General features: G+C 74.7%; 100 protein-coding genes (1 of these 100 running past the window's edge). 37 read left to right on the top strand and 63 right to left on the bottom strand.

Annotated features, from left to right (window positions below; translation table 11 throughout):
• Positions 1-56: 56 nt before the first annotated feature.
• From AFB00_RS26900 to AFB00_RS26885, 4 genes are all read right to left on the bottom strand, one after another.
• Entirely contained in the window at positions 57-320 is a 264-nt protein-coding gene (locus AFB00_RS26900; RefSeq protein WP_068799502.1) for a hypothetical protein, read from the bottom strand.
• A 180-nt stretch (positions 321-500) separates the two neighbouring features.
• On the bottom strand, positions 501-2,156 hold the full coding sequence (locus tag AFB00_RS26895) for an FAD-binding dehydrogenase (RefSeq protein ID WP_068799501.1): 1,656 nt from the start codon (positions 2,154-2,156) through the stop codon (positions 501-503).
• A gap of 22 nt (positions 2,157-2,178) precedes the next feature.
• On the bottom strand, positions 2,179-3,219 hold the full coding sequence (gene mtnA / locus AFB00_RS26890; RefSeq protein WP_083276166.1) for an S-methyl-5-thioribose-1-phosphate isomerase: 1,041 nt from the start codon (positions 3,217-3,219) through the stop codon (positions 2,179-2,181).
• Positions 3,220-3,306: 87 nt separating this feature from the next.
• Positions 3,307-4,665: a PQQ-dependent sugar dehydrogenase gene (locus AFB00_RS26885; protein ID WP_068799500.1), complete on the bottom strand. Its 1,359-nt coding sequence runs from the start codon at positions 4,663-4,665 to the stop codon at positions 3,307-3,309.
• Between the two features lie 59 nt (positions 4,666-4,724).
• Here AFB00_RS26885 and AFB00_RS26880 point away from each other — a divergent pair, with 59 nt between their 5' ends.
• A complete protein-coding gene (locus tag AFB00_RS26880) occupies positions 4,725-5,114 on the top strand; it encodes an SRPBCC family protein (RefSeq protein ID WP_068799499.1) in 390 nt (129 codons plus the stop codon).
• Here AFB00_RS26880 and AFB00_RS26875 read toward each other — a convergent pair.
• The 3 genes from AFB00_RS26875 to AFB00_RS26865 are packed head-to-tail and all read right to left on the bottom strand — an operon-like array spanning position 5,060 to position 8,438.
• The gene (locus tag AFB00_RS26875) at positions 5,060-5,956 is read right to left on the bottom strand and encodes an alpha/beta fold hydrolase (protein WP_068799498.1); all 897 of its coding nucleotides are present in this window, start codon (positions 5,954-5,956) and stop codon (positions 5,060-5,062) included. The genes AFB00_RS26880 and AFB00_RS26875 overlap by 55 nt on opposite strands.
• On the bottom strand, positions 5,953-6,837 hold the full coding sequence (locus tag AFB00_RS26870) for an SDR family NAD(P)-dependent oxidoreductase (protein ID WP_068799497.1): 885 nt from the start codon (positions 6,835-6,837) through the stop codon (positions 5,953-5,955). The genes AFB00_RS26875 and AFB00_RS26870 overlap by 4 nt, the downstream gene beginning before the upstream one ends.
• The gene (locus tag AFB00_RS26865; RefSeq protein WP_068799496.1) at positions 6,834-8,438 is read right to left on the bottom strand and encodes a flavin-containing monooxygenase; all 1,605 of its coding nucleotides are present in this window, start codon (positions 8,436-8,438) and stop codon (positions 6,834-6,836) included. The genes AFB00_RS26870 and AFB00_RS26865 overlap by 4 nt, the downstream gene beginning before the upstream one ends.
• 119 nt (positions 8,439-8,557) lie before the next feature.
• Here AFB00_RS26865 and AFB00_RS26860 point away from each other — a divergent pair, with 119 nt between their 5' ends.
• Together AFB00_RS26860 and AFB00_RS26855 are read left to right on the top strand one after the other, a co-directional pair.
• Positions 8,558-9,598 (top strand): AraC family transcriptional regulator, encoded by a 1,041-nt coding sequence (locus tag AFB00_RS26860; RefSeq protein WP_068799495.1) that lies wholly within the window; start codon positions 8,558-8,560, stop codon positions 9,596-9,598.
• A 341-nt stretch (positions 9,599-9,939) separates the two neighbouring features.
• Complete coding sequence (locus AFB00_RS26855) at positions 9,940-11,340, top strand: helix-turn-helix domain-containing protein (protein WP_068799494.1); 1,401 nt, start codon at positions 9,940-9,942, stop codon at positions 11,338-11,340.
• A gap of 105 nt (positions 11,341-11,445) precedes the next feature.
• Here AFB00_RS26855 and AFB00_RS26850 read toward each other — a convergent pair whose 3' ends face one another.
• The 6 genes from AFB00_RS26850 to AFB00_RS26825 all read right to left on the bottom strand — a co-directional run bounded on the left by AFB00_RS26850 (position 11,446) and on the right by AFB00_RS26825 (position 16,998).
• Positions 11,446-12,453 carry a DUF5914 domain-containing protein gene (locus AFB00_RS26850; RefSeq protein ID WP_068799493.1) on the bottom strand — a complete coding sequence of 336 codons (1,008 nt, stop codon included), beginning with the start codon at positions 12,451-12,453 and terminating at the stop codon, positions 11,446-11,448.
• On the bottom strand, positions 12,450-14,036 hold the full coding sequence (locus tag AFB00_RS26845; RefSeq protein ID WP_068799492.1) for an FAD-dependent oxidoreductase: 1,587 nt from the start codon (positions 14,034-14,036) through the stop codon (positions 12,450-12,452). Before AFB00_RS26845 ends, AFB00_RS26850 begins: the two co-directional genes overlap by 4 nt.
• Positions 14,033-14,791 carry a class I SAM-dependent methyltransferase gene (locus AFB00_RS26840; RefSeq protein WP_068799491.1) on the bottom strand — a complete coding sequence of 253 codons (759 nt, stop codon included), beginning with the start codon at positions 14,789-14,791 and terminating at the stop codon, positions 14,033-14,035. Before AFB00_RS26840 ends, AFB00_RS26845 begins: the two co-directional genes overlap by 4 nt.
• A 65-nt stretch (positions 14,792-14,856) precedes the next feature.
• On the bottom strand, positions 14,857-16,041 hold the full coding sequence (locus tag AFB00_RS26835; protein ID WP_231974093.1) for a polyprenyl synthetase family protein: 1,185 nt from the start codon (positions 16,039-16,041) through the stop codon (positions 14,857-14,859).
• 170 nt (positions 16,042-16,211) lie between these two features.
• Positions 16,212-16,607, bottom strand: a complete 396-nt coding sequence (locus tag AFB00_RS26830) for a hypothetical protein (RefSeq protein WP_068799490.1) — start codon at positions 16,605-16,607, stop codon at positions 16,212-16,214.
• A gap of 73 nt (positions 16,608-16,680) precedes the next feature.
• On the bottom strand, positions 16,681-16,998 hold the full coding sequence (locus AFB00_RS26825; RefSeq protein WP_068799489.1) for a hypothetical protein: 318 nt from the start codon (positions 16,996-16,998) through the stop codon (positions 16,681-16,683).
• Positions 16,999-17,163: 165 nt separating this feature from the next.
• Between AFB00_RS26825 and AFB00_RS26820 the strand changes: the two genes are divergently transcribed.
• From AFB00_RS26820 to AFB00_RS26805, 4 genes are all read left to right on the top strand, one after another.
• Entirely contained in the window at positions 17,164-18,258 is a 1,095-nt protein-coding gene (locus tag AFB00_RS26820) for a baeRF2 domain-containing protein (RefSeq protein WP_156819740.1), read from the top strand.
• 85 nt (positions 18,259-18,343) lie between these two features.
• Positions 18,344-18,808 carry a MarR family winged helix-turn-helix transcriptional regulator gene (locus AFB00_RS26815; protein WP_068799487.1) on the top strand — a complete coding sequence of 155 codons (465 nt, stop codon included), beginning with the start codon at positions 18,344-18,346 and terminating at the stop codon, positions 18,806-18,808.
• Positions 18,809-18,885: 77 nt separating this feature from the next.
• On the top strand, positions 18,886-19,326 hold the full coding sequence (locus AFB00_RS26810) for a MarR family winged helix-turn-helix transcriptional regulator (RefSeq protein WP_156819739.1): 441 nt from the start codon (positions 18,886-18,888) through the stop codon (positions 19,324-19,326).
• Entirely contained in the window at positions 19,323-20,606 is a 1,284-nt protein-coding gene (locus AFB00_RS26805; RefSeq protein WP_068799486.1) for an MFS transporter, read from the top strand. The genes AFB00_RS26810 and AFB00_RS26805 overlap by 4 nt, the downstream gene beginning before the upstream one ends.
• On the opposite strand, the gene AFB00_RS26800 is transcribed toward AFB00_RS26805, so the two are convergent.
• Both AFB00_RS26800 and AFB00_RS26795 read right to left on the bottom strand, forming a co-directional pair.
• Positions 20,547-21,467 (bottom strand): LysR family transcriptional regulator, encoded by a 921-nt coding sequence (locus AFB00_RS26800; RefSeq protein ID WP_068799485.1) that lies wholly within the window; start codon positions 21,465-21,467, stop codon positions 20,547-20,549. The genes AFB00_RS26805 and AFB00_RS26800 overlap by 60 nt on opposite strands.
• Positions 21,468-21,521: 54 nt before the next feature.
• Positions 21,522-22,037 (bottom strand): mycothiol transferase, encoded by a 516-nt coding sequence (locus AFB00_RS26795; RefSeq protein ID WP_068799484.1) that lies wholly within the window; start codon positions 22,035-22,037, stop codon positions 21,522-21,524.
• 45 nt (positions 22,038-22,082) lie between these two features.
• Between AFB00_RS26795 and AFB00_RS26790 the strand changes: the two genes are divergently transcribed.
• Positions 22,083-24,368 carry a molybdopterin-dependent oxidoreductase gene (locus AFB00_RS26790; protein ID WP_068799483.1) on the top strand — a complete coding sequence of 762 codons (2,286 nt, stop codon included), beginning with the start codon at positions 22,083-22,085 and terminating at the stop codon, positions 24,366-24,368.
• 12 nt (positions 24,369-24,380) lie between these two features.
• Here AFB00_RS26790 and AFB00_RS26785 read toward each other — a convergent pair whose 3' ends face one another.
• The 7 genes from AFB00_RS26785 to AFB00_RS33590 all read right to left on the bottom strand — a co-directional run bounded on the left by AFB00_RS26785 (position 24,381) and on the right by AFB00_RS33590 (position 30,231).
• Positions 24,381-25,775: a sugar porter family MFS transporter gene (locus AFB00_RS26785; protein ID WP_068799482.1), complete on the bottom strand. Its 1,395-nt coding sequence runs from the start codon at positions 25,773-25,775 to the stop codon at positions 24,381-24,383.
• Positions 25,776-25,850: 75 nt separating this feature from the next.
• Positions 25,851-26,471 (bottom strand): DJ-1/PfpI family protein, encoded by a 621-nt coding sequence (locus tag AFB00_RS26780; protein ID WP_068799481.1) that lies wholly within the window; start codon positions 26,469-26,471, stop codon positions 25,851-25,853.
• Between the two features lie 100 nt (positions 26,472-26,571).
• Positions 26,572-27,129, bottom strand: coding sequence for an O-methyltransferase (locus tag AFB00_RS26775; protein ID WP_197519670.1), 558 nt, complete (start codon positions 27,127-27,129; stop codon positions 26,572-26,574).
• Positions 27,130-27,246: 117 nt separating this feature from the next.
• Positions 27,247-27,729 (bottom strand): DUF4188 domain-containing protein, encoded by a 483-nt coding sequence (locus tag AFB00_RS26770; protein ID WP_068799479.1) that lies wholly within the window; start codon positions 27,727-27,729, stop codon positions 27,247-27,249.
• A 69-nt stretch (positions 27,730-27,798) separates the two neighbouring features.
• The gene (locus tag AFB00_RS26765) at positions 27,799-28,977 is read right to left on the bottom strand and encodes a CaiB/BaiF CoA transferase family protein (protein WP_068799478.1); all 1,179 of its coding nucleotides are present in this window, start codon (positions 28,975-28,977) and stop codon (positions 27,799-27,801) included.
• 92 nt (positions 28,978-29,069) lie between these two features.
• Positions 29,070-29,693 (bottom strand): hypothetical protein, encoded by a 624-nt coding sequence (locus tag AFB00_RS26760; RefSeq protein ID WP_068799477.1) that lies wholly within the window; start codon positions 29,691-29,693, stop codon positions 29,070-29,072.
• 160 nt (positions 29,694-29,853) lie between these two features.
• Positions 29,854-30,231 carry a YchJ family protein gene (locus tag AFB00_RS33590; protein WP_068800711.1) on the bottom strand — a complete coding sequence of 126 codons (378 nt, stop codon included), beginning with the start codon at positions 30,229-30,231 and terminating at the stop codon, positions 29,854-29,856.
• A 123-nt stretch (positions 30,232-30,354) separates the two neighbouring features.
• On the opposite strand from AFB00_RS33590, the gene cobT reads away from it, so the two are divergent.
• From cobT to cobM, 3 genes are read left to right on the top strand one after another with little or no spacing between them, the layout of a single operon-like run.
• The gene (cobT, locus tag AFB00_RS35875) at positions 30,355-32,091 is read left to right on the top strand and encodes a nicotinate-nucleotide--dimethylbenzimidazole phosphoribosyltransferase (RefSeq protein ID WP_068799476.1); all 1,737 of its coding nucleotides are present in this window, start codon (positions 30,355-30,357) and stop codon (positions 32,089-32,091) included.
• Positions 32,084-33,313 carry a bifunctional cobalt-precorrin-7 (C(5))-methyltransferase/cobalt-precorrin-6B (C(15))-methyltransferase gene (locus tag AFB00_RS26745; RefSeq protein ID WP_068799475.1) on the top strand — a complete coding sequence of 410 codons (1,230 nt, stop codon included), beginning with the start codon at positions 32,084-32,086 and terminating at the stop codon, positions 33,311-33,313. Before cobT ends, AFB00_RS26745 begins: the two co-directional genes overlap by 8 nt.
• Positions 33,310-34,077 (top strand): precorrin-4 C(11)-methyltransferase, encoded by a 768-nt coding sequence (gene cobM, locus AFB00_RS26740; RefSeq protein WP_068799474.1) that lies wholly within the window; start codon positions 33,310-33,312, stop codon positions 34,075-34,077. Before AFB00_RS26745 ends, cobM begins: the two co-directional genes overlap by 4 nt.
• On the opposite strand, the gene AFB00_RS26735 is transcribed toward cobM, so the two are convergent.
• The 7 genes from AFB00_RS26735 to AFB00_RS26705 form a co-directional block, all read right to left on the bottom strand.
• Complete coding sequence (locus AFB00_RS26735; protein ID WP_068799473.1) at positions 34,062-34,760, bottom strand: cupin domain-containing protein; 699 nt, start codon at positions 34,758-34,760, stop codon at positions 34,062-34,064. The two genes, cobM and AFB00_RS26735, sit on opposite strands and share 16 nt — an antisense overlap.
• Complete coding sequence (locus AFB00_RS34295) at positions 34,757-34,963, bottom strand: DUF6807 family protein (RefSeq protein ID WP_068799472.1); 207 nt, start codon at positions 34,961-34,963, stop codon at positions 34,757-34,759. Before AFB00_RS34295 ends, AFB00_RS26735 begins: the two co-directional genes overlap by 4 nt.
• Before the next feature lie 106 nt (positions 34,964-35,069).
• On the bottom strand, positions 35,070-36,200 hold the full coding sequence (locus AFB00_RS26725) for a Gfo/Idh/MocA family protein (RefSeq protein ID WP_068799471.1): 1,131 nt from the start codon (positions 36,198-36,200) through the stop codon (positions 35,070-35,072).
• Positions 36,201-36,220: 20 nt separating this feature from the next.
• Positions 36,221-37,534 carry an ABC transporter substrate-binding protein gene (locus AFB00_RS26720; protein ID WP_083275853.1) on the bottom strand — a complete coding sequence of 438 codons (1,314 nt, stop codon included), beginning with the start codon at positions 37,532-37,534 and terminating at the stop codon, positions 36,221-36,223.
• Complete coding sequence (locus AFB00_RS26715) at positions 37,534-38,304, bottom strand: carbohydrate ABC transporter permease (protein WP_068800710.1); 771 nt, start codon at positions 38,302-38,304, stop codon at positions 37,534-37,536. The genes AFB00_RS26720 and AFB00_RS26715 overlap by 1 nt, the downstream gene beginning before the upstream one ends.
• A 126-nt stretch (positions 38,305-38,430) precedes the next feature.
• Positions 38,431-39,363 carry a carbohydrate ABC transporter permease gene (locus AFB00_RS26710; RefSeq protein ID WP_083275852.1) on the bottom strand — a complete coding sequence of 311 codons (933 nt, stop codon included), beginning with the start codon at positions 39,361-39,363 and terminating at the stop codon, positions 38,431-38,433.
• Between the two features lie 94 nt (positions 39,364-39,457).
• The gene (locus tag AFB00_RS26705; protein WP_231974092.1) at positions 39,458-41,302 is read right to left on the bottom strand and encodes a glycoside hydrolase family 2 protein; all 1,845 of its coding nucleotides are present in this window, start codon (positions 41,300-41,302) and stop codon (positions 39,458-39,460) included.
• 262 nt (positions 41,303-41,564) lie between these two features.
• Between AFB00_RS26705 and AFB00_RS26700 the strand changes: the two genes are divergently transcribed.
• Positions 41,565-42,641, top strand: coding sequence for a LacI family DNA-binding transcriptional regulator (locus AFB00_RS26700; protein ID WP_231974091.1), 1,077 nt, complete (start codon positions 41,565-41,567; stop codon positions 42,639-42,641).
• A 28-nt stretch (positions 42,642-42,669) separates the two neighbouring features.
• Positions 42,670-43,716 carry a LacI family DNA-binding transcriptional regulator gene (locus AFB00_RS26695; RefSeq protein WP_068799468.1) on the top strand — a complete coding sequence of 349 codons (1,047 nt, stop codon included), beginning with the start codon at positions 42,670-42,672 and terminating at the stop codon, positions 43,714-43,716.
• On the opposite strand, the gene zwf is transcribed toward AFB00_RS26695, so the two are convergent.
• Entirely contained in the window at positions 43,710-45,227 is a 1,518-nt protein-coding gene (gene zwf, locus AFB00_RS26690) for a glucose-6-phosphate dehydrogenase (protein WP_197519668.1), read from the bottom strand. The genes AFB00_RS26695 and zwf overlap by 7 nt on opposite strands.
• A 98-nt stretch (positions 45,228-45,325) precedes the next feature.
• Positions 45,326-46,456 (bottom strand): galactokinase, encoded by a 1,131-nt coding sequence (gene galK, locus AFB00_RS26685; RefSeq protein ID WP_068799467.1) that lies wholly within the window; start codon positions 46,454-46,456, stop codon positions 45,326-45,328.
• A 194-nt stretch (positions 46,457-46,650) separates the two neighbouring features.
• Between galK and AFB00_RS26680 the strand changes: the two genes are divergently transcribed.
• On the top strand, positions 46,651-47,403 hold the full coding sequence (locus AFB00_RS26680) for a GNAT family N-acetyltransferase (protein ID WP_231974090.1): 753 nt from the start codon (positions 46,651-46,653) through the stop codon (positions 47,401-47,403).
• Positions 47,404-47,418: 15 nt separating this feature from the next.
• Here AFB00_RS26680 and AFB00_RS26675 read toward each other — a convergent pair whose 3' ends face one another.
• Positions 47,419-48,603, bottom strand: a complete 1,185-nt coding sequence (locus AFB00_RS26675; protein WP_068799466.1) for an ROK family transcriptional regulator — start codon at positions 48,601-48,603, stop codon at positions 47,419-47,421.
• A gap of 159 nt (positions 48,604-48,762) precedes the next feature.
• Here AFB00_RS26675 and edd point away from each other — a divergent pair, with 159 nt between their 5' ends.
• The 3 genes from edd to nhaA all read left to right on the top strand — a co-directional run bounded on the left by edd (position 48,763) and on the right by nhaA (position 52,671).
• Positions 48,763-50,613: a phosphogluconate dehydratase gene (gene edd, locus AFB00_RS26670; RefSeq protein WP_068799465.1), complete on the top strand. Its 1,851-nt coding sequence runs from the start codon at positions 48,763-48,765 to the stop codon at positions 50,611-50,613.
• A gap of 34 nt (positions 50,614-50,647) precedes the next feature.
• Entirely contained in the window at positions 50,648-51,265 is a 618-nt protein-coding gene (gene eda, locus AFB00_RS26665; RefSeq protein WP_068799464.1) for a bifunctional 4-hydroxy-2-oxoglutarate aldolase/2-dehydro-3-deoxy-phosphogluconate aldolase, read from the top strand.
• 101 nt (positions 51,266-51,366) lie between these two features.
• Positions 51,367-52,671: a Na+/H+ antiporter NhaA gene (gene nhaA, locus AFB00_RS26660; protein ID WP_068799463.1), complete on the top strand. Its 1,305-nt coding sequence runs from the start codon at positions 51,367-51,369 to the stop codon at positions 52,669-52,671.
• A gap of 33 nt (positions 52,672-52,704) precedes the next feature.
• Here nhaA and AFB00_RS26655 read toward each other — a convergent pair whose 3' ends face one another.
• Together AFB00_RS26655 and AFB00_RS26650 are read right to left on the bottom strand one after the other, a co-directional pair.
• The gene (locus tag AFB00_RS26655) at positions 52,705-52,932 is read right to left on the bottom strand and encodes a hypothetical protein (protein ID WP_068799462.1); all 228 of its coding nucleotides are present in this window, start codon (positions 52,930-52,932) and stop codon (positions 52,705-52,707) included.
• Positions 52,929-53,108 (bottom strand): hypothetical protein, encoded by a 180-nt coding sequence (locus AFB00_RS26650; protein WP_068799461.1) that lies wholly within the window; start codon positions 53,106-53,108, stop codon positions 52,929-52,931. The genes AFB00_RS26655 and AFB00_RS26650 overlap by 4 nt, the downstream gene beginning before the upstream one ends.
• Before the next feature lie 227 nt (positions 53,109-53,335).
• Here AFB00_RS26650 and AFB00_RS26645 point away from each other — a divergent pair, with 227 nt between their 5' ends.
• The 4 genes from AFB00_RS26645 to AFB00_RS26630 are packed head-to-tail and all read left to right on the top strand — an operon-like array spanning position 53,336 to position 59,709.
• Entirely contained in the window at positions 53,336-54,559 is a 1,224-nt protein-coding gene (locus AFB00_RS26645) for a metallophosphoesterase family protein (protein WP_231974505.1), read from the top strand.
• Positions 54,556-58,098 (top strand): AAA family ATPase, encoded by a 3,543-nt coding sequence (locus AFB00_RS26640; protein WP_068799459.1) that lies wholly within the window; start codon positions 54,556-54,558, stop codon positions 58,096-58,098. Before AFB00_RS26645 ends, AFB00_RS26640 begins: the two co-directional genes overlap by 4 nt.
• A 13-nt stretch (positions 58,099-58,111) precedes the next feature.
• Positions 58,112-59,029, top strand: a complete 918-nt coding sequence (locus AFB00_RS26635) for an aldose 1-epimerase family protein (protein WP_068799458.1) — start codon at positions 58,112-58,114, stop codon at positions 59,027-59,029.
• 56 nt (positions 59,030-59,085) lie between these two features.
• Positions 59,086-59,709, top strand: a complete 624-nt coding sequence (locus tag AFB00_RS26630) for a malonic semialdehyde reductase (RefSeq protein WP_068799457.1) — start codon at positions 59,086-59,088, stop codon at positions 59,707-59,709.
• A gap of 6 nt (positions 59,710-59,715) precedes the next feature.
• Here the strand turns inward: AFB00_RS26630 and AFB00_RS26625 are convergent, their stop codons facing one another.
• The 9 genes from AFB00_RS26625 to AFB00_RS26585 are packed head-to-tail and all read right to left on the bottom strand — an operon-like array spanning position 59,716 to position 69,201.
• Positions 59,716-60,831 (bottom strand): serine hydrolase domain-containing protein, encoded by a 1,116-nt coding sequence (locus AFB00_RS26625; protein WP_231974089.1) that lies wholly within the window; start codon positions 60,829-60,831, stop codon positions 59,716-59,718.
• Complete coding sequence (locus AFB00_RS26620) at positions 60,828-62,471, bottom strand: ATP-binding cassette domain-containing protein (protein WP_231974088.1); 1,644 nt, start codon at positions 62,469-62,471, stop codon at positions 60,828-60,830. The genes AFB00_RS26625 and AFB00_RS26620 overlap by 4 nt, the downstream gene beginning before the upstream one ends.
• Positions 62,468-63,364 carry an ABC transporter permease gene (locus tag AFB00_RS26615; RefSeq protein WP_068799456.1) on the bottom strand — a complete coding sequence of 299 codons (897 nt, stop codon included), beginning with the start codon at positions 63,362-63,364 and terminating at the stop codon, positions 62,468-62,470. Before AFB00_RS26615 ends, AFB00_RS26620 begins: the two co-directional genes overlap by 4 nt.
• Entirely contained in the window at positions 63,361-64,323 is a 963-nt protein-coding gene (locus tag AFB00_RS26610) for an ABC transporter permease (protein WP_068800703.1), read from the bottom strand. The genes AFB00_RS26615 and AFB00_RS26610 overlap by 4 nt, the downstream gene beginning before the upstream one ends.
• 5 nt (positions 64,324-64,328) lie before the next feature.
• Positions 64,329-65,879: an ABC transporter substrate-binding protein gene (locus AFB00_RS26605; RefSeq protein ID WP_068799455.1), complete on the bottom strand. Its 1,551-nt coding sequence runs from the start codon at positions 65,877-65,879 to the stop codon at positions 64,329-64,331.
• Between the two features lie 53 nt (positions 65,880-65,932).
• The gene (locus tag AFB00_RS26600; protein WP_335726544.1) at positions 65,933-66,409 is read right to left on the bottom strand and encodes a thioesterase family protein; all 477 of its coding nucleotides are present in this window, start codon (positions 66,407-66,409) and stop codon (positions 65,933-65,935) included.
• An 8-nt stretch (positions 66,410-66,417) separates the two neighbouring features.
• Positions 66,418-67,407 carry a 3-hydroxyacyl-CoA dehydrogenase NAD-binding domain-containing protein gene (locus AFB00_RS26595; protein ID WP_068799453.1) on the bottom strand — a complete coding sequence of 330 codons (990 nt, stop codon included), beginning with the start codon at positions 67,405-67,407 and terminating at the stop codon, positions 66,418-66,420.
• Positions 67,400-68,293 carry a 3-keto-5-aminohexanoate cleavage protein gene (locus tag AFB00_RS26590; protein WP_068799452.1) on the bottom strand — a complete coding sequence of 298 codons (894 nt, stop codon included), beginning with the start codon at positions 68,291-68,293 and terminating at the stop codon, positions 67,400-67,402. The genes AFB00_RS26595 and AFB00_RS26590 overlap by 8 nt, the downstream gene beginning before the upstream one ends.
• Positions 68,290-69,201, bottom strand: a complete 912-nt coding sequence (locus AFB00_RS26585; RefSeq protein ID WP_068799451.1) for a TetR/AcrR family transcriptional regulator — start codon at positions 69,199-69,201, stop codon at positions 68,290-68,292. Before AFB00_RS26585 ends, AFB00_RS26590 begins: the two co-directional genes overlap by 4 nt.
• 193 nt (positions 69,202-69,394) lie before the next feature.
• On the opposite strand from AFB00_RS26585, the gene AFB00_RS26580 reads away from it, so the two are divergent.
• Together AFB00_RS26580 and AFB00_RS26575 are read left to right on the top strand one after the other, a co-directional pair.
• Positions 69,395-70,876, top strand: a complete 1,482-nt coding sequence (locus tag AFB00_RS26580; protein ID WP_068800702.1) for a mannitol dehydrogenase family protein — start codon at positions 69,395-69,397, stop codon at positions 70,874-70,876.
• 76 nt (positions 70,877-70,952) lie between these two features.
• On the top strand, positions 70,953-71,498 hold the full coding sequence (locus AFB00_RS26575) for a dihydrofolate reductase family protein (protein WP_068799450.1): 546 nt from the start codon (positions 70,953-70,955) through the stop codon (positions 71,496-71,498).
• Here AFB00_RS26575 and AFB00_RS26570 read toward each other — a convergent pair.
• From AFB00_RS26570 to AFB00_RS26555, 4 genes are all read right to left on the bottom strand, one after another.
• Positions 71,477-72,121: a TetR/AcrR family transcriptional regulator gene (locus AFB00_RS26570; RefSeq protein WP_068799449.1), complete on the bottom strand. Its 645-nt coding sequence runs from the start codon at positions 72,119-72,121 to the stop codon at positions 71,477-71,479. The two genes, AFB00_RS26575 and AFB00_RS26570, sit on opposite strands and share 22 nt — an antisense overlap.
• Before the next feature lie 145 nt (positions 72,122-72,266).
• Complete coding sequence (gene ppgK / locus AFB00_RS26565; RefSeq protein ID WP_068799448.1) at positions 72,267-73,013, bottom strand: polyphosphate--glucose phosphotransferase; 747 nt, start codon at positions 73,011-73,013, stop codon at positions 72,267-72,269.
• A gap of 14 nt (positions 73,014-73,027) precedes the next feature.
• Positions 73,028-74,662: a phosphoglucomutase (alpha-D-glucose-1,6-bisphosphate-dependent) gene (pgm, locus tag AFB00_RS26560; protein ID WP_068799447.1), complete on the bottom strand. Its 1,635-nt coding sequence runs from the start codon at positions 74,660-74,662 to the stop codon at positions 73,028-73,030.
• Between the two features lie 95 nt (positions 74,663-74,757).
• Positions 74,758-75,846, bottom strand: coding sequence for an AbrB family transcriptional regulator (locus AFB00_RS26555; RefSeq protein WP_083275850.1), 1,089 nt, complete (start codon positions 75,844-75,846; stop codon positions 74,758-74,760).
• A gap of 122 nt (positions 75,847-75,968) precedes the next feature.
• Here AFB00_RS26555 and AFB00_RS26550 point away from each other — a divergent pair, with 122 nt between their 5' ends.
• A complete protein-coding gene (locus AFB00_RS26550; RefSeq protein ID WP_083275849.1) occupies positions 75,969-76,862 on the top strand; it encodes an alpha/beta fold hydrolase in 894 nt (297 codons plus the stop codon).
• Between the two features lie 58 nt (positions 76,863-76,920).
• Here the strand turns inward: AFB00_RS26550 and AFB00_RS26545 are convergent, their stop codons facing one another.
• Positions 76,921-78,483, bottom strand: coding sequence for an alpha/beta hydrolase (locus AFB00_RS26545; protein ID WP_068799446.1), 1,563 nt, complete (start codon positions 78,481-78,483; stop codon positions 76,921-76,923).
• A gap of 258 nt (positions 78,484-78,741) precedes the next feature.
• On the opposite strand from AFB00_RS26545, the gene AFB00_RS26540 reads away from it, so the two are divergent.
• Complete coding sequence (locus AFB00_RS26540) at positions 78,742-79,353, top strand: hypothetical protein (RefSeq protein ID WP_068799445.1); 612 nt, start codon at positions 78,742-78,744, stop codon at positions 79,351-79,353.
• A gap of 21 nt (positions 79,354-79,374) precedes the next feature.
• Here the strand turns inward: AFB00_RS26540 and AFB00_RS26535 are convergent, their stop codons facing one another.
• On the bottom strand, positions 79,375-80,397 hold the full coding sequence (locus AFB00_RS26535) for a hypothetical protein (RefSeq protein ID WP_068799444.1): 1,023 nt from the start codon (positions 80,395-80,397) through the stop codon (positions 79,375-79,377).
• An 8-nt stretch (positions 80,398-80,405) separates the two neighbouring features.
• Positions 80,406-80,939, bottom strand: a complete 534-nt coding sequence (locus AFB00_RS26530; protein ID WP_068799443.1) for a YbhB/YbcL family Raf kinase inhibitor-like protein — start codon at positions 80,937-80,939, stop codon at positions 80,406-80,408.
• A gap of 102 nt (positions 80,940-81,041) precedes the next feature.
• Between AFB00_RS26530 and AFB00_RS26525 the strand changes: the two genes are divergently transcribed.
• Positions 81,042-82,619, top strand: a complete 1,578-nt coding sequence (locus tag AFB00_RS26525; RefSeq protein ID WP_231974504.1) for a Na+/H+ antiporter — start codon at positions 81,042-81,044, stop codon at positions 82,617-82,619.
• A 100-nt stretch (positions 82,620-82,719) separates the two neighbouring features.
• Here AFB00_RS26525 and AFB00_RS26520 read toward each other — a convergent pair whose 3' ends face one another.
• The 5 genes from AFB00_RS26520 to AFB00_RS26500 form a co-directional block, all read right to left on the bottom strand.
• The gene (locus AFB00_RS26520) at positions 82,720-83,541 is read right to left on the bottom strand and encodes a family 1 encapsulin nanocompartment shell protein (RefSeq protein WP_068799441.1); all 822 of its coding nucleotides are present in this window, start codon (positions 83,539-83,541) and stop codon (positions 82,720-82,722) included.
• The gene (locus tag AFB00_RS26515) at positions 83,538-84,119 is read right to left on the bottom strand and encodes a hemerythrin domain-containing protein (RefSeq protein WP_068799440.1); all 582 of its coding nucleotides are present in this window, start codon (positions 84,117-84,119) and stop codon (positions 83,538-83,540) included. The genes AFB00_RS26520 and AFB00_RS26515 overlap by 4 nt, the downstream gene beginning before the upstream one ends.
• A 54-nt stretch (positions 84,120-84,173) precedes the next feature.
• On the bottom strand, positions 84,174-84,935 hold the full coding sequence (locus AFB00_RS26510) for an SDR family NAD(P)-dependent oxidoreductase (protein ID WP_068799439.1): 762 nt from the start codon (positions 84,933-84,935) through the stop codon (positions 84,174-84,176).
• A gap of 22 nt (positions 84,936-84,957) precedes the next feature.
• The gene (locus AFB00_RS26505) at positions 84,958-85,938 is read right to left on the bottom strand and encodes an iron-siderophore ABC transporter substrate-binding protein (protein ID WP_068799438.1); all 981 of its coding nucleotides are present in this window, start codon (positions 85,936-85,938) and stop codon (positions 84,958-84,960) included.
• A 200-nt stretch (positions 85,939-86,138) separates the two neighbouring features.
• The gene (locus AFB00_RS26500; RefSeq protein WP_068799437.1) at positions 86,139-86,894 is read right to left on the bottom strand and encodes a class I SAM-dependent methyltransferase; all 756 of its coding nucleotides are present in this window, start codon (positions 86,892-86,894) and stop codon (positions 86,139-86,141) included.
• Positions 86,895-87,104: 210 nt separating this feature from the next.
• Here AFB00_RS26500 and fabG point away from each other — a divergent pair, with 210 nt between their 5' ends.
• On the top strand, positions 87,105-87,863 hold the full coding sequence (gene fabG / locus AFB00_RS26495; protein WP_068799436.1) for a 3-oxoacyl-ACP reductase FabG: 759 nt from the start codon (positions 87,105-87,107) through the stop codon (positions 87,861-87,863).
• A gap of 59 nt (positions 87,864-87,922) precedes the next feature.
• On the opposite strand, the gene AFB00_RS26490 is transcribed toward fabG, so the two are convergent.
• The 5 genes from AFB00_RS26490 to AFB00_RS26470 all read right to left on the bottom strand — a co-directional run bounded on the left by AFB00_RS26490 (position 87,923) and on the right by AFB00_RS26470 (position 95,467).
• Positions 87,923-89,284 carry a GH39 family glycosyl hydrolase gene (locus AFB00_RS26490; protein WP_068799435.1) on the bottom strand — a complete coding sequence of 454 codons (1,362 nt, stop codon included), beginning with the start codon at positions 89,282-89,284 and terminating at the stop codon, positions 87,923-87,925.
• 266 nt (positions 89,285-89,550) lie between these two features.
• Positions 89,551-91,236, bottom strand: coding sequence for a thiol reductant ABC exporter subunit CydC (gene cydC, locus AFB00_RS26485; protein ID WP_083276162.1), 1,686 nt, complete (start codon positions 91,234-91,236; stop codon positions 89,551-89,553).
• Positions 91,233-92,966 (bottom strand): thiol reductant ABC exporter subunit CydD, encoded by a 1,734-nt coding sequence (gene cydD / locus AFB00_RS26480; protein ID WP_068799433.1) that lies wholly within the window; start codon positions 92,964-92,966, stop codon positions 91,233-91,235. The genes cydC and cydD overlap by 4 nt, the downstream gene beginning before the upstream one ends.
• Positions 92,963-94,024, bottom strand: coding sequence for a cytochrome d ubiquinol oxidase subunit II (gene cydB / locus AFB00_RS26475; RefSeq protein ID WP_068799432.1), 1,062 nt, complete (start codon positions 94,022-94,024; stop codon positions 92,963-92,965). The genes cydD and cydB overlap by 4 nt, the downstream gene beginning before the upstream one ends.
• A 9-nt stretch (positions 94,025-94,033) precedes the next feature.
• The gene (locus AFB00_RS26470) at positions 94,034-95,467 is read right to left on the bottom strand and encodes a cytochrome ubiquinol oxidase subunit I (RefSeq protein ID WP_068799431.1); all 1,434 of its coding nucleotides are present in this window, start codon (positions 95,465-95,467) and stop codon (positions 94,034-94,036) included.
• Positions 95,468-95,759: 292 nt separating this feature from the next.
• Here AFB00_RS26470 and AFB00_RS26465 point away from each other — a divergent pair, with 292 nt between their 5' ends.
• The 3 genes from AFB00_RS26465 to meaB are packed head-to-tail and all read left to right on the top strand — an operon-like array spanning position 95,760 to position 100,914.
• Entirely contained in the window at positions 95,760-97,673 is a 1,914-nt protein-coding gene (locus AFB00_RS26465; RefSeq protein WP_068799430.1) for a methylmalonyl-CoA mutase family protein, read from the top strand.
• Positions 97,670-99,883: a methylmalonyl-CoA mutase gene (gene scpA, locus AFB00_RS26460; RefSeq protein WP_197519666.1), complete on the top strand. Its 2,214-nt coding sequence runs from the start codon at positions 97,670-97,672 to the stop codon at positions 99,881-99,883. The genes AFB00_RS26465 and scpA overlap by 4 nt, the downstream gene beginning before the upstream one ends.
• Positions 99,883-100,914 (top strand): methylmalonyl Co-A mutase-associated GTPase MeaB, encoded by a 1,032-nt coding sequence (meaB, locus tag AFB00_RS26455; RefSeq protein WP_068799429.1) that lies wholly within the window; start codon positions 99,883-99,885, stop codon positions 100,912-100,914. Before scpA ends, meaB begins: the two co-directional genes overlap by 1 nt.
• Positions 100,915-100,959: 45 nt before the next feature.
• On the opposite strand, the gene fdhA is transcribed toward meaB, so the two are convergent.
• Positions 100,960-102,174, bottom strand: a complete 1,215-nt coding sequence (gene fdhA / locus AFB00_RS26450; protein ID WP_068799428.1) for a formaldehyde dehydrogenase, glutathione-independent — start codon at positions 102,172-102,174, stop codon at positions 100,960-100,962.
• Positions 102,175-102,394: 220 nt separating this feature from the next.
• On the opposite strand from fdhA, the gene AFB00_RS26445 reads away from it, so the two are divergent.
• From AFB00_RS26445 to AFB00_RS26430, 4 genes are all read left to right on the top strand, one after another.
• On the top strand, positions 102,395-103,513 hold the full coding sequence (locus tag AFB00_RS26445) for a VanZ family protein (protein ID WP_068799427.1): 1,119 nt from the start codon (positions 102,395-102,397) through the stop codon (positions 103,511-103,513).
• Positions 103,514-103,547: 34 nt separating this feature from the next.
• Positions 103,548-104,144: an NAD(P)-dependent oxidoreductase gene (locus AFB00_RS26440; protein WP_068799426.1), complete on the top strand. Its 597-nt coding sequence runs from the start codon at positions 103,548-103,550 to the stop codon at positions 104,142-104,144.
• Between the two features lie 104 nt (positions 104,145-104,248).
• Positions 104,249-104,959: a DUF742 domain-containing protein gene (locus AFB00_RS26435; RefSeq protein WP_083275848.1), complete on the top strand. Its 711-nt coding sequence runs from the start codon at positions 104,249-104,251 to the stop codon at positions 104,957-104,959.
• Positions 104,960-104,979: 20 nt separating this feature from the next.
• Positions 104,980-105,768, top strand: a complete 789-nt coding sequence (locus AFB00_RS26430; protein ID WP_068799425.1) for an LLM class F420-dependent oxidoreductase — start codon at positions 104,980-104,982, stop codon at positions 105,766-105,768.
• 11 nt (positions 105,769-105,779) lie between these two features.
• Here AFB00_RS26430 and AFB00_RS26425 read toward each other — a convergent pair whose 3' ends face one another.
• Together AFB00_RS26425 and AFB00_RS26420 are read right to left on the bottom strand one after the other, a co-directional pair.
• On the bottom strand, positions 105,780-107,921 hold the full coding sequence (locus tag AFB00_RS26425; protein ID WP_156819734.1) for a putative bifunctional diguanylate cyclase/phosphodiesterase: 2,142 nt from the start codon (positions 107,919-107,921) through the stop codon (positions 105,780-105,782).
• A gap of 118 nt (positions 107,922-108,039) precedes the next feature.
• Positions 108,040-110,586: a DEAD/DEAH box helicase gene (locus AFB00_RS26420; protein ID WP_068799424.1), complete on the bottom strand. Its 2,547-nt coding sequence runs from the start codon at positions 110,584-110,586 to the stop codon at positions 108,040-108,042.
• A 74-nt stretch (positions 110,587-110,660) separates the two neighbouring features.
• On the opposite strand from AFB00_RS26420, the gene AFB00_RS26415 reads away from it, so the two are divergent.
• From AFB00_RS26415 to AFB00_RS26405, 3 genes are all read left to right on the top strand, one after another.
• The gene (locus tag AFB00_RS26415; protein WP_156819733.1) at positions 110,661-112,301 is read left to right on the top strand and encodes an ATP-dependent DNA ligase; all 1,641 of its coding nucleotides are present in this window, start codon (positions 110,661-110,663) and stop codon (positions 112,299-112,301) included.
• A 75-nt stretch (positions 112,302-112,376) separates the two neighbouring features.
• The gene (locus AFB00_RS26410) at positions 112,377-113,108 is read left to right on the top strand and encodes a beta-phosphoglucomutase family hydrolase (protein ID WP_068799422.1); all 732 of its coding nucleotides are present in this window, start codon (positions 112,377-112,379) and stop codon (positions 113,106-113,108) included.
• Positions 113,105-113,807: the start of a glycoside hydrolase family 65 protein gene (locus AFB00_RS26405; protein WP_068799421.1), read on the top strand. The gene runs 1,670 nt beyond the window's last position; the window shows 703 of its 2,373 coding nt (coding positions 1-703); the start codon lies at positions 113,105-113,107; its stop codon lies off the right edge, out of view. The genes AFB00_RS26410 and AFB00_RS26405 overlap by 4 nt, the downstream gene beginning before the upstream one ends.

Genomic DNA, 113,807 nt, shown 5'->3' with positions numbered 1-113,807 from the left:
ACGACCTCGGCAGCCGGGCGGCCGGTTCCGCTCGACCGGCCCGGCGGGATCGTGGGTCAGCTCACGGGTGCGCGGACCGGCTCGCAGATCTGCGCGGCGTTCGCGACGTCCGCGGAGAACGCGACCGGGTTCTCGATCGCCTGCCGGGGCAGCGTGCCGAGATCCAGGTTCTCCTGCAGGCAGGCGTACTGCGCGGCCTTGTCGGCCGGGGTCAGCGGCGGCTCGGGCTGGGCCGGGGCAGCCAGCGCCGCGCCGGGCAGGGCCAGTCCGACGACCAGGGCGGCCGCGCCGAGGACGACGACGCGTGCGGATGTCCTCACGATGCTCCTGCTTCCTGCGCCCGGTGGACGCTGCTCGGGTGTGTCCCGCATCGCGAGGAGCCCGCTCGCTCCCCGTCCTTCGCGACGCCGGCCGGTGTCGGCGCAGCACCGCGATGACCGTGATGCTGCGCCCCGTCGGCGCCCGGCGCGCGCGGATCTACCCGTCCGCGTGACACCCGCTCAGGTGGCGAGGGCCACCGACCGGCCCGCCTGGCGCCCGGAGAACAGGCAACCCCCGAGGAAGGTGCCCTCCAGCGAGCGGTACCCGTGCACCCCGCCGCCACCGAAGCCGGCGACCTCGCCGGCCGCCCACAGCCCGGGCACCGGCGCTCCGCCGGCTCCCAGCACCCGTCCGGCGAGGTCGGTCTGCAGCCCGCCGAGCGTCTTGCGGGTGAGGACGTGCAGCCGCACGGCGATCAGCGGCCCGGCGGCCGGATCGAGCAGCCGGTGTGGCGCCGCCGTACGGGCCAGCTTCTCGCCGAGCGTGCGACGGGCGTTGTGGATCGCCATGACCTGCAGGTCCTTGGCGAACGGGTTGGCCAGCTGCCGGTCCCGCGCGACGACCTGACGACGGATCGCGGCCGGGTCCAGCTCCGGTGCGGAACCGGTCAGCCGGTTCATCCCGGCGACGAGCTCGTCGAGGTCGTCGGCGACGACGAAGTCCGCACCACGGTCCATGAACGCCTGCACCGGCGCCGCCGCACCGGGCCGGACCCGGCCCAGCGTGGCGCGCAGGTCCTTGTCCGTGACGTCCGGGTTCTGCTCGGAGCCCGACAGCGCGAACTCCTTCTCGATGATCCGGCGGGTGAGCAGGAACCAGGAGTGCTCGTGGCCGGTGGCACGCAACGCGGAGAGGGTGCCCAGGGTGTCGAAGCCGGGGAAGTTCGGCGCGGGCAGCCGCCGCCCGGTCGCGTCCAGCCACAGCGACGACGGGCCCGGGATGATCCGGATCCCGTGACCGGCCCAGACCGGGGTGTGGTTCTGCACGCCCTCGGTGTAGTGCCACATCCGGTCCGGGTTGACGATCCGGCCGCCGGCCCGCTCGGTGATCGCCAGCATCCGGCCGTCGACGTGCGCGGGGACGCCGGCGACCATGTGCGCCGGGGGAGTGCCGAGCCGCTCGGGCCAGTTCGCCCGGACCAGGTCGTGATCGCCCCCGATCCCGCCGGAGGTGACGAGCACGGCACCGGCCCGGACGGAGAACTCCCCGACGGCGTCGCGGTGGGTGGGGGCGCCCCGCACCCCGTCGACGACGCCGTCGGTGACGGTGAGCCCGTCCACCCGGTGCCGGAACCGCCACGTGATCCGGCCGGCCTCGGCGTGCGCCCGGACCCGGCGGACGAACGGCTCCAGGACACCGGGACCGGTGCCCCAGGTCAGGTGGAACCGGGGCACCGAGTTGCCGTGCCCGTCGGCGAGGTGCCCGCCGCGCTCGGCCCAGCCCACGACCGGCAGCCACCGGACACCCTGGGCGTGCAGCCAGGCCCGCTTCTCCCCGGCGGCGAAGCCGACGTAGGCGGTCGCCCACTGCCGGGCCCAGAAGTCCGCCCCGGAGGGGTCGTCGACGTCGCGGTCGAACGCGGCCGAGGACAGCCAGTCCGACAGTGCGAGATCGGCGGAGTCCCGGATGCCGGAGCGCCGCTGCTCGGGGGTGTCGACGAGGAACAGCCCGCCGAGCGACCAGAACGCCTGCCCGCCGAGGTTCTGCTCCGGCTCCTGGTCGAGCACGACCACCGAGCGCCCGGCGTCCGCTATCTCCGCGGCGGCGACGAGACCGGCGAGCCCGGCCCCCACCACGACGGCGTCGGCACGGGCTGGGGCGTCGGTGGCGTCCATACCGCGATCGAAGCACGATCGGCTACCCGCGGGTAGGCCCCGCGGTGGCGGCATCGGCTCCCGGCATCCACACCCGGTCCTCGGTGACGATCCCGGTCACGAGGTCGTGCGGCGTGACGTCGAAGGCGGGGTTGTAGACGGGGGTGCCGGGGACCGTCTGCAGGGTCCCGCCGTGCAGCCGCACCTCGTCCGGGTCGCGCTCCTCGACGACGATCTGCGCACCGGTCGGGGTGTCCGGGTCCACGGTCTCCTCCGGCGCGACGACGAGGAACGGGATCCCGGACCGGGCCGCCGCGCAGGCCAGCATGTACGTGCCGATCTTGTTCGCGACGTCGCCGTTGGCCGCGATCCGGTCCGCACCGGCGAGCACGACGTCGACGAGCCCGCCGGCGAGCGCGGCCGGGTCCGCGGAATCCACGCACAGCCGGTGCGGCGCCCCGGCCGCGGCCAGCTCCCACACCGTCAGCCGGGCGCCCTGCAGCAGCGGGCGGGTCTCGCACGCCAGCACCTCGCCGAGCGCGCCGCGCTCGTGCAGGACCAGCAGCGCGCCCAGCGCGGTACCGGTCGCGCCGGTGGCGAGCGGGCCGGTGTTGCACACCGTCAACGCCCGCACCGGGCGGTCCGGGCAGAGCCGCAGCACCTCGTCGGCCGCCCGCCGTGCAGCCGCCGCGTCGACGCGTGCGTTCTCCGCGTCCGCCGCGCGGGCGGCGGCGAGGACCGCGGCGGGCCCGCCGTCCAGCGCGGCCAGCGCGCGGCGGGCGCCGAGCGCGAGCGGAACAGCGGTCGGGCGGGCCGTCGCGATCCGCTCCGCCGCGTCGCGCACCGCGGCGAGGGCGACGGGCGTCGCGGTGCCGTGCAGGTGCGCGGCGAGCGCCACCCCGTAGCCGCCGACCAGCCCCAGGCACGGGGCGCCGCGCACGGCGAGCGACCGGACGGCGTCGACGACGGCGTCCACCGTGCTCAGGCGCAGGTACCCGGTGCGGTGCGGCAGCGCCCGCTGGTCGAGCACGACGACGGCGGGTCCGCCGGCACCGTCCCCGGCCCAGCCGACGATCGGCTCCACGATCGGCACGGTCGATCCCTTCCGGCATCCGGAGCGGGTCCGACGCCCCGGCGACGGTACCCGGCGCCGGGGGTGCCCGACCGGCGCCTACCGCCCGGGCGGGGCCAGCCGGTAGACCGCACCCGCGTCGTCGTCGGTGATGTAGACGGCGCCGTCCGGGCCGGACACCGCGGCGACCGGCCGCCCCCAGCGCGAGCCGGTCGGGTACTGGAACCCGCCGACCAGCGTCTGCTGCCGGCCCATCCGGCCCTCGTCGTAGGTGAAGAACGACACCTCGGGGGCCCGCGGCGGGTCGGCGTTCCACGAGCCGTGCACCCCGGCCAGGGCACCGTCGCCGTAGGGCTCGGGCAGCGCGGTCGTGGTGAAGGCCAGGCCGAGCGGGGCCGAGTGCGCGGGGAAGGACTGCTCGGTCGGTGCGAGGGTCGCGCAGTCCAGCTCGCGCCCGCCGGGGTTCATCTCGGCGTCGGCGACCATCGGCACGTCGGCGAAGTCCTGGGCACTGCCCGCCACCCCGGGGTCGGTGTCCGGCTCGGGGTTGCAGAACGGCCAGCCGAGGTTGCGCCCGGCCGTCAGCCGGGCCAGCGGCTCGGCCGGGTGCGCGGTCACGTAGTCGTCGATGACCTCGCCCAGCGACGACCCGGACGCGTCGCCGTAGGGCCGGTCGTAGGGGTAGGGCACGTTGTCGCGGCCGTTGACCGCGGTCCAGATCTCGCCGTCCGGCGCGGTCGCCAGCCCGGTCCCGTTCCGCACGCCGACGGCGAACGGCTCGGCGGGGCCGCCGCCCGGCGGGACACGCAGGATCGACGCCCGCGGGGGCGTCGCGGTGAGGTCCTCGACCGAGATGTTGCCGGTCGAGCCGATCGAGACGTACACGGCGCCGTCGGGACCGGCGGTGACGGACTTCAGCTCGTGGCCGTAGGCGCCACGCAGGTCGGGGCTGTTCGCGTCCGGCAGGCCGTCGGCGACGACCTGCGGCGCCCCGGTGACCGCGCCGCCGACGTAGCTCCAGGACGCGACCCGGTTGGACTCGGCGACGTAGAGGGTGGCGCCGTCCGGGGAGAACGCGAGGCCGTGCGGCTGGGTCAGCCCGTCGAGCAGCGGGCGCTGCTGCCCGTCGGCGGTGAGCAGGACGACGCGCCCCTCGTCCGGAACGGAGACCAGCAGGTTCCCGTCCGGGGTCCACACCGCGAGCCGGGCGTTCGGCACCCTCGCGAACACCGACAGCGTCCAGCCGGCCGGGGCGAGCGCCTCGCGCGGCTCGTCGAACACCCCGCCGCGCAGCTCGGGCGGGACCGTCACCGGGACCGGGACCAGGTCGGGTGCCGGAGCGGCGGCGGGCGGGGCCTCGTCGCCGGACACGGCGTTGGTGACCGGGTTCGGCCCGGTGCCGCAGGCCGCGAGGACCGGCAGGCAGGCGAGTGCGGCGAGCCAGACCCGGGTACGCATGAGCGGGACATTACGGGCATCGCCCGGCGCCCGCGCGACGGCCCGGCGAGGGTCGGGACATGCGCCTCACGCTGCACGCCCGCGGACCGTGCCCCGCCGACGAGGTGTGGGAGCGCTACGCCGATCCCGCACGGTGGTCCGGGTGGGCGCCCTACATCACCGGCGTCGAGTGCTCCGACCCGCGGATCCGGCCCGGGAGCACCGGCCGGGTCCGCGGCCCGCTGGGCGTCGCGGCGACGTTCGCGGTGACCGCCGTGGACGCCGGGGCCCGGACCTGGTCGTGGGACGTCGCCCTCGGGCCGGTCCGGCTGTCCCTCGACCACGGCGTGCGGTCCGCGGGCGGCGGGACCCGCACCTGGCTGGTCGTCGACGGGCCGCCGCCCGTGGTGCTGCCCTACGCGGTCCCGGCCCGGGTCTCGCTGGAGATGCTGGTCCGCCGGGGCGCCTGAGCGACGTGCGCGGTCGCGAGCGCGGCGAACCGCTCCGGTACCTCGATCTGCGGCATGTGCCCGACCCGCCCGAAGACGTGCGTGGTGACGTGCGGCAGCGCCCGCGCCGCGGCCCGCAGGTGTGCGGCGGGCAGGATCAGGTCCCGCTCGCCCCACACGACCAGCGTCGGCTTCGGCGCCCGTGCGGCGGCGGCGAGCAGCGCCCGGCGCCAGCCCGGCCGGATCCCGCGGAACGTGCCCAGCTCGGTGGCGATGTCCAGGAACGTCCGGGCGAACTCCGGGCGCCTGCCGATCTCCAGCCCGCGCCGGACCCGTTCGTCGGTGACCAGCGCGCCGTCGACGAACAGTGAGCGCTCGGTCCGGCGGGACGCGCGCTCGTCGAACCGGCTCAGCAGGAACCGGCCCAGCAGCGGCACTCCGAGCACCCGCAGAGCGGGCGTGACCTCGGCGCCGAACCCGGCCGGATCGGCCAGGACCAGCGTCGCCACCCGGTCCGGGTGCCGTACCGACGCCAGCAGCGCGACCGCACCGCCGAGCGAGTTGCCCATGACGTGCACGGGGCGGGTCTCACCGAGCGCGTCCAGGGTGGCGACGGCGGCGTCGGCCAGCCGTTCCAGGGTGGCCCGGCCGGGGAGCCGGTCGGAGTACCCGAACCCGGCGAGATCGGCGGCGACGACCCGGTGCTGCGCCAGCAGGGCGTGCTGGTCGTCCCAGTCCTCCAGGCAACGGCCGATGCCGTGCAGGAGCAGCACCGGCTCGCCGGTGGGCGGGCCGGACTCCCGGACCCGGATCCGGGTCCCGCGGACGTCGACGAACCGGGTGGGCGGCAGCGTGCCGGTCACCGGGCACCCGCCGCGGTGGCGCCGGTGCGCCGGCGGGCCGACCCGAGCACCGACGCGAGCAACGCCGGCCCGCGGACCGGGGCGACCCGGGCGAGCAGGTCCGGCAGCAGGGCACTGACCCCGATCAGCAACCGCGGCCTGCGCTTCTCGACCGCGTCGACGATCATCGCCGCGGCCCGTTCGGCGGGGAAGGTCAGGAGCTTCTCGAAGTCGCGCTTGCCGCGCTCCGCCTCCTCGGCCGACATGTTGACCCCGACCCGCGCCGAGGAGGCGATCCCGGTCCGGATGCCCCCCGGGTGCACGGTCGTCACCCCGGCGCCGACCCGGGCCAGCTCGGCACGCAGCACCTCGGAGAAGCCGCGCAGCGCGAACTTCGAGGACGAGTAGGCCGCCTGGCCCGGCGGCGCGATCAGCCCGAACAGGCTCGACATGTTGACGACGTGCGCGCCGGGCCGGGCGGTGAGCGCCGGCAGCAGGGCGTGGGTGAGCCGGACCGGGGCGTGGAAGTTGATCGCCATCACCCAGTCGAACTCCTCCATGGTCAGCCGGGCGAAGTCACCGCCGAGCGCGACCCCGGCGTTGTTGACCAGCAGCCGGATCTCCGGGCGTGCGGCGAGTACCCGCCCGGCGAGCGCGTCGACGGCGCCGAGGTCGGCGAGGTCGACCGTCTCCGTGGTCACCGTCCGGCCCGGGTGCGCGGCCCGGATCTGCCCGGCGACGGTCTCGAGCCGGTCCCCGTCGCGGTCGACGAGCACGAGGTCGCTGCCGCGCTCGGCGAGCTGGCGGGCCACGTGCTCGCCCATGCCACCGGCGGCCCCGGTGACGACGGCGGTGCCCTCGGCGAAACGGAACGGGGAACGGCGGCTCCCGGTGCGGCTCACAGCGCGGCCTCCTGCTCGGCGGTGGCGGACCGGACGGTCGCGCCGGTGGTGGCGGGGGGATCGGCGGCGATCCCGGCGGCGCTGGGGGAGACGACCCGGGCCGCCCGGCTGCCGACGGCGGACGCCGGGGTGAACAGCATGTCGGTGGACAGGTCGGAGCGGCCGAGCCCGATCGCGTCGAGGAAGTAGTTCTGCCGCAGCCGCCACGGGTCGCGGCGCCCCTGGCGGGGGAACAGGTGCTCGGAGCGCTTGACGTAGCCGGACTGCAGGTCCAGCAGGGGGCGGTCCGGCGAGGCGGTCGGAGCCGGGGTGGCGACGGCGATCTGCTTGCGCCGCATGTACCGCAGCAGCCGCGGCACGTAGCGGGCGACGAGATCGGCCCGCAGGGTCCAGGACGCGTTCACGTAGCCGATGCAGAACGCGAGGTTGGGCACGCCGGAGAGCATCAGGCCGCGGTAGGTCACCGTCTTGCCGATGTCGACCTGCTCGCCGTCGACGTGGATGGTGATCCCGCCCAGCGGCTGCAGCGACAGCCCCGTGGCGGAGACGATGACGTCGGCCGGCAGCTCCTCGCCGGACCGCAGCCGGACCCCGGTCGCGGTGATCCGGTCGATGTGGTCGGTCACGACCGACGCGGTGCCCCGCTTGATCGCCCGGAAGAAGTCGCCCTCCGGGATCACGCAGAGTCGCTGGTCCCACGGCTCGTAGGACGGCGTGAAGTGCTGGTCCACGTAGGACTCGTCGCGCAGGAACTTCAGGGCCAGCCCGCGCAGGACCTTCTTGACGCGCTCCGGCCGGCGCCGGGCCAGCTGGTAGAACGCCTGGGTCAGGGTGACGTACTGCAGGCGCAGGATCCGGTGCGCGAGCCGGGCGGGCAGGAACCGCCGCAGCCGGTCGGCCACCGGGTCGCTGCTGGGCAGCACGGTGAGGTAGGACGGCGAGCGCTGCAGCATCGTCACGTGCGCGGCCGTCGCGGCCAGCGCCGGGACCAGGGTGACGGCGGTGGCCCCGGACCCGATCACGACGACCCGGCGGCCGGCGACGTCGAGGTCGGACGGCCAGAACTGCGGGTGCACCCAGGTGCCGGTGAAGTCCTCGCGGCCCGGGAACTCCGGCTGGTAGCCCCGCTCGTAGTCGTAGTAGCCCGAGCACACGGACAGGAACGAGCAGGTGTAGCGGCGGGGGCCGGCGGCGGTGCTGGTCTCGACCGTCCAGCGGGCGGTGGAGGAGTCCCAGGAGGCGCCGAGCACCCGGGTACCGAAGCGGATGCGCTCGGTCACGCCGTACTCCTGCGCGGTCTCGCGGATGTAGCGGTGGATGTCGGCCCCGTCGGCGATGGACTTGCGCTCGCGCCAGGGCCGGAACGGGTAGGCGAGGGTGAACATGTCCGAGTCCGAGCGGATACCGGGGTAGCGGAACAGGTCCCAGGTCCCGCCCAGGTCCTCCCGGCCCTCCAGGATCGCGTAGTCGGTGCCGGGCAGGTCCTGCCGGAGCCGGCAGGCGGCACCGATCCCGGAGAGGCCGGCGCCGATGATGATCACGTCGTGGTGCTCGGCTGCGGCGGTGTCGCCGGAGCCGGGCGTCGCGGTGGGCTGCGTCATTCCGGCGGCCTCCTGATCTGGGCGTGGTCTGCGGTGACGGGGTGCGCCAGAACCGAGTGTGCCGGAAACCTACCGCCGGTAACTTGACCTCGCGCGACAACTACTTAACCTGACACGACATGGGGACGGGATCACTCACCCGGGCGAGAGCGCTGCGCGGCCTGCCCGAACTCGTCGACCAGCTCGGCGGGGACGGCCCGGGGATGCTCGCGCGGTTCCGGATCGCCGTCGAGGCCGTCGACGGCGCCGACCCCGACGCGCTGGTCCCGACCCGGTCGGTGGCGCTGGTACTGGAGACCGCCGCCCTCGAGCTGGAGTGCCCCGACCTGGGGCTGCGCCTGGCCGAGCGCCAGGGGCCGGAGATCCTCGGCCCGCTGGCCGTCGCCGTGCAGAACTCGCCGACCCTCGGCGCGGCCCTCGACTGTGCGTCCAGGTACCTCTACGTGCACAGTCCCGCGCTGCGCGTCGGCCCGGTGCCGGACCCCGAACGGGTCGCGGGGGTGACCGGGATCGAGTACGGCAGCACCGAGCGGTTGCCGGTGCACGTGGCCGACCTCGGCGTCGGGGTGCTGCACCGGATCGTCGGCCTGCTCGCCGACGGCGGCTACGGCCTGCGGTCGGTGCACCTTCCGCACCCGGCACTGGCGCCCGAGCAGCGCTACCGGGACTTCTTCGGCGCGGAGGTCCGCTTCGACCGGCCCGCCGCCGTGCTGCGGGTCCCGGCGGACCTCGTGCGCCGTCCGCTGGACGGCGACCGCACGGTGCGCGACATCGCGATCGAGTACCTGGAGACCCATTTCGACCGCCCGGACCGGCGGATCACCGACCGGGTCCGGACCGCCGTCGAGCGCTCGCTGGGTGGCGGCCCGGTCCGGATCGGGACGGTGGCCGACCTGCTACGGGTGCACCCGCGGACCCTGCAGCGTCATCTCGCGGCCGAGCGGACGACGTTCGAGCTGATCGTCGACGACGTCCGCCGGGAGACCGCCGAACGCCTCATCACCCGGACCGACCTGCCCTTCAGCCAAGTGGCGGCGATGATCGGCCTGGCCGAGCAGTCCGCCCTGACCCGCGCCGCCCGTCGCTGGTTCGGCGCCCCGCCCCGGGTCGTCCGCCGCGCCGGCCCGCCCCCCGCCGACACCCCACTCATGGAGCTTTAGTCCAGTGCCCTCCTCGGTTATTCGCACTCATGGAGCTTCGGCCCGGTGACACGAGGCCGAAGCTCCATGAGTGCAACCGGGGAGAGGGGCGCGAACGGCGGAAGAGGAGTGCCGACAGGCGGGTGAATGCGCCATCGATCCACCGTTCCTCCCGGCCGAGGTGACTCGTCTCTGTCGTCCGAGTCAAGCGCCGGTGAGTGACGACGACCAGGGCGCCGGCGGGGCGGGAATGCGGCATTCACGGGGCGTCGGCACGTCTGCACGCCGTGCCCGACGAAGGCCGGTGCCGCGCAGCTCGTGTCGGGAGAATTCCGGTCCCGACCACTCGATACGCTGCGGCGATGGCCGAACCGACGCCCGGCGCGCTGAGTCCGCTCGCCGCGCACCGCCTGGCCGCGGGCTTCACGCAGGAGGGCCTCGCCGAACGGCTGGGGGTGGACCGTGGAACCGTCGGCCGGTGGGAACGCGGAGCCCAGGCCCCGCAACCCTGGCAACGGCCGGCTCTCGCCACGACCCTGCGGGTGTCCCTGGCCGAACTCGACGACCTCGTGAATCCCGTCCTCCCGAGTCCGGCCCCACCTGCGATGCCCCCGGGTACGGCCGCACGGGTCCGGCGCAGCCGGCAGCAGTGGCTCGATGTCCGGAACGCGCTGGGCGTGCGCGGCCGCGAGCTGACGGAACTGGCCGCGTGGCTCTATCCGGAGTCCCGGCGGGCACCCGGCGGTCACGTCCTCGCCGGTCCGGGGTGGCTGCTCGACCGGCCGGTTCCCCTTGACTCGGTACGACTGTCGTGGTCCGGCGGGCAACGGCCGTTCCGGCTGCCGGGATCGGTGGAGCACGTCCTGCCGCTGACCGACCGGGGCGAGCCGTACGCCGGGTACAGCCGGGCGGTCCGTGATCTCGTCCGCCCGCGCCTGCTGGAGAACCGGCTGAGCTACCGCCTGCTCGACGTGCGGACCGGCGACGGTCTGGAACTGGAGTTCGGGACCACGACGTTCTTCGAGGCGTTCGACCTCAAGCAGGCGCTGGCGCACGAGTTCAAGGCGGCGTGGCTGGCGTCGGACCGTTCGGTGCCGACGTGGGACGCGCTGCCCCTGCGCACGGCGGTACGGGATCCGTTCGACCCGTCACGGCTGCTGATGTCACCCGGGATCAGCACGCTGACCGTCCGCCGGGACCGCACGGGCGACCGGCACCGGTTCGTGCTGCACGAGCGAGACGGCGGAAAGGTCGCCGACGGCGGTGGCCTGTGCCACGTGATGCCCGCGGGGGAGTTCCAGCCGTCGTCGGTGGACCCGGCCGATGTCCGTGACGACTTCTCCTTGTGGCGCACCATCATGCGGGAGTTCTCGGAGGAGTTCCTCGGCAACCCCGAGCACGACGGGGCGGCCTCCCGGCGGATCGACTATGCCCACGACGAACCGTTCCGCTCCTTCGAGCAGGCGCGCGCCGCCGGTGGTCTCCGGCTCTGGCACTACGGTCTGGTGCTGGAACCGCTCGAACTCGGGGCGATCCAGATGACCGTCGCCGTCGTCGACGACGTGTTCGACCGCCTGTTCGCCGACCTCGTCGCCACCAACGACGAGGGACAGGTGGTCGGCCGGGACGGACGCACCGACATGCCGTTCACGGCGGAGGCCGTCGACCGTCTCGACCCCCGCTTGTCCGCGAGCGCGCTGACCCTGCTCCGCCTGGCCTGGCGGGACCGCGAGTACCTGCTCCACCCCACTCACGGAGCGTGAGCACAGGAACCCCCACCCACCGAGCCACTCATGGAGCTTCGCCCTCGTGTCACGAGGCCGAAGCTCCATGAGTGCAACCGGGGGAGGAGGAGCGGAGAGGCAGCCTCAGCGGGTGCGCATCTCGTAGCGGCGCTCGGCGTAGTCCAGGTCGTCGCGCCACAGGCGGTTCGCGGCGCGGGCCATCAGCGGGCGGACCGCGGGGGCCAGGCGCTGGGCGAGGGCGAAGCCGGTGCGGTCGGACCCGGCGACGACGGCCTCGATCACCGAGGTGCGCGGGCGCCCGTCGCGATCGGTGCCGCGGGGGGTCGCGTGCGTCTCCACGACGCTCCCCAGTCCCTCGCCCTCCACGATCCGCATGACGACCGTGCGGGGCTCCGGGCACACGAACTCCGCCCGCACCGGGACACCCAGGCCCGGACCCACCTTGAAGGTGACCGTGACCAGGAACCGGTCCTCGGCCTCGGTCACGTCGGTCACGGCCGGGGCCGAGTCCACGGCGAGCCGCTGGAACGAGTACGGGTGGAACCAGGCGCCGTGCCACGGGTCCAGCCGGTTCGCGACGATGTCCTCCGGTTCGCAGACGCCGGTCAGCGTGGTCACCGCGTCCAGGACGGGGCCGGCGGGCCGGTGCGGGACGACCGGCTCGTCGGTGGGGGTCTCGCCACCGGCGCCGTCGAGCCGGACCCAGACCAGCACGCCGTCGTCGTGCACCGGGTGCAGCGCCCAGCCGGGCCCGGAGTCCGCGCCGAGGCGCAGCCCGTGCCAGCGGCAGACCAGGTCCCCGCAGTCCACGGCGGCGAGCGCCATCGGGGCCCCCAGGTGCGGGCAGGCACCGGGACCGACCCGGACCCGGCCCTGCTCGTCGCGCCAGGCGACGAGTTCGGTGCCGGCGACCCGGGTGCCGAACGGGCGGTCGGTCCGGATCTCCCGGCTCGCGGCGAGCACGAACCAGTTCCCGGACGGCCGGGCCTGCGCCCGTTCCAGCGCGGCGGTGATCAGCTTCGGGTCGGCGCCCCGGTAGGTCGGTTCCTGGCGGGCCCAGGTGTGCGCCGGAAGGGGCTGCAGCGGCCAGGCCGCAGGCCACCGGTCGGAGATCCGGGACAGCACGCTCATGACGGGACACCTCGTGGTCGGGAGCGCGTCGCGTGCCGGGCGGCGCGACGCAGGGGACGGAGCCGTCCCGTGGTCGGGACGGTCTCGAGCGGATGCCCGGCGAGCCGCCAGCCGGCGAGCAACCGGTTGGCCGCCTGCCATCCGGTGCTGGCGGCGCGTTCCATCAACGCCACCGGGAGGTCGATCCGGATCCCGTCGCCGGCGAGCACCAGGCCGTCGACGGGCGTGCCGACGCCGGGGCGCCGGGCGAAGTCGCCGACGCCGAACATCGGGCAGTCCGCGCGCCACTCGACCAGCTCGCCGACGGTCCCGGCGGCCGCGGTCTCCGGGTAGATCTCGTGCAGCCGCGCCAGGCAGCGCCGGCGCAGCTCGGGGGGCGCGGCGTCCCCGCCGCCGGTCGCGGCGTAGGCGTGCAGCTCGACGACGGAGCCGCCGGTCCGCGCGGCCCAGGCCTTCGCGTCGTGCTCGTAGCGGGACGGCACCGAGATGTTGTCCAGCGGGTCGAGCCCGCCGGTCCCGAGGAACGGCGGCCGGTCCGCACGCACCGGCCGGTCGAGCCAGAGCCGCTGCACGAGGAACGGCGGTGCGCTCCCGAGGGCGGCGACGTCGGCCCGCCAGCGGTCCAGGCCCTCCGGGGTGCCGAGCCCGCCGGACGCCGAGACGATCTTCCGCAGGCCACCGACGTCGGTGGCCAGCACGACCGCGTCCACCTCGGTGGTACCGCCGGACGAATGATTCACGTGGAACCGTCCACTCGCGACGTCACGCTCGACCGACGACACGATGACACCGGTCCGGAACGTCACCCCACGGGTGGTGAGGTAGTGCCGCAACGGTTCCCACAGCGCGCGGTCGAACCCGTCGTCGGCGACGTCGAACATCAGCCCCTCGGAGGACCCGAGGAAGTAGATGTGGAACATCGTCGCCAGCTCGGCCGCCGACATCTGCGACGGCGGCGCGAAGAAGCTGCGGGAGAACACCTCGAACGCCAGGTGCCGGGCGGCGGGCGGGAAGTTGATCGAGGTCAGGTAGCTCTCGGCGTCGACGTGGTCGAGCTCGTCGTAGATCCCCGGGACCGAGACGTCGGCCAGCGGCGCGGCGGCCACGGCGTCGAGCCGCAGCAGGTCGGCCGGGCGGAAGGTCGGGCTGCGCAACGCGAACGCGACCGCGTTCCAGGGCGGGGTGCGGGGGAGCCCGCGGAAGGTGTCCCGGTGCCCGTCGGCGTCGAGCAGCGGGTAGTCCTCCACCGCGACGAGGTGCTCCAGGCCCGGGTCGGCGCGGCGCAACAGGGCGCGCAGGTTGTAGTACTGCCGGAAGAACGCGTGGAAGCCGCGGCTCATCGAGACCGGGCTGCCGTCCGGCAGCTCCGCCGTCCACCCGCCGACCCGGCCACCGAGGTACGGCTCGCGTTCGAGGAGCTCGACGGCGACACCGCGCTCGGCCAGCCCGGTCGCGGCGGCCAGCCCGGCGATCCCGCCGCCGACCACGGCGACCCGCGGGCGCCGCCCGAGGACGCCGGCGTCACCGGGACCCCCGGCCGCCGGGTGGAGGACCCGGCGCGGGTCGACCGGCCGGACGCTCACGGCCGGTTCCCCAGCACGGTGTGCACGACGCCGTTCTGCCAGCCGGTCATCGTCTCGGAGTGCACGGCGTCGAAGCCGGCGCCGCGCACCCGGTCGCGCAGCGCGCCGATGCCGTCGAAGGTGTTCACGCTGCGCCACAGGTGCCGGTAGAGCGCGGTCTCACCGGTGGTCACCCGGCCCAGCGGCACGATGATCCCCCAGCACACGGCGTGCCACACCGCCCGGGCCCGTGGCGAGTCGGCCACCGAGTACTCGTGCAGGGCCAGCGTCCCGCCCGGGCGCAGTCGCTCGCGGAAGCGGCGCAGCGCGGCGTCCGGATCGGTGAGGTTGCGCAGCAGGTAGGCCGCGAGGATGCCGTCGAACGGGCCGGTCACGCCGGCGTCGGCCATCGCCTCCTCGGTCGTGTGGACGAACCGCACCGAGCCCGGCCACGGCTTGGTCCGGGCCCGCTCCAGCATCCCGGCCGAGGCGTCGATCGCGACGATCTCGGCCCGCGGAGCGACGCCGAGCAGCGCCGCGGTGGACGCGCCGGTGCCGCAGCCCGCGTCGAGCAGCCGCAGACCGGCGCCGTCGTGGGGGAGCCGCATCCGGGCCGCCGAGGCACGCAGGTGCCGGTGGTACCCGGGGTTGCGCCCGACCAGCCGGTCGTAGTCACCGGCACCCTCGTCGAAGTGCGCCGGGACCTCGGTACGGGGCAGCCCGGCCGGGCCGACGGCGGTGGCACGGGACGGGACGGGAGCGGGGACGTCGACCATGCGCGGGAGCGTAGAGCGGTCCGGGCCGGGCGACGCGCCGGGGGAGCGGGAGGTCATGGCGGCGCTCAGCAGACCCGCTCGGCGCAGCGCACGGCCATCGCGCGCAGGACGCCGGCGACGTCGTCGGCCAGCCGACCGTCCGCGGCCGCCGTCTCGACCAGCCGCAACGCGCCGTCCACCCGGGTGGTGATCAGCTCCTCGATCCGGCGGTGTGCCCCGGTGGCGCCGACCAGCACCCGGGCGTCGTCGACGTCGACCGGCCCGTCGGCGGCGTCGCTGCCGTGCAGCAGCGCGTCGAGCCGCGCGCGGTCGGCGGGCCCGGCCAGCTCCCGGGCGAGCACGACGAGGCTGGTCGCCTTCCGGGCGGCCAGGTCGTCGCCGGTGGGCTTGCCGGTGGCGTCGGACCCGAACACGCCGAGCACGTCGTCGCGCATCTGGAACGCCTCACCGATCATCGTGCCGTAGTCGCCCAGCAGGGCGAGCAGGCCGGCGTCGGCTCCGGCCAGCGCGGCCCCCAGTTCCAGCGGGCGGCGCACGGTGTAGTTGCCGGACTTGCGCCGCAGCACGTCCATCACCTCGTCCAGCGACGGAATCCGGCGGGCCTCGTTGAGGAGGTCGGCGAACTGGCCGACGGCGAGCTCGGAGCGCATCGCGTCGTAGTGCGGCCAGCCACGGTCCAGGGCGGCGCCCGGCAGGCCGCTCTCCCGCATGGCCTGCTCGGCCCACACCAGGCAGAGATCACCGAGCAGCACCGCACCGGACTCCCCGAAGCGGTCCGGGCAGCCGGACATGCCCCGGCCGCGGTGCCAGTCGGCCAGCTGGACGTGCACCGTCGGCCGGCCGCGACAGGTGGCCGAACCGTCCATGACGTCGTCCTGCAGCAGGGCGAAGGCGTGCAGCAGCTCCAGCCCGGCGACGGCGTCGAGCGCGGCCGGGGAGTCCGGCGCGGCGGCCCGCCAGCCCAGGTAGCCGAACATCGACCGCAGGTACTTGCCCCGTCCGACGAAGTCGGTGAGCACGCCGGCGACGAAGTCCGCGCCGTCCATCGAGTGCACGTGTTCGGCGCAGCGCAGCCGCACGGTCTCCCCGACCCGGGCGTGCACCCGGTCGCGCACCTCGTCCGGCCACGATCCCCCGCGCCGTGTCCGTTCGCGCTCGCGCTGCCTGGCCCGTCGCGTCTCGACGACCATCTCCGACCACTCCCGCCGGTACGGGGGCGCACGGAACGGCTCCCGTGACCCGTTGGGCATACCGGACGTCGTCCGGACCGGACGGACGGCGGCGGCACCGGTGCCGGACCGGTCCCGGCGGCCGTCCGGGTCCGATCGACCCTATGGGCGCTGTGGTGATCGCGCCCGGCGAATCGGACACCGCAGCCCGGTCGTGGACCTCCCGGCTGCGCCGGTCGCCGGGACGGGTATCAGCGGGAACGGAGCAGCGACCACGCCGCGAGCCACACCGACCCGGTGGTGAGCACCATCGCGCCGGGCACGTGCACGACCAGGCCGGGGATGTCGCCGAACGCGGCCTGCACGAAGGTCAGGCCGAACACCACGGCGGCGAGCACCGACGGCCACCACGGGCCACCGGCGGTCAGCCGCAGCCAGACCGCGGCGAGCGCGGTGAGCCCGGCCACGACGTGCAGGACGATCGCCCCGGTGCCGTGCGGGCCGACGTCACCCCCGGTGAACAGGCCGGAGGCGGTCACGAACTGCCAGGCCAGCGAGAGCACGGTGAGGACGGAGAGGACGCGCAGCGCGAGGACGGGCGGCGCGGCCGGCGAGGCGGGGGCGCCGTGCCGGTTCGGGGTGGTCATGCGTGCTCCCGGGTGGTGGTGCGACGGTTCGGTGATCGCCGAGTGTGCCCGAGAACCGGATCACCGGGACGGATCAGGGCACACTTCCCGGACGGCCGGGAACCGCCCAGGGCGGCAGGAAGTCCCGCTGCGGGTCGAGATCGCGGCCGGCGACCGTGGCGAAGTGCCGGTGCACGAACGCGTCCAGCGCGGCCCGGTGCCCGCCGGGATCGGGCGGGCAGAAGCCGTCGTCGAGCCAGCCGCACTCGCAGCCGGCCCGGAACCCGGTGTACCCGGGCCCGGACCGGACGTCGGTCCAGATGCCGGTGTCGCGGCCGTCCGCGGTGCGGGCGCTCACGAAACCCTCGTGGTCGTCCGAGCCCGGGATGTCGACCGGTCCGATGTAGAGCACGTGCCGATCGTCCGCACCCGTGGGCACGGCGCAAGCGGCCGGTGCCGGACGGCCGTGCGGCGGCGCCCGGCGGTCGACGACGCGGCGGGCGGTACACCCGCCCGGGCGACGGACCGCCGCGCAGGCGCGGGTTTGGCCCGCGGTGTGCCGGGAAGGCGGCACGGGATGCGTACCGATGTCATCCGCCCCCTCAACGACCGCACCGGCCCGTTCGCGACCGTCGTCATGGACGCCACGCACGACACCGCCACCGCCACCGAGCAGTACCGCCTGCGGTGGCGCGACCTGCGGGAACGGCTGGCCGACGCCGGTGCCGACGACGCCACGCTCGCCGTGCTCGACGATGCCGTGACCGGCGCGGACGCGCCCGACGGGACCGCCGGCCGGATCCTGGTCGCCGACGCCGGCCGGGTGCTGCTCGACCGGCACACCGAGGTCCCGCCGGAGCGCGGCACCGCGAGCTGGGGTGCGGTGCCCGACCTGCTCCCGCTGCTCACGGCCGCCGGCGACGACGTGCCCACCGTCGTCGTCGCGGTCGACCGGACCGGTGGCCGGGTCCGGGCGGTCGACGGCACCGTCGAGGCGGTGGGATCCGACGTGCCGGGACCGGTGCACAAGGCCGGGACGGCGGGCCCCGGTGAGGGGTCGGCCGACGCCAGGGTCGAGGAGACGCTCAAGCGCAACGCCCGGGCCGTGGCCGAGCGGGTGGACGAGCTGGTGCGGGCCGGCAACGCCGGGCTGCTCGTGGTGGCGGGGGACGGCCCGGGCCGGGCCCGGCTGCGCGACGAACTGGCCCCGGCGTCGGCGGAGATCATGGCCGAGGTGGAGAACACCGGCGGCACGCTGCCGGAGCAGATCGACGACACCGTCCGCGCGGCCGCCGACGACGTCCGCGAGCAGCGCCGGATCACCGCCGTGACGAGCTACGCGACCGCGTCCGGGCGCTCCGACGGGCTCGCCGTCAGCGGCGTGGCCGGCATCGCGGCCGCGGCCAGGGCGCACGCCGTGGAGACGCTGCTGGTCGACCCGTCGGCGGTGCCGGGCACGGAGCTGGTCCTCGGGGCCGATCCGACCGCGGTGGCCGCGACGGCCGCCGACCTGCTCGACGACCCGGTGGCGAGCGCGCCGGCCGCGGACGCGCTGATCCGCGCGGTGGCCGCCGCCGACGGCGTCGTCGTCCTCGCCCGCCAGGACGACGACGTCCGGCTCGAGGACGGCATCGGCGCCGTACTGAGGTTCCCGGTGGGTCCGCAGAGCTGAGGCGGCGCCGGATCCGCTCCGACACGACCCCATCGCAAAGTCCCCGCATGCTGGACTCCGGCGCGAGTCGGCATACGCTGTGCGGATGGACGGGTCCGGAACTCTGACACCCACGGCACTCGACGAGCAGCTGTGCTTCGCGCTGCACTCGGCCTCGCGGGCGATGACCGGGTGCTACCGGCCGATCCTCGACGCGGTCGGCCTGACCTACAGCCAGTACGCGCTGTTGCTGGTGCTGTGGGTGGAGGAGTCGGTGCCGCAGCGTGAGCTCGGCGAGAAGATGTTCCTGGACAGCGGGACGCTCTCGCCGATGCTCACCCGCCTGGAGAAGCGCGGCCTGCTCGTCCGGGTCCGCCGGGCCGACGACGAGCGGACCGTCCAGGTCTCGATCACCGACGAGGGCCGGGCGCTGCGCGAGCAGGCCGTCCGCGCGCAGGAGGAGGTCACCCGCGCCACCGGGATGAGCATGGACGAGCTCTACCGGCTGCGCGACGACCTGAACCGGCTCGCCACCACGCTGCGCGCCAACCAGGAGGATCCGACCGGCTGAGCCCCGTCGGTCACGTTCCGCCGTTCGTCGTCGTCAGCAGGTATATGCTTGCCGGCAGGTAAACGGATAGGAGCGTGATGAGCGGCCTGGACCACGACGAGCTCGTCCGGCTCCGCGTGGTCCTGGCCCGGATCGGCCGCGGTCTGGACCGGCACTCACGCGGATCCGAACTGACCCGCACCCAGGTGTCGGTGCTCTCGACCGTCGTGGTGCGCGGCCCGCTCGGGATGGGGGAGCTGGCCGCGGTCGAGGGGCTCAACCCCACCATGCTGTCCCGGCTGACCGGCAAGCTGGAGTCGGTCGGTCTGCTGGTGCGCGACACCGACCCGCGCGACGGGCGCGCCGTGCGGGTCGTGGCCACCGATGCCGGCGTCGCCGAGCACACCCGGCTGCGGGCCGAGCGGGCCCGGCTGCTCGCCGAGCACGTCGACGCCCTGCCCGACGGTCAGACCGAGGGCCTGCGGGCCGCGTTGCCGGCGCTGGAGGCGCTCGCGACGTCGCTGCGGGACGTGCGGTGAGCGCGCGCAGCGCGCTCCGTTCCTTCTCCCACCGCACCTTCGCCGCGCTGTCCGGCCGCAACTACCGGCTCTGGTTCGGCGGGCAGTCGATCTCGCTCGTCGGCACCTGGATGCAGTCGGTGGCCCAGTCCTGGCTGGTCTACGAGCTGACCGGCTCGGCGGCGGTGCTCGGCACCGTCGTCGCGATCCAGACCGTGCCGACCCTGCTGCTCGGGCCCTACGCCGGCGTCTGGGTGGACCGGGTCGACAAGCGCCGGCTGATGATCGGGCTGCAGGCGCTGATGGGCCTGCAGGCACTCGCGCTGGCCGTGCTCACCCTGTCCGGTGCCGTGCTGCTCTGGCACGTCTACCTGCTCGCGGCCGTGCTCGGGCTGAACAAGGCGTTCGAGAATCCGGCGCGGCAGGCGTTCGTCCAGGAGCTCGTCGGCCGGGACGACCTGCGCAACGCCGTCACCCTCAACTCGGTGCTGACCAACGCCGCCCGCGCGGTCGGACCGGCGATCGCCGGCGCGGTGATCGTCGCCGGTGGTACCGGGATCTGCTTCGCGGTGAACGCCGCGAGCTTCGTCGCCGTCGTCGGCTCGCTGCTGCGGCTCGACGTGGCGGCCCTCGCCCCGGCCGTACGCGCGCCGCGGGCGCCGGGGCAGCTGCGCGAGGGACTGGCCTACGTGCGCGACGATCCCCAGCTGCTCGTCCCGCTGGTGATGATGGCGCTGATCGGCTGCCTGGCCTACGAGTTCCCGGTCGTGCTGCCGGTTGTGGCCTCGGAGACGTTCGGCGGGAACGCCGACGTCTACGGCTACCTGACCGGGGCGATGGGGCTCGGTGCCGTGGTCGGGGGCCTCGGGGTCGCCGGTCGCGGGCGGACCGGACTGCCGTCCCTGGTCCGCACGGCGGCCGCGTTCGGCGTGGTGCTCGCACTCGCCGCGGTGGCGCCCACGTTGTGGGTCGCCCTGCTGGCGATGGCGCTGGTCGGCATGGCCAGCGTGGCGTTCATGGCCGGCGGCAACAGCACGCTGCAGCTGGCGTCGGAGCCGCACATGCGGGGCCGGGTGATGGCGCTCTGGTCGGTCGCGTTCCTCGGGTCGACCCCGGTCGGCGGGCCGGTGGCGGGGTGGGTGAGCGAGCACCTGGGCGGCCGGGCCGGGCTCGCGCTGGGGGCGCTGGCCTGTTTCGCCGCCGCCGCGATCGGGGTGCCCGCGATGCGGCGCGAGCGGGCCTCAGCGGATCCGGCCGCCGGTGGCGATGCGCAGCAGGTCCCGGGCCGTCCCCTGGGGTGAGGTGCCCTCCAGCCAGACCGCCCGGAACTCGCGGGTGAGGTCGGCACCGTGCACCGCTACCTCCACCAGCGCACCGGACGCGACGTCCGCGGCGACCGCCGCGCGGCCGAGCACGGCCGGGCCGTCGCCCTCGCGCACCGCGGCCCGCACCGCCGCGTCGGCGGCCAGCTCGCCGACCGGCCGGGCGGGCTCGACGTCCGGGGCGGCCAGCGTCAGCGCGGAGTCCGCGGCCCGTCGCGACGCCGCGCCCGGCCCGCGGACCAGCAACGACGTCGCGCGCAGCTCGGTGGCGTGCACCCCGCCGTTGCGGGTCCACGGGTGGGTGGGCGGCACGACCAGGACCAGCGGGTCACCCGCCACGGTCGCGGCGTGCAGCCCGCCGAGCGGGCCCGACCCCTCGACGATCCCGACGGCCGCGGTGCCGGCGCGCACGGCCGCCGCCGGATCGGGGGTGTCCACCAGCGAGACGTGGCCGCCCGGCCCGTCGCGCAGCTCGACCAGCCAGCCGGGCAGGATCGCCTCCGCGACCCCTGGCTCGGCAGCCAGCAGCACCGTCGCGTCACCGGCCGGGGCCGGGCGCAGGGCGGCCACCGCGGCGTCGAGGCCGGAGGCGGCGTCGAGCACCGGGCCGGCCCACTCGACCAGCAACGCGCCGCGGGCGGTCAGCCGGCCCGAGCGTCCCCGCTTCCCCCGTTCCAGCACCCGGGACCCGACCTGCTGTTCGAGGGTCCGGAGGCGGGCCGACGCGGCCTGCGGGGACAGCCCCACGCGCTGCGCGGCCGAACCGAGGGTGCCGGTACGGGCGACCGCGACGAGCAGGGCGAGCGCGGTCAGATCGGGGACGCGTGCGGGGGCGGACATCCCGGTCAGCCTATGCGGCCGGGGTCGGGCCACCGGCGGCCCGGGCCGGTCGGGTCAGATGCCGAACAGTCCACGCAGGTAGGCGGCCTGCCCGGCGTGCTGGAGGTCGTCGCCCAGCACGCTGACCAGCCGCTCACCGAGGCTGACCCCGGCGCCGTGGGTGGGCGGCAGGATCCGGGACAGGTCGTCGTCGGTCAGGGTGCCCAGGTGGGACACGGTGCGGGCGTGCACGGCCTCGCCGTAGCCGACGAGCAGGTCCGCGGTGGTCCGGACGGCGTCGACCTGCTGGTCGGAGTGGCCGAACCCGGTGTCGCCCGGGTCGAGGTCCAGGCCGAACCGGCCGGCCCAGCCGTCGTCGGTCCAGACCTGCCCGGTCCCGAACGCCTCGGCCACGTGGTCGTCCTGGACCCGGAGCAGGTGCCAGACCAGCCAGCCGATCGGGTTGCCGGCCCCGGCGGCGGCGTCCGGGCGGCGGGCGAGATCGGCGTCGGACAGGCCGGCGGTGACGTCGTGCACCAGCTCGTCGACGCGGCCGAAGTGATCGGTGAGCAGCTCCGCGGAGGTCGTCATGGAGGAGGGGTTCCCCGATCGCCGCAGGACGTACCGTGGAGCGCGGTGACCGAGACCGAGAAGACCCACAGCGCGCACTGGGGCGCCTACACCGTCCGGTTCGACGGCGGCCGCCTGCGGGTGCGCCCGCACCGCGACGACCCGGACCCCTCACCGGTGCTGGACAACGTCCCGTCGGCGGTCGGCCACCCGGCCCGGGTCACCGCCCCCGCGGTGCGCCGGGGCTGGTGGGAGCGCGGCCCCGGCCGGGATCCCGGCCGCGGGCGCGACGGGTACCTGACGGTGTCCTGGGACGCGGTGCTCGACCGGCTGGCCGCCGAGACCCACCGGGTGCGTTCGACCCACGGCGACGCCGCGGTCTACGGCGGCTCCTACGGCTGGGCGTCGGCGGGGCGGTTCCACCACGCCCAGGGCCAGCTGCACCGGTTCCTCGCGGTGACCGGTGGCTACACCCGCTCGGTCAACACCTACTCCGGCGGTGCGGCCGAGGTGATCGTCCCGCAGATCCTCGGCGGCTTCGACGCCGTCACCCGGCACTCGGTCAGCTGGGACCAGGTCGCGGCGCACACCGACACCGTCCTGGCCTTCGGCGGGATGGCGCTGAAGAACTCCGGGATCGCCCCCGGCGGGGTCTCCCGGCACGTCGAACGCGGTGCGATGCGCGCCGCCCGGGCCCGTGGAGCCCGCTTCGTGCTGGTCAGCCCGCTGCGTCCGGACCTGCCCGAGGAGGTCGACGCCACCTGGCTACCGATCCGTCCCGGCACCGACGTCGCGCTGATGCTGGGGCTCATGCACACCGTCGTCGCCGGGAACCGGCACGACGCGGACTTCCTCGCCACCCACTGCGACGGCTGGGACACCCTGCGCGGCCACCTGTTCGGCACCCCGGCCCGGGACGCCGACTGGGCCGCCGGGATCACGGGCATCCCTGCGACGACGATCCGCGAGCTGGCCGGGCGGATCGCCGGCGGGCGCAGCCTGGTCACCGTCGCGCAGTCGCTGCAGCGCGCCGAACACGGTGAGCAGCCGGTCTGGGGTGGTACCGCGCTCGCCGCGGTGCTGGGCCAGATCGGGCTGCCCGGTGGCGGGTTCGTCTACGGGCTCGGCTCGCTCGGTCACTACGGCCGCACGCGCAACGCCGTACCGGTGCCGTCGTTCTCCCGGGTCCCGAACCCGGTGCCGGCGATGATCCCGGTCGCCCGGGTCGCGGACATGCTGCTGCACCCGGGCGAGCGCTACGCCTACGACGGCGCCGTGCACCGCTACCCGCACGTCCGGCTGGCCTGGTGGTCCGGCGGAAACCCGTTCCACCACCACCAGGACCTGCGCCGGCTGCGCCGCGCGGTCGCCGAGCTGGACACCTTCGTCGTGCACGACCCGGTGTGGACCGCCACCGCCCGGCACGCCGACGTCGTGCTGCCGTCGACGATGACGATCGAGCGCGACGACATCGGGCCCACCGGATCCGATCCACTGGTGATCGCGATGAAGCAGCTCGTCCCGGTGCCCGGCGAGGCCCGCGACGACTACGACGTGCTCGCCGACCTCGCGCACCGGCTCGGCCGCGGGGCGGAGTTCACCGAGGGGCGCACCGCCCGCGGGTGGCTGGAGCACATGTACGAGCGGACCCGGGTCGCGCTCGCCCGCCGCGGTGACCCCGCCCCGGACTTCGCGGAGTTCTGGGAACGCGGCGAGCTGGCACTGCCGCAGCGCCCCGACGACGGCGGCGTGCTCGCCCGGTTCCGGGCCGACCCGGTCGCGGACCCGCTGCCGACGCCGTCCGGCCGGGTGCAGGTGGGCTCGGCGACGATCGCCGCCCACGGCTACGACGACTGCCCCGGCCATCCCGCCTGGCTCCCGCCGGCCGAGCAACCCGACGACCGGCACCCGTTCTGGCTGGTGGCGAACCAGCCGGCGACCCGGCTGCACTCACAGCTCGACTTCGGCGCGCGCAGCGCCGGGGCGAAGCGGGGCGGACGCGAGGTGCTGCGGATCCATCCGGCCGACGCGGCCGGGCTCGGCATCGCCGACGACGACGTGGTCCGCCTGCACAACGACCGCGGGGCCTGCCTCGCCACGGCCCGGCTCACCGACGACATCCGGCCGGGGGTCCTCCAGCTCCCGACCGGGGCCTGGTGGGACCCGCGCCCCGACCCCGAGCGGCCGGAGTTCGGCGACGACGGGCTGTGCGTGCACGGCAACCCGAACGCCGTCACCCGCGACCGGGGCTCGTCCCGGCTGGCCCAGGGCTGCACCGGACAGCTGTGCGCGGTCGCGGTGCAGCGGTTCGACCACCCGGCGCCCGAGGTCCGGGTGCACCGGGCCCCCTGAGCGCGGGACCGGTCAGGAGCGCGCCCCGGCGGGATCGGCCAGGTCACGCTCGATCTGCTCCAGCGAGCGGCCCTTCGTCTCCGGGAGCAGCCGGGTCGCGTACACGTACCCGAGCGCGGTGGTCACGGCGAAGAACAGGAAGTTCCAGCCTGCGCCGAACATCTCCAGCAGGCTCGGGAACAGCAAGGCGACCGTCATGTTGAACAGCCAGTTGAAGGTCACGCAGAAGGCGACCGCCCCGGCCCGCACCCGCAGCGGGAACAGCTCGGGCAGCAGCACCCACTGCACCGGGCCCCAGGAGATCGAGAAGGACGCGATGTAGACGACGATCCCGGCCAGGGTCAGCCCGAGCAGCAGCGGGCCCTGGCTCAGGCCGACCAGGTTCGTGACCGAGAGCAGGATCATCGCCGCGCACATGCCGAGGGCACCCCAGCGCAACAGCGGCCGGCGCCCGGCCCGGTCGATCAGGTACATGCCCGGCAGCGTCATCAGTATGTTCACCGCGCCGATGGCGACGTTGGCGCCGATCGCCCCGGTCGCGCCGAAGCCCACGTCGGTGAGCAGCGTCGGCGCGTAGTAGATGATCGTGTTGATCCCGACGAAGTTCTGGAAGAACACCAGCAGCAGCCCGATGACCATCAGCTTGCGCAGCCGCGGGGCGAACAGGCTGCGGATCGAGACCTTCTCGGTGTGCTCGCGCTCGACGCGCACGCTCTCCTTGATCTCGTCGAGCTCGGCGTCGGCGCTCTCCGGGGTGCCGCGGAGCCGGTGCAGCAGCCGCCGCGCGTCCTCCTCACCGCCGTCGGGCTTGTGCGCGACGAGCCAGCGCGGGCTCTCCGGCTGGGTGTAGATCCCGATCGCGAGCACGACGGCGGGGACCACGCCGAGGCCGATCATCCAGCGCCAGTCCCGGGCGTCGGCGAAGACGTACGCGGTGACGTAGGCGAGGAAGATCCCGACGGTCACGAGCAGCTGCATCAGCGAGGTCAACCGGCCCCGGATGTGGGCCGGTGCGAGCTCGGAGAGGTACATCGGCACGACGACGGACACGATGCCGACGCCGATCCCCATCACGAACCGGAACCCGACGAGCATCGCCACGCTGACCCCGAGCGCGGTGCCCAGCGTGCCGATGACGAACACGATCCCGCCGAGCAGGATCAGCAGCCGCCGGCCGAGGGTGTCGGCCAGCCGGCCGGAGGCACCGGCCCCGAGCATGGCGCCCACCAGCAGGCCCGAGACGACCATGCCCTCCTGCAGCGAGGTGAGCGGGACGTCGTCCGGGATGAAGAGGATCGCCCCGGAGATCACCCCGGTGTCGAAGCCCCACAGGATCCCGCCGAGCGCGCCGAAGAACCAGATTGCCCACTGTGACGGCCGCTTCGCCGTCGGTGCCCCCGAAGTCACCGGGTGATCCTCCGGTGCCCGGTTGCGGCCCGCAACCCGAACCACCGCGCCGGGCTGCGGCCCGACCGGATCCGGTCAGGCCAGGCCGTACTGGACGGCGAACGGGTCCCGGTCGGGATCGGTGCGGACCTCCAGCTCGATCTCCCGGGCCGCCGTGGCCGCGGCCTCGGGGCCGGACAGGTGCCCGATCAGGGCGGCCGTCATGTCCATTCCGGCCGCGACGCCCGAGGACGTCCACCGGTCCCGGTCGTGCACCCACCGGGCCTGCGGCACCCAGGTCACGTCCGTCCCGTGCCCGGTCACCCAGTCGAAGGCGCGCTTGTTGGACGTCGCCCGGTACCCCTCCAGCAGGCCGGCCGCCGCGAGCAGGGCGGACCCGGTGCAGACCGAGGCGATCAGGGGAGCGGGTGTGGCCCAGGCCGCGAGCCGCTCGAGGAAGGCGGGGTCCGTCGCGAGGTGGCGGGTGCCGGAGCCGCCCGGCACCAGCACGACGTCCGACGGCGGCGGGTCGGCGAGCGAGGCCGTGGCGATCACCTCGGCGCCCTGGCTGCTGCGCACGGGACCTGCGTCCGGCGCGAGGTAGGTGATCGTGTACTCGTCGGGGAGCCGGCTGAGGAGCTCGACCGGCCCGAACACGTCGAGCAGTTCGAAGCCGTCGAAGAGCAGCAGGCCGACGGTGCGGGGGATCCGGTCCATGTCCCCATCCTCACCGCGCCGGGCCGTCCACGCGACGCGTGCCGCTCCGGTCCACGTCACGGTGCCCGTACCGCGCCACGTAATGGCGGGGTGTGGTGGGTCAGGTGCGGGTGGCCAGGAGGAGGCCCTTGCCGACCGGGACCGTCACCGTCTGCGTGCCGGGGTCGGCGTCGAGCAGGGCCGCGAGCGGAGCGACCTCGGCCGGGTGGGACAGCGCGTTGTCCACCGCGAGCAGCCCGCCGGGGCGCAGCACCCGGACCGGGTGCGGCCACCAGGAGGCGTACTCGGTGCGCTCGGCGTCGAGGAGCAGCAGGTCCACGCTGCGCTCCGGCAGCCCGGCCAGGTACGCCCCGCCGTCGCCGCGGGAGAAGACGGCCCGCGCGGCGAGGCCGGCCTCGGCGAGTCGCCCGGTCGCGTCGGCCTGCACGGCGGTGTCGACGCTGGTCAGCCGGCCGTCGGTGGTGTCGAGAGCGGCGGCCAGGACGAGCGTCGAGGCCCCCTGGGAGGTCCCGATCTCCACCACCGTCCGGGCCCGGACCAGCCGGACGAGGAAGGCGAGCAGTTCACCGGTGTCCGGTTCCAGGACCCGCCAGCGCTGCAGGCGGTCGGGTTCGGCGGCGTCGTGCGCCCGGGCGTCGGTGAGGAGTCGGTCGAGCACGCGGTGCACCTTCGGATCCACCCCACCAGTCTGGACCCGCCGCCGTCCCGCTCGCCGGATCGCCCCCGCTCACCCGATCCCGTGCGCGGGCGGCGGACGGGTGCGCGGGGCCGGTTCTCACGCGGCGGCGCCGGGCCTGGTGAGGCGGCTGCGCGCGTCGGTGTTCCGGCCGTCGACGGGGCGGGTACCGAGGGCCAGGGCCAGGCCGGCGGGCGGCATGTCGCCGTAGCACGTCTCGAACTCCCCGACCGCGAACGTCTCGTGCCAGATACCCACCGCGCCCGGTACCCGGCGGGCCCGCCGGTTGAACGCCGCCCAGGCCGGGCGGTGCTCGCCCGAGGCGTCGACGGCGTAGGAGAACAGCGACTCGCGGTCCCGCCAGTACTGCACGACCAGCGGCCCGCCGGCGCCGATCAGCGTCCGGTATCCGAGCAGCCCGGAGTCCGGGTCCGCGGACAGCTCCGCGAGCATCCGGGGCATCGCGGCGAAGGCGGGCAGCCAGGCGTCCGGCCGCCACGGCTTGTTGATCCGCATCCCGATCAGGAAGACGACGATGTCGTGCTCGGTGGGCTCGGACGTCGTGCGGGCGTAGTGCGCCATCGGGCTGCTCCTCGTGTCGGGTACGGGAAGCATGACAGATAGCGGACAGTGCCGCTCTCCATAATCCGGTCAGCGGTCGAGCCAGTCCCGCACCTCGGCCGAGTCGGCGCCGGCCGGGGGAGGCGAGCGCCGGTAGGACGGCGGCGTCGCCGAGTAGTCGACCGGGTTGCGCACGGTCGGCACGGCGGCCGCGTCCGGCGCGCGGACGACCGGGTCCAGGCCGAGCTCCTCGGCGAGCGCTACGCCCTCGGCGACCGAGTTGATCGGCCCGCAGGGCACCCCGGCCGCGGTGATGGCGGTGTACCACTCCTGCGCGGAGCGCGTGGCCAGCCGGGCACGCAGACGCTGCTCGATCTCGACGCGGTGGGTGATCCGGTCCGACATCGTGGTGAACCGCGGGTCCTCGGCCATCGCCGGGTCACCGAGCACGGTCGCGAGCTTGCGGAACTGCGCGTCGTTGGCCGCGATCACGATCAGCTCGCCGTCGCCGGTGGGCATCGGCTGGTAGGGGAAGACGCTGGGGTGCTCGTTGCCCATCCGGTGCGGCACCGCCCCGGCGGCGACGTAGGCCTCGGTCTGGTTGACCAGCGTCGACATCGCGACCGCGAGCAGGTTCGTGCGGAGCAGCTGCCCCTCGCCGGTCCGTTCGCGGTGCTGCAGTGCCGCCGTGACGGCGAGGGCGGCGTGCAGGCCGGTGAGCACGTCGAACACCGCGACGCCCGCCCGGTACGGCGGCCCGTCGGCCGCGCCCGTGACGCTCATCAGGCCGGACACCGCCTGTACGAGCAGGTCGTAGCCGGGCAGGTGGGCGCCGCCGCGGTCGCCGAACCCCGAGATCGAGCAGTAGACGACCGACGGGTTGCGCTCCGCGACGGCGGCGTGGTCGAGCCCGAACCGGGCCATTCCGCCCGGTTTCATGTTCTCGACGACGACGTCGGCACGCTCGGCCAGCCGGTGCGCGGCGGCGAGGTCGGCCGGATCGCGCAGGTCGAGCACCACCGAGCGCTTGTTGCGGTTGATCGACAGGTAGTAGGTCGCGATGTTGCCGTGCTCGGGGTCGGTGCGGACCGGCGGCTTCCAGGTCCGGGTGTCGTCGCCGCCCGGGCCCTCGACCTTCACCACCGTGGCGCCGAGGTCGCCCAGCATCATCGTGGCGTACGGCCCGGCCAGGACCCGGGAGAAGTCGGCGACCAGCACGCCGTCCAGCGGTCCTCCGGTGGGCGCGTCGTCGAGCGGTGAGTGATCCACGCCCCGGCACGCTAGCCGGGCCGGGACCGGGTCGACAGTGCCGGCGGGCGGCTGCCACCCCGGTTCCCGGTCACGGTCGGGACGGGGCCCGGTCAGTCGCGGGCCGCGTCCCGGGCGACGGCCGCGGCCAGGCGGCCGCCCGCCCGCCCCGTACCCGCCGGTTCGGCCTGGGCGTTGACGACGGTCGACCCCGATCGCGCCGACCGGTAGTAGCGGCCGGTCCACCGGACGGGCGGGCGGGTGCGCAGCTCGCGGACGTTGCCGGTGCCGTGCGTGTCGACCAGTCGCTGCAGCGCCCGCGCGCCGTCGCCGTCGCCGTCGGGCATGTCGACGACCGCGACCGCGACGACCACCCGTGCGCCGCCCTCGCGGACCTCGAACAGCACCCGGGCCACCGCGGTGCAGGGGCGCCCGGCGAAGAACGTGCGGACCTCGCCGTAGGAGACGGCCGAGCAGTCGGTGCCGACGGCCCCGTCGAGCCGCCGGACCTGGCGCCCGGACCGGGCGAGGCGGCGGGCCACGCCGTCCTGGTCGCGGTCGCGGGCCCGTACGGAGCGGGACTCCGACCCCCGGCCGCCGGAGCGGGAGGCCGAGCCGCCCGAACCCGAGCCGCCCGAGCCGGACGAGACCGACGAGCCTGCGCCCGCCGTGCTCCCGGCGGCACCAGAAGCGCCGCCGATGGCGCCCAGTCCGCCACCGGCGGCAGCGACCGCCACCGCGACGAGCGCCGCGCCGACACCTCCAGCGACGGGCCTCTTCCCGGCCGGTTTGGCTCCGCACTTCCAGGTGCCGTCGTCGTTCCGTGGCTGATCCGCTCTACCCATCGTGGCTCCCCCTGCGTGATGTGAACAAGGAGTCGCAAACGTGGGCTGATCGTTACCGATCGGGGGAGATCTCGCCGTCCACGTAGTACCAGCGCCCGTCCTCCCGGACGAACCGGCTCCGCTCGTGCAGCACGCCGTCGGTCCGGTGCGCCCGGAACTCGACGACGCCGTCGGTCTCGAACATCGTCCCGCCGGAGCGGTCCACGATCTCCAGCCCGGTCCACACCGGACCGGGCTCCGGGCGCAGCCGGCGCGGCCGGGTCGACGGGTGCCAGGACGCCAGCAGGTGCGCCGCGTCGCCCCGGACGAACGCGGTGTAGCGGCTGCGCATCAACGCCTCGGCGGTCGGGGCCGGTCGGCCGCCGAGCACCGGGCCGCAGCAGGCGTCGAATGGGCGCCCGGTGCCGCAGGGACAGGTCACGGTGTCGATTATGGCCGCGCCCACCCGGCGGGTGTGAGGTGCCCGACCGGCCCCGGCCCGTCGGTTGACCACCTGTGCGGGCGTGTGGTCGTCTCGCCACGCCGTCGCGACGAGGACACCGGGAGGTCACGGGTGCCGGGCCACACTGAATCCGCTGACTTCTACGAGGTGCTGCACTCCCGCCGTGACGTCCGCACCGGGTTCCGCCCGGACCCGGTCGACGACGGCGTCCTCACCCGGGTGCTCGCCGCTGCGCACGCCGCCCCCAGCGTCGGGCTGTCCCAGCCGTGGGACTTCGTGCTCGTCCGCGACCGCGCCACCCGGGAACGGGTGCACGGCCTGGTCACCGAGCACCGCGACCGCTTCGCCGCGTCGCTCCCGGCGGCCCGGGCCGACGCGCTGCGCGGCATCCGGGTCGAGGCGATCCTGGAGACCCCGCTCAACGTCGTCGTCACCGCGGACCCGACCCGCGGCGGCCGGCACACCCTGGGGCGCCACCAGCGCCCGGAGACCGGGACCTACTCCGCGGCGCTCGCCGTGCAGAACCTGTGGCTCGCCGCCCGCGCCGAGGGACTCGGCGTCGGCTGGGTCAGCTTCTTCGACGACGACGGACTCGCGGCGGTGCACGACCTGTTCGGCCTGCCCGCGCACGTCGAGATCGTCGCCTACCTGTGCGTCGGGCACGTCGACGGGTTCGCCGACCGGCCCGAGCTGGAGGCGCACGGCTGGGCCCGGCGCCGCCCGCTGGACTGGGCGGTGCACCAGGAGACCTGGGGCGCCCGCGGGCTCCCGGGCGCCGGTCCGGCCCGGCTGCTGGACTCCACCGTCGCGGCGATCACCCCGACCGACGCCGCGGCCCGCGCCGCCGCCCGGGACCGGCTGGACCGGATGACGATGCCGCGCGGGGCACTGGGGCGGGTGGAGGACGTCGCCGTCGCACTCGCCGGGATCACCGGGACGGTGCCGCCCCCGGTACCCGCCCCGGCCGCGGTGGCGGTGTTCGCGGCCGACCACGGGGTGCACGCCCAGGGCGTCACGCCGTGGCCGCAGGAGGTCACCGTGCAGATGGTGGCGAACTTCCTCGACGGCGGCGCCGTCGTGAACGCCTTCGCCCGCCAGCTCGGGGCCGAGGTGCAGGTCGTCGACGTCGGGGTGGCCGCCGACCTGGACCCGGTGCCGGGCCTGCTGCCGCGCAAGGTGGCCCGGGGCACCGCGGACATGACCTCCGGCCCGGCGATGACCCGGGAGCAGGCGGTGGCGGCCGTCGAGCACGGGGTCGAGGTGGCGCGTGACCTCGTCGCCGCGGGGAACCGGTGCCTGCTGACCGGGGACATGGGCATCGCCAACACCACCGCGGCGGCCGCCCTGGTCTGCGCCCTCACCGGGGCCGACCCGGCCGAGGTGACCGGCCGCGGCACCGGGATCGACGACGAGACGCTGGCCCGCAAGACCGAGGTCGTGCGCCGCGCGCTGGATCTGCACCGGCCCGATCCGGCCGATCCGCTCGGGGTGCTCGCCGCCGTCGGCGGGCTGGAGCACGCCGGGCTCGCCGGCTTCGTGCTCGGCGCGGCCGCGCTGCGCACCCCGGTGCTCCTGGACGGGGTGATCGCCGGGTCCGCCGCGCTGGTCGCGACGGCACTCGCGCCGGCGGCGGCGGGGTACTGCCTGGCCGGGCACCGGTCGGCGGAACCGGGCGGGCGGATCGCGCTGGAGCGTCTCGGGCTGGTGCCGCTGCTGGAGCTGGACATGCGCCTCGGCGAGGGGACCGGGGCGTTGCTCGCGCTGCCGGTGCTGCAGGGCGTCGCCCGGGCGATGGCGGACGTCGCGACGTTCGACAGCGCCGGGGTCACGGACAAGACCGATGGGTGACCCGGTCGTCTCCGTCGTCGGGATCGGTGCGGACGGCTGGGCCGGCCTGCCCGAGCCGTCGCGGACGGCGTTGTGCGAGGCGCAGGTGCTGCTCGGCGGCCGTCGCCAGCTCGATCTGCTCCCCACCGGTGACGTCCGCGGCGTCCGCCGGGCGTGGCCGTCCCCGCTGGTCCCCGCGTTGCCCGCGATCCTCGACGACGTCGCCGAGCAGCGGGTCGCGGTGCTCGCCTCCGGCGATCCGATGTTCTTCGGGATCGGCGCCACCCTGGCCCGGATCACCGGGCCGGAACGGCTGCGCGTGCTCGTGCACCCCTCCTCGGTCGCGCTCGCCAGGGCCCGGCTGGGCTGGGGCGCCGAGCAGGTCCGGGTGCTGTCGGTGGTCGGGCGGCCGCTGGACCGGGTACGCCGGGTGCTCGCCCCTGGCGCCCGGCTGCTGGTGCTCTCCGCCGGTGCCGGATCGCCCGCCGCGATCGCGGAGCTGCTGGTCGCCGCGGGCTGGGGCGGCTCGGCGATGACGGTGCTCGAACGCCTCGGCGCCGACGACGAACGGTCGGTCACGGGCACCGCACGCGGCTGGCGCGGCGATGCCGACCCGCTCAACGTCGTCGCGGTCGAGTGCGTGCCGGATCCCGGGACCCGGCCGCCCGGGGAGACCCCGGGACTGCCGGACGACGCCTACGCCCACGACGGCCAGCTCACCAAGCGCGAGGTCCGCGCGGTCACCCTCGCCCACCTGGCGCCGCGGGCCGGTGAGCTGCTCTGGGACGTCGGTGCCGGGTCCGGCTCGATCGGGATCGAGTGGATGCGGGCGCACCCGGACTGCCGGGCGGTCGCCGTGGAGTCCCACCCGGAGCGCTCCGCCCGGATCCCGGCGAACGCGGCCGCGCTCGGGGTCCCCGACCTGCGGGTGGTCACCGGCCGCGCGCCGGACGCGCTCGCCGGTCTCGCGCCGCCGGACGTCGTGTTCGTCGGGGGCGGCCTGACCCGCCCCGGTGTGCTCGACGCCTGCCTGGCTGCACTGCGCCCCGGCGGCCGGTTGGTCGCGAACGCGGTCACCGTGCAGAGCGAGGCGGTGCTCGCGGCGGCGCACGCCACGCACGGCGGGGACCTCGTCCGGGTCCAGGTGGCCCGGGCCGAGCCGGTCGGCGGGTTCGACGGGTGGCGGCCGTCGATGCCGGTGACGATCTGGAGCTGGACCCGTACCGAGGGGGAACAGGGATGACCGTGCACTTCGTCGGCGCCGGGCCGGGCGCGGTGGACCTGCTGACCCTGCGGGCGCGCGACCTCATCGCCGCGTCGCCGGTGTGCCTCTACGCCGGCAGCCTGGTCCCGCCGGAGATGCTGGAGCTGTGCCCGCCCGGCGCCCGCACCGTGGACACCGCGCTGATGACGCTGGACGAGATCGTCGAGGAGATGGTCCGCGCGCACCGGCACGGGCTCGACGTCGCGCGCCTGGCGTCCGGCGATCCCTCGGTGTTCTCGGCGGTGGCCGAGCAGATGCGCCGGCTCGAGGCCGAGGGCGTGCCCTACGACATGTGCCCCGGGGTGCCGGCCTACGCCGCCGCGGCCGCCGCGCTGGGCCGCGAGCTGACGGTGCCGACGGTCGCGCAGACGGTGACCCTGACCCGGATCGCTGCCCGCGCGACGCCGATGCCCGACGACGAGGGACTGGCCGAGCTGGGCCGGGCCGGCGGCACGGTCGTCCTGCACCTCGCGGTGCACCGGATCGACGAGGTGGTCGACGCGCTGGCCCCGGCCTACGGCGGGGACTGCCCGGCCGCGGTCGTCGCGCACGCCTCCCGGGCGCACGAGATCGTGCTGCGCGGGACCCTGGAGGCCCTGCCGAAGGCGGTGCGCGAGGCGGGGATCGAGCGCACCGCCGTGATCATCGTGGGGGAGGCGCTGGCGGCGCGGCACTTCCCCGACTCCCACCTCTACTCGGCCGCCCGCTGCCGCGACGCCGGCGGCGGTCAGGACGCCTTGTAGGGCGCCAGCCGCCCGCACATGCCGAGCACCTCCTGCGGGGGCCGGTCCTGGCGGTGCACCTGCGCGTGGGCCAGGTGGCTGCCGTCGCCACCGCGCAGCGCCTCGATGCGGTCCGCGGTGCGGGCCGCCGCGGCACCGGCGCCGGCGGCCCACCGCTCCCGCCAGCGGTCCAGGAACGGCTGGGTGAGCCGGACCGCCGCGGAGTGGAACGCCGCCAGCGCGGCCCCGTCACCGGCCGCCAGCTCGGTGAACCCGGCGACGGCGAGGTCACGGCGCTCCCGGGCCCGGTCCGGCGACGGCCGATCGTCCGGCCCGGCGAGGTCGATCGCCCGGTCGTAGGACGCGCGGTCGGCGAGCCGGTCCGGCGGCAGGGTCAGCACCGCGTCGCCGGACTCCGGCAGGCCGGAGTTCTCCATCAGCACCAGGATCTCCAGGCCGCCGTCGTTGACCGCGCGGTGGATCGTGCCGGGGGTGAACCAGACGACGTCGCCGGGGCCGAGGGACTGCTCGGCGAACCCGGAGGTGGTGAGCGTCTGCAACCGCCCGGCGCCGCCGGTGACGATGTAGGCCTCGGTGCAGCACAGGTGCATGTGCGGGCTGCCGCCGCAGATCCCGTCGGCGGCTTCCCACGGGTAGACCTGCAGGGCGCTGAGCGCGACCCCGCCCGGCAACGGCGCCGTCATGCGGTCCCCCCGTCCCGGTGCGGCCCGGCGAAGCCCGCGGTGTCCCCGAACTCCCCGGCCCACCCGGCCAGCTCGTCGGGCTCCCGCACGCCGTCGGCGATGACGTAGCGGTGCCGCAGCTCGATCGTCTCGCCGTCGCCGAGCACGATCGGGTCGTGGAACGCGGGGGAGGGGGCGATCGCCGGGAACGGGTCGTTGCGCACGAACCACTTCAGCTCGCCGTGTGCCCGACGCCGAGCGCGAGCCCGTGCTCGTGGGTCACGGTGAGATCGCCGACGGATCGGCCCGAGCGGGTCACCTGTGTCGCGGTCATCGCACGACCTCCGGGGTGTCGGTGGGGAGCGTGCCGGGCCGGTAGGCCCCGCCGCCGTCGAGTGCGTCGTACCAGGGGTCACCGGGGCCCAGCTCGTCGCGCCGGACCGGGCGCCCGGTCATGGCCGAGCGGTAGAGCCCGGTGATCAGCTCCAGGCTGCGCCGGCCGTCCGCACCGGACGCCGGTGGCCGCTCGCCCCGGTCCATCGCGTCCAGGAACGTCGTCAGCTGGGCGGCGTGCGAGCTGGGCAGGTCGGTGCCGGGGAGCCAGGCCGCGGCGCGCTCCGGGTCGATGCCGGGCCGCGGGGTCCAGGTCCAGTCGCTGTTGTCGTAGCCGTACAGGTGCGACACCTCCACGGTCGCGTCGGTCAGGTCGAAGCGCAGGTAGCTCTCCTGGCGCGGGGACAGCACGCTGTTGACGACGGAGACGAGCGCGCCCGACTCCATGGTCACCACCGCCATTGAGACGTCCTCGGTCGCCACGTCGCGGGCCAGGGTCGACGCCGTCGCCGTGACCTGGTGCCAGTCGCCGAGCAGCGACAGCGTGAGATCCATCTGGTGGATCCCGTGGCCCATCGCCGGGCCGCCGCCCTCGGTCTCCCAGTTGCCCCGCCACGGCACCGCGTAGTACTCCTCGTCGCGGTACCAGAGGGTGTGGCAGACCGCGACCAGCGGACGGCCGAGCGACCCGTCCCGCACCTGCTCGCGGAAGGTCCGTGCGGCCGAGCCGAAGCGGTGCTGGAACACGTAGCCGACGTAGGGGCCGCCCTCGGACTCCGCGGCCGCCATCAGGTCGTACTCGGCCAGCGACACCGCCGGCGGCTTCTCGCACCAGACCCAGGCGCCGGCCCGCAGACAGCGGACGACGGTGTCGCGGTGCGCGACCGGCGGTGTGGCGACCACCGCGAGATCGGGGCGCTCGGCGGCCAGCACGGCGTCCAGGTCGGTCCCGCTGGTGTCCGCCCCCCAGCGCGCGGCGACGTCGGCGGCCCGCTGCGCGTCGGCGTCGACCACGCCGACGAGCCGGACCCCGGCGTCACGCAGCGCCGGCAGGTGGGAGCCCTCGGCGATGCCGCCGGCGCCCACCAGCACCACGCGCCTCGCCGGGCCGGTCGGGGATGCGGTCATGTGTCCTCCTCGTGCACGCGTCAGCCGCGTGCCGTGTCGACGGTCAGCCGGAGCTCCTCGATGAACCCGGCCGCGGCCTGCTCGGGCGTGGAGCTTCCGAAGATCACGTTGGTGTAGTAGCGCTGGGCGATCGACCCGGACCCGCTGGCGCCGGGCGGCGTCAGCGGGGAGGGCTCGCCGACCAGCGGTTGCAGGGCCTGCTCGTAGTCGCTGGCCTGGCGGGCCGGCGGCGCGAGCGTCGGCCGGAGCCGGTCGAGCACGGCGGAGTTCGGCGGGGCGCCGCGCTCGGTACCGAGGATGTCGGTGGCCTCGGTGTCGTTGGAGAAGAAGTCCAGCAGCAGTGCGGCCTCGGCCGGGTGCTCGCTCGCCGCGGACACCGACCAGTACATGGAGGGCTTGTAGAACAGCCCGATCCGGTCCGAGCCGCGGGTCCGGGGGAACCGCAGCAGGCGCAGCTCGGTGTCCGGCGCCGCGGCCTGCACCCCGGTGATCTCGTTGCTGAACATGCCGGTCATCACGGCCGACCCGTTGACGATCGGGAGCTGGCTCAGCGTGGCGGTCAGCGACTCGACCTGCACCGACGGCGGGGGCGACGCGCCGCTGTCGGTCAGCTCCCTGAGGTAGCCCCACCACTGCGCGAGCAGCTCGGGCGGCAGGATGACGTTGCCGATCTCGTCGTAGAGGTCCGCGCCGTGCTGGCGGGCCCACACCGCGATGTTGTGGGTGTCGATGGAGAGCCGGTCGATCCCCCAGACCTCCCCGCCGGAGCGGCGGTTGATCTCCTCGCCGAAGGCGCGCAGATCGTCCCAGGTCCAGGTCAGGTCGTCGGGCAGGTCCATGCCCAGCCGGTCGAGCACCGCGACGTTGGTGACGATGGTGCGGGCACCGGTGCCGCAGGGCAGCGCGTAGAGCACGTCCTGGACCCGGCCGGTGTCCAGTGCGGTCTCCGGGTACTGCGAGGTGTCGAGCTGTGCGCTCAGCGCCCCGAGGTCGAACAGCGCACCGCGGTCGGCGTAGGACCGGACGTAGAGCTCGTCGTTCTGCAGGAGGTCCGGTGCGTCGTTGGCCGCGAAGGCCGTCGCCATCCGGTTCCAGTACCCGCCGAACTCGTTGAACTCCCCGCGGACGGTGATGTTCGGGTACCGGCGCTGGAAGGCCTCGATGGCCTTGAAGGTCCGCTCGTGCCGGTTGTCCGAGCCCCACCAGGCGCAGCGCAGGGTGACCGGCTCGGTGGACAGGGTCAGGTCGGTCGTGGGCCGGGCGACCCCGCACCCGGCCAGTGCCGCCCCGGCGGCGGCCATCCCGCCGAGGAATAGGCGACGGCTGATCGGCATCACTTGCCTCCGGTGGTCGCGATGCCGCGCAGCAGGAAGCGCTGCCCGAACAGGAAGACGAGGAAGATCGGCACCAGGGAGACGACGCTCATCGCGAACAGCGGGCCGTAGGAACTCTCCGACTGGGCGTCGATGAACGACCGCAGCGCGACCGGGACCGTGTAGAGGTTCGGGTCGGTGAGGAAGATCAGCTGGGAGAAGAAGTCGTTCCAGGTCCAGATGAAGGTGAAGATCGCGGTCGTCGCCAGGGCCGGGACCATCAGCGGCAGCATCACCTGGGCGAAGATCCGGGCGTGCCCGGCGCCGTCGATCCGGGCGGCCTCGTCGAGCTCGCGCGGGATGCCCCGGATGAACTGCACCATCAGGAACACGAAGAACGCGTCGGTCGCCAGCAGCTTCGGCACGATCAGCGGCAGGAAGGTGTTGATCCAGCCGAGCTGGGCGAACAGCACGTACTGCGGAACGATCACCACGTGGATCGGCAGCATGATGGTCAGCAGCATGATGGCGAACGCGGTCCGCCGGAACGGGAAGGTCAGTCGGGCGAACGCGTACGCCGCCATCGAGCAGGACACGAGATTGGCGAGCACGGTGCCGAACACCACGATCGCCGAGTTCAGCAGGTAGGTGCTGAACGGGGCGGACAGCGCGTCCCAGCCCTCGGGGTAGTGCGTCATGTCGAAGGTGTCGACGAACAGTCCGAACCGGCGGAAGATCTCGGTCTCCGGACGGAACGAGCTGGCGATCATCCACAGCACCGGGTACAGCATCACCAGGGCGGAGACGATCAGCAGGGCGTGCGCGGCGATGCCGCGCCACCGGGCGGGCCTGCGGTCACGGGGGTGGTCGTGGGTGGTCCGGGCTCGGCGGGAGTGAGCCGGGCGGCGTCGGTCAGCTCAGTCGTCATAGAACACCCAATACTTCGAGGCCCAGAAGTTGATGGCGGTGAAGGCGGCGATGATGATCAGCAGCAGCCAGGCGAGCGCGGACGCGTAGCCCATGTTGAAGTTCACGAATCCCTGTTGGTACAGGTAGAGCGTGAAGAACAGGGTCGAGTCCGACGGCCCCCCGTTCCCGCCCGAGATGATGAACGCCTGGGTGAACGACTGGAACGAGTTGATGATCCCGAGCACCAGGTTGAAGAAGATGATCGGGGACAGCAGCGGCAGGGTGATCGACCGGAACTGCCGCAGCCGCGAGGCGCCGTCCACCGACGCGGCCTCGTAGTAGGAGGCCGGGATCTGGCGCAGCCCGGCCAGGAAGATCACCATCGGTGCGCCGAACGTCCAGACGTGCAGCAGCATCAGCGTGCCGAGTGCGGTGCTCGGGCTGGACACCCAGCCGGGGCCCTCGATCCCGGTGACCGCGAAGAGGATCTGGTTGACCAGCCCGTCGCTGCCGAAGGTGCGCCGCCACAGCTCGGCCACCGCGACGCTCGCGCCGAGCAGCGACGGCAGGTAGAAGATCGAGCGGTAGAGCGCCAGCCCGCGCAGCCCCCGGTCCAGCAACAGCGCCAGCGCGAGCGCCACCGCCAGCTGGACCGGGGTCGAGATCAGCACGTAGAGCGTGGTGACACCGAGCGAGCGGAACAGCCGGACGTCGGTGGTCATCCGCTCGATGTTGGTCAGGCCGGTGAAGTTCGCGTCCTGCAGCAGGTTGTAGTCGGTGAACGACAGGTACAGCGACATGGCCATCGGGCCGATGGTGATCAGTGTCAGGCCGAGCAACCACGGGGCGAGGAAGCCCAGCGCCGCCCGGTCGTTGCGGGGGCGTGCCCCTGGCGGCGCTCCGCGCGCACTGCTGCGCAGGCCGCGCAGCTCGTTGACCATGCTCACGTCGTGGACCTCCTGGCGTCGCGTCGTTACGTCGCGCAGCGGGCTGGTTGCGGGATGGGGGAGGGGCCCCGGCCGGGACGGCCGGGACTCAGGCGACGGTCGGGGCGACCCGCCGGCTGGCTTCGGTGGCTTCGGTCGGGACCGCCTGGGACGGACGGGTGATGATGTCGCGCAACACGTCCACCGGCAGCTTGGGCTTGCGGTCCTCGGTCACCAGACCGTTGCGCTCCTGCTCGGTGTCGGTGAGCTGGGTGTAGCAGAACCCGGCCAGGTCGGGGCTGTCGTGGACGGCGTCGAACAGGCCGCGCAGCCGCTCCTCCAGCTCCTCCGGCGAGGTCACCGTGGCGTAGCCGAACCAGCTCTCGTCGGCGGCCGGTGCGAAGCTGAGCCCGCCGAACTCCGTCAGCACGACGGGTGCGCCGGCGTCCGACCGGTGCCCGCGCAGGTGCACCCGGCGCGGGCCGGGCCAGCGGTCGTCGAGCGCCCGCTCGACCGACGCGCGGTCGCCGTAGCGCTCGCGCAGCAGGTCGCCGTGCGGGGCGTAGTCGTGCACCCCGACGATGTCGCTGCGCGCGTGCTCCCAGCCGTCGTTGGAGATGACCGGCCGGGAGCCGTCGACGGCCTTCGTCAGGTGGTAGAGCGCCTGCAGGTGGTGCTGCTGCTCGGGCACCGACGCCGCGTCGCTCACCCCCCAGCTCTCGTTCATGGGGACCCAGGTGACGATCGACGGGTGGCTGCGGTCCCGGCGGACCGACTCCAGCCACTCCGCGGCCACCTGCTCCACGACGTCCGGGCCGAACTCGTACGCGCTCGGCATCTCCGCCCACACGAGCAGGCCGATCCGGTCGCACCAGGCCAGGAACCGGGGGTCCTCGATCTTCTGGTGGATCCGGATCCCGTTGAACCCGAGCTCCTTGGCGAGCTCGGCCTCGCGGCGCAGGCCGTCCGGGGCCGGGGCGGCCAGGTGCGAGTCCGGCCAGTACCCCTGCGACAGCGCCAGGCGCAGGAAGACCGGGCGGTTGTTGAGCAGGAAACGGCCGTCCTCGACGCGGATCTCGCGCAGCCCGAGATAGGAGTCCACGGTGTCGACGACCGTGCCGCCGTCGGTGCCGCCGTCGAGGACCTCGACGGTCGCGTCGACGAGGTTCGGCCGCTCCGGCGACCAGAGCAGCTCGTCGCGGTTCATCTCGTGCCGCAGCGCCGGGACCGCCACGTCGAACACCATCCGCCGCCGGTCGGCGAGCACGGTCTGGTCGGCCAGTGTGGTGCCGTCGGCGGTGCTCAGCCGGACCCGGACCCGCAGCGGACGGTCGGTCGCGGGTGGGCGGGACAGGTCGACCTCGCAGCGGACCGACGCCCCGGCGACATCCGGTGTCCAGTGCAGCTCGCGGATGTGGCGGGCCGGGACGGTCTCGGCCCAGACGGGCTGCCAGATCCCGGTCGTGCGGTGGTAGAAGATCACGTGCGGGTCGTCGCGCCAGCCCTGCTTGCCGCGCGGCTGGGCGGCGTCGAGGCGGTCCTCGGCCCGCACGACGAGCACCTGGTCGGCGCCGGCGACGAACGCGTCCGTGGCGTCCAGGGCGAACGGCGTGTGCCCGCCCCGGTGCTCGCCGAGCCGCGCGCCGTCGAGCCAGACCGTGGCGTGGTGGTCGACCGCGCCGAAGTGCAGGACCAGCCGGTGACCGGGTGCGGGCGGGTCGAGCCGGACCGTCCGGCGGTACCAGACGACCGGGTGCGGTGTGGAATCGTGGATGCCGGAGTCGCGGGACTCGAACGGGTACGGCACCTGGATGGTCCGGTCGAACGGCTCGGCGGTGGTCGCCCAGCCCTGGTCGAGTCCGGCGTCGGAGTCGTCGAAGGCGAACTCCCACTCGCCGCACAGGTCCTGGCGGTGCGGCCGTACGAGCTGCGGGCGGGGGTGGTCTACGAGCACGTGCACTGCTCCGATCGGCGGAGTCGGAAACGTCTGGTGGGCCGCCCGCACACGGCGGACGGCCGGGCCCGGTCACGGGCTCCGGAGGGGCCGCCGCCGCCCGTCGAGCGGGACCGGCGTCGTCCCAACGAGCGAAATTTACTACGAAGAAAACCCGGCGAACAAGGTGCGACCAGCAATCCCAAACATCTACCTTCTACGCTGTACAGCCGAGTCCGGTGCGGTGGGGCAGGCGGGCCGGTACAGCAGGGAGGACGGGGAAGTGGAGCGGAGCCCGGGAGAAGCGTCCGAGCGGCCGCGGATGGTCGACGTCGCCCGCGTGGCGGGGGTCTCCCAGAAGTCGGTCTCGAACGTCGTCAACGGGTACGAGCACGTGTCGCCCGAGCTGCGCGCCCGGGTCGAGCGGGCGATCGAGCTGCTGCGGTTCCGCCCGAACAACGCGGCGCGCACCCTGCGGACCGGCCGGACCGGGGTGATCGCCGTCGCCGTGCCGAGCCTGTCCGCCCCCTACTTCGCCGAACTGGCCAGCGACCTCACCGACGTCGCGTCCGCGCAGGGCGCGGCCGTCCTGTTCGACGAGACGCACGGGAACCCGGCCCGTGAGGCCGAGGCCGCCCGCGGGGTGCGCGAGGGCGCCATCGACGGGCTGGTGCTGAGCCCGCTCGCGCTGTCGGTGTCCCAGCTGGCGGACTCGGCGGCGCACCTGCCGACCGTGCTGCTCGGTGAGAGCGAGCTGCCCGACGGGGTGGACCGGGTCGTGATCGACAACGTGGCGGCCGCCCGGGAGGCCACCGAGCACCTCATCGGGCTCGGCCGGCGGCGGATCGCCGCGGTCGGCGCCCCCACCGGCGCGGACCGGAGCACCGGTTCGCTGCGGCTGCGCGGCTACCGCGAGGCGCTGGCCGCCGCCGGCCTGGGCGGCGACGACCTGGTGGTGCCGACGGCCGGGTTCAACCGCCGCCGCGGGGTCGGAGCGGCCGACCGGCTGTGTGCCCTGCCGGAGCTGCCCGACGCCGTGTTCTGCTTCAACGACGCGCTGGCCGTCGGCCTGCTCGCCGGGTTGCGCAGCCGGGGGATCCGGGTGCCGGACGACGTCGCCGTCGCCGGGTTCGACGACGTCGAGGAAGCCGTCTACTGCCATCCGGCCCTGACCTCGGTCTGGGTCGACCGGCGCCGGATCGCCGAGTCGGCGGTGGCGATGCTGCTGCGCCGGATCGGGGGCGGCGCGGACTCCGCGGCCGAGCACGTGGAGGTCGGGCACGAGCTCGTCGTGCGGGAGTCGAGCACGCCACAGGCACGCGTGCCGGAGTCGGCCGGGTCGGCGGATCGCCTAGGCTGATCCGCCGGTGGCGGGAGAGGGAGATCTGGTGACCACTCTGGCTGACGTGGCGCGCCGCGCCGGGGTCTCGCTCGCCACGGCGTCGCGGGCGCTGAACGGCAGCGCCGGCCGCACGGTCGCGCCGGAGCTGGCCGAGCGCGTCCTCACCGCGGCGGCCGACCTGGACTACACCCCCAACGCGCAGGCCCAGGCGATGGCCAGGGGGCGGTCGACGACCGTCGGGCTGGTCGTGCACGACATCGCCGACCCGTACTTCGCCGCGATCGCCTCCGGCGTGATGTCCGCGGCGGCCGATCGCGGGCTGCTGGTGACGGTGGCCAGCTCCGAGCGCGACGTGGACCGCGAGCTGAACCTGGTGGAGATGCTGCGCAGGCAGCGGGTACGGGCGGTCGTGCTCGCCGGGTCGCGCAGCTCGCGCCCGGGCCACACGAGCCTGGTCCGCGGTGAGCTCGCGGCGATCCGCCGGGACGGTGGCTCGGTCGCGGCGATCGGGCAGGACGTGCTGGAGGTGCCCACCGTCGTCGTGGACAACCGGTTCGCCGCGGCCGCGCTCGCCCGGTCGCTGTACGGGCTGGGGCACCGCGAGTTCACCGTGCTCGCCGGGCCGGAGGACCTGCTCACCGCCCGCGACCGGGCCGAGGGCTTCGCGCTGGGACTCGCCGAGCTGGGCCTCGAACTGGCGCCGGACCGGATCGTCGAGTCACGCTTCGACCGCGACGGCGGGTACGCCGCCGCGGCCGGGCTCGCCGTCGACGGGGCGATCGCCGGGCACTGTCTGTTCGTCGTCAACGACGTGCTGGCGCTCGGCGCGGTCTCCGCGCTGCGGGACTCCGGCCTGCGGGTGCCCGAGGACGTCGCCGTCGCCGGGTTCGACGACATCCCGACCCTGCGCGACGTGCGCCCGCTGCTGACGACGGTGGCGCTCCCGCTGGTGAAGATGGGCCGGTCGGCACTGGAGCTGGCTCTCGACTCCGACGCCACCGCCGCCGCCGAGGACGAGCGGATCGTGATCGGCGGGCACGTCGTGCTGCGGGAGAGCACCCGCCGCCGGGTGCCCGCCGCGGGCCCTCAGTAGTCCTCGTGCCAGGACCGGCCGTCGCGCTCGATGAGCGCGGTGGCCGCCGCCGGGCCGGTGCTGCCCGCGGCGTAGGGCCGCGGCCGCTGGCCGGTGCGTTCCCAGCTGCGCAGGACGGGCTCGGCCCAGGTCCACGCGGCCTCGATCTCGTCGCGGCGCATGAACAGCGTGGGGTTGCCCCGCAGCACGTCCATGAGCAGCCGCTCGTAGGCGTCCGGCAGCCGGTCGCCGAAGGTCCGGGCGAACGACAGGTCCAGCGGGGCCGGGATCGGCCGGATGCCGCCGGGGCCCGGCTCCTTGGCCGTCAGGTGCAGGCGGACGCCCTCGTCGGGCTGCAGCCGGATGACGAGGCGGTTCGCCGGGAACTCCCCGTCGAAGCCGGAGAAGATGGAGTGCGGGACCGGCTTGAACTGGACGACGATCTCCGACGCGTGGGTACCGAGCCGCTTGCCGGTCCGCAGGTAGAACGGCACCCCGGCCCAGCGCCAGTTGGCGACCTCGGCCCGCAGCGCGACGAACGTCTCGGTGTCGGAGTGGTCCCGCTCGCGCGGGGTGCCCGCCCGGGACTCGGCGAGCTCGGTGGCGTAGCTGGGCACGGCGGTGCCGTCGACCAGGCCCTCGACGTACTGGCCGCGGACGGTGTCCCGGACGACGTCGGCACCGTCGAGCGGCGCCAGCGACTGCAGGACCTTCAGCTTCTCGTTCCGGACGCCCTCGCCGTCGATCCGGGCCGGCGGTTCCATCGCGACCAGGCACAGCAGCTGCAGCAGGTGGTTCTGGACCATGTCCCGCAGCGCGCCGGATCCGTCGTAGTAGTCCGCGCGGTTCCCGACGCCGATCGACTCGGACACGGTGATCTGGACGTGGTCGATCTGGCCGGCGTTCCACAGCGGCTCGAACAGCGAGTTGGCGAAGCGCAGGACCAGCAGGTTCTGCACCGTCTCCTTACCGAGGTAGTGGTCGATCCGGTAGATCTGCTCCTCGGCGAAGACCGAGCCCACCTCGTCGTTGATCGCCTGCGCGGAGGCCAGGTCGTGGCCGAGCGGCTTCTCCAGCACGACGCGGGTGCGCTCGTCGATGATCCCGGCCTCGGCGCTGCCGACGCAGATCCGCCCGAACAGCTGCGGCGCCGACGCGAGGTAGAGCACCCGGGTCCGGTCGTCGGCGGGGCCGAGCAGCTCGGCCAGCTGGGACCAGTCGTCGTCGGCGACGTCGAGCGTGACGTGGTGCAGCCGGGCGAGGAACCGGTCCACCACGGCGCCGTCGTCGCACGCGTCCGGGCCGGCCCAGCGCGGCGCCGTGCGGCGCAGCTCCGAGTCGACCTTGTCGCGGTACCCGGCGACGTCCAGGCCCGAGCGCGACACGGCGACGACCCGGGTGTCCGTGCCCAGCTGGCCGTCCCGGTCGCGCAGGTAGAGCGCCGGCAGGAGCTTGCGCATCGCGAGATCGCCGGTACCGCCGAACACGACGATGTCGGCGGGCCCCATGACGGGCAGGTGGTGGTGCGGCACGGGCCGGCTCCTCGGTCTCACGGGTGTTGTTGTGCCTGTCGGTCCGCGGGACACGGACCATTCCGCACGATACAACCTCCGATACGTACTTCGAAACCCTAAGAGAGGCGGCCCGCACCGTCGCTCGGGGTGCCCGCGAACACCGCGGGCGCCGTCCAGCCCCGTGCCGCGTAGGCGCTCTCGACGGCTGCGACGACCCGCCCGGTCCCCGACGCCTCGCACAGTGCGATCACGCAGCCGCCGAACCCGCCGCCGGTCATCCGGGCGCCCACCGCGCCGCCCTCGCGGGCCGCCTCGACCGCCACGTCGACGTGCGGCACGGTGATCTCGAAGTCGTCGCGCATCGAGGTGTGCGATGCGTCGAGCAGCGGACCGATGTCCCGCGGGTCCGCCCCGGTCGAGAGCAGCTCCACCACGGCGAGTACCCGGTGGTTCTCGGTGACGACGTGCCGGGCCCGGCGCCGGATCCGGTCGTCGTCCAGCCGGTCCAGGTCCGCGGTGGTGGCGTCGCGCAGGGCGGGCAGCCCCAGCTCGCGGGCCGCACGCTCGCAGTCGGCCCGGCGGGCGCCGTACTCGCCGTCGGCGTGCGCGTGCGGGGCCCGGGTGTCGATCACCAGCAGCTCGAGGCCGTGCGCGTGCAGGTCGAACGGCACCAGCTCGACGGTGTCGTCGCGGGTGTCGAGGAACACGAGGTGCCCGGCCCGGCCGTGCATCGAGGCCATCTGGTCCATCCCGCCGGTGGGCGCCCCGACGAACTCGTTCTCCGCGCGCCGGGCGATCCGCGCCAGCTCCGTGCGGCCCGGCTCGATCCCGGCCAGGTCGGCCAGCGCCACCCCCACGGCGCACTCCAGCGCGGCCGACGAGGACAGCCCGGCTCCCACCGGGACGTCGGAGTCCAGCTCCAGGTCGACCTCGCCGATCGGGTGGCCGGCCTCGCGGAAGGCCCAGCAGGTGCCCGCGACGTAACCGGCCCAGCCCGGCACGTCACCGGGGGTCGCGGTGACCGCGGAGAACTCCACGGGTTCGGCCTCCTGGGCCGAGCGGACCCGGCTGCGCGCACCGGTGGCCGGTGCCGCGGTGACCACGGCGCGCTGCGGCAGCGCGAACGGCAGCACGAAGCCGTCGTTGTAGTCGGTGTGCTCGCCGATCAGGTTTACCCGGCCCGGCGCGAACCACACCCCGGTGGCCACCGGGTCGTGGGCTGCGGTGTCGGTGAGGCCGTGGGTCATCGACGGGTTCCTTCGGTTGGAGGTGGGGGACCGGTGCCGGGCGACGCCGCGGGGTCGCCGGGAGGCGGGGAGTGGCTCGGCGACCGTGCGGACGAGCCCGCGGCGGGGCCGGAGCCGCGGCCCCGGTGTCGCGTGCTGGGCACCGTAGCCGACCCGGGGAGCGCGGTCACCGGGTGCGGAGGGACGATCGACGGGTGCTCGATCCCGTCCCGCCCGCGTCGTCCGCCGCGCTGGAGACCGCGCTGGACGCGGCGCTGCGCAGTCCCGTGCCCGCCGCACTCGGCGGGCGGCTCGCCACGTTCGGTGCGGTGCGCGGTGCCGCGGCCCGCTTCGACGCCGGTGTCTCACCGTTCGGCGGGCTCCCGGTCGAGGCGTCCGGGGCGGACTGGGCCGACCTCGCCGCGCTGAGCGGCCCGGGCCGGGCCGTGGTGCGGGTCGCGGAGGGGGAGGATCCGCCGCGGGTCCCGCGCGGGTGGGCACTGGAACGGGAGTTCCCGGGCGTCCAGATGGACGGCCGCGCGGTACCGGGTGCCCCGGACCCCGGCGCCGTCGAGCTGGGCCCTGCGGACCGGCCGGCGATGGCGGCCCTGGCCGAGCGCACCCGGCCCGGCCCCTGGCTGCCGCGGACCGCGGAGCTCGGCCGGTTCGTCGGCATCCGCAGCGGCGGAGTACTGGTCGCGATGGCCGGCGAGCGAATGCGGATCGGCCCGGCCGGTGCCGGCGGCGCGACCGAGATCAGCGCCGTGTGCACCGATCCGGCGTTCCGCGGCCGTGGGCTGGCCCGGCGGCTGGTCGACGCGGTCGTCGCCGGGATCGTCGCCCGGGGTGAGCGACCGGTCCTGCACGCGTCGGCGCTGAACGACGGCGCGATCCGGCTCTACACGGCGATGGGGTTCACCGTCGCCCGGCCGATGCGGTTCGACCAGATACGCACGCCGCCCGGCTGACCCGGGCCCGGGGACTCAGACCGACAGCGTCGCGTCGACGGCACCGGCGGAGAGCACCTCGTCCAGGACCAGGATGGCGCAGCCGGTGACACCACTGCGCCCGGCGAGGCGGCCCGGCTCGATCCGCAGGTTCTGGGTGGCGGTGGCCATGGACCGCCGGTAGATCGCCTCGCGCACCCCGGCCACCAGCGGGTCGAACGCGCCCACCAGGTCGCCGCCGATCGCGACCAGCGCCGGGTTGACCAGGTTCACCGCCGCGGCGAGCACCTCGCCGAGCCGGCGCCCGGCGATCCGGACCAGCCGGACCGCGTCCGGGTCGCCGCGCCGGACCAGGTCCACCACGTCCGCGATCGAGGTGACCTCGCCGTCCGGGCGCCCGGCGGAGAGATCACGGACCAGCGCCCGGCCGGAGGCCAGTACCTCCAGGCAGTCGACGTTGCCGCAGCCGCAGCCGACGCCGGGGCCGTCCTGCACCGGGGTGTGCCCGATCTCGCCGGCCGCGCCCCACGCACCGCGCTGCAGCGCCCCGCCGGACACCAGGCCCGCCCCGACCCCCGACCCGATCTTGACCATGAGCAGGTCGCCGACGTCGGGATGGGCGTCGTGCTCGGCGAGCGCCATCACGTTGACGTCGTTGTCGACCCGGACCGGTGTCGGGAAGCGTTCGGTGAGCAGCGGGGGCAGCGCGACGCGCTCCCAGCCCGGCAGCGCCGGCACACCGACCGAGCAGCCGTTCGCGCCGTCGACCGCACCCGGGATCGACAGTCCGATGCCCCGGATCGCGGAGTCGGGGACGCCCGCGTCGAGCAGCAGTTTCTCCAGCGTGGTGACGGCGTCGGCGAGCAGCCGGTGCGGGCCGACCGACGCCGGCAGGTCGATCACGTTCTCCGCCAGGATGGTCCCGGCGAGGTCGCAGACGGCGGCCTTGGAACGGCTCACACCGACCGACAGTGCGAGCACGGCCCCGCCGGCGGCGTGGAACTCCAGCCGGGCGGCCGGGCGGCCGCCGGTCGCGGCCGCGCCGACGACCTCGGTGACCAGCCCGTCGGCCAGCAGCCGGTCGACCCGGGCCGCGACGGCGGTCCGGGACAGGCCCGTCTCCCGGCCGATCTCGGTCCGGGTGGCGGCGACGCCCTCCCGGACCAGCCGGAAGATCTCGCCCGCGGTGGCGGGCGCGCTGGTGGGGGTGCGTCCTCGCATTCGTCCAGTGAACCACAGGGGTTTGAGCTGGTGAAACACTGATCGTTCCGCACTAATGTCGTGTAAGTACAGAACGGTATCGCTAGAGTGCGAAAGGCGGTCGTCCGACGGCCGCGACGTCCGGCCCGCCATCCACCCACCACAGGAGGTCGACGCGCTGTGACCACGTCCGCCGAGCACCGCCCGGAGCTCCACCCCGTCGTCGAGGAGATCACCCGGCGGGTCGTCGCCCGGTCCGCCACGACCCGGGCCGCCTACCTGGAGCGTGTGCGCTCCGCCGCGGCCGCGGGTCCCGCCACCGGCCCGGCCCGGGACGGGCTGGGGTGCTCCAACCTCGCCCACGGCGTCGCCGCCTGCGGTCCCGACAAGCTCACGCTGAGCGCGTCCCCCGCCCGCAACCTGGCCGTCGTCACCGCCTACAACGACATGCTGTCGGCGCACCAGCCGTTCGAGACCTACCCCGCGCTGATCAAGCAGGCCGCCCGGGAGGCCGGCGGTGTCGCTCAGGTAGCCGGGGGCGTGCCCGCCATGTGCGACGGGATCACCCAGGGCCGCGCCGGCATGGAGCTGTCGCTGTTCTCCCGGGACGTGATCGCGATGTCCACCGCGGTGGCGCTCTCGCACGACATGTTCGACGCGGCCGTACTGCTGGGCGTCTGCGACAAGATCGTGCCCGGGCTGGTGATGGGCGCCCTGTCGTTCGGGCACCTGCCGGTGCTGCTCGCCCCGGCCGGGCCGATGACCTCGGGCCTGCCGAACAAGGAGAAGGCCAGGGTCCGCCAGCTCTTCGCCGCGGGCGAGGCCGGTCGCGACGAGCTGCTCGCCGCCGAGTCGCAGAGCTACCACGGGCCCGGCACCTGCACGTTCTTCGGCACCGCGAACTCCAACCAGCTGCTCATGGAGATCATGGGCCTGCACCTGCCGGGCTCCACGTTCGTCAACCCCGGCACCGGGCTGCGGGACGCGCTGACCGCCGAGACCGCCCGGCGGGCGCTCGCCGCCGCCGGGGACCGCTCCATGGCGATGGGCGAGATCGTCGACGAGAAGGCCGTCGTCAACGGGATCGTCGCGCTGCTGGCGACCGGTGGCTCGACCAACCACACGATGCACCTCGTCGCGATGGCCGCCGCCGCGGGCGTCCGGATCACCTGGGACGACTTCTCCGACCTGTCCTCGGTCGTGCCGCTGCTCGCCCGGATCTACCCCAACGGCCAGGCCGACGTGAACCACTTCCGGGCCGCCGGTGGCATCCAGCTGCTGACCCGGGAGCTGCTGTCGGCCGGTCTGCTGCACGACGACGTCGGCACCGTCGACGGGCCCGGCCTGCACCGCTACACCCGCGAGCCGTTCCTCGAGGACGGCGGGCTGGTCTGGCGGGAGGGCCCGGAGGAGAGCCTCGACAAGTCCGTGCTGCGCGGGGTCGCCGACCCGTTCGCCCCGGAGGGCGGTCTGCGGGTGCTCCACGGCAACCTCGGACGGTCGGTGGTGAAGACCTCGGCCGTCGAGCCCGACCACCGCTACATCGAGGCGCCGGCCGTCGTCGTCGACGACCAGGACGACCTGCTCGCGGCCTACGCCGCCGGTGAGCTGGACGGGCGGGACCTCGTCGCCGTCGTCCGGTACCAGGGGCCGCGCGCCAACGGGATGCCCGAGCTGCACAAGCTCATCCCGGCGCTCGGGGTGCTGCAGGACCGCGGGCAGCGGGTCGCCCTCGTCACCGACGGGCGGATGTCCGGGGCGTCCGGCAAGATCCCGGCCGCGCTGCACGTCACCCCGGAGGCCGCCCGCGGCGGGCCGCTGGAGAAGCTGCGCGACGGGGACGTCCTCCGGGTCGACACCCTGAACGGCACACTGTCGGTGCTGGTCGACGCCGACGAGTTCGACGCCCGCGAACCCGTACGGCGCGGTGGTCCCTCCGGCCCGACCTTCGGTGCCGGGCGGGAGCTGTTCGCCGCGTTCCGGGCCGTCGTCGGCCCGGCCGACGAGGGCGCGGCCGTCACGTTCCAGTAAGAGGCTGCAGTAGAGGAAGGGAACCGAGCACACCGTGAGCGAGAAGCTGCTGGACCTGGCCCCGGTCGTCCCCGTCGTCGTCCTGGAGGACGCGGCGGCGGCCGTCCCGCTGGCCAGGGCACTGGTCGACGGCGGCCTGCCGGTCATCGAGGTGACCCTGCGGACGCCGGCCGCGGCCGAGGCCGTCCGCCGGATCGCCGCCGAGGTGCCCGACGCCGTGGTCGGCACCGGCACCGTGCGCACCCCGGCCGACGTGGCCCTGTCGGTACGGGCCGGCGCCCGGTTCCTGGTCAGCCCGGGCGCGACGCCGCGGCTGCTCGACGCGATGGAGGACTCCGGGCTGGACCTGCTGCCCGGCACGTCGTCGATCTCGGAGATGCTCGCCGTGGCCGAGCGCGGGCACACGGCGATGAAGTTCTTCCCCGCCGAGGCCGCCGGGGGAAGGCCGTTCCTCAAGTCGGTGGCGGGCCCGCTGCCGGACCTGCGGTTCTGCCCGACCGGCGGGATCACCGTGGCCACCGCACCGGACTACCTGGCCCTGCCGAACGTCGGCTGCGTGGGGGGCTCGTGGCTCACCCCGGCCGACGCCGTCGCGGCCGGGGACTTCGGCCGGATCCGGGAGCTGGCCGCCGCGGCCGCCGCGCTCGCCTGAGCTCGTCCCGGCCGCCGCGGGTCGCTAGGGTGGTCCGCGGTGTGCCGGGAAGTCTGGTCGGCGTGCGATGACGTCTGCCCGCCGACCCCCTCCGGAGAGCCGTGAGCACCTCACCGAAGTCCCCCCGCCGCCTGCTGCCCCGCGGTACCTGGCCGGAGGCCCGCCGGGTCGCCGACGTGCTCCGGGCCGAGACGGTCGGGGGCGGCCTGCTCGTCGGCGCCGCCGTCGTCGCGCTGCTGTTCGCCAACTCGCCGTGGCGCGGCGCCTACACCGGCCTGGCCGGGTTCACCCTGGGGCCGGCGGCGCTGCACCTCGACCTGTCGCTGGCGACCTGGGCCGCGGACGGGCTGCTGGCGATCTTCTTCTTCGTCGTCGGCCTGGAGCTCAAACGGGAGTTCCTCGCCGGTGACCTGCGGGATCCGCGACGGGCTCTGCTGCCGGTCGCGGCCGCGGTGGGCGGGATGATCGCTCCGGCACTGATCTACGTCGCGATCAACGCCGGCGATCCCGACGCGCTCGCGGGGTGGGCGATCCCGACGGCCACCGACATCGCGTTCGCGGTGGCCGTGCTCGCCGTCATCGGATCCAGCCTGCCGTCGGCGCTGCGGATGTTCCTGCTGACCCTGGCCGTCGTCGACGACCTCCTGGCCATCACGATCATCGCGATCTTCTACACCGACGAGCTCTCCTTCGGGCCGCTGCTGCTCTCGCTGCTCCCGCTCGGCCTGTTCGCACTGGCCGTGCACCGCGGGGTGCGGGCCTGGTGGCTGCTGCTGCCGCTCGCGGCGGTGGCCTGGGCACTGGTGCACGCCTCCGGGGTGCACGCGACGGTGGCGGGCGTGCTGCTCGGGTTCGCCGTCCCGGTGCTCGGGCGGCACGGCGTCCTCAACGAGCGGTTCGAGCACACCTGGCGGCCGATCTCGGCCGGGTTCGCGGTCCCGGTCTTCGCGTTCTTCGCGGCCGGGGTGTCGGTCGTCGACGGCGGCGGCCTCGGGGCTGCGCTGCGCGACCCGGTCACGCTGGGCATCGTCGCGGGCCTCGTGCTGGGCAAGACGATCGGGGTGCTGGGCGCCACCTGGCTGGTCCAGCGGTTCACCCGGGCCGAGCTGTCGGAGGACCTCGGCTGGTGGGACCTGCTCGGCCTGGCCCAGCTCGCCGGGATCGGGTTCACGGTGTCGTTGCTGGTCGGCGAGCTGGCGTTCGGCACGGGCACGCCGCAGGACGACCACGTGAAGATCGGGGTGCTCGGCGGATCGCTGCTCGCGGCCGTGCTCGCCACCGTGCTGCTGCGCATCCGCAACGGGCACCACCGGCGGCTCGCCGCCGCCGAGACCCGCGACGACGACGGGGACGGCGTCCCGGACGTCTACCAGCGCGAGGAGCGGGATCCCGGCGGGAGCCGCTGACGGCGCCCGCCGGCGGCGTCGCCGGGCGAGCCGTCAGCGGTGGTCGGCCTGCGCGGCGGCGTGCCGCACGGCGGCGGGGGACAGGCCGCGACGGGACCGGTCCCACTCCCCGGTGTCGGGCCGGGCACACGGCAGGGCGTGCACGTGGGTACGCACCGGTGCGCCGTCGGGCAGGACACCGCCGTGGGTGCGGACCCGCATCGGCTCCCGGGTCCGGTCGATCGGGTTGTAGCACCGCTCGCAGAGCAGGTCCCGGGTCATGCGGCGCGGTCCCGCCCGGTGGCCCCGCCGGCCGCGGGGCAGGCGTCGGAGTGCACGACCGCGTCGCGCCACACGACGGTGCCGGCCGTGTCGGCGTGGTCGATGTGCGCGAGCCGGTAGTGGCGCTCCAGCGCGGGATCGATCGGGGCGTAGCAGCGTTCGCAGAGCAGGATCATCGTCTCCCGGACCTCACCGGAGCTGTCGGACCCCCGTCATGCTGCCCCCGTGACCGGTCGGTGCGACCCCGAAGGTGACCGGCGCCGCGTGTGGTCTGCCCCACCTGACCTGCGACGACGCGACCGGACGTCGACTCGCCGGGTCACCTCGCCGTCACCGTCGGTGCCAGCTCCTACACTCGGTCGTCCCCGAACCCCGACCCTACGGAGTCCCTTCCTTGCGTCTGGTGCACGCCGCCGACCTGCACCTGGACAGCCCGCTGCGCGGGCTGGCCCGGCTCGGCGACTCCGAGCTCGCCGCGACCCTGCGGGGCGCGACCCGGCGGGCCTGCGAGAACCTGGTCGACGCCGTGATCGACCACCGTGCGGACGCGCTGCTGCTCGCCGGCGACGTCTACGACGGGGACTGGAAGGACTACGCGACCGGCGCGTTCTTCGTCCGGCAGCTGTCCCGGCTGCACGACGAGGGCGTCCCGGTCTTCCTGATCAACGGCAACCACGACGCGGAGTCCGAGATCACCCGGTCGCTGCGGCTGCCGCCGAACACCCACCGGCTCTCGGTCGAGGAGCCGGAGTCGGTCGTCCTCGACGATCTCGGGCTCGCCGTGCACGGGCAGGGGTTCGCCCGCCGCGCCGTGCTGGAGAACCTGGTGCCCGCCTACCCCGACCGGGTTCCGGGCCTGGTGAACGCCGGGATGCTGCACACCTCGGTGCAGGGCGACGACCGGCACGACACCTACGCCCCGTGCCGCCCCGAGGACCTGTCCGGCTGCGGCTACGAGTACTTCGCGCTCGGGCACGTGCACGAGCAGCGGGTGGTGTGCGACGGCCCGCACCGGGCGGCGTTCTCCGGCAACCTGCAGGGCAGGCACCCGCAGGAACGCGGTCCCAAGGGCGCCCTGCTCGTCGACGTCGAACCGGGCCGCCCGGCGACGACGACGCCCCTGGTCCTCGACGTCGCCCGGTGGGAGCTGGTCGAGGTCGACATCGGCGGGATGGGCGACGCGGACGAGGTGTTCGACGCGGTCACCGCCGCGGTCCGGGAGCGCTGCGTGCAGGCGGCGCCGCGCACCGTCGTCGCGCAGGTGACGCTGAGCGGCGCCGGCCCCGCCGCCGGCGGGCTGACCGACACCGAGCGGGTCCGCACCGAGCTGGAGCTGGCCGCCGAGTCCGCCGGTGCGGTGCTGGAGAAGGTCCGCAACCGCACCCGGCCCCCGGCCGAGGCGCTCACCGTCGATCCCGAGCTGACCGCCGCGGTCAGTGCCGCGGCCGCCGAGCTGGCCGGTGACCCGGAGCGGATCCGGGAGCTCGCCGCGCCGCTGGAGCGGGAGGTGGGCCGCCGCCTGCGCGAGGCGGGCCTGCTCGACCTGCGCGACGGCGACCGCCTCGCGACACTCGCCCGCCGGGCGGAGCAGGAGCTGCTGTCCCGGATGGCGGGCGAGGCGTCGTGACCGGGCACCCGACCGCGCGGCTGCGGGCGCTGGTCCTCGAACGCTACGGCGCCTACGAGGGGCGTTCGCTCGAGCTCGGGACCGGGCTGACGATCGTCTGCGGGCCGAACGAGGCCGGCAAGACCACCCTGCTCGACGCCCTGTCGGACCTGCTGTGGGGGATGCCGCGCCCGGCCCGGCACGCCTACGCGTTCAGCCCGGCCCGCCTCGCCGTCTCGGCGCGGGTCGAGAGCGACGCGGTGCCCGGCGGCGCCGCGGTCCTGCGCCGGACCACCCGGGGCCTGCACGACGACGGCGACGTCGCGGTCGTCGCACCGTGGGGCGACGGCGGTGCCGACGCGCGCCGCCGCTGGCGGGAGGGCTTCGGCCTGGGCCACGAGCAGCTCCGGGAGGGCGGGCGCAAGCTCTGCGCCGGCGGCGGCGACCTCGCCGAGCTGGTGTTCACCGCCCGCTCGGGGCGGGACGCCCGGGCACTGGTCGGAGCGCTCGACGCCGAGGCCGACGCGCTCTACAAGGAGCACCGGGGCAGCCGGTCGGTCGCCGTCCGGGCCGCGTTCGCCCGGTTCACCGAGACCGAGCAGCTGGTCGAGGACCGGATGGCGCGGGCAGGTGAGGTCACCGCGCTCGCGGACGAGATCGAGCGGCTGGAGCGCCGGGCCGCCGAGCTGGCCCGCACCCGCCGGGCCGCCGCCGTCGCGGCCGAGCGGGCCCGGCAGGCGGTCCGGGCCCAGGAGCCCGCCCGGGAGCTCGCCGCGCTGCGGGCCGAGCGTGCGTCGTTGTGCGCCACCGGGGCCGCGCTGGACGGGGCGTCACTGGCCGAGTACACCCGGGCCACCGCCGACCGGGCGGCCGCCGAGGAGCAGCGCGACGAGCACCGGGCCGCGGCCGACGATCTGCGGTCCCGGCGCGCCGGGCTGGACCTGGACGAGGACCTGCTGGCCGACGCGACCCGGATCCGGGAACTGGAGTCCGCGGCCCAGGCCCGCCGGGCGGACGCCGAGCGGGCGGCCCGGCTGCGCACCGACGCCGCGGAGCTGCACCGCCGCGCGGAGTCGGCGCTGGCCGGGCTGGTCGCCGAGGACGGCCGCAGCGCCGACGAGCGGCTCGCCGCCGTGCACCTGCCCGCGGACCGGGCGCGCGACCTCGACGCGATCGCCCGCCGGCTGCACGACGCGGCGGCCGAGGCGGAGCGGGCGGAGCGGCTGCACGCCGAGGCGCTGGCCGAGGTGCGGGAGGCGGCCGACGTCCCCGGCGGGCTCGATCCCGAGACGGTCGGCCGGGTCGCCGAGGTCCACCGCGCGATCGAGGCCGAGGGCTCGGCCGCGGCGCTGTGCCGGGCCGCCGTCGTCGAGCGGGACGCCGCGATGGCCCGGCGCAGCACCGCACTGACCACGGCCGGTCACCGCGGGGTGCCCGCCGAGGCCGGGGACGTGCTCGCGCCGCCGGTGCGCGAGGTCCGGTCCGCCCGGTCCGCGGTGCGGGCGGCCGAGCAGGACCTGCGGGCGGCCGAGCGCTCCGCCGCCGAGGCCGCGGAGCGCGCCGACCGGGCCCGCGCCGCGCGCGACGGGGTCGTCGCGCGGGGCCGTCCGGTCGGCGCGGACGCGCTGGCCGCGGCGCGGACCGAGCGGGACGACGCGGTGACCGCCCTTCTGGCGGCGGGGCCGGGTGACCCGATGGCGGCCGGGCGGCTGGCGGCGGCCGTCGCCGCGGCCGACCGGGTCGCCGACGACATGATCGCCTCTGCGGACCGGGTCGCCGAGCTGGCCCGCCGGGAGGCCGAGCTGACCGACGCGGACACCGCGGCCGGTGCGGCGTCGGCGCTGGCCGGCGAGGCCCGCGAACGGCTCGCCGGCGCGAGCGGGGCCTGGGCGACGCTGTGGCGCACGCACGGCGTCGCCGTCCCCGACCCGGACGACGCCGACACCGTCCTCGCCGCGCTGGGCGAGGCCGTCCGGGCCCAGGACGAGGTGTCCCGGGCCGACGAGCGGCTCGCCCGGTTGCGCGACCAGGCCGACGAGCAGGAGCGGGCGCTGGCCGCCGCCCTGGCCGCGGCCGGCCGGCCCCGCGACGGGGCACCGCTGGACGTGCTGCTGCTCGCGGCGGAGGACCTGGCCACCGAGGCCGGGCACGCCAGGGACCGCCGGGTACTGCTGACCCGGTTGCGCAGCGAGGCCGAACGGGCCGGCGGCGCCGCGGACGCGGCCCGGCACGAGCGGGAGCTGGCCACCCAGCGCTGGCGGTTCGCGCTGCGCGGCGCCGGGCTGCCGACGGATCTGGAGCCCTCCGGCTGGGACACCCGCCGTGACACCGTCGCCGACGCCCAGCAGGCCGGCGCCCTGGCCCGGCAGGACGACGCCGAGGCCCGCCGCCTGGAACGCGCGGTCACCGCACACCGGCGTGCGGTCGGGGTGCTGGCCGAGCAGCACCTGGACCGGGCGCCGACCGGCACCGCGGCCGCCGACCGGCTCGGCGAGCTGGCCGACCGGGTCCGGGAGGTGACCACGTCCGCGGTGTCGGCCGGGCACCTCGACGACGGCATCGTCGCCGCCGAGGAGTCCGCGGCCCGGGCCGCCCGTGCGGCGGCGACCGCGGGCGCGGTGCTGGACCGGCTCGCCGTCGAGCTGGCGCTCACCGAGGCCATGGAACCGGGCGGGCTGGGTGCGGCGGCCGAGCGCGGGCTGCGGGTCGCCGACCTGGACGCCCGGATCGCCGAGCAGGCGCGGCTGCTGGCGGCCGCGGCGCCGGACCTGGAGGCCGACGAGCTCGTCGCGTCCGCGCCGGACACCGAGCCGGGCGCGCTGGCCGAGGCGTGCGACCGGGCCGACGCGCACGAGGCCGAGCTCGGCGCCGAGCAGGACGGCGTGAGCGAGCAGCTGGGCGGCCTGCGGGCCCGCCGCCGGGAGCTGGAGGAGGCCGAGGGCGCCGCCGACCTGCACGCCCGCGCCCAGTCCGAGCTGGCCGGTGTCGCCGAGGCCGCGGAGCGTTACCTGCTGCTGCACCTGCAGCGGGAGATCCTGCGCCGCGAGCTCGAGGCCTACGAGCGCAGCCACGCCTCGCCGTTGCTGGTGCGGGCCGGTGCGGTGCTGGAACGCCTCACCGGTGGCCGGTTCGTCGCGCTCCGTCCGCCGTCGGGGACCGGGGGCGGCGCCCGTTCGCTGGTCGCGGTGCGCGGGGACGGCGAGGAGCTGGTCCCGGAGAAGCTGTCCGAGGGCACCGCGGACCAGGTGCACCTGGCGTTGCGGCTGGCCGGGATCGAGCAGCTGCAGGCCGACCGCGTCGCGGCCGGTCTGCCGCCGGTCCCGGTGGTGCTCGACGACGTGCTGATGACCTTCGACGACGAGCGGGCCCCGGCCGCGATCCGGGTGCTCGCCGAGCTCGCCGGGACGGCCCAGGTCCTGCTGTTCACCCACCACGAGCACGTCGTGGGGCTGGCCCGGCGGACCGGGGTCGACTTCACCGTCGCGGAGCTGGGTCCACCCGCCCGGGTGGACGCGGTCCTCGACGCCGACGCCGCCCGGTCGACCCCGCTGGCGGGCTGACAGACTGCGCCCCATGGACGCCTGCGGTGAGCGCTTCGTGATCGTCAGCGGTGACGCCCGTGCCGAGGTCGACGAGGTCGGCGGCGGCCTCGCCGGTTTCCAGCAGGCGGGGCGGCTGCGGCTGGAGCCGCACCCGCCGACGGCCCGGCCGCCGAAGGGATCGGGTGCGCTGCTCGCGCCGTGGCCGAACCGGGTGGCCGGCGGGCGCTGGCGGCACCGCGGCACCGAGCAGCGGCTCGCCCTGACCGAGCCGGCGCCCGGGAACGCCATCCACGGCCTGCTGCGCCACGTGCCGTGGACGCTCGTCGAGCGCGGTGGCGACCACGTCGTGCTCACGGCGGTCGCACCGGTCCAGCCGGGCTGGCCGCAGCCGGTCCGCCTGATGGTCACCTACACCGTCGGGTCCGGCGGGCTGACGGTCGAGACCACCGCCGAGAACGTCGGGTCCGCGCCGGTCCCGTTCGGCCTCGGGTTCCACCCGTACCTGCGGGTCGGGGACGTCCCGACCGACGACCTGGAGCTGACCCTGGCCGCGCGCACCAGGCTGCCGCTGACCGACGGCGTCCCGGCCGGCCCGGTGCAGCCGCTGACCCGGCCCTACTCCGCGACCCCGATGGCGGAGGTCCGGCTCGACGACGCGTTCGGGGGCTGCCTGCCCGACGAGCGCGACGAGTACGTCCGGCACCGGGTCACCGCGCCGGACGGCGGCGGCACCGAGCTGTGGGCCGAACCGGCCTTCGGCTGGGTGCAGGTGTTCACCCCGGCGGAGTTCCCGCGCCAGGGCCCCGACGGTGCGGTCACGGTGTCGCGGGCGGTCGCCGTCGAGCCGATGACCTGCCCGCCGGACGCGCTGAACTCGGGGACCGACCTGATCGAGCTGGTGCCCGGCGAGGCCCAGGTGCTGCGCTGGGGAGCCTGCGCCACCGGGTGATCCGTTTCACCGCGGAATGCGAAATCCTCCGGCGATAGTTGAACGCTCTACGGTTCATGACCGTCACGACCCCGTTCCCCGCCCGGCTGCCCGTCCTCGACGACACCGGCCGGGCCGCGCTGTTCACCGAGGCGCGCACCGCGAACACGTTCACCGGCGAGCCGGTCACCGACGAGCAGCTCCGGAGCATCTGGGAGCTGGCCCAGTGGCCGCCGACCGCGGCGAACACCCAGCCGCTGCGGGTCACGTTCGTGCGCTCGGAGCAGGGCCGGGAGCGGCTGCTGCCGCTGCTCGCGGAGGGCAACCGGGCCAAGACGGCGTCCGCCCCGGTGACCGCGCTGCTCGCCGCGGACCTCGACTTCCACGAGCACTCGCCGGTCACGTTCCCGGTGAAGCCGGGCATGCGCGAGGGGCTGGCGGCCCAGGGCCGCGACGGCCGCGCCGACATGGCCCGGTTCAACGCGAGCCTGCAGATCGGCTACCTGCTGCTGGCCGCCCGGGCCCACGGGCTCGCGACCGGGCCGATGGCCGGGTTCGACGCCGACGCCGTCACCGCGGAGTTCTTCCCGGGCGGGCAGCACCGCGTCCTGCTCGTGGTGAACCTGGGCCACCCCGGCGACGACGCCTGGCACCCGCGGCTGCCGCGACTGGCCGCCGAGGACGTCCTGTCCTTCGCCTGAGCCGGGTCACAGACACGCGTGCAGCGCGGCGAGCAGCACCGACGCCCGGTCGTCGGTGTCCTCGGCGCGCATCTCGTTGCTGAGGAACGAGAACCCGATCCCGTGCCCCGGCCAGGCGCCGTGCCGGCCACCGCCGGCACCGCTGTGGCCGAACGCGACCGGCTCCGGGCCGTAGGTGCCGATCGGGTCGGCCAGCTCGTAGCCGAGACCGAAACGCAGCGGCCGGTCGTTGACCGCGTCGATCCCCTCGGCGTGGGTGCGGCACGCCCGCTCCAGCGCGGCCCGGGGGACCGGTGACCGCTGCGGGCCGGTGAGCGCGGCGTAGAGCCGGGCGACCGCCGGGGCTCCGGCGACCCCGCCGCCGGCGAGCGCACCGGAGCGGTACCAGCGCGGGGTGTTGACGGTCTCGGCGTCGTCGAGCAGCACCCGGTACATCCGCTCGACGGTGCGCCGGCGCTGCTCGTCGTGCAGGAACGTCGAGATCCGGTAGCCGGGCTCCCGGACGATCCGGGCCGGCTCCGGTGGTGCCGTCGCCAGGTGCACCCGGGCTCCCGGCACCCGGGCGACGACGTCCTCCACGACCGAGCGCGGGTCGTCCCCGGTGGCCCGGCGCAGCAGCTCCGCCACCAGGTGCCCCCAGGTCAGGGCGTGATAGGCGACCCGGGTCCCGGGCTCCCAGAGCGGTGGCTGCCGGGCCAGCACCGCGGCCTGGGCCCGGTCGTCGAGCCCGGCCGTGACGTCGGGCTCCGGATCGACGTAGGGGAGGCCCACGGTGTGCGCCAGGACGTCGCCGACCGTCGCCCGGTCCTTGCCCGCCGCACCGAACTCCGGCCAGTACCGGGTGACCGGCGCGTCCGGGTCGAGCCGGTCGGCGAGCGCGGCGCACGCGGTGGCGGCGAGCCCCTTGGTCCCGGAGAACAGGACCGCGACCGTGCCGGCCTCCCACGGGCGTCCGGTGAGCGGGTCGGCGAGCCCGCCGTGCAGCTCCACGACCGGCTCACCGCCCCGGACCACCGAGAACGCCATCCCGCCCGTGGCGCCCGCGAGCACCGCGGCGAACGCGTCGGCGACCGGGGCGAACCCGCGCGCCACGGTGCCCCGCACCGCCGACGCCGTGCTCACCGGACGGTCGCCATCTTCGGGGTGTGCTCCAGCAGCTCGCGGGTGTACTCGTGCTGCGGGTTCGCCAGCACGTCGTCGACCGTGCCCTGCTCGACGATCCGGCCGCCCTGCAGCACCGCGATCCGGTCGGCGACCTCCCGGGCCAGCGCGATGTTGTGGGTCACGAACAGCATCGCGGTGCCCAGCTCGCGGCGCACCGTCGCCAGCAGCTCGATGATCGCCGCCTGCACCGACACGTCCAGTGCCGAGGTCACCTCGTCGCAGACCAGCACGTCCGGCGCCGTGACCAGCGCCCGCGCGATCGCGGCGCGCTGGCGCTCGCCGCCGGACAGGCCGCCCGGGTAGCGGTGGGCGAACGTCTCGTCCAGCCGGACCTGGCCCAGCATGTCGATCACCCGGGCCTGCCGGGCACCGGCGTCGAGATCGGTGAGGTGCCGCAGCGGGACCTCCAGCGAGCTGGCGATCGTCCGCCGCGGGTTGAGCGAGGCGAACGGGCTCTGGAAGACGTACTGCACGCTGCGCAGCTGGGCGTAGCTGCGCGGCATCGACAGGGCGTCACCCTTGAGCGTCAGCGTGCCCGCGTCGAGCTCCAGCAGGCCGGACAGGCCGCGGGCCAGGGTGGTCTTCCCGGACCCGGACTCACCGAGCAGCATCAGGCACTCGCCCGGCCACAGCTCGACGTCGACGCCGTCCAGCACGGTCTTCGGGCCGTAGCGCTTGCCGGCGCCGGAGACCCGCAGCAACGGCTCCCCGTCCCCGGACGGCGACGGGTCCCGCTCGACGGCCCGGTCCAGATCCGGCACGGCCGAGATCAGCGCCCGGGTGTACGGGTGCTCGGGCGCGGTCAGCACCTGGCGCACCGACCCGGTCTCGACGACCTCGCCGGCCTGCATCACCGCGACCCGGTCCGCCAGCTCGGCGACGACGGCGAGGTCGTGGGTGATGTAGAGCGCCGCCGTGCGCGACCGCGTGACCAGGTCGCGGACGGTGTCCAGGACCAGGTCCTGGGTGGTGACGTCCAGGCCGGTCGTCGGCTCGTCGAGGACGACGACGTCCGGCCGGTTCGCGAACGCCGCGGCGATCCCGACCCGCTGCTGCTGCCCGCCGGAGAGCTGGTGCGGGTAGCGCCGCAGGTAGGTGTCGTCCCCGGGGAGGCCGACGTCGGTGAGGACCTCGCGGACCCGGGCGGTGACGTCGCCCTCGTAGCCGTGGGCCGCCAGCACCTCGGCGACCTGGGTACCGATCCGCAGCAGCGGGTTCAGCGACAGCGCCGGGTCCTGCGGCACGTAGCTCACGAGGCGCCCGCGGACGCCGCGGATCGTGGCCTCGTCGACGGCGAGCAGGTCCTCGTGGGTCTCGGTGTGCCCGTGGAAGGCGATCGTCCCGCCGGTGTGCTCCAGCCCGGTCCGGAAGTGGCCGAGCGCGGCCAGCGCCGCGGTCGTCTTCCCGGAGCCGGACTCGCCGACCAGGGCGAGGATCTCCCCGGGGGCGACGGCGTAGTCGACCCCGTGCAGCACCTCCCGGCCGCCGAGGGTGGCGATCCGCAGGCCGCTGCACGCGATGGTGTACCCACCCTCGCCGGTGGCTCCGCTCTCGCCGGTGGCTCCGCTCTCGCCGGTGGCTCCCATCGTCTCGCTCATGCCGCCGCCTCCCCGGTGGTGTCCGCGGACTCCTTGGCCAGCGCGTCGGTGATCATGTTGGTCCCCACGGTGAGGATCGCGATCGCCAGCACCGGGAGCAGCACGCCCCAGGGGGCGACGATCAGCGCGATCCGGTTCTCGTTGATCTGCAGGCCCCAGTCCGCCGCGGGCGGCTGCACGCCGAGCCCGAGGAACGACAGCGACGCCACGTAGCCGATCGAGTAGGTCAGGCGCAGGCCCAGCTCCACCATCACCGGGCCGGTGATGTTCGGCAGCACCTCGGTGGCGAGGATCCGCCGCCGGGGCACGCCGTACATCCGGGCGGCGAGCACGTAGTCCTGCCCGGCGACGGCGAGCGTCGCCTGCCGGGCGACCCGGGCCACCCGGGGGATGTGCGTGATGCCGATGACGAGCACCAGCAGCCAGCCCGAGGAGCCGAGCACGGCGACCGCGAGCAGGGCGAGCACCAGCTGCGGGAACGACAGCAGCACGTCGCCGCCCCGCATGATCAGCGAGTCGAGCCGGCTGGTGCGGTCCCCGGCGGAGTACCCGGCGAGCATGCCGAGGACGACCCCGCCGACGATGCCGATCGCCGTCGCGGCGAGCGCGTAGAGCAGCACCGGCCCGCCGCCGGCGAGGAACCGGGTGAGCACGTCACGGCCGAGGTCGTCGGTACCGGTGACGCCCTCGGCCCGGAACGGCCGCCCGGCGAAGTCGTCGACGCCGTAGCCGGTGAGCAGTGGCCCGAGCACCGGGCCGAGCAGCGCCACCACCACGACGACGAGGGTGAGCACCGCCCCGATCCGGGCCTGGCGGCGGCGGAACGTCCGCCGGATCAGCCCGGCGGGTGCCGCGGCTCCGGCTCCGGGTGCGGACTCCGTGGGGGCACTCATGCGCCACCTCCCGACGCGTGACGGATCCGCGGGTCGGCGACGATGCCGGCGACGTCCGCGGCGAGGTTCACCAGTACGTAGAACACCGCGATGATCAGCGTGATGGCCTGGACCACCTGCACGTCCCGGTTCGCGACGGCGTCGATCAACGCCTCGCCGATGCCCGGGTACCGGAACAGGAACTCGACGACCACGACACCACCGGCCAGCCAGGCCAGCTGCAGCGCGATGACCTGCGCGACCGGTCCGATGGTGTGCGGGACGGCGTGGCGCAGCAGCACCGTCCGCTCGGGGAGCCCCTTGAGCCGGGCCATCTCCACGAACCCGGCGTCGAGCGACTCCGAGAGCATCGCCCGGCTCATCCGGATCACGTAGGGCACGACGACCAGCGCGAGCGTCACCACCGGCAGCACCAGCTGCTCGGGCCGGGCCCACACCGGCTCGCCGGGCCGGGCGATCGTCACCGACGGCAGGATCCGGAACACCGAGGTCGCGAACACCACGACCAGCAGCACACCGATGACGAACTCCGGAAGGGCCGCGAGCACCAGGCTCGACCCGGACAGCGTCGAGTCGGTGCGGGTCCCGCGGCGCACCGCGGCCCAGGCGCCGAGGGCGAGCGCGATCGGGGTGGAGATCACCGCGGTCACGACCAGCAGCAGCGCCGACGCGGCGATCCGGCCGCCCAGCAGCTCACCGACCGGGCCCTGGGTGGCGGCGGAGAAGCCGAGATCGCCGGTGAGCACCCCGCCGAGCCAGGAGAAGTAGCGCTCCCAGGCCGGACGGTCGAGCCCGAGCTGCTCGGTGAGCGCGGCGATCCGCTCCGGGGTCGCCTGCTGGCCGAGGATGGCCCGCGCGGGGTCACCGGGCAGCAGCAGCGTCGCGCCGAAGATCAGCAGCGAGACGACGAACAGCACCACGACCGAGACGGCGAGCCGTTTCACGATCATCTTCGTCAGGAGGTTCACGCGCTCACCCACGCCTTCCGGAACTCGTAGCCGGACAGCGACAACCCGGTGCGGTTCGGGACGAGCCCGCCGACGTAGGCCTGGTGTGCGTCGACGCGGTCCGGCCAGCCCCAGATGAGGTAGCCGCCGCGGTCGAACTCGATCTTCTGGGCCTGGCGCACCAGCTGCGCCCGGGCGGTCCCGTCGACCTCGGAGCGGGCCCGGCGGATGACCGCCTGGTACTCCGGGTCCTCCCAGTGCGTCTCGTTGAACGGGGCGTCGGGCATCGAGGACTGCGACGCCTGCGGGATGTAGTTGCGGGTGTTCCAGAAGCTCTGCGCGAACTCCCACTGCAGGTACTGGTCGGAGAAGAAGGTGGAGGTGTCCACCCGGCGCAGGCCGACCTCCACCCCGGCCGCACGGGCCTGGGTGGCGTAGACCTGGGCCGCCTCGACGGTGCCGGCCTGGATCGGGGAGGTCACCAGCTCCAGCGACAGGTTCGGCTTCCCGGCCGCGGAGAGCAGGTCACGGGCCCGCTCGATGTCCTGCTCGCGGGTCGGGTCGAGGTACTCGGGGTCGAACCGGGCGTAGAGGTCCGCGGCCCGCGCGCCCAGGCCGGACAGCACCTGGTTCAGCATCTCGTCGCGGCCGGCGATCAGGCGCAGCGCCTGGCGGACCCGCACGTCGTCGAACGGGGCGACGTCGACCCGCATCGTGATCGGCAGCCACGCCCCGGTCTCGGAGGTGAGCAGCCGTACCGACTCGTAGGACCCGACGACCTCGGTGAGCGAGAGCGGTACCTGGTCGATCGCGTCGACCTGGCCGGAGAGCAGGGCGTTGATCCGGGCGTCGTCCTCGGCGAAGTTGATCAGCTCCAGCCGGTCGACGAACGGCTGGTCCGGGCGCCAGTAGCCGTCGTGGCGGACGAACACGCTCTGCTGGCCCGGGGTGAAGGACTCGAACCGGAACGCCCCGGTGCCGACCGGGCGCTCGACGTCGAAGTCGGCCGGGACGATCCCGCAGGAGTACTCGGCGAGGTACTGGTCGAACACCGGGGACGGCTCGCTCAGCACGAACCGGACCTCGCGGTCCCCGGCGACGACGACGTCGTCGAGGATGCCGAACTGCGAGGCACCGGACTTCGGGTCGTCCGGGTCGGTGATCCGCCGGAACGTCGCGACGACGTCGTCCGGGGTGACCGGGCGGCCGTCGTGGAACGTGATGCCGGACCGGATCGTCGCGGTCCAGGCGCGGGCGCCCGGCTCGGCGCGCACCGCCTCGGCGACGGCGGGCTGCAGGGTGTAGGCGTCGTCCCAGTGCAGCAGCGGTTCGTAGAGGCTCAGGGTGCGGGCGATGTCCGGGTTGGTGGCCGGGCTGTGCGGGTCGACGGTGTCGGACGCACCGCCACCGGTCACCCCCACGCGCAGCACCCCGCCACGGCGCGGCGGTCCGGCGTCGCGGGACGCGGCCGGTCCGCCGCAGCCGGCGAGCGCCGTCACCGCGGCGAGGCCGGCTGCGCCACCGAGCAGGCGGCGGCGTGAGAACGCCGCCGCTGTCGGGCTGATCATGAAGTTCTCCTCGGGGCAGGGCCCCGGAGAGACCCGGGGCCGCGGTCGCGGGCTCAGGTCGGGGGCCGGTGCACCGCCGTCCCGCCGGAGCGGAGCGACGCGATCGACCGCCCCGCGTGTTCCGGCTCGTCACGGTCCCCGGTACGGGCGGCGAGCCCGTCGAGGAGGGCGGCGACGTCGTCCGGGAACGGCACCGTGCCGTCCGGCCCGACGTGCAGGCACATCAGTTCCTCGGTGGCCGCCCGACGGCCGCCGGTGTACAGCTCGTGCCAGAGCCGGAGCCGCTTGGCGTCCCGGCCGAGCACCCGGGTGCGCACCTCGAGATCGGCGTCCGGGCCGATCTCCTGCAGGTACCGCACGTGCGCCTCCACCGTGTACAGCGAGCAGCCGCTCGCGGTGCGGTAGGGCCCGTCCATGCCGGCGCGTTCCATCAGCGCCGTCGTCGCGTCCCCGAACACCAGCACGTAGTACGGCTCGGACAGATGACCGTTGTAGTCGATCCACTCGGGTCGTACGCGGTCCGTGTGCACCAATGCGGTCACGATCGCCCCGCCGGGTCCGTCCCGGCTCCCGCGGCCCGGGCCGCCGCGACCGCCCGGCGGACCGCGATCACGGCCCGGTCCCGCTCGGCCACCAGCTCGGCCATCGGCCGTCCACCGGCGCTGACCTCCGCCCCGTCGACCATGTCGTCGCGCAGCTCCGGGGTCAGCTCCGGCGCCTCCAGACGGGTCCAGGGCGCCTTCAGCGAGGGCCCGAAGTGGTCGAGCATGTGCGCCATGCCGCCCTCGCCACCGGCCAGGTGGAAGGTGAGACAGGGGCCGTGCACCGGCCAGCGCAGTCCGGGCCCGTCGGTGATCGAGCGGTCGATCTCCTCCGGGGTCGCCTCGCCGGCCGCGACCATGTGCAGCGCCTCGCGCCAGATGGCCTCCTGCAGCCGGTTCGCGATGAACCCGGGCAGCTCCCGCTCCATCTCGATGACCGACTTGCCGATGTGGCGGTAGAAGTCCGCGGCCGCGGAGACCGCCCAGGCCTCGCTCCGCTCCCCGCCGACGACCTCGACCAGCGGGATCAGGTAGGGCGGGTTGAACGGGTGCCCGACGACGAGCCGGCCGGCCACCGCCGGGTCGATCTCGCACGCCATGTCCGACATCGGGAAACCCGACGTCGACGACGCGACGACCACGCCGGGCCCGGCCGCGGCGGCCAGCTCGGCCAGCAGGGCGCGCTTGAGCGCCAGGTCCTCCGGTGCGCTCTCCTGCACGAAGTCCGCACCGGCCACCGCCTCGGCGGCGGTGCCGAACAGCTCGATCGCCCCCGGGTCGGCGCCCTCGGCCAGCCCCAGCTCGGTCAGCGCCGGCCAGGCGGCGTCGATCACCCGGCGCAGCTTCTGCTCGGCGTCCGGTGCCGGGTCCCAGGCCCGCACGGTGAGGCCGCGGGACAGGAAGTAGGCGGCCCAGCCGCCACCGATGACCCCGGCACCGATGCAGGCGACGGTCCGGATGGTGACGGGACGCTGCTGCTCAGGCACCGGCGCGCTCCTTCAGACCGAGGATCTCCCGCGCGCGGTCCGGCGTGGCGACCGTGGCGCCGAGGTTCTCGACGATCTGCACCGCACGCTCGGTGAGCTGCTCGTTGGTGGCCTTGACCCCGCGGGACAGGTACAGGTTGTCCTCCAGCCCGACCCGGGCGTGCCCGCCGGCCAGGATCGACTGGGCGACCCACGGCAGCTGGTTGCGGCCGATGGCGAACGAGGCGAAGTTGGCCCCCGCGGGCAGCAGGTTCACCTCCGCGGCCAGCACGCCGGGATCGGCCGGGGCGCCGTAGGGGATGCCCATGCACAGCTGGAACAGTGGCGGGGCGTCGATCAGGCCCTCGTCGACGAGCGTCGTGGCGAACCACAGCTGCCCGGTGTCGAAGATCTCCAGCTCCGGCTTCACGCCGAGCTCCTGCACCCGCTTCGCGCCCGTGCGGAGCATGTCCGGGGTGGAGATGTAGAGCTGGTTGCCCTCGCCGAAGTTGAGCGAGCCGCAGTCCAGCGTGCAGATGTCGGGCAGCAGCTCCTCGACGTGCGGGAGCCGTTCGAGCGCGTTGACCAGGTCGGTGCCGTCGACCGGCTTGAGCGGGTCCTCGGCGTCGATGACCAGGTCGCCGCCCATGCCGGCGGTCAGGTTCAGCACGACGTCGACGCCGGAGTCGCGGATCCGGGTGACGGTGTCGCGGTAGAGCTCGACGGCGCGCGAGGGGTCGCCGGTCTCGGGGTCGCGCACGTGGATGTGCACGACGGCTGCGCCGGCGCGGGCCGCCGCGATCGCGTCGGCGGCGATCGCGGCCGGGGTCACGGGCACGTGCGGGCTGCGGCCGGGTGTGTCCCCGGCCCCGGTCACCGCGCAGGTGATGACGACGTCACGGTTCATCCGTTCTCCGTCCGGTTGGTCGTGGTGTCCGGGCACGCGAGCACGGCCCGGTCGATGAAGTCGTGCAGGACCGCCCGCATGCCGTCCGGGCCGGTGCCCGGCGTCCCCGCCATGACCTGGATCCCCAGGCCGTCGACGAGTGCGGTGAGCGGGCGGGCGAGGTCGGCGGCCCCGCGGACGAAGACGCCGGTCCCGGCGCCGTCGGTGAGCGTCATGGTGACGCTGCGGAACCAGCGGTCGTAGGAGTCCCAGTACAGCTCGCGGCGCGACGGGTCGATGGCCGACTCCGCCCAGACCTGGATCCAGATCGACCACTCGCGGCGGAGCAGCTCGCCGTCGGGCAGCTGCAGGTCGATCAGCCGCAGCAGCCTCCGGTGCGGGTCGGCGATCTCACCGAGCGCGGCGACCTGCCGGTCGAAGGCGAGCTTGACGTTGTGCCGCAGCGCCTCGTCGAGCAGTTCCGAGCGGCTCGGGAAGTGGTAGTGGATCGCCGCCGGGCTGGTCCCGCAGGCGTGCGCGACGTCGGCGGTCCGCACCCGGTGGTAGCCGCGGTCGGCGATCAGCACCCAGGCCGCGTCCAGGATGCGGCGGCGGGTCTCCCGGGAACCCCTGCTGCCCGCGGGCTGCTCCCGGGTCGCGGCCCGGCCGACCGGGACGGCGGTGTGGGTGCGCGCGTCGTCACGGCCGTGCAACAGCCGGTTGACCGTCTCCCCGGTGACGTCGGCGATGGCGAGCAGCTCGCCGGCGGCGAACCGGCGGCGGCCGGCCAGCGCCTTGGACAGCTTGGTCTCCTCCAGCCCGATCGCCGCGGCGAAGCGGCGCTGGGTCCAGCCGTCCCGTTCCAGCAGCTGACGCACCCGCGAGGCGATCGCCTCGTCTCCCGGTGGCGCCGGCCGCAGATCGGACATGAAGTGGGACGCTAGTGCTGGACTTGCGATCGTCGCAAACAACGAACGCATAACGCCCAGTTCACGAGGGTGTGGTGCGTCTTCTCCGGTGCGCCGTTCAGTTCGCTGCGGTAACGGGCGCCGGACTACGCGTGCGCCCTGGGACGCGCTGTAGGGTCCCGTGGCGACCGAGTCGAACGGGGGAGAGGCCGCCATGCGCTCGCTGGACGAGAACGCGATCTGGACCGAGGGCGTGGACGGGGTGGACGTCCCGGGATACGACCGCGCCGGCGTGCGGACCGGCATCGTCCACATCGGGGTCGGCGGGTTCCACCGCGCCCACCTCGCCATGTACGTCGACTCGCTGCTGACGGCCGGCGAGGGCCGTGAGTGGGGGATCTGCGGGATCGGCGTGCTGCCGTCGGATGCGCGGATGCGCGACGTGCTGGCCGCCCAGGACGGGCTCTACACCCTGGTCCGCAAGGAGGCCGACGGCTCGCTGGCGCCGCGGGTGGTGGGGTCGCTGGTCGACTACCTGTTCGCTCCGGACGACCCCGAGGCCGTCGTCGAGCGGATCGCGCACCCGGACACCCGGATCGTCTCGCTGACGATCACCGAGGGCGGCTACGCGATCGACCAGAAGACCGGCGAGTTCGACCCGGAGTTCCCCGGCGTCGGGGACGACCTCGACGCGATGGCCGCCGGGCGGGCGCCGTCGGGCGCGTTCGGGCTCGTCGTCGAGGCGCTCGCCCGCCGGCGGGACCGCGGCACCGGCCCGCTCACGATCATGAGCTGCGACAACATGCAGGGCAACGGCGACACCGCGCGCCGGGTGTTCACCGGCGTCGCCCAGCTGCGCGACGCCGGGCTCGGCGCCTGGGTGGCGGAGAACGTCACCTTCCCGAACTCGATGGTCGACCGGATCACCCCGGCCACCGCCGACTCCGACCGCGCCGCGCTCGAGGAGCGCTTCGGGCTGCGCGACGGCTGGCCGGTCGTCTGCGAGCCGTTCACCCAGTGGGTGCTGGAGGACCACTTCGCCGCCGGCCGCCCGGAGTTCGAGCGGGCCGGGGTGCAGGTCGTGGAGGACGTCGTCCCCTACGAGTTCATGAAGCTGCGGCTGCTCAACGCCACCCACCAGGCACTGGGTTACCTCGGCTACCTCGCCGGGCACCGCTACGTGCACGAGGTCGCCCAGGACCCGACGTTCGCCGCGTTCCTGCGCGGATACATGGACGCCGAGGCGACGCCCACGCTGCGCCCGGTCCCGGGGATCGACCTCGACGAGTACAAGGACACGCTGATCCGGCGGTTCGCCAACCCCGGCGTCGCGGACACCCTGATGCGGATCAACTACGGCAGCTCGGACCGGGTCTCGATCTTCCTGCTGCCGGTGGTGCGCGAGCAGCTCGCCGCCGGGGGACCGGTCGACCGGGCCGCCGCCGTCGTCGCCGGGTGGTGCCGCTACGCCGAGGGCACCGACGAGCAGGGCGGGACCGTCGAGCAGCAGGACCGGCTCGCCGACGAGCTGACCCCGCTGGCCCGGCGCGAGCGCTCCGAGCCGCTGACCTTCCTGCGCTACCGCCCCGTCTTCGGTGACCTCGCCGACGACGAGCGCTTCGCCGGGGCGTTCCGCCGGGCGCTGGAGTCGCTCTACGAGCGGGGCGCTGCGGCGACCGTCGCCGAACTCGGGTGATCCTTCCCGGCCGATGATTTCCGGTGGCGCCCCCGGTCGGAGTTGACGACGCATCCGCCCGATCAGGGGAGACACCGTGGGAACCATCGACGTGCACGAGTTCATCAGCCTCGACGGCGTGGTCGAGGACCCGTCGTGGACGGCCGAGTACGGCTTCACCGACGCGATGGGCGCCGCGATCGGCGCGCTCTGCGACCAGGCGATCCTGCTGGGCCGCACCACCTACGAGGCGTTCTACCCGGCCTGGTCGCCGCAGGGGCACGACGAGGAGTCCGGTGCGGCGTTCTTCAACGGTGCGCCGAAGCACGTCGTGACCTCGACGCTGACCGATCCCCTGGAGTGGGAGAACGCGTCCGTCCTCGGGGCGTACCACCCACGCCGGATCCAGGAGCTGAAGGACTCTGTCGACGGCGGCATCTACGTCAGCGGCAGCGCCACCCTGGTCCGGGCGCTGCTCGCCGACGGGCTGGTCGACACGCTGAACCTGTTCGTCTACCCGGTGGCGCTCGGCGCCGGGCAGCGGCTGTTCGCCGAGGGGCAGCGGATCCCGCTGCGGCTCGTGGCGTCCGAGGCGTACGACAACGGGGTCGTCCGGATGACCTACGGGCCGCCCGGGAACTGAGTCGGCGACGCCCCGGCGAACGCCGCACGGGCCTGGGCCAGGACGTCGGCGTGCACCGCGCCCGCGTCCGGCCCGGCCGGATCATCCAGCCAGACGGCGACGGTGACCTGCAACACCGCCATCGCCCCGGCAGCCGCGACACGATGCTCGAGCCGCGGATCGGCGACGCCGTCGCGGTCGGCGAGCGCGTGCGCCACGGTCGCCTCCAGCGTCCGTCCCACCTGCGCGATCCTGCCGGTCAGCTCGGGGTGGGCTCGTAGCAGTTCCAGCTGGCCGTGCCAGATGGGGCTCGTGGTCAGGACCGCGGCCAGCGCACCGAGGACGGCCGTCGCAGCCACCAGCGGAGGGCCCGCCGGCGCCGCGCGGACCTCGTCGGCCAACTCGTCCAGTGCCGCCCCGTCCCAGCCGAAGAGAGCCGCGTCCTTGGACGGGAAGTAGTTGAAGAAGGTGCGCGGCGCGACGTCGGCGTCGGCGCAGACCTCCTCGACGGTGAAGGCCTCCGGTCCCTGGCGCAGTGCCCGGTCCAGGGCAGCCGCCCGCAGTGCGGACCGGGTACGCAGCTTCTTGCGCTCCCGCCGCCCTGGGCACGAGCGTTCCTGCTCCGCGACGGTCACGCCGACCATGCCGCCACCTCCCGCGCCGACCCCTTGTGTGTCTCCAGTGTGCTCCCGGCGGGACGAACCGAGCAAACGTCACGTGCCGTCGCCGTACCGTTCGGGAGAGGCGGACCGGGACACGGGACGACCGCACCCCGCGCCGGTCGGCGGGTCAGCGGCGGGCGAGCAGCGCCGCGCCGACGATCCCGGCCTCGTTGAGCAGCGTCGCCGGGACCATCCGGGTCCGGGTCCGGACGTGCGGCGACCACTTGTCGAACTTCTTGCTGACCCCGCCACCGACGACGATCAGGTCCGGCCAGAGCAGGTTCTCCACGTGGGTGAAGTAGCGGGTGAGCCGCTCACCCCACTCCTCCCAGCCGAGATCGTCCCGCTCCCGGGCGGAGTCGGCGGCCCGGGACTCGGCGTCGAACCCGTCGATCTCCAGGTGCCCGAACTCGGTGTTCGGCACGAGCCGGCCGTTCACGACGAGCGCGGTGCCGATCCCGGTGCCCAGCGTCGCGAGCAGGACGACGCCGTCGGCCGAGCCGGCCGCACCGAACTCGGCCTCGGCGACCCCCGCGGCGTCGGCGTCGTTCACCAGCAGCGCCTGGCGGCCGGTGACCCGCTGCAGCACACCGGCCGCGTCGCAGTCGATCCAGGAGGGATCGACGTTCGCGGCGGTGCGGGTGACCCCGTGCTGGACGACGGCGGGGAAGGTGCACCCGAACGGCCCGGTCCAGCCGAACTCGTCGAGGATCTCGGCGACCGTCTCGGCGACCGACTCCGGGGTCGAGGGCTGCGGGGTCGGGATCCGCACACGGTCGTCGGCCAGCCTGCCCTTCTCCAGGTCGACCGGCGCGCCCTTGATCCCGGACCCGCCGATGTCGACACCGAAACCGTGCTCGTGCTTGCTGCTCACGTCGTCGTTCCCCCTCATCCGGCCAGCGCGGTGGCGACCACCTCGCGGGCCTCCGACTGGATGGCGGCGAGGTGTTCGGCGCCACGGAAGCTCTCGGCGTAGACCTTGTAGACGTCCTCGGTGCCCGACGGCCGCGCCGCGAACCAGCCGGAGCCGGTCACGACCTTGAGCCCGCCGAGGGCCGCGTCGTTGCCCGGTGCGCTGGTGAGCCGCGCCGTGATCGGGTCCCCGGCCAGCTCGGTGGCGGTCACCGCGCCGGAGTCCAGCTTGGCCAGGGCCGCCTTGTCCTCGCGGCTGCAGGCGACGTCGGTACGCGCGTACGCGGGCTCACCGAACCGGCGGGTGAGGTCGGCGTAGTGCTCGGTCGGGGTCCGGCCGGTGACGGCGGTGATCTCGGAGGCGAGCAGCGCGAGCAGCAGGCCGTCCTTGTCGGTGCTCCACGGCGACCCGTCGCGGCGCAGGAACGACGCCCCGGCGCTCTCCTCGCCGCCGAAGGCGATGTCACCGGAACGCAGGCCCGGGACGAACCACTTGAACCCGACCGGCACCTCGACCAGCGGGCGCCCCAGGTCGGCGGCGACCCGGTCGATCATCGACGAGCTCACCGCGGTCTTGCCGATACCGGCCGCGGACGGCCAGCCGGGCCGGTGCGCGTACAGGTAGCCGATCGCGACGGCCAGGTAGTGGTTCGGGTTCATCAGGCCGCCGTCGGCGGTGACGATGCCGTGCCGGTCGGCGTCGGCGTCGTTGCCGGTGGCGATGGTGAACGGGGCGTCCGACGACATCCGCGAGACCAGGGACGCCATCGCGTACGGCGACGAGCAGTCCATCCGGATCTTGCCGTCCCAGTCCAGGGTCATGAACCCGAACGCCGGGTCGACCTCGGGGTTCACCACGGTGAGGTCCAGGCCGTAGCGCTCGGCGATCGCGCCCCAGTAGTCGACCGACGCACCGCCGAGCGGGTCGGCGCCGATCGTGACCCCGGCGTCCCGGATCGCCGCCATGTCCAGTACCTGGTCCAGCGCCGCCACGTACTCGCCGCGGTAGTCGTAGCGCCCGGCCTCGACCGCGGTCGTCCGCCGGACCCCGGACAGTCCGGCCTCCAGCAGCGCGTTGGCGCGGTCGGCGATCCAGGACGTCGCGTCGGTGCCGGCCGGGCCGCCGTCCGGCGGGTTGTACTTGAAGCCGCCGTCGGCGGGCGGGTTGTGCGACGGGGTGACGACGACGCCGTCGGCCAGGTGCGCGGAGCGCCCGGCGTTGGCCACGAGGATCGCGTGCGAGATCGCCGGGGTGGGCGTCAGGCCGTCGCGGGAGTCGAGCACCAGCTCCACGCCGTTCGCGGCGAACACCTCGGCCGCGGTCCGGGTGGCGGGCTCGGACAGCGCGTGCGAGTCGCGCCCCAGGAACAGCGGGCCGTCGATGCCCTGTGCGGCCCGGTACTCGACGATTGCCTGGCTGGTTGCGGCGATGTGGTCGTCGTTGAACGTGGCCGCCAGCGCCGAGCCGCGGTGACCGGAGGTGCCGAAGGCGACCCGCTGGACGTCGACCGCCGGGTCGGGCCGGGTGTCGCGGTACGCCGCGAGCAGCGCGTCCACGTCGATCAGGTCCTCGGCGCGTGCCGGGGTCCCGGCGCGCTCGTGCACGGACATGCGGTGTCCTTCCGTCCGGATCGATTCGGTGACAGCCTGCCGCATGCACCCGTCCCGCCGCACCACCTGTGCGCCACGAGTGTGGATCTTCGCGGTCAGGTCGCGGGCCCGGCGCCCAGCCGGCGCCCGACGAACCGGGCGATCCACGGCGCCGCCAGCAGCATGAGGACCACCCGCAGCACCTGGACCGCGACGACCGAGGTGACGTCCGCGCCCGAGGAGATCGCCGTGGCGAGCACCGCGTAGATCCCGCCGGGGGTGGTCGCGAGGTAGCCCTCGAGCGGCGTCATGCCGGTGAGGTGGGACAGCAGCATCCCGAGCGCCGCGCACAGCGCGACGACGGCGAGGATCAGTGCGGTCGCCAGCGGCAGCACTCGCACGACGGTGCCGAGGGCCGCCCGGGTGAACCGCAGCCCGGCCTGCCAGCCGATCACCGCATAGGCGACCTCGACCAGCGGCATCGGGACGGCCGCGTCGAACGAGAGACCGGCCGTGCTGATCACCAGCGCGACGACCATGGGCCCGAGCAGCGCGGCCGCCGGCACCCGCGCGAGCCGGCCGAGCGGGATCCCGATCAGCACGCAGGCGGCGGTGATCGCGAGACCGACCCACCAGGGAGCCTGCGGGGCGGCCGGTGCACCGGTGGCGCCACCGCCGGTCCCCGCGCCGTAGGCGAGCGCGGCGACGACCGGCATCGTCGCCGTCACCAGGCCGACCCGCAGGTACTGGATGACGGCGACCATCCGCTCGTCACCACCCAGCTCCCGGCTGATCGCGACGAGCCCGGACGCGCCGCCCGCGGTCTGCGCGAGCATCCCGGTGAGCGGGGTGACCCCGCGCTGGAGCCCCATCAGCAGCCCGGCGGCCATGGAGACGAGCAGCGTCCCGAGGCTGATCAGGAGCACCGGCACCCCCTGCGCGGCGACCGTGGCGAGGGTGTCCGGGCGGGCCAGCAGCCCGATGACGATGCCGATCACGGCCTGCGCCCCGGACGTCGCCGGGCGGGCCACACGATCGGGCCCGAGCCCGGCCAGCGCGAGCACGCTCGCCACGAGCAGCCCGGCGAACAGGGCCGGCGACGGCACGTCGAGCGCGGCGAGGGCGATCGTGCCGACCGTCGTCAGGCCGCCGAGCAGGAGCCAGCGCCACCAGGGGACCTCGCGCAGACGTGCCGCCGTCCTCACCGTGTGATCACCCGTGCCAGCGTAGGTAGGCGCCGCCCGGGTGTCCCGGTGAGCCCGCCCACCTGCCCGGGGGCGGTCTGACCGGGACACCGCACGGGCCGGAGGGTGCTACGTTCGCGATCGTGTCCGGTACCGAGGACATCGTGACCAGCGCCGGTCCGATGTACGTCACGCGGTGGGACGGTGCGTCCGAGCCGGTACTGGCGGTGCACGGGGTGTCGAGTACCGGGCTGCTGTGGCGGTGGCTGCACGACGCCGCCCCGGACCTCACGCTGATCGCACCGGATCTCGCCGGCCGGGGCGGTACTCCCGCGTCCGCCGTCCGGCCGTCGTCGCCCGCGGCGCACGCGGACCGGCTCGCCGATCTGACGTCGGCGCTGGACCTCGGGCCCGTGCACGTGATCGGCATGTCGATGGGCGGATTCGTGGCCACCGAGTTCGCGGTGCGACACCCGGAGCTGACCCGGTCGGTCACCCTGGTCGACGGCGGGCTGCCCCTCCCCGGGCCACCCGCGCCCGTCGGGGCGACGACCGCGCGACTGCGCGCGGCCTACGCGAGCGACGGTGTGTGGCCCGATCCGGCGGCCTACGCGCGGCACTACTGCTCGACGGCGGCCCCGCTGTGCGATCCCGCCGACCCGCGCACGGCGGAGGTGCTGGCCCACGAGCTCGTCCCGGCCGGGGACGGGGTGCGGGTCGCCAGGGACCTCGACACCGTCGTCGAGGACGCGGTGTCGATCTTCTGCAGCTCGGCGGGGCGCACGGCGTTCGACCGGCTCGCGGTACCGGTCCGGGCGCTGTACGCGGCGTGGTCGGTCGGGCCGGACACTCCGCCGTTGTACCCGGCCACGCACGTGTCTGCGCTGGTGGGCGGGTCGTCCGCGCTGGTCTCGGCCGAGCTGCTGCCCGAGGCCGACCACGCGGCGACGGTGATGACCGACCGGGGGGCGCGTGCCTGTGCCCGGGTGCTGCGGGCCTCCGTCGACGACGCGGGCCGGCGCGGCGGTCGCGGCTGACCGGGCGGGACCGCCGCCGGCAGCGACACCGCGCCCGGCCGGGAGCGGGCCCGGCCGGTCACCTGCCGCACGTCGCGCCGGGCTGCGGGGTCGTGAGGTCGACGAGGTAGTCCGACACGGCGCGGTCGACGCACGCGTTGCCGCCGTAGAGGGCGATGCCGTGCTGGGCCGCCTCGACGCTCAGCAGGCTGCCGCCCAGGCGACGGGCCATGGTGACGCCACCCTGGTGCGGCGTTCCCGGATCGTCGGTGAGCGAGACGGTGAGCGTGGGCGGCACCGCGTCGGCGCCGGCGAGCCACGGCAGCTGCCGGCTCGGCGGCTCGGGCCATCCCTCGCACTCGTAGTGGGCCGGGCCGGCCGGGCGGCCGGGGTCGAGGAACGGTGCGGCCCGGTGCGCCCGGTCACGCAGGTCGGCCTGCTCGGCGGGGCTGCGGCGCGGGTTGTCCATGCAGCGGATGGCGAGGTTGGCGTCCATGTACGCGGCCCCGCCGTAGCTGCCGTCCGCGCCGCGCCCCAGGGCGAGGTCGCGCAGGGCGAGCAGGGTGTCGCCGCGCCCGGTCCGCAGCTCCCGGAGGCCGTCGAGGATCATCGATCGCTGGGCGGGGGAGAAGAAGGAACTCGTCACGCCCTGGACGAGGTCGGCGTGGGTCAGCAGACGACCGTCGGTGGTGGGTACGGGACGGTCCAGCAGCGGGCGGGTGAGCTCCTGGAACGTTTCGTTCGCCCGGGCGGGATCGGTGCCCAGTGGACAGTCCGGACCGGCGGCACAGGTGCTCGCGAGCTCGTCGAAGGTCCGCTGCCAGGCGGCGAACTGGGAGAGCCGGAACTGCGACTCCGACAGCTCCGGATCGACCGCTCCGTCGATCACCATCGCCCGCAGGTTCTGCGGGTACCTCTCGGCGTACATCGCGCCCAGCTCGCTGCCGTAGCTGTAGCCGAGGTAGGTCAGCTTCTCCTCGCCCAGGACGCTGCGGAGAACATCCATGTCCTGCACGACGTTGCCGCTCCCGACGCTGGTCAGCGCCTCGACCCCGCCGCTGCCGTCGCTGCAGCGCCGGGCGATGTCAGCTGCCTGCCCGGCACTGCCGACGTCGAACAGGTACGGCCCGGGTGGGACGTCGCGGTCGGCCTCGTCGTCGGTGAAGCAGTCCACCCGGGGCGTCGACGCGCCGACCCCGCGCGGGTCGAACCCGACCACGTCGAAGCGCTCACCGACCTCGGTGTTGTCCCACACCGGTCCGAGCGTGGCCACGAAGTTCATCCCGGACGCCCCGGGTCCGCCGGGGTTGACGAGCAGCGATCCGATCCGGTCGCCCCGTGCCTTCGCCCGGATCAGGGCGACCTGCCCGGTCACTCCGGCGGGGTCGGCGTAGTCGAGGGGTACGGCGACCCGGGCGCAGTCGAACCGGTCGTTCGCGTAGAGGGCCTCGTCGGCCGTCGTCGTGGCGAAGGATCCGCACGGCTGCCATGCGATCTGCTGCTCGGAGAACCGGGCCGGCGGTGGACCGGCCCCGTCCGGGCCGCCCGCCGGTGCGACGGCCGGTGCCGGTGTGCCGCAGGCGGCGACCACCGTCAGGGACAGCGCCCCCACGAGGAGTGGTAGCAGGCGGGAACGGGACATGGGGTCTCCTCGGCCGGGCGGGAACCGTCGTGATCGGTCGGTCTCGCCGTCCATCACAGCCCTGCGCACCCCGGTGACCCAGTTCCGTGGCGTCACCCACCGGGCATGACACCACGTCACTACCGGCGAGGGCCGCTCCCCGGCTTGGCAGGTGTTCCCCCTGGCCGGGTGACGCACATGGACGGAGCGATCGAGGACCGATATGGTCGGGTACCAACCGAAATGGTCCATGCAACGCCTCCGTCCCGGGAAGAAGCCGTGAAGCTGCTCCGTACGACCGCCGACATCCTGCGCTCCGACCGGCGCGCGCTGACGCTGCTCCTCGTGCTGATCTTCGGAGCGCTCCTGCTCGGCATGGGCACGGGGATGCTGTTCCCCGGCCTCGAGCTGCCCACGCTGGTCGCCGGCGGGGTGTCGGACGACCTGGTGAACACGATGATCACGAACCCCTGGTTTTTCGGGACCACGATCCTGCTGATCAACGTGTTCGTGGCCGCCGTCGGCGGCATCGTCCTGCCGTCGCTGGTCGTGCCGTTCCTCGGCATCCCGGTGATCGCGCTCTACATGTTCAACGTGGGCGTCTCGATCGCGCCGACCGACCCGACCACCGCGACCGTGCTCATCCCGCACTCTGTGACCCTCGTCATCGAGCTCACCGGGTACGCCGTCGTCATGTTCGGGGTCCTCCAGCTCGGCCGCGGCTGGATCCGTCCCGCCTACCTCGGTGTGGACACCCGTCGCCGGGCCTACGTGGTCGGTCTGCGGCGGCTCGCGTGCCTCGCGCTGCCGGCGATCGTGATCCTCGTGATCGGTGCCTACTACGAGGCCTTCTCCGTCGTGTACCTGCTGCCGAGGCTGCTGGTCGGCTGACGTCGCGGTCCGGGCCCGGGGCTAGTCGTCGAGCTCGTCGAGGTCCCGCTCCGCCGTCGCGACCTCGGTCCCGGCCCGGCGGGCCCGGCGCTCGGCGGCCGCGGCGTCCCGCTCGGCGGCGGCGAGGTCCCGGTCGGCACCCGTCACCGCGGTGCGGGCCCGGTCCAGCTCCGCGCGCAGGTCCTCGATCCGGCGGTGGGCCGCGTCCCGGCGGTCGGCCGCGGCGTCGCGCCGGTCCCGGGTGGCGTCCCGTTCCCGGGCGGCGTCGTGCGCCGCGAGCCGGGCCTGCTCCACCCGCTCGCCCGCTGCCGCACGACGTTGCGCGCGGAGCCGCTCCTCGCGTTCGGCGCGGTCCTGCTCCTCGCGCTCGGCGCGGTGTTGCCGGTCGCGCTCGGCGCTGTGCTGCCGGTCGCGCTCGGTACCGCGGCGGGCCGCGTGACCGGTGGCGGCGTCCGGGCGCCCACCGGGCCCGCGGCCGCGCCCGGTGCCGGACCCGGCCGGAGCGCGGGCCGGGCCGGGCCGGACCGGAACGGTGCCGCCGTCGTCCTCCCCGGGGTCCGGACCGCCCGGCACCGGACCGAACCCGCTGTGCCGCTCGGCCCGGACCAGCCGTCCGGACCGGACCCGGTCGGCCAGCGCCGGATCGGCCAGCGCCGACTCCAGCACCGCGCGGACCTCCCGTTCCAGACCGGCGTCGACCCGGTGGCCGGCGTCGCGGCCGAGTCCCGCCGCCCGGCGGGCCAGACCACCCAGGAGCCGGGACCGACGGCCGGAGATCTCGCGCAGGGCCGGGCCGTCGAGGGAGCGCTGGGCCTGCTCGAGCGGGCCGGCGAGGGCGAGCAGACCGTCGACCTCGTCGGGGGCCTGCGCGACCAGGAGGTTCGTCAGCCACGCCGCGCGGGTCGGCCGCTTCAGCGCCGCGATCTCCCGCGCGGCGCCGGGGTCCCCGGCGGCGCGGGCCGCGGCGACGACCTCGTCCCGCGCCGCCACGAAGTCCTCCGGGGCCAGCCGGTAGAGCCGGGCCCCCTCGACCGCCGGGTCCACGCCGGTGCTCAGCTCAGGTTGGCGTGCGTCCCGACCAGGACGGCCCTGGCCAGCGTGCCGCCGAACAGGTTGAACGCCAGGAACGACGGCGTCGCGGTGGCCGGGACGTCCAGCTCCGCCACCCCGACGGCGTGCACCGCGAAGTAGTAGCGGTGCGGGCCGTGCCCGGGCGGCGGCGCCGCGCCCAGGAAACGGGGCAGGCTCGCGTCGTTCGCCAGCTGCACCGCGCCCTCGGGCAGGCCCGAGCCGGTGTCGTCCCCGGCGCCGCTGGGGAGCGAGGTCACCGAGGCCGGGATGTTCAGCACCGCCCAGTGCCAGAAGCCGGCCCCGGTCGGGGCGTCCGGGTCGTAACAGGTGACCACATAGGATCGGGTCTCGGGCGGGGCGCCGGACCAGGACAGCTGCGGTGAGACGTCCTCGCCGCCGGCGCCGAAGATCCCGGACAGCTGCGGGGTGGCGAGCGCGGCGCCGTCGTTGACGTCCTCGCTGGTCAGGGTGAACGACGGGACCGGGGGCAGCTCGTCGTAGGGGTTGCGGGGCACGGTGGGCGACCTCCTCGTCGGCGGTGTACGTGTCCGGTGAATCCTGGCACGGCGCGCCGCACCCCGCCGCGGTGGCGAGCAGGAAGGGTGGGACACGTGGAGATGCTGCTGATGGTCGTCGGCCTCGCGCTGGCGGCGGTCGTCCTGGTCGGGGTGGGGGAGCGGCTGCGGTTGCCGTGGCCCGCGCTGATGGTCGTGCTCGGTGCCGTCGTCGCGGTGGTACCGGGGCTGCCGGACTCGTTCGTCGTCGAGCCGGAGCTGATCCTGCCGCTGTTCCTGCCGCCGTTGCTGTTCGCGACGGCGCAGCGCACGTCGTGGGCGCTGTTCCGGGCCCGCTGGCGGACGATCGCCCTGCTCGCCGTGGCGCTGGTCCTGGTGACCGTCACCGCGGTCGCCGGGACGGTGTGGGTGCTGGTGCCGGGGATCGCGCTCACCGCGGCCGTCGCGCTCGGTGCCATGGTGGCCCCGCCGGACCCGGTCGCGGTCGAGGCGGTCGCCGGTCAGGTGCCGATCCCGCGCCGGATGATCTCGGTGCTGCAGAGCGAGGGCCTGTTCAACGACGCCACCGCGCTGGTCATCTTCCAGGCCGCGGTGCTCGCGACGGTCTCCGGTGACGAGCTGAGCCCGCTCGGCCTCGGCGTCCGGTTCGTCGCCGGAGCCCTCGGCGCCGTGGTGCTGGGGCTCGTCATCGCCTGGCTCGCCCGCACCGTACTGGGCCGGCTCACCGACACCACCGGGCGCAGCGCACTGACGCTGGTACTGCCGTTCGCGACCTACCTGGCGGCGGAGGAGCTGCACGCGTCCGGGGTGATCGCCGTCGTCGTGCTCGCGTTGCAGCTGCGTGCCGGGGCGGACGCCGACGAGGCCGCCGAGCGGATCACCCAGGCCTCGCTGTGGAACGTGGTCGAGCTGGTCGTCACCGGCATCGCGTTCGGCCTGATCGGGCTGGACCTGCACCAGGTCGTGACGGCCGCCGGGGACGAGCTGCCGCGGATGCTCGGCCACGCCGCCGTCGTGTGCCTGGTCGTCGTGGTGGTCCGGACCCTGTGGATGCTGGCCGCGTGGCGCTTCGTCCGCCGCAGCGACGACGCCTCGGCGGCCCCGCGGACCGGGCGCGAGGCGGTGCTCCTGGCCTGGTGCGGCATGCGCGGGCTGGCGACGCTGGCGCTCGCGCTGTCGCTGCCGACGACGCTGGCGTCGGGGGAGCCCTTCCCGTACCGGGCCGAGCTGGTGCTGATCGCGGTGTCGGTCCTGCTGGTGACGCTGCTCGTGCCCGGCTTCACCCTGCCGGCGCTGGTCCGCCTGCTCGGCGTGGACGACGAGGCCGAGGCCGAGACCCGCGCGGAGAAGGAGATCGTGCTGCGGGCCCGGCGCGCCGCGATGGCGACGATGGAGTTCGAGCGCCGGGTGCGCGAGCTGCCCGAGGAGGTCGGCGCCCGGATGCGGGAGCGGGTCGAACGCCTGGAGGCGGTGCTGTCCGGGGAGACCCCGTCGGAGGAGGAACGGCAGCGGTTCGCCTCGGTGCAGGCGGTGCGCGGTCAGGTCGCCGACGCGCAGGCGTCCGCACTGGCGGCGGCGCGCACCGAGGTGCTGGCGGCCCGTCGTGAACCGGGGGTGGACCCGCACGCCGCGGACCGCGTCCTGCACCGCCTGGACCTGCGCACCGTCCTCCTGGACTGAGCCCGTTCCGGCACCCGCCCCCGGTCGCACTCATGGAGCTTCGGCCCGGCCGTACGAGGCCGAAGCTCCATGAGTGCATCCCGACGGAGGAGGGTGCGGATCAGTGCAGGACGATCGCGGCGTCCGGTTCGGTCACCCGGAAGGTGAACGACTCCTCCAGGTACAGGTGGACCTCACGGGCGTCGTGGTCGGAGTAGCCGATCGCCACGTCCTGCCCGACGTCGAGCACGAAGTCCCCGCCCCGCTGCGAGACGACGAGCGCCCCGTCCAGGCCCGGGGCGCGCAGGATCTGCCCGCCCAGGATCCGGGTGAGGTGGTCGAACAGGGGGTAGCCGCCGTGCTCGGCGGTCTCGGCGATCCGGGTGAAGCCCTCCGGGGCGATCGCGAGGGCGAACGGCCCCTCGATGCCGCCCTGGCGCAGCACGTCCACCGCCCGCGCGACGACGGCGGGGTAGCGGTCGGACTCCGCGCCGAGCGCCAGCGCGTCGTACGGGCTGGAGGCGGCGATCCCCTCGATCAGTGCCTCCGGCCAGCCGTGGAACATCGCCCGGTTCTCGATCTCCGCGGCCTCCCGGGCGGCCCGGGCGAGGTCGTCGAACTCGGGGTCCTGGGCGCCGCGCTCGACGTCGTCGATCTCGTCGCGGGACACCGTGAACGGCACCCGGAACTCCGCGAGCGGCTGCACCCGGCGCAGCCGGGCGGTCGCACTGTCCGCCTTCACCCCGGGCGGCGGCCCGCCCAGCCGGGTGGACCGGCCGATCGGCACCGACGACGCCTCCCAGCCCGCGGTCCCGCCCCAGTCCGCGATCCGGCGTCCGGCCAGCAGCGGGGTGAGCCGCTCCCGGGCCTCCTCGTCGACCGCCTTCCAGGCGGTGACCGGGATCGGGGCCTTGTCGCGGAGGAGATGGTCCTGGGCCGTCACTGCTGCCGTCCCTTCAGATCGCCGATGCCGAGCCCGGTGGTGGTCGGGCTCGGTGGGTCGATGCGGTTCTCGACCGCGGCGACGTAGGCCTGCGGGTCCTGGTCGGAGTTGTCGAGATCGGCCGGAGTCGGGTGGGCGTCCATGAACTCCTGGAACTGACTGCCCAGCGACTCGCGCAGGCCGACGGTGGCGTTGAGCCGGAAGTTCGCCAGCCCCTCGTTCTCCTCCTCGCCCATGTGCTCGTCGTTGGCGCGCCGGGCGTCCCAGACGCCCGCCCACCACTCGCCGGAGCCCACCGGGCTGCGTCCGGCGCGGGCCACGCCGTCCCGGATGTCGTTGTGGTCGTCGATGGCGTCGAGGGTCTCCTCCTGGGGATCCTCGCCGTGCTGCAGCAGCTGCGGGTAGAAGATCTTCTCCTCGGCGATCGCGTGCACGTCCAGCCGGGCGGCCAGCGGCTCCCAGAGCCGGACGAGCTCGCGCGTGTCGGTCCCGGCCCGGGCCTGCAGCTCGTCGAGCGCTGCGAACTGCCGCCGGAACCAGGCGTGATCGTCGAGGATCAGCGTCGTGATGTCGGGCACGCACGGAAGCGTAGGGCGGCCGGCGCCGCGCGGCACGGCGGAGCGCGCCCCGGCTCAGGTGATCGTGAGCCCGCCGTCGACGGCGATCGTCTGGCCGGTCAGGTACCCGCCCGCGGTGGAGGCGAGGAAGACGACGGCCGCGGTGAGCTCGGCGGGATCGCCCGTGCGCCCCATCGGGATGCGCTCGGCCATCCGCTCCAGGTAGCCGTCCGGGTACTGGTCGGTCATCTCGGAGGCGAAGAACCCGGGTGCGATCGCGTTGACCCGGATGTCCCGGCGGCTGGCCCACTGCTGGGCCAGGTCCCGGGTGAGCCCGACGATCCCGGCCTTGGACGCCGAGTACGCCGCCTGCGGCAGCGAGGCGGTCGTGAGCCCGAGGACGCTGGAGATGTTGACGATGCTCGACCCGGGCTCCATGAGCGCGGCGCACGCCTGGGCCATCCAGTAGCTGCCGTTGAGGTTGATGTCCACGACCTCGGTGAACTGCTCCGGGGTCTCCTTCAGCGCCGGCACGGCCGTCCCGACGCCGGCGTTGTTCACCAGGACGTCGAGCCGCCCGAACCCGTCCACGGCCGCCTGCGCCAGTGCCCGGCAGTCCTCCGGGCGGGTCACGTCGGTCGGGACGGCGACCGCGCGCCGGCCCGCCGCCTCGACCAGCCGCACGGTCTCGGCCATGCGGTCGGCCCGCCGGGCACCCAGGACCAGGTCGGCCCCGGCCTGGGCGAGTCCCTCGGCGAAGGCCACACCCAGCCCGGAGGACGCGCCGGTCACGACGGCGACCCTGCCGTCGAGTCGGAATCTGTCGGTCACGTTCACGGCCGCGACCCTAACCCGGATCTCAGCCCTGCAGCGCGGTCGCCAGCTGCGGCACCAGCCGGTCCAGGGCGTAGGGCACCGACAGCACGCTGTTGTAGGTGATGGCGCCGCGCAGGTCGGTGTCCGGGACGATCATGCGCCCCTCCGCGACCACCGGCACCTGCTGCAGGATGGGGTCGCCCTCGATCTGCATCCGCTCGGAGTTCTCGGCGGCGAGCATCAGCAGCGTGTCCGCGTCGAGCAGGCCGGCCTGCTCCGAGGACACCTCGACGTAGAAGCTGCCGGAGTCCTGCTCGGCGATCCGCGGCGGCAGGGCGAAGCCGAGATCGGTCATGAACCGGCCGCGGGCGTCGGCGGCGGTGTAGGCGCCGTACTTGCCGTCGAACGGCAGCACCGTCGCGGCCGTCCTGCCCTTGAACGCCGGGTTGGCGGTGACGGCCTCGGCGAACGCGGCGTCGGCCTGCGCGATGAGCTCCTCGCCGCGCTCCGGCTGCCCGAGCGCGGTTGCCACGGTCCGCATCTGCGCGTCGCGGGGCACGCCGAAGTCGATCGTGTCGGCGGGCCGGGCCACGACCGGGGCGATCGCCGAGAGCTGCTCGTAGAGCGGCTGCTGCAGGCTCGCGGTGACGGCGACGATCAGGTCCGGGGCCAGCGCGGCGATCTGCTCGGGCTTCGGGTCCCCGGTCAGGACGACCGGCGGTTCGCCCTGCACCAGGTCGCGGGCCCACGGGCCGAGCCCGCCGGACTGCTCGTAGAACGTGTAGGTCGCGGTCGCGACCGGCGTGATGCCCAGCGCCAGTACCGGGTCGGCGTCGGTGACGCCGAGCGCGACCACCCGCTGCGGCTGCTCGGGGATCTCGGTGGTGCCGTAGGCGTGGTCGATCCGGACGGGGAACGCCCCCGCCGCCGCGGGGGGCCCGGCGGGCTCCTCCGGGGTGGGTGCGGACGAGCAGGCGGTGAGCAGGCCGACCAGGGCCAGCAGCGGGATGAGTCTCCGGAGCACCCGTGGAGATTAGCCCAGCCTGCCCTGAATGCGGAGTTCGCGGTGACGCGTCGGCAGCGGTGCGGAGGGGGCGCGTTCGGGGCTGTTCCGGCGGGACGCCTTCGCGGCTGTTCCGACGGGGCGCGTTCGCGGCTGTTCCGATGGGGCGCGTTCGCGCCCGCGTCGATCGCTCCGGTGCGGCCGACGCGGGCGCACCGGAGCTACGCGCGCGGACGGCGCCTGCGGGCCACCACGGCCCGGTAGTGCAGCGGGGCCCGCGAGGTGGCGAGCCGGTGCCGGTACACGGTCGAGCCGAGTTGCTCCAGCTCGCCGGAGTCCAGCAGCGACGTGATCAACCCGGCGAAACCCGAGGTGTCGCCGTCGGTCAGGAAGTCCTCGCGGATGGTGAGGGCGACGAAGCCGTCGACCGCGACCATGTCCAGCGCCGCGCGGAACGCGGCCGGCGGGATGTCGCCGAAGCCGAGGGCGGCGACGCAGGTCAGGACGTCGAACCCGCCGGAGGCGATGGCGGAGGCCCGGTCGTCGTCGAGGGCGGTCAGGTCGACGACGTGGTAGTCGTCGTACACGCCGGGCCGGTCCCGGGTCGCGGCCTCGCGGGCCTCCGGGATGATGTCGACCCCGACGACCTTGCCGAAGCCGCGGGTGCGCAGTTCCTCGGCGACGATGCCGTTGCCGGCACCGACGTCGAGCACCCGGAGCCCGGACGGGTCGAGGCCGCCGCCCCGGACCTGCTCGGCCAGCAGGTCGCACACCACGGGCGGGGACTGGCACTGCAGGATCTCGTAGAACAGGTTCTCGTAGAGGCCGGGGACGCGGTACAGCGCGTCGTAGTCGTGGAACCGGTACTCGGTCCACCCCTCGCCGGTGTCGAGGACGCAGTACTCCGCGTCCTGTTCGTGGGACTCGGTCGGTTCCGGCAGAGCCAGCCGGTAGGCGGAAGAACGCTCGACGGCCATGAAATTCCTTTCCGGTCGGGAACGGACGGTTCGACGGTAGTCGAAGCGAGCGTCCCCGAGGAGAGGTGAGAAAAGCCCGACAGACCCCTGCCGTCCGGGCCGCGGGGTGACACGATCGGCCGCGGCGGCGACCACGGCGGACGGCGAACGACCCGTCCGCCGGTGCGCTGCACCGGGATCACCGGCGATAACCCGAGGACGAGGAGAGACATGACCCAGCAGCAGAGGACCGCCGTCGTCACCGGAGCGGCCCGCGGTATCGGTGCCGCCACCGCCGTCCGGCTGGCCGCCGACGGACACCGGGTGGCCGTGCTGGACCTGGCGGAGTCGGCGGCGAAGTCGACGGTCGAGACGATCGAGGCGGCCGGCGGGACCGCGGCCGCGTTCGGGGCGAACGTCGCCGACGAGGCCGCCGTCCGGGACGCGGTGGCGGCGGTGACCGACCGGCTGGGCGCACCGACGATCCTGGTCAACAACGCCGGGATCACCCGGGACAACCTGCTGTTCAAGATGTCCGCCGACGACTGGGACGCGGTCATGGGCGTGCACCTGCGCGGCTCGTTCCTGATGACCCGCGCGGTGCAGGAGCACATGGTGGCCGCCCAGTGGGGCCGGGTGGTCACCCTGTCCTCGGTCTCGGCGCTGGGCAACCGCGGCCAGGCGAACTACGCCGCGGCCAAGGCGGGACTGCAGGGCTTCACCAAGACCCTGGCCGTCGAGCTGGGGAAGCTCGGGGTCACCGCGAACTGCATCGCGCCAGGGTTCATCGCCTCGGAGATGACGAAGGCGACCGCCGAGCGGCTCGGTGTGGACTGGGAGCAGTTCCGGGCGGCCCGGGCGAAGGAGATCCCGGTGCAGCGGGCCGGGGAGGTCGACGACATCGCGCACACGGTGTCGTTCTTCGTCGACGAGCGCTCGTCGTTCGTGAACGGCCAGGTCATCTACGTCGCGGGCGGCCCGCGTACCTGACGGACACGTGTGGGGCCGCCCCGGACGAACCGGGACGGCCCCACACGGGCGTCGTGGACTCAGGCGCTGCTGGCCAGCGGGACGACGGCCCAGCCGGGCAGGTCCTCCTGGCCGGGGACCGGGACCGGGGCGCCGCTGAAGTTCATCAGGAGCACCGAGCCGTCCGAGGCGCGGAAGGCCCCCAGCGTCGAGCCCTGGGCCCGGCCCAGCTCGACGTCACCCTGGCGCAGCTTGGGGATCAGCCAGCGCCACGCCTCGGTGAGCGGGGTCGGCCGGCCGCCGTCCTCCTCGGTGGCGTCGCTCCACAGCGAGGAGTACTCCAGCGAGTCACTGCCCTCCGGGCCCCAGAGCAGCGCGCCCTGGGTGCCGGAGCGGGCCATCGACTGCAGGACGGCGAGCGTGGAGACCGCGCTGGCCGGGGTGTCGTAGCCGGCCTGGGCGTCGGCCGGGACGTTCGCGTAGAACTCGGCCCACCAGATCGGCAGCTGCGTGCGCTCCTGGATCCAGCGGTCGATCACCGAGAACTTCTCGGCGCCGACGTCGACCGGGGAGATCGCGTCCTGCTGGCCGCGGTTGGTCGTGGAGCCGTCGACGACGATGAAGTCCGCACCGACGTTGTTCGCCAGCCAGTAGTCCAGGACGTCGAGCGGGCGCTGGTCGAGCGCGCCCCACGGCCCGCGGATGTCCGACGCGTCGTTCGAGTCCGGCGGGACGCTGCTCATCACCACGTACGGGCCGCCGACCTGGACGTCCGGGCGGACCGACTTCACCGCCTCGTAGACGCGGTTGTAGAGGTCGGTGTAGCCCTCGTAGTCCCAGCGGTTCTCGTCCTCGTGGTAGAAGCCCTTGAGCTCGTTCCAGACCAGGACGCGGTCGACCTGCGGGTAGCGCTGCACGGCCTCGCGGGCGAGGTTGGCGTAGTCGTCGAAGAACTCCGGGCGGACCTGGCGCTCCAGCTTGTCCCACGCGGTGACGCCGGGCGGGCCGCCCTTCATCCAGTCCGGCGCGCAGCACAGCGTCAGCATGGACTTGCCGCCGGTCTCCTCGGTCAGCTCCATCCGCCGGTCGAGGGACTCCCACTCGAACTCACCGGGCGACGGTTCCGGGTTCAGCGTGCCGAAGCCCATGAGGTGGTGGTTCTGGTACTCCTGGCCGAGGCTGGACAGGATGTCGGCGCCGCGCTGCCGGGCCCCGGCGGGCTCGGTGTCGTCGAGGCTGTTCTGGGTGTGGGTGACGCCCAGCTCCATCGGGCCGGGCTGGCGGTCCCAGGTCCAGCCCTCCTCGAGGTCGACCGCGCCGGCCGAGGCCTCCAGGGCCGAGCCGGAGCCCGCGGCGCCGTCGGTGCCGGTCCCGCCGGAGGTGCAGGACACCACGGTCAGGAGTCCGGCGAGGACGACGGCCAGCAGGGGGGCCCGGCGCATCCGGCCGGACGGCCGGAGACGTCCGGGGGACGTCGTCGGGAGGGGACGGCGTGGCGCTCGCACGGGTGGGACCTCACGTTCTGACACGGTCGTCGACAGTTCGCGACCATCCGGCGGGACCGTGTCACCCGATGGCCGCACTCAGAGTGGCAGCGGACTCCTGTGATCTGCCTGAGAGCGGGATTCGGCCGGAGCCGGGAGCCGCACTCCGGTGTTCGGAGCAGGGTAGGCGTCGGTTCGGAGCAGTCCGCCGCCAACCCCTGGCCTCAGCTCCGGACCCGTCCGTCGCGCAGGACGTGCACCGCGTCCATCCGGTCCAGGACGGCCGGGTCGTGCGTGATGAGCAGGACCGAGCGTCCGGTCGTCGCGGCCAGCAGGTCGTCGAGGACGGCGTCGCGGGTGTCCGGGTCGAGATGCGCGGTCGGCTCGTCGAGGACGAGCACGGCCGGGTCGACGAGCAGCGCCCTGGCCAGCGCGAGCCGCCGCCGCATGCCGCCGGAGAGCCGCGTCCCGTGCGCGCCGACGGCGTGGTCGAGGTCCAGGTCGCCGAGACCGACCCGGCGCAGTACGGCGCCCAGGGCCTCGTCGGTGGGCGGGTCGGCGTCCCCGGGCACGGCGAGCCGCAGGTTCTCCCGCACCGTGGAGTCGAACACGTGCGGGTCGGCCGGGACCCCGGAGATCACGGCCCTGACCTGCGCTGGCGGTCGCCGGAGCAGGTCCTGCCCGCCGAGGGTCACCGTGCCGGAGCGCGGGTCGAGGAAGCGGAACAGCACCGCGGCCAGCGTCGACTTGCCGGAACCGCTGGCCCCGACGAGCGCGACCCGGGCGCCCGCCGGGAGGTCCAGGTCGAGATCCCGGAGCACGGCGCGGCCCGGTGCGCCGCCGGGCCCGGGGTGGGCGACGGTGAGGCCGCGGATCCGCAGGTCGCCGTGGCCGGGCAGCGGCTCGTCGGCGGGCTCGCGGTGCGCGACGGCCGGGGCCGCACCCAGCACCGGGACCAGCCGGGACAGCCCCGCCCGCACGGTGGCGAGCCGGGCCGCGGCGGCCGGCAGCGGCGCGACGACCTCGAACGCGGCGAGCGCGGTGAGGACGAGCACCGCCAGCGGCACGGCCGCCAGGGTGCCCGCGTCGACGGCGGCCACGCCGAGCAGCAGCGTCGCGGCCACGGTGAGCCCGGCGACGAGGGCCCCCGAACCGGCGCCGAGACCGAGCAGGGCGGCGTCCCGGCGGGCGGTGCGGGTCAGCTCGGCGTCGGCCCGCTCGACGGCCCGGACGGCGTCGCCGGTGGCGCCGTTGGCGAACAGCTCCGCTGCGCCGTCGAGCAGGTCGACCAGCCCGGCCGAGAGTTCGGTGCGGGCCCGGGCGGCCCGCGCGGCCGGGCCCCGGGACAGGGCCGCGGTGAGTGCGGGCACCGCGACCCCGGCGACGAGCAGGCCACCGGCGAGCAACGCCCCGCCGGGCACCAGCAGCACGGTCGCCAGCAGCACGGCGCCCGACCCGGCGAGCGCCGCGGCGACGACCGGGACGGCGGCGCGCACCACCAGGTCCTGCACCGAGTCGGTGTCGGTGACCAGCCGCGACACCAGGTCCCCCGCGGAGAACCGGCGGACCGGCTCGGTGGCGGCGAGCCGGGCGTAGACCCGGCCGCGCAGGTCGGCCAGCGCCCGCAGCGCCGCGTCGTGCCCGACCAGCCGCTCGGCGTAGCGGGTGACGCCGCGGCCGACGCCGAGCGCCCTGGTGAGGACGACGGCCACCGACAGCGCCGTCACCGACGGGTGCTGGGCGGCGGTCGCCAGCAGCCACGCCGCGAGTGCGAGCAGCCCCGCACCGCAGAGCGTCGCCAGCGCACCCAGCACCGCGCCGCCGAGCACACCCCGCAGCCGGGGCCGGAGGACGTCCGCCGCGAGGGACCACGCTCCGCGGGGCGCGGTGGGGGCGGGGTGCCCGCTCACGGTGTGCTCCCGGCGGTGACCCGCCCGGCCCGGCCGACCCGCACGACGCGGTCGGTGACGGCGGCCCACCCGTCGTCGTGGGCCACGACGAGCGCGGTCCGCCCGCGGAGCAGGTCGGCCGCGGCGGCACGGACCTGCGCGGCCGAGTCCGGATCGAGGTGCGCCGTCGGCTCGTCGAGCAGGACCAGCGGGGCGTCCCGGAGGAACGCCCTGGCCAGCGCCACCCGCTGGCGTTCCCCGGAGGACAGCTGCGCACCGCGCTCGCCGAGCGGGGTGTCCCAGCCCCGGGGCAGGCGTTCGACGACGGCGCCGAGTCCGGCGCGCCGGCCGGCCGCACGGACGGCGGCGTCGGAGGCGTCGGGCACGCCGAGACGGACGTTGTCGGCCACCGACGCGGCGAACAGGTGCGGGTGCTGCGGTACCCAGGCCACGGTGCGCCGCCAGGCGTCCTGGTCGAGCTCGTCGAGCGGTGCCCCGTCGACGTGCACGGTCCCGCCGGTGGCCGCGACGGCGCCGAGCAGCACGCCGAACAGCGTCGACTTCCCGGCACCGGAGGGGCCGGTCAGCAGCACCGACTCCCCGGGCCGCACGGTCAGTGACTGCCCGGCGAGCGCGTCGTCCGCCGCGCCCGGGTAGCGCACCCGCAGGTCCGCGACGTCCAGTCCCCGCCCGGCGCCGGACGCGGGCGGTGGAGCGGTCCGTCCGCCGGTGGCGCCGCCGGCCGGGCGGTCCAGCTCGGCGAACACCTGCCGAGCGGCGGCGACGCCCTCCATGCTGGCGTGGAACCGGGCGCCGACCTCGCGCAGCGGCAGGTACGCCTCCGGCGCGAGGACCAGGACGAACAGCGCGGTCGCGTAGTCGAGATCGCCGTAGAGCAGCCGCAGGCCGACCTCGACGGCGACCAGCGCGACGGCGAGCGTCGCGACCAGTTCCAGCACGAACGCGGACAGGAACGCCACCCGCAGCGTCCCCATGGTGGCCCGCCGGTGCTCGTCGGTGGTCTCGCGGACCTTCCCGGCGACGACGCCGGCCCGCCGGAACAGCGCGAGCGTCGACAGGCCCTGCACGACGTCGAGGAAGTGGCCGCCGAGCCGCGACAGCAGCCACCACTGCCGCTCGGTGCGGGCCCTGGTGTGCATGCCGACCAGCGCCATGAACACCGGGATCAGCGGCAGGGTGACGCCGATGACGACCGCGGAGATCCAGTCGGCCCCGCCGACCACGACCAGCACCGCGACCGGCACCAGCACCGCGAGGACGAGCTGCGGCAGGTAGCGCGCGAAGTAGTCGTCGAGGGCGTCGAGCCCGCGCGTGGTGAGGGTGACGATCTCGCCGGTGGACCGTGCCGGGTCCGGCGGCCGCACCGCCAAGGCCCGGACCAGCCGCATCCGGAGCTGGGACTTGGCCCGGGCCGCCCCGGCCAGGGCGGCCGCCTCGGCCCCGTAGGCCAGGACCGCCCTGGCGAGCGCCACCCCGGCGACGGCGGCGACGAGCGGCAGCAGGACGTCGAGCCCCGCGCCCGGTGCCTGCGGGGCACCGCCGGTGAGCGACCAGGACGGCGTCGCCCCGGCGATCACCCGGGAGACGAGCCAGGCCTGGGCCAGGATCAGCCCGGTCGCGGCCACCCCGCACACCGCGGCGACGACGAGCTGGGCCCGCACGGCGCTCGCCGTGCGCAGCAACCGCGGATCGACCGGAGGGCCGCCGGCCGCGGGCGGGCGCGTGCTCATCTCGGCGACGGGACGGCGGGGGAGCCCGTCGTGGCCGGTCCGGCCGGGGTGGTGGGGCCGCCGCCGAGCCGGCGCCGGAACACCCAGTAGCTCCAGCTCTGGTAGGCGAGCACGAGCGGGAGGAACACCAGCGCGATCCAGCTCATCACGGTCAGCGTGTACGGCGCGGACGCCGCGTTCGCCACCGTCAGGGTCTGCGCCGGGTCGGTGGTCGAGACGAGCAGCTCGGGGTGCAGCTGCCCGAACAGGACCACCGACAGCCCGCCGACCGCGGTGGCGGTGGCGGTGAACGCCCAGCCCTCCCGGTGCAGGAGGAGGGCGAACCCGGCGAGAGCCAGCGCCAGCCCCGATGCCCCGGCCACCGGGGTGGTCCAGGACGGATCGCGCAGGGCGAGCGTGGCGATCAGGAAGGCCACCGTCAGCACCAGAACCGGCAGCACCGCGAGGGTCGCGATCCGGCGGGCGCGGAAGCGGACGGGGCCGTCGGTCTTCAGCGCCAGGAACACGGCGCCGTGCAGCAGGAACAGGGCCGTGGTGACGACGCCGCCCAGCAGCGCGTACCCGTTGAGGAGGTCGGGCAGGGACGCGGTCACGACGGTGTTCGCGCCGTTGCCCGGTGCGGAGGCGACGGTCGGCAGGCCGCGGACGAGGTTCGCCAGCACCACGCCCCACAGGAACGCGGGTACCAGCGAGCCGATGCCGATGCCGATGTCCCACCGGCGCTTCCACGCGTCGTCGTCGCGCTTGTGCCGGTACTCCAGCCCGACCCCGCGGACGATCAGCGCCAGCAGCACGAGCAGCACCGGGACGTAGAGGCCGGACAGGGTGGCGGCGTACCAGGCGGGGAAGGCCGCGAACATGGCGCCGACGGCCGCGATCAGCCACACCTCGTTGCCGTCCCAGACCGGGCCGATCGCGCCGAGCGCGGTCTCCCGGTCCTCCTCCTCGCGGCCGACGGCACGGACGAGCATCCCGACCCCGAAGTCGAAGCCCTCGAGGACCAGGTAGCCGGTCCAGAGGACGGCCACGGCCAGGAACCAGACGGTGGGCAGATCCATCACGCGCTCCTAGTAACTGAACGCCGGCGTGCGGCGGCCGGCGTCGGACTCGGGATCGGACTCGGGATCGGTGTACGGCAGCGCGGCGGCCGGTCCGGCTGTCACGTAGCGGAACAGCAGCCCCACCTCGACGACGGCGAGCACGCCGTAGAGCACGGTGAACGAGGCGAGGGAGAAGGCGACCTGGCCGAGGCCGACACCGGGGGAGACGCTCGCCGCCGTCAGCAGCTCGCCGTGCACGGTCCAGGGCTGGCGGCCCATCTCGGTGAGGATCCAGCCGCAGATGTTGCCGACCAGTGCCGCCGGCAGCGCGGCCACGACGACGAGGTACATCCAGCGCCGGGCCGGCAGACGCCCGCGGCGGGTCAGCCACAGACCGAGGACACCGACGCCGATGCCCGCCAGGCCGAGACCCATCATCAGGCGGAACGACCAGTAGAGGACGGCGATGTTCGGCCGGTAGTCCCCGGGGCCGTAGAGGATCTCGTACTGGGCCTGGACGTTCTCGATGCCCTGCACGGGGCCCCACGGGTCGCCGGTGGCGAGGAAGCTGAGCACCCCCGGCACCTGGACGTTGATGTGGTTGCGGCTGCCCTGGACGTCGCCGACGGCGAACAGCGAGAACCCGGCGGACTCCTCGGTCTGCCAGAGCGCCTCCGCCGCGGCCAGCTTCATCGGCTCGTGGGTGGCGGCGAGCTTGGCCTGGTGGTCCCCGGAGCCGACCACCATCGCCCCCGCGACGACGGTGACCAGGAACCCGGCGCGCAGGCTCGTGCGGAACAGCTCGTGGTCCCCGGGGTGCGCCGCGGTGCCCTGTCCGGGCCGCAGCTTCCAGGCGCTCACCGCCGCGACGAAGAGCCCGGCGATGACGAACGCCGCCGCCACCACGTGCAGGTAGGTCGACCAGGCCTGCGGGTTCGCCAGCACGGCGCCGATGTCGGTGAGCCGGGCCCGCCCGGTGGCCTCGTCGACCTCGTAGCCGACCGGGTTCCGCATCCAGGCGTTCGCCGCGAGGATGAAGTAGGCCGACAGGTTCGACCCGAGTGCGGCGGCCCAGATGCAGGCCAGGTGCACGCCGCGGCGCAGCCGGTCCCAGCCGAAGATCCACAGCCCGATGAAGGTGGACTCCAGGAAGAAGGCGATCAAGGCCTCCATCGCCAGCGGGGCGCCGAACACGTCGCCGACGAACGTGGAGTAGGTGCTCCAGTTCATCCCGAACTGGAACTCCTGGACGATCCCGGTGACCACGCCCATCGCGAAGTTGATCAGGAAGAGCTTGCCGAAGAACTTCGTGGCCCGCAGGTACTCGGTGCGGCCGGTGCGGAACCAGGCGGTCTGCAGCGCGGCGACGACGACCGACAGGCCGATCGTCAGCGGGACGAACAGGAAGTGGTAGATCGTCGTGATCCCGAACTGCCACCGGGCCAGGTCGAGCGCGTCCATGGTGATCCGCCCTCCGCGAAGTTCTACGTCCAGTAGTAGTTCTACACGAAGTAGAAGAGTGTCGGGCGTGAGGTCGGACTCGCCGCCGATCGAGCGGCACGCCGTCGTCGCGCGGCGGGCGGGGTCGTGCGGGCCGGCGGCGGTCGGTTCGCTCACACCCGGTACACGTCACACCACGGCGCGCCCTCGCCGGGCGGTCCGGCTCTCTACACTTCCGGCAACCCTCGGCGCCGGGTGCAGGCCCGGAGCCGGGCAGGCGACGACGCCAGCCGCGGACCGGTGAGGAGATCGCATGACCGACCAGGCACCCGACCCGGACGGCCCGCCGGAGCCCGACGACCTGGTGCTGGCCGGTGCGTTCGACCCGGTCACCCGGGAGCAGTGGACCGCGGCCGCCGACGCCGTCGTCCGCAAGGGCGGCCGCATCCCCGAGGGCGCCGCGCCCGGCGCCGGGGTCGAGGCGCTCACCCGCACCTCCGCCGACGGCATCCGGGTGGCGCCGCTCTACGCCGCCGAGGACGTCCGCGACCTGCCCGACCCCGGGGTGCCGGGCAGCTGGCCGTACACCCGGGGAGCGCTGGCCGACGGCCACGTCCCGGAGGGCTGGGACATCCGGCAGCGGCACACCGGTACGGACCCGGCGGCGGTCCGCGAGGCGATCCTCGCCGATCTGGAGTGCGGGGTCGGCTCGATCTGGCTGCGGGTCGGTCCCGGCGGGATCGCGGTCGACGACCTGGACCGGACCCTGGAGGGGGTGCACCTCGACCTGGCCGGGGTCGCGCTGGACACCCCGGGTGCGGGCGCCGCCGGGGCCGCGAACGCCTATCTCGACCTCGCCGCGGGCACCGGCGTCGAGGACGCCGACCTGCTCGGCTCGCTCGGGCTCGACCCGATCGCGCAGCGGGCCCGCACCGGCTCCGGCTCCGGCGACCCGGCCGAGGTCGTGGAGGTCGCCCGGCGGGTGGCGGGGAGTTTCCCGCTCGTGCGTGCCGTGACCGTGGACGCGACCGTCGTCCGCTCGGCCGGTGGCTCCGACGCCCAGGAGCTGGGCTGGTCGCTGGCGGCCGGCGTCGCCCACCTGCGGGCGCTCGTCGCGGGCGGGCTGGAGGTCGCCGCGGCGGCCCGGGTCATGGAGTTCCGCTTCGCGGCCACCCCCGAGCAGTTCCCGACGATCGCGAAGCTGCGCGCCGCCCGCCTGCTGTGGGCCCGGGTGCTGGAGGCCAGCGGCACCACGGACGTGCCGCAGCGTCAGCACGCGGTGGTCGCCGAGGCGCTGTTCTCCCGCCGGGACCCGTGGGTGAACATGCTCCGCTCCACCGTCGCCGGGTTCGCCGCGGGCGTCGGCGGGGCCGACGCGGTCACCGTCCCCCCGTTCGACGCCGCGATCGGCGCCGCCGAGCCGTTCTCCCGGCGGATCGCGCGCAACACCCAGAGCCTGCTCATCGAGGAGTCGCACCTCGCCAGGGTGATCGACCCGGCCGGCGGCTCCTGGTACGTCGAGCACCTCACCGACGACCTCGCGCGGGCCGCGTGGGAGTTCTTCCAGGAGATCGAGGGGGCCGGGGGAGCGGTCGCGGCGCTGGAGTCCGGGCTGCTCGCCGAGCGGACCGCCGCCGTGCGGGCCCGGCGCGAGTCCGACGTCGCCCGCCGGAAGACCCCGCTCACCGGGGTCTCGGAGTTCCCCGACCTGCACGAGAAGCCCGTCGAGCGGGCCCGGCGCGCGCCCGAGGACGACGGCGGCCTCCCAGTGTACCGGCCGGCCGCGGCCTACGAGGTCCACCGGGACCGGGCGGACGCCGTCCGGGCGCAGACGGGCTCCCTGCCCACCGTGTTCCTGGCGACGCTCGGTCCGCTCGCCACCTACACCGCCCGCGCCGGGTTCACCCGCAACCTGCTCGGCGCCGGCGGGATCGACGCGACCGAGGCGGGGCCGACGGAGACGGCAGAGGACGTCGCCGAGGCGTTCCGCGGGACCGGCACGACGGTCGCGGTGCTCTGCTCGTCCGACACGCTCTACGCCGAACGGGCCGAACCGGCCGCGGCCGCACTGCGCGCGGCCGGCGCGACCCGCATCCTGCTGGCGGGCCGGCCGAAGGAGGAGGTGCCCGGCGTGGACGGCTACCTGTACGCCGGGTGCGACGCCCTCGCGGTCCTCGACGACGTCCACACCGCACTCGACGCAGACGCCCGGGAGGGATCGAAGTGACCGGCATCCCCGACTTCACCGAGGTCCCGCTGCGGTCGGCGACGACGCCGTCGACCGGCTGGACCGGCAGCGCGCCGACCTGGGACGCGCCGGAGGGCATCGGCGTGCGGCCGCTCTACACCGCGCGCGACCTCGACGGCCTGGACTTCCTCGGCACCTACCCGGGCATCACCCCGTACCTGCGCGGGCCGTACCCGACGATGTACACCAACCAGCCGTGGACGGTCCGGCAGTACGCCGGGTTCTCCACCGCCGCCGAGTCCAACGCGTTCTACCGGCGCAACCTCGCCGCCGGGCAGAAGGGCCTGTCGATCGCGTTCGACCTGGCCACCCACCGGGGCTACGACTCCGACCATCCGCGGGTCGGCGGCGACGTCGGGATGGCCGGGGTCGCGATCGACTCGATCCTCGACATGCGCCAGCTGTTCGACGGCATCCCGCTGGACCGCATGTCGGTGTCGATGACGATGAACGGCGCCGTGCTGCCGGTGCTCGCGCTCTACATCGTCGCCGCCGAGGAGCAGGGCGTCGCCCCGAAGGCACTGACCGGGACCATCCAGAACGACATCCTCAAGGAGTTCATGGTCCGCAACACCTACATCTACCCGCCGCAGCCGTCGATGCAGATCATCTCCGACATCTTCGGCTACACCTCGGCGAACATGCCGAAGTTCAACTCGATCTCGATCTCCGGGTACCATATCCAGGAGGCGGGGGCGACCAACGACCTGGAGCTCGCCTACACCCTCGCCGACGGCGTGGAGTACCTGCGTGCGGGGGTGGACGCCGGGCTGGACGTCGACACGTTCGCCCCGCGGCTGAGCTTCTTCTGGGCGATCGGCATGAACTTCTTCATGGAGGTCGCCAAGATGCGGGCGGCGCGCCTGCTCTGGTCGAAGCTGGTGAACCGGTTCGAACCGCAGAACGCGAAGTCGCTGTCGCTGCGGACGCACTCCCAGACCTCCGGCTGGTCGCTGACCGCGCAGGACGTCTACAACAACGTCGTCCGCACCTGCGTGGAGGCGATGGCGGCCACCCAGGGGCACACCCAGTCGCTGCACACGAACGCGCTGGACGAGGCGCTGGCCCTGCCGACGGACTTCTCCGCCCGGATCGCCCGCAACACCCAGCTGCTGCTGCAGCAGGAGTCCGGCACCACGGACGTCGTCGACCCGTGGGGCGGCTCCTACTACGTCGAGCGGCTCACCTACGACCTCGCGCGCCGGGCCTGGGCGCACATCGAGGAGGTCGAGTCGGCCGGGGGCATGGCCGCCGCGATCGACGCCGGCATCCCGAAGATGCGCGTCGAGGAGGCCGCGGCACGCACCCAGGCCCGGATCGACTCCGGCCGCCAGCCGGTGATCGGCGTGAACAAGTACGCCCTGACCGCCGACGAGCAGATCGACGTGCTGAAGGTCGACAACGCCAACGTGCGGCGCGAGCAGCTGGAGAAGCTGCGGACCCTGCGGGCCGAACGTGACGATCGGGCGCTCGACGACTCGCTGCGCCGGCTCACCGGCGTCGCCGAGAAGATCGCCGAGGGCGGCCGCCGCGACGACGCGGACAACCTGCTCGGCCTGGCCGTCGACGCCGCCCGGAACAAGGCCACCGTCGGGGAGATCTCCGACGCGCTGGAGAAGGTGTTCGGGCGCCACGCCGGTCAGATCCGCATCATCTCCGGTGTGTACTCCGCCGAGGCCGGGCAGAACCCGGCGATCGACCGTGCCCGGGAGCTGGTCTCCGACTTCGCCGGGCACGAGGGCCGTCAGCCCCGGATCCTGGTCGCCAAGATGGGCCAGGACGGCCACGACCGCGGCCAGAAGGTGATCGCGACGGCGTTCGCCGACATCGGGTTCGACGTCGACGTCGGGCCGCTGTTCCAGACCCCGGCCGAGGTCGCCAAGCAGGCCGTCGAGTCCGACGTGCACGTGATCGGCGCCAGCTCGCTGGCCGCCGGGCACCTCACGCTGGTCCCGGAGCTGCGCAGCGAGCTCGCCGAGCTGGGCCGCGAGGACATCATGGTGGTCGTCGGCGGCGTGATCCCGCCGGCCGACGTGCCCGAGCTGCTGGAGATGGGCGCCGCGGCGGTCTTCCCGCCGGGCACGGTGATCGCCGAGGCCGCCGTCGACCTGCTCGGCAAGCTCGCCGTGGCCCTGGGCCACGACGAGGGCGACGCGGCCGCCGCTCCGGGGAGCGTGTTCGCGGACTGATGGGCAGCACCGAGCCGGTGGCCGAGCCCGCACCCGCGCCGGCCCGCGCGCCGCGGCGGGTGCCGGACCCCGCGGCGCTCGCCCGCGGGGTGCTCGCCGGTGACCGCACGCTGCTGGCCCGCGCGATCACCCTGGTCGAGTCCAGCCGTCCGGATCACCAGCAGGCGGCCCAGGAGCTGCTGCTGGAGCTCACCCCGCAGGCGGGCCGGGCGGTGCGGGTCGGCATCTCCGGGGTGCCGGGGGTGGGGAAGTCCACCTTCATCGAGGCGATGGGCACCCGGCTCACCGCGGCCGGGCACCGGGTCGCGGTGCTGGCCGTCGACCCGTCCTCGACCCGCACGCGGGGTTCGATCCTGGGCGACAAGACCCGGATGCCGCGGCTCGCGGTCGACCCGGACGCGTTCGTCCGGCCGTCGCCGTCGGCCGGGACGCTCGGCGGGGTGGCCCGCCGGACCCGGGAGACGATGGTGGTGATGGAGGCCGCCGGGTTCGACGTCGTCCTGGTGGAGACGGTCGGTGTCGGGCAGTCCGAGACGACCGTGGCCGGCATGGTCGACACGTTTCTGTTCCTCACCATCGCCCGTACCGGCGACGCCCTGCAGGGGATCAAGAAGGGCATCCTGGAGCTGGCCGACGTGGTCGCCGTCAACAAGGCGGACGGGCCGCACGAGCAGGACGCGCGGGCCGCCGCCCGCGAGCTGGCCGGTGCGCTGCACATGATGACGCCGACCACGTCGCTGTGGCGGGCGCCGGTGCTGTCGTGCTCGGCCCAGACCGGGAAGGGCCTGGACAAGGTCTGGGGCAAGGTCACCGAGCACCGCGCCGCGCTCGACCGCGGTGGCGAGCTCGCGACCCGGCGGGCCGACCAGCAGGTCGAGTGGATGTGGCAGATGGTCCGCGACCGGCTGATGGACCGGGTGCTGCGCGACCCGGCCGTCGCCGGGCAGCTCCCGTCACTCACCGCGGAGGTCCGGGGCGGCGGGCTCACCCCGACCCTGGCGGCGCAGCGGATCCTCGACGTCCTGGGCTGAGCCGTTCGGGCGCGCCGTGCCGATCGGCACGGCGCGCCCGGACGGTCAGGCGGGAACGGACCCGTGCGGGTCGATGACGTACTTGCGGGCCACACCGCCGTCGAACTCCTGGTAGCCGCGCGGGGCGTCGTCCAGGGAGATGGTCGTGGCGTTGACCGCCTTCGCGATGTCGGCCCGGCCGGAGAGGATGGCCTGCATCAGGCGGCGGTTGTACTTCTTCACCGGGCACTGGCCGGTGGTGAGGCTGTGCGACTTGGCCCAGCCCAGCCCGATCCGCACGCCCAGGGTGCCCTCCTTGGCGCCGTCGTCCGCCGCGCCAGGGTCGCCGGTGACGTAGAGCCCGGGGATGCCGAGCCCGCCGCCGACCCGGGTGACCTCCATGACCGAGTTCAGCACGGTCGCCGGGGCCTCCGCGGCGTCCTTGCCGTGCCCCCTCGCCTCGAACCCGACGGCGTCGACGGCGGCGTCGACCTCCGGTTCGCCCAGCAACTGCTCCAGCTGCTCGGGCAGGGTCCCGTCCGCGGACAGGTCGACGGTCTCGCAGCCGAAGCTGCGCGCCTGGGCCAGCCGTTCGGGGATCATGTCGCCCACGACGACGGCGGCCGCTCCGAGCAGCTGCGCGGCGTGTGCCGCGGCCAGGCCCACCGGGCCCGCCCCGGCGACGTAGACGGTCGACCCGGTCGTGACCCCGGCGGTGACCGCGCCGTGGTAACCGGTCGGGAAGATGTCGGAGAGCATGGTCAGGTCCAGGATCTTCTCCAGGGCCTGGTCCCGGTCGGGGAAGCGCAGCAGGTTGAAGTCGGCGAACGGGACCATCACGTACTCGGCCTGGCCGCCGATCCAGCCGCCCATGTCGACGTAGCCGTAGGCGGCACCGGGCCGCGCCGGGTTGACGTTCAGGCAGACCCCGGTCTTGCCCTCGTCACACATCCGGCAGCGCCCGCAGGCGATGTTGAACGGTACCGAGCAGATGTCGCCGACCTTCGCGAACAGCACGTCGTCGCCGACCTCCACGACCTCGCCGGTGATCTCGTGACCGAGCGACTGGCCGACCGGGGCGGTGGTGCGGCCGCGGACCATGTGCTGGTCGGAACCGCAGATGTTGGTGGTGACGATCTTCAGGATCGCCGCGTGCGGCGCCCTGCGTGCGATGCCGAGGCCGTCGACGACATCGTCGGGCAGTTCGAGCTTCGGGTAGTCGATCGACTCGACGGCGACCTCGCCGGGCCCCTTGTAGACGACGACGCGATTGTCGGGCATGGAGTGCTCCCCTCTCCGCGGACGTGCGGCCGCGCATCCGGCCGTACGGCGGCGCCGCACCCGCACCCCCTCCCGGGCATCCCGGGACCGGCCACGTCGCCTCCCCGCCCACTCTCGCAGCTCGTGCGGATGTGCGCACACGGCGATGGATGTCGGCCCGGGGGCGTGAACGCCCGGTCGCCCGAACGGGGCGGGTCACCACCGGATAGGTTCCGCAGCCGTGACCGAACGGATCATCCCCGCCGTGCTGGCCGTCGGCATCGGGGCGGCGATCGTGCTGGCCGTGCTCGTGCCGATCGTCGCCCTGTCCTACCGCAGGCGCGGCGGCTTCGGGACGCGCGACCTGCTCGTCGTCGCGGCGATCCCGGTCTACGGGCTCGCCCTGCTGAGCTACACGCTGCTGCCGCTGCCCGGTGTCGACGACGTCGCCTCGTTCTGCGCCGGACGCTCGCTCGAGGACGTCCTGCAGCCGCGTCCGTTCCAGTTCGTCGCGGACATCCTCCGGCTGTCCGCCCGGCAGGAGGTCACCGGCCCGCGGGCCTGGGTGGCGAACTCCGCGGTCCAGCAGGTCGTGCTCAACGTCGCGCTGTTCGCCCCGCTGGGCTGGCTGCTGCGCGGGCCGTTCCGGCGCTCGCTCGGCACCGTGGTCGCCGCCGGCCTGGGGGTGTCGCTGCTCATCGAGGTCACCCAGCTCACCGGGAACTGGTTCCTGTTCCCGTGTGCCTACCGCCTCGCCGACGTCGACGACCTGATCGCGAACACGGCCGGGGCGCTGCTCGGCGGGCTGCTCGCCGCGCTGGTGCGGCCCCGGCGCGACGGCGCGGTCGTCGATCCCGACCGCCCGGCGCCGGTGACCGTGTCCCGTCGCCTGCTCGGCGTGCTGTGCGACGTGCTCGCCGTCTGGTCGGCCGGGATCCTGCTCGGCGCCGTCCTGCTGGGGGTGGCCGCGGCCGGTGGCATGAGCCCGCTGCCGGAGTGGTTCGACGGCGCGAACCAGACGCTCGGGTTCTGGGTGCCGCTGCTGGCGTTCCTCGCGATCCCGATGATCGGCGACGGCGGAACGGTCGGACAGCGCGCGGTCCGCTTGCGGCCCGCCACCCCCGACGGCGGCGTGCCGCCCCGCGGCCGGCGGCTGCTGCGGGCGCTGCTCGGCACCGGGGCGTTGCTGCTGCTGTCCGGCCCGTCCGGTGCGCTGGGACTGCTCGGCACGCTGTGGGGGCTCGTCAGCCTGGTCGCGCTCGTCCGCACCCGGGCGCACACCGGCCTGGCCGGGCGGATCACCGGCCTGACGATGGTCGACGCCCGCGAGCACGACCGGGAGCCGGTGCGAGTCCCCTGACCGGGCCGGCCGGGGGAGAGGGCATCATCGCCGCATGACACCGTCCGGTCCGCCGCTGCCGCCGCCCCGCCCGGTGATCGGGATCCTGCATCCCGGGGTGATGGGCGCCGCGCTCGGCACCGCGTTGCGCGCGACGGCCGGGGCGGTGATCTGGGCCGACGCGGGCCGCACCCATGCCACCGCGAAACGCGCCGAGATCGCCGATCTCGTGGCCGTCCCGGACGTCGGCGCGCTGGCCCGCCGCGCCGACGTCGTCGTGTCGGTCTGCCCGCCGGACGCGGCGCTCGCCGTGGCCCGGGAGGTGGCCGCCGGCCTGGCCGACCGGGTCGGGGGGCCGCCGCTCTACGTGGAGGCCAACACGGTCGCACCCGGGACCGTGCGGGAGATCGCGGCCCTGCTCGGCCCGTGGACGGTGTGCGACGCCGCGATCATCGGTCCACCCTCCCGCACCGCCGGGACGACCGAGATCCTCCTCGCGGGCCCCGGCGCGGCCGCCGTCGCCGGCCTGTTCGCCGGATCGGTGTTCGGGACCAGCGTGCTCGGGACCGGCCCGGACGACGTCGGCCGGGCGAGCGCCCGCGCCACCGGGCCCACGTCACACGGCCGTCACGCGGGCGACACCGCTCGGTAGTACCGGGGAGTCACCCTGTGTGCCTCCCCGCATCCGGATCGTGACCATGATCGTCATCTCCGCGTCGTGGGGCGACCCGCACGGCGAGCACCCGGAGGACGCGCATGGCACGGTCGGAGATCGGGCGGACGGGTGCCCGGTTCGGTGCCCCGCAGCAGGCTCCCGATCCGGACGACCACCGTGGCCCCGGGCCCGACGATCCGCCGGACGTCCCCGCCGCGCACGAACCGGATCCGGCCGCACCGGAGGAGGACCTCGTCGGCGTGACCGGGGCCCGGTTCGGCGGGCACTCCGCGCGCCGCCGTCGCCGGTCGCGCCGCGCCCGCGCCGCCGACGCCCCGGCCGGCCGCACCCCGGGCGAGGTCCCGGCCCCGCCGGAGGACACCGCGGTCCCGGCCGGACCGGTGACGACCGGCGGTGCGCCGCCCGACCGGTGGACCGGCCCACCGGCTGCGGAGACCGACGATCCGGGCCCGGTGGGGCGCACGGTCACCGCGCGCCCGTACGTGCTCACCGGAGGCCGGACCCGGGTCCGGCGCGAGCTGCGGATCGAGACGCTGGTCTCGGTGCGCCCCGGGCCCGGCCCGGCCCGTCCGGAGAGCCGGGAGCGGGCTGCTGTGCTGGCCCTGTGCGCCCGGGCGCGCTCCGTGTCGGAGGTGGCGGCACTGGCCGGGGTGCCCCTCGGTGTCGCCCGCGTCCTGATCGACGACCTCGCGGCCGAGGGCCGGCTCACGGTGCACGGCGTCTCCTCCGCCGAGGACGGGCCGAGCCTGGAGCTGATGGACCGGGTGCTCGCCGGGCTGCGGCGGATCTGAACCCGTACCACCATGGATGCATGACCGACTCGCGTCCCGTCCGGATCGGGCTCCAGCTGCAGCCCCAGCACGCCGACTACGACGACATCCGGCGCACCGTCGCCGCCGTCGAGGAGGCGGGCGCCGACATCGTCTTCAACTGGGACCACTTCTTCCCGCTCTACGGCGAGCCCGACGGCAGGCACTTCGAGTGCTGGACGATGCTGGGGGCCTGGGCCGAGGCCACCTCCCGGGTGGAGATCGGCGCGCTGGTGACCTGCAACAGCTACCGCAACCCGGAGCTGCTCGCCGACATGGCCCGCACCGTCGACCACATCTCCGGTGGCCGGCTGATCCTCGGGATCGGCGCCGGCTGGTTCGAGCGCGACTACGACGAGTACGGCTACGAGTTCGGCACCGCCGGCGGCCGGCTGCGGGACCTGGCCCAGGCACTGCCGCGGATCCGGGACCGCTGGACGAAGCTGAACCCGGCACCGACCCGGGACATCCCGGTGCTGATCGGGGGCGGCGGCGAGCGCAAGACCCTGCGCTACACCGCGGAGCACGCCACCATCTGGCACGGGTTCGGCGACGCCGAGACCGTGGCCCACAAGTGCGGCGTGCTCGACGCGCACTGCCGCGACATCGGGCGCGACCCGGCCGAGATCGAACGGTCCACCGCGGTCCGGGGCGCGCCCGGGGAGGCCGGTCCCGAGCTGTACGACGCGGGCGTCCGCCTGTTCACCGTCGCGCAGGACGGCGACGGCGGGTACGACCTCGGCCTGCTGCGGGACTGGATCGCCTGGCGCGACGAGCGCAACGCCGGCTGACCGGCGGCCGGTCAGAGGTCGCGCAGGAACGGGTCCCGCACGAGGTCCGGGATCCGTTCCGGGGCGACCGCCGGGGCGTAGTACCAGCCCTGGGCGTTCGCGCAGCCGTACTCGCGCAGCCGGGCCGCCTGGTCCCTGGTCTCCACCGCCTCCGCGGTGACCTCCATGTCCAGCGCCGAGGCCAGCGAGATCAGGGTCCGCAGGATCACGTCGTCGCGCTCGGCCGGGCCGGCGACGAAGTGCCCGGCGAGCTTGAGCACGTGCACCGGCAGGTGCCGCAGGTAGGCGAGGTTCGAGTACCCGGTGCCGAAGTCGTCGATCGCGATCCGGACACCCATCCGGTCCAGCTCGCGCAGCGTGGCCAGCGGCCGGCCCGGCGAACCCATGAGATCGGACTCGGTCAGCTCGATCTGCAGCCGGCCCGGCTCCCAGCCGTGCCGCTCCAGGGTGGCGGTGACGTCGGCGACCAGATCGGACTCGGCGATCTGCCGCGCGGCGACGTTCACGCTGATCAGCAACGGCTGTTCCGGGTTCGCGTCGGCCCACAGCCGTCCCTGCCGGCAGGCCTCGTCGAGTACCCGTCTGCCGAGCGGCACCACCAGCCCGGTCTCCTCGGCGAGCGGGATGAACCGGTCCGGGCCGAGCAGCTCGCCGTCCGGGCGCTGCCACCGCACCAAGGCCTCGACCCCGACCGTCTGCTCGTCGGACAACCGCACCAGCGGCTGGTAGACCACCCGGAAGTCGTCGCGTCGCAACGCTTCGGGCATCTGCGAGGACAGCTCGAAGCGCCGGACGTCGGAGCGGTACCGCTCGCGGTCGTAGAGCACGTAGCGGCCCCGGCCCGCGCGCTTGGCGGAGTAGAGCGTCGTGTCGGCGGCGCGCATCAGCTCGTCCGGGCCGAGCTCGCCGTCGTGCCGCACCACGCCCACGCTGGCCGAGATCACGATGTCGCGGCCGTCGATCCGCACCGGGCGGCGCACCGTCCCCAGTGCCCGGCCGGCGATCTCCTCCAGCTCGGCCCGGTCGGCGCTCCGTTCGACCAGCACGACGAACTCGTCGCCACCGGTACGGGCGACCAGGTGCGGTTCGAGCGCGGCCTGCAGCCGGTGCGCGAGCACCGCGAGCAGCTGGTCACCGGCCTGGTGCCCGAGGGTGTCGTTGACGACCTTGAACCCGTCGAGGTCGAGGTAGCAGACGCCGGGGCGGGCACCGTCGTCGGCGTCGCGCTCGATCGACTCCGACAGCCGGCCGAAGAACAGCGACCGGTTCGGCAGCTCGGTCAGCGGGTCGTGCAGGGCCTGGTACTCCAGGCGGTCCTGCAGCTCGCGCGACTCGGTGACGTCACTGAGCACCGCGACCAGCAGCCGGGCGGCCCCGCCCGGCTCGCGCAGGGCCGTGACGACGGCGTCGACCCAGATCTCGGCGCCGTCCGTACGGCGCAGCGGGCGCATGATGCGCAGCCGGTCCAGTGAACCGTCCAGCAGCCGCGGGCGCTCCGCCCAGATCTCGGGCGCCTCCTCCCGGGAGACGAAGTCGTGCACGGCCATCCCGGCGAGGGTGGTGCGGCTGTAGCCCAGCATGGTGGCCGCGGCCTGGTTCGCCTCGATCGACCATCCCGACGGGTCGAAGATGACGATGCCCACGGCCGCGGACTCGAACATCGCGGTGAACCGGGACTCCGACTCCCGCCGGGCCCGCTCGGCGGTCACCCTGGCGTCCAGCGCGGCCCGGGCCACCTGCTCGTGCTCGACCAGCGCCTGGTTCCGCGTCGCCTCGGTGTAGCCGCGCGCGAACGCCGCCTGCACGGCGACCATCCGCCGGACCCGGGCGGCGGTGTCCGCGGCCGGTTCGAGATGGGCGCCGACGAGCTGCAGGCTCGTCTCGAGGCAGGCCGGATCGGTCAGCCGGGCCCGGATCAGCTCCCGCCCGACCGCCGCGGGGACCGTGGGGTCGAACCGGTCGGCGAGCGCGGACTCCCGGATCCAGGCGGCGAGCCGGTCGGTCAGCGGACGCAGCTCCGCGGCGCCGGAGACCGAGCGCCGGGCCAGCTGGGCCGACCACGGACCGGCCAGCGCGGCGTCCGTGGGGAGCCCGTGCGCGACGAGGGCGCGCCCGTGATCGACGCGTGCAGCGGCGACGTCGGCCTGCTGCATCCACCGCCCCCGTTCGTCCCCGGCGGAGGTACCACCCCCGTACTCGCGCACACCGTAACCGATGACAACGACCCGGTGGGGCCGTCCGGGTTACATCCTGGCGGCGAAGTCCGTCCGTTCAGGATCCGTCCGTCACCGCCGTCACCCAGACGATGGCGGTCCCGGCCTGGTCCGAGGCGCCGAGATCGATCTCCGCGGTGATCGCCCAGTCCCGATCGCCCGCGGGGTCGTCGAGAACCTGGCGGACCAGCCAGCGGTCGGACTCCTCGGTGAGGTCGAACAGCTCGGGGCCGCGGGCGTCCGGGCCGAAGCCGATGCGGTCGTGCCGGTCGTAGTAGGGCTCCAGCGCCTCCCGCCACCGATCGGCGGTCCAGCCGGCGTCGGCGTCGAGATCGCCCAGCTCGGCGTAGCGGCCCAGCGCCGCCAGCTCGACCCGGCGGAACAGCGCGTTGCGGACCATGACCCGGAACGCCCGCGGATTGCCGGTGACGCCGGTGGGGGAGACGGAGATCTGCGCCCCGGGCGGGGTGACCGCACCCTCGGTCCCGACGTCGGCGCCGGCGGCGAGCTTCTCCCACTCGTCGAGCAGCGAGGAGTCGGTCTGGCGGACCAGCTCACCCAGCCATTCGATCAGGTCGCCGAGCTCGTCGGTGCGCGCGTGCTCGGGCACCGTCTGGCGCAGCGCGCGGTAGGCGTCGGCGAGGTAGCGCAGGACCAGCCCCTCGGACCGGGCGAGCTGGTAGTGCGAGACGTACTCGGTGAAGGTCATGGCGCGCTCGCTCATGTCCCGGACCACGGACTTCGGCGACAGCGTCGCGTCGCTGATCCACGGCGCGCCCCGGCGGTAGGTCTCCAGCGCCGCCTGCAGCATCTCCTCCAGCGGCTTGGGGTGGGTGACCTCGTCGAGGCGGGCCATCCGCTCCTCGTACTCCAGCCCCTCGGCCTTCATCGCGGCCACCGCCTCGCCGCGGGCCTTGTTCTGCTGGGCGGCCAGGATCTGCCGTGGGTCGTCCAGCGTCGACTCGATCACCGAGAGCACGTCGAGCGCGTAGTCGGGGGCCTCCTGGTCGAGCAGCTCCAGCACGGCCAGTGCGAACGGCGACAGCGGCTGGTTGAGGGCGAAGTCCAGCTGCAGCTCGTCGACGATGCGCACCCGGCGCCGGCTGGCGCCGGGCTCGTCGTACTCCTCGACGACCCCGGAGGTCCGCAGGGCCCGGTAGATGGCGATCGCCCGCAGCATGTGCCTGCGCTGGCGGGTGCGCGGTTCGTGGTTGTCGGTGAGCAGGTGCCGCATCGCGGCGTAGGTGTCGCCGCCGCGGCTGATGACGTTCAGCAGCAGCGCGTGGGTCACCTCGAAGTGACTGGTCAGAGCCTCCGGGCGGGCCTGCTGCAGCTTCTCGAACGACGCCTGGGACCAGCCGACGAAGCCCTCCGGCGGCTGCTTGCGCGAGACCTTGCGGCGCTTCTTCGGGTCGTCGCCCGCCTTGGCCAGCGCCTTGGCGTTCTCGATGTCGTGCTCGGGGGCCTGGGCGACGACGGTCCCGACCGTGTCGTAGCCGGCGCGGCCGGCCCGCCCGGCGATCTGGTGGAACTCGCGTGCCTTCAGCGGCCGGACGCGACGGCCGTCGTACTTCGACAGGGCGGTGAACAGCACCGTGCGGATCGGGACGTTGATCCCGACTCCGAGGGTGTCGGTGCCGCAGATGACCCGGAGCAGCCCGGCCTGGGCCAGGGTCTCCACCAGCCGCCGGTAGCGCGGCAGCATCCCGGCGTGGTGCACCCCGATGCCGTGCCGGACCAACCGCGACAGCGTCCGCCCGAAGCCGGAGGTGAAGCGGAACCCGCCGATCGTCTCGGCGATCGCCGCCTTGTCCTCCTTCGAGGTCACGTTCACGCTCATCAGCGCCTGCGCCCGCTCGACGGCGGCCTGCTGGGTGAAGTGGACGACGTAGACCGGCGCCTCCTTCGTCGCCAGCAGCTCGGTGATCGTCTCGTGCAGCGGTTCGACGACGTAGCGGAAGTGCAGCGGGACGGGCCGGTCCACCGAGGTGATCTCCGCGGTCTCCCGCCCGGTGCGCCGGGTCAGGTCCTCGGCGAAGAACGACGTGTCGCCCAGGGTGGCGCTCATCAGCAGGAACTGGGCCTGCGGGAGCTCGACGATCGGGACCTGCCAGGCCCAGCCGCGGGACGGGTCGGCGTAGAAGTGGAACTCGTCCATCACGACCGAGCCCACGTCGGCGCCCGACCCGGTGCGCAGCGCGAGGTTCGCCAGGATCTCCGCGGTGCAGCAGATGATCGGCGCCTTCTCGTTCACCGCGGCGTCGCCGGTCAGCATCCCGACGTCGTCGGCACCGAAGACCTCGCACAGCGCGAAGAACTTCTCGCTGACCAGGGCCTTGATCGGCGCGGTGTAGAACGTGCGCTCGCCGCGGGCCAGCGCCGCGGCGTGTGCCCCGATGGCCACCAGCGACTTCCCGGACCCGGTCGGGGTGGACAGGATGACGTTCGCCCCGGTGACCAGCTCCAGCAGCGCCTCCTCCTGCGCCGGGTACAGCGACAGCCCCCGCTCGTCGAAGGCCCAGTCGGCGAAGGTGTCGACCAGCTCGGCGGGATCGGGTGACCCGTCGGTGCCGGTGGCGGTGCGGAGTCGTTCGGTCAACGTCATGATGCCCCGATTGTGCCTGGCCGCCGGGGGAGCGGACGGCAGGGCGCCCCGGCGGCACCACTACCGTGTGTCCCGTGGTCGGGGGCGCGGCACCGGGGGAACCCGGCCCCGCGCTGCCCGATCTCGTCCCGCCGATGCTGCCCGCCGCGGGGGAGCTCGCCGACGCGAGCGGCAACGGGCGGTGGGCGGTGGAGTTCGGCTGGGAGGGACACCGCTGCGTCGCCTACGTGCTCCCCGGCCGGGTCCGGCTGCTGTCCTCGACCGCACGGAGCATCACCCGCAGCTTCCCGGAGCTGGCGGTGCTCGGCGAGCAGGCACCGGCCCGCGGGATGGTGCTCGACGGCACCGTGGTCGCGCTCGACGCGGCCGGGCGCCCGTCGCGGGGGTCGCTGCTGCGCCGCACCGCGACCGTCGCGCCGGACGCGGCGTTGCGGGCCGAGGTCCCGGTCGGCTACGTCGTGACCGACCTGCTGTGGTGCGACGGCCGCCGGGTGCTGGAGCTGCCCTACCGGCGGCGCCGGGCGGAGCTGGAGGCGCTCGGCCTCGCCGGGCCGAAGATCCTGGTGCCGCCCTCGTTCGGGCTGGACGAGGCCGAGCTGGTCGTCCGCACCGCCGAGCAGTACGGCCTCGACGGTCTGCACCTCAAGCGCCTGGACGTGCCCTACCAGCCGGGGCGGCGGTCCCGGAACTGGCTGCGGGTGCCGCTGCGGCGCCGCCGTCAGGTGCTCGTCGCCGGGTGGGTCCCGGCGGGCGCGGGCGCCGGCCGGGAGCGGATCGCGGCCGTGCTCCTGGCGCTGCCGGGGCCGGACGGGCCGGAGTACGTCGGCCGGGTCGGTCTCGGCGCGGCCGACGCCGACGCCCGCACCCTCGTCACCGCTCCGGCCGGGCCACCGCCGCGCGACGTCCCGGACGGCGTCCTGGCCGGCGCCCGCTGGATCCGGCCCGGTCTCGTCGCCGCGGTCGAGCACCGCGGGCGCACCGCCGCCGGGCGGTTGACCCTCCCGGCCTGGCGGGGCCTGGTCGCGCGCGGCGAGCAGGACCGCGAGCTGACCGCACCGCCCCCCGGTGCGCGGGGCCGGGAGAGCGCCGCGGTGCCGGCCCGGCCGGCCACCGCACCGCCGGCCGGGTCCGCCACCGACCGCACGGTCCGGATCCGGGTCCGGGACGCGGTGCCGCCGCAGGCTCCGCCGTCGCCGTCGGCGCAGCCGGTTCCGCACCAGGAGGGGCCGTGGCACGGGCCGCTGTCGCGGCGGCTCGAACAGCACTTCGTCTACAACACGCTGAACACGATCGCCTCCCTGGTCCGGACGGACCCGCCGCGGGCCAGGGAGCTGCTGCTCGGGTTCGCCGACCTGTCCCGGGCCGCCGACCGGGCCGAGGAGCCGACGATCCGGCTCGACGAGGAGCTGGCCGCGGTCCGCGCGTACCTGCAGATCGAGCGGACCCGGTTCGGGGCCCGGCTGACCGCCGAGGTCGACGACCCGCGCGGGAGCGGGATCGATCCGGCGTCGGCGGTCCCGCCGCTCGCGGTGCTGGCCGCGGTCCGCCGGGCGGTGCAGGAGGAGATCGAGCCCGTGCCCGGCGGGGGTGGGGTGCGCGTGCGCCTCGTCACGGGCGGGTGCCGGGTCGAGGTGGCCCTCGAACAGTCGGGAGAATCCCGAAACGACGACCCGTTCGTCCTGTTCCACCTGCCGCTGGGCGCCCCGGCGGACTGATCCGCGGGAACCGGGGTAGATCCACCCACTCCCCGGGGGTGACCGGACTTCATCGATCCGGATAGCGTGCGCGCCATGCTGGGGCTGCCCGACGGCGCACGTGCATGCCTGTTCGATCTGGACGGCGTGCTGACCGACACCGCAAGCGTCCACGCCGCGGCGTGGAAACAGATGTTCGACGAGTACCTCCGATCGCGTGACGGGGACGCATTCCGCCCGTTCGACGTCGCGGCCGACTACGGTCCGTACGTGGACGGCAAGCCGCGGCTGGACGGCACGCGCAGCTTCCTGGCCTCGCGCGGTATCGAGCTGCCCGAGGGCGACCGGGACGACTCCGCGGACACCGAGACCCTCTGGGGCCTGTCGACCCGCAAGAACGAGCTGGTCCAGGTCAAGATCCGGGAGGGGGTCGACGTGTACCCCGGCTCCCGTCGTTACCTGGAGGCGGTACGCGACGCCGGTCTGCTGGCCGCCGTCGTCTCCTCCAGCGCCAACGCCGAGCAGATCCTGCGGGTGACCGGGCTCGAGGAGTTCATCGACCACCGGGTCGACGGCGTCGTCGCCCGCGAGCGTTCCCTGCCCGGCAAACCCGCCCCCGACACCTTCGTCGCCGCGGCCGCCGACCTGGGGGTCGAGCGGTCGGCGGCGGTGGTGTTCGAGGACGCGCTGGCCGGTGTGGAGGCCGGCCGCGCGGGAGGCTTCGGCGCCGTCGTCGGCGTCGACCGCCTCGACCAGGCCGCCGCGCTCCGTGAGCACGGCGCCGACGTCGTCGTCACCGATCTCGCCGACCTGCTGGAGCGTCCGTGAAGCCTGAACACCGGCCCACCTTCACCGTCGAGCCGTGGGTGGTGCGCGAGCCACAGCTGGATCTCGCGGCGATGGGCCAGACCGAGTCCGTGTTCGCCCTGTCCAACGGGCACATCGGCCTGCGGGGCAACCTCGACGAGGGCGAGCCGCACGTACTGCCCGGCACCTACCTGAACTCGTTCTACGAGGTGCGGCCGCTGCCCTACGCCGAGGGCGGGTACGGCTACCCCGAGTCGGGGCAGACGATCGTGAACGTCACCAACGGCAAGCTGATCCGGCTGCTGGTCGACGACGAGCCCTTCGACCTGCGGTACGGGACGCTGCGCCGGCACGAGCGCGTGCTGGACATGCAGGCCGGGACCCTGCAGCGCGAGGTCGAGTGGGAGTCCCCGGCCGGGCGCGCGGTGAAGGTGCGCTCGACCCGGCTGGTGTCGCTGACCCAGCGGGCGATCGCGGCGATCTCCTACGAGGTCGAGGTGGTGCACGCCGGCGACGACGACAACGGGGAAGGCGCGCTGCTGGTCCTGCAGTCCGAGCTCGTCGCGAACGAGCAGCTGCCCGGCCGCAACGCCGACGACCCGCGGCTGGACACCGCCCTGGACAACGTGCTGGAGCCCGAGCAGTCCCGGGCCGGTGACGCCGGGGCGACGCTGGTGCACTCGACCCGCCAGTCCGGCCTGCGGTGCGGTGCGGCGATGG

This window comes from Pseudonocardia sp. HH130630-07 (assembly GCF_001698125.1).
Lineage (GTDB): Bacteria > Actinomycetota > Actinomycetes > Mycobacteriales > Pseudonocardiaceae > Pseudonocardia.
This window is presented reverse-complemented; position numbering and strand designations above follow the sequence as displayed.

What these genes read in the sequence shown, in the direction of transcription:
- AFB00_RS26835 (WP_231974093.1), bottom strand. Translation starts at nt 16,041, where the DNA reads ATGCCCAACGGGTCACGGGAGCCGTTCCGTGCGCCCCCGTACCGGCGG.
- cobM (WP_068799474.1), top strand. Translation starts at nt 33,310, where the DNA reads ATGACCGTGCACTTCGTCGGCGCCGGGCCGGGCGCGGTGGACCTGCTG.
- AFB00_RS26585 (WP_068799451.1), bottom strand. Translation starts at nt 69,201, where the DNA reads ATGTCCGATCTGCGGCCGGCGCCACCGGGAGACGAGGCGATCGCCTCG.
- AFB00_RS26820 (WP_156819740.1), top strand. Translation starts at nt 17,164, where the DNA reads ATGCGTACCGATGTCATCCGCCCCCTCAACGACCGCACCGGCCCGTTC.
- cydB (WP_068799432.1), bottom strand. Translation starts at nt 94,024, where the DNA reads ATGGATCTGCCCACCGTCTGGTTCCTGGCCGTGGCCGTCCTCTGGACC.
- AFB00_RS26630 (WP_068799457.1), top strand. Translation starts at nt 59,086, where the DNA reads ATGACCGTCACGACCCCGTTCCCCGCCCGGCTGCCCGTCCTCGACGAC.
- AFB00_RS26420 (WP_068799424.1), bottom strand. Translation starts at nt 110,586, where the DNA reads ATGACGTTGACCGAACGACTCCGCACCGCCACCGGCACCGACGGGTCA.
- AFB00_RS26635 (WP_068799458.1), top strand. Translation starts at nt 58,112, where the DNA reads ATGGACGCCTGCGGTGAGCGCTTCGTGATCGTCAGCGGTGACGCCCGT.
- AFB00_RS26605 (WP_068799455.1), bottom strand. Translation starts at nt 65,879, where the DNA reads ATGATCAGCCCGACAGCGGCGGCGTTCTCACGCCGCCGCCTGCTCGGT.
- meaB (WP_068799429.1), top strand. Translation starts at nt 99,883, where the DNA reads ATGGGCAGCACCGAGCCGGTGGCCGAGCCCGCACCCGCGCCGGCCCGC.
- AFB00_RS26735 (WP_068799473.1), bottom strand. Translation starts at nt 34,760, where the DNA reads ATGACGGCGCCGTTGCCGGGCGGGGTCGCGCTCAGCGCCCTGCAGGTC.
- AFB00_RS26615 (WP_068799456.1), bottom strand. Translation starts at nt 63,364, where the DNA reads ATGAGTGCCCCCACGGAGTCCGCACCCGGAGCCGGAGCCGCGGCACCC.
- AFB00_RS26410 (WP_068799422.1), top strand. Translation starts at nt 112,377, where the DNA reads ATGCTGGGGCTGCCCGACGGCGCACGTGCATGCCTGTTCGATCTGGAC.
- fabG (WP_068799436.1), top strand. Translation starts at nt 87,105, where the DNA reads ATGACCCAGCAGCAGAGGACCGCCGTCGTCACCGGAGCGGCCCGCGGT.
- AFB00_RS26770 (WP_068799479.1), bottom strand. Translation starts at nt 27,729, where the DNA reads ATGGCGCACTACGCCCGCACGACGTCCGAGCCCACCGAGCACGACATC.
- AFB00_RS26850 (WP_068799493.1), bottom strand. Translation starts at nt 12,453, where the DNA reads ATGAGCGTGCTGTCCCGGATCTCCGACCGGTGGCCTGCGGCCTGGCCG.
- AFB00_RS26725 (WP_068799471.1), bottom strand. Translation starts at nt 36,200, where the DNA reads ATGACCGCATCCCCGACCGGCCCGGCGAGGCGCGTGGTGCTGGTGGGC.
- AFB00_RS26710 (WP_083275852.1), bottom strand. Translation starts at nt 39,363, where the DNA reads ATGGTCAACGAGCTGCGCGGCCTGCGCAGCAGTGCGCGCGGAGCGCCG.
- AFB00_RS26465 (WP_068799430.1), top strand. Translation starts at nt 95,760, where the DNA reads ATGACCGACCAGGCACCCGACCCGGACGGCCCGCCGGAGCCCGACGAC.
- AFB00_RS26815 (WP_068799487.1), top strand. Translation starts at nt 18,344, where the DNA reads ATGGACGGGTCCGGAACTCTGACACCCACGGCACTCGACGAGCAGCTG.
- AFB00_RS26490 (WP_068799435.1), bottom strand. Translation starts at nt 89,284, where the DNA reads ATGCGCCGGGCCCCCCTGCTGGCCGTCGTCCTCGCCGGACTCCTGACC.
- AFB00_RS26800 (WP_068799485.1), bottom strand. Translation starts at nt 21,467, where the DNA reads ATGTCCGCCCCCGCACGCGTCCCCGATCTGACCGCGCTCGCCCTGCTC.
- AFB00_RS26715 (WP_068800710.1), bottom strand. Translation starts at nt 38,304, where the DNA reads ATGCTGTACCCGGTGCTGTGGATGATCGCCAGCTCGTTCCGTCCGGAG.
- AFB00_RS26675 (WP_068799466.1), bottom strand. Translation starts at nt 48,603, where the DNA reads ATGCGAGGACGCACCCCCACCAGCGCGCCCGCCACCGCGGGCGAGATC.
- AFB00_RS26500 (WP_068799437.1), bottom strand. Translation starts at nt 86,894, where the DNA reads ATGGCCGTCGAGCGTTCTTCCGCCTACCGGCTGGCTCTGCCGGAACCG.
- AFB00_RS26425 (WP_156819734.1), bottom strand. Translation starts at nt 107,921, where the DNA reads ATGCAGCAGGCCGACGTCGCCGCTGCACGCGTCGATCACGGGCGCGCC.
- AFB00_RS26570 (WP_068799449.1), bottom strand. Translation starts at nt 72,121, where the DNA reads ATGGTCGGCGTGACCGTCGCGGAGCAGGAACGCTCGTGCCCAGGGCGG.
- AFB00_RS26780 (WP_068799481.1), bottom strand. Translation starts at nt 26,471, where the DNA reads ATGGACCGGATCCCCCGCACCGTCGGCCTGCTGCTCTTCGACGGCTTC.
- AFB00_RS26840 (WP_068799491.1), bottom strand. Translation starts at nt 14,791, where the DNA reads ATGGTCGACGTCCCCGCTCCCGTCCCGTCCCGTGCCACCGCCGTCGGC.
- AFB00_RS26545 (WP_068799446.1), bottom strand. Translation starts at nt 78,483, where the DNA reads ATGTCCCGTTCCCGCCTGCTACCACTCCTCGTGGGGGCGCTGTCCCTG.
- AFB00_RS26620 (WP_231974088.1), bottom strand. Translation starts at nt 62,471, where the DNA reads ATGAGCGAGACGATGGGAGCCACCGGCGAGAGCGGAGCCACCGGCGAG.
- AFB00_RS26580 (WP_068800702.1), top strand. Translation starts at nt 69,395, where the DNA reads ATGCGCTCGCTGGACGAGAACGCGATCTGGACCGAGGGCGTGGACGGG.
- AFB00_RS26435 (WP_083275848.1), top strand. Translation starts at nt 104,249, where the DNA reads ATGGCACGGTCGGAGATCGGGCGGACGGGTGCCCGGTTCGGTGCCCCG.
- cydD (WP_068799433.1), bottom strand. Translation starts at nt 92,966, where the DNA reads ATGAGCACGCGCCCGCCCGCGGCCGGCGGCCCTCCGGTCGATCCGCGG.
- pgm (WP_068799447.1), bottom strand. Translation starts at nt 74,662, where the DNA reads ATGTCCGTGCACGAGCGCGCCGGGACCCCGGCACGCGCCGAGGACCTG.
- AFB00_RS26855 (WP_068799494.1), top strand. Translation starts at nt 9,940, where the DNA reads ATGGCCGAACCGACGCCCGGCGCGCTGAGTCCGCTCGCCGCGCACCGC.
- AFB00_RS26865 (WP_068799496.1), bottom strand. Translation starts at nt 8,438, where the DNA reads ATGACGCAGCCCACCGCGACGCCCGGCTCCGGCGACACCGCCGCAGCC.
- AFB00_RS26440 (WP_068799426.1), top strand. Translation starts at nt 103,548, where the DNA reads ATGACACCGTCCGGTCCGCCGCTGCCGCCGCCCCGCCCGGTGATCGGG.
- AFB00_RS26745 (WP_068799475.1), top strand. Translation starts at nt 32,084, where the DNA reads ATGGGTGACCCGGTCGTCTCCGTCGTCGGGATCGGTGCGGACGGCTGG.
- AFB00_RS26720 (WP_083275853.1), bottom strand. Translation starts at nt 37,534, where the DNA reads ATGCCGATCAGCCGTCGCCTATTCCTCGGCGGGATGGCCGCCGCCGGG.
- AFB00_RS26810 (WP_156819739.1), top strand. Translation starts at nt 18,886, where the DNA reads ATGAGCGGCCTGGACCACGACGAGCTCGTCCGGCTCCGCGTGGTCCTG.
- AFB00_RS26885 (WP_068799500.1), bottom strand. Translation starts at nt 4,665, where the DNA reads ATGCGTACCCGGGTCTGGCTCGCCGCACTCGCCTGCCTGCCGGTCCTC.
- AFB00_RS26895 (WP_068799501.1), bottom strand. Translation starts at nt 2,156, where the DNA reads ATGGACGCCACCGACGCCCCAGCCCGTGCCGACGCCGTCGTGGTGGGG.
- AFB00_RS26590 (WP_068799452.1), bottom strand. Translation starts at nt 68,293, where the DNA reads ATGAACCGTGACGTCGTCATCACCTGCGCGGTGACCGGGGCCGGGGAC.
- AFB00_RS26795 (WP_068799484.1), bottom strand. Translation starts at nt 22,037, where the DNA reads ATGACGACCTCCGCGGAGCTGCTCACCGATCACTTCGGCCGCGTCGAC.
- AFB00_RS26880 (WP_068799499.1), top strand. Translation starts at nt 4,725, where the DNA reads ATGCGCCTCACGCTGCACGCCCGCGGACCGTGCCCCGCCGACGAGGTG.
- galK (WP_068799467.1), bottom strand. Translation starts at nt 46,456, where the DNA reads ATGACCCACGGCCTCACCGACACCGCAGCCCACGACCCGGTGGCCACC.
- AFB00_RS26650 (WP_068799461.1), bottom strand. Translation starts at nt 53,108, where the DNA reads ATGATCCTGCTCTGCGAACGCTGCTACGCCCCGATCGATCCCGCGCTG.
- AFB00_RS26470 (WP_068799431.1), bottom strand. Translation starts at nt 95,467, where the DNA reads ATGGACGCGCTCGACCTGGCCCGGTGGCAGTTCGGGATCACGACGATC.
- fdhA (WP_068799428.1), bottom strand. Translation starts at nt 102,174, where the DNA reads ATGCCCGACAATCGCGTCGTCGTCTACAAGGGGCCCGGCGAGGTCGCC.
- AFB00_RS26655 (WP_068799462.1), bottom strand. Translation starts at nt 52,932, where the DNA reads ATGACCCGGGACCTGCTCTGCGAGCGGTGCTACAACCCGATCGACCGG.
- AFB00_RS26430 (WP_068799425.1), top strand. Translation starts at nt 104,980, where the DNA reads ATGACCGACTCGCGTCCCGTCCGGATCGGGCTCCAGCTGCAGCCCCAG.
- AFB00_RS26525 (WP_231974504.1), top strand. Translation starts at nt 81,042, where the DNA reads ATGCTGCTGATGGTCGTCGGCCTCGCGCTGGCGGCGGTCGTCCTGGTC.
- AFB00_RS26860 (WP_068799495.1), top strand. Translation starts at nt 8,558, where the DNA reads ATGGGGACGGGATCACTCACCCGGGCGAGAGCGCTGCGCGGCCTGCCC.
- AFB00_RS26830 (WP_068799490.1), bottom strand. Translation starts at nt 16,607, where the DNA reads ATGACCACCCCGAACCGGCACGGCGCCCCCGCCTCGCCGGCCGCGCCG.